We start from the raw sequence: 115343 nt of genomic DNA on the forward strand, positions 1-115343 counted from the left end.
CAGCGTCACTGACAGGGGCTCCTTGCCCTTTGGCAATGTGGCGTTGATCTTGCCCCAGTTGACGTAGGGACCGTAGCGTCCATCGCGAACAGTGACTGCGCCGCCCTGCGGATGATCACCCAATTCCTTGAGTGCTGCCTGGGCTGCACCACGGCCAGCGCCTGCTTTGGACTGCTTGTCGGCCAGCACGGAGACCGCGCGGTTCAGGCCGATCGAGAACACATCCTCGATGCTTTCCAGATTGGCGTACTTCCCATCGCTGAGAATGAACGGTCCATAACGTCCAAGGCCGGAAGAGATCATCTTGCCGGTTTCAGGATGCGCGCCGATATCGCGTGGCAACGAAAGCAGCGCAACCGCCTTCTCATGATCGATCGTAGCCGGCGTCCAGCCCTTCGGCAGGCTGGAGCGCTTGGCTTCCTTGCCGTCGCCGCGCTGCACGTAAGGCCCGAAACGGCCGCTGCGCAGAGTGATTTCCTCGCCGGTATGCGGGTCCTTGCCAAGTGCCTGCGGTTCGTTGACCGCAGACGCCTCGTCGCCGTTGCTCTCAGACGACAGCTGGCGGGTGAAGTTGCATTCCGGATAATTGGAGCAGCCGACAAAGGCTCCGTACTTGCCAAGCTTCAGCGACAGCTTGCCTGTGCCGCAGACCTGGCAGATACGTGGATCACTGCCGTCTTCGCGCTTCGGGAAAACCAGCGGCGCCAGCTCTTCGTTGAGCGCGTCGAGAACGTTGGTAACCCGCAGTTCCTTGGTGTCTTCGATCTGCGCGAAGAAGTCTTTCCAGAAGTCCCGCAGAACGTCCTTCCAGTTGAGTTCGCCGGCGGAAATCTGGTCGAGTTTCTCCTCAAGCGACGCCGTGAAATCGTATTCGACGTAGCGCGAGAAGAAGCTTTCGAGGAAGGCAGTCACAAGACGACCCTTGGCCTCCGGGATCAGCTTGCGCTTGTCGATGATAACATATTCGCGGTCACGTAGCGTCGCGAGCGTTGCGGCATAGGTGGAAGGACGGCCGATGCCGAGCTCTTCCATCTTCTTGATCAGGCTTGCTTCCGAATAACGCGGCGGCGGTTCGGTGAAATGCTGGCTGGCATTGATCTTTTCCTTGGCCAGCTTTTCGCGAGCATTGATTTCGGGCAGGCGACCTTCGTCGTCCCCGTCGTCACTCTGCTCCCCGTCTTCCTTTTGGTCGGTATAGGCGGCAATGAAGCCGTCGAACCGGATAACGGAGCCAACCGCACGCAGGCCCGCTTGTGCCCCGCCGTTGTCAGCCAGAATTTCGACGGTCGTGCGCTCAATCTCGGCCGAGGCCATCTGGCTCGCGATGCCGCGCTTCCAGACCAGGTCGTAGAGGCGCAACTGGTCCGCATCCAGAACCCGCTTCAGCTGGTCCGGGGTGCGGTTGAAGTCGGTTGGGCGGATCGCCTCGTGCGCTTCTTGTGCGTTCTTTGCCTTGGTTGAATAAAGACGCGCCTTTTCCGGTACATAGCGTGCGCCAAACTGGCTGCCGATCGACTCGCGGGCAGCGTCAATCGCCTCAGCTGCCATCTGGACGCCGTCGGTACGCATATAGGTGATCAGGCCAACGGTTTCGCCGCCGAGATCAATACCTTCGTAAAGCTTCTGCGCGACCTGCATGGTGCGCGACGCAGAAAACCCAAGCTTGGAGGAGGCGGCCTGCTGCAGCGTCGAGGTCGTGAACGGCGGCGAGGGGTTGCGCTTGACGGGCTTGGCTTCGACGCTGTCGACGACATAGCTTGCGCCTTCGAGCAACGACTTGAGCCGGCCTGCGTCTTCGCCATTGCCCACAGAGCGCGGTTGCAGACGCTTTCCATCTGCCGATACAAGCCGCGCCTCGAACTCATCTCCACGCGGCGTCTTCAGGAGCGCCGAGATGTTCCAGTATTCTTCGGAAACAAAGCGTTCGATTTCGCCTTCCCGATCGCAGACGAGACGCAACGCAACGGACTGGACCCGGCCCGCCGAACGCGCGCCCGGCAGTTTGCGCCACAGAACAGGTGAGAGGTTGAAGCCGACGAGATAGTCGAGTGCGCGGCGGGCGAGATAGGCGTCCACCAGCGGAATATCGATATCGCGCGGATTGGCCATCGCGTCGAGCACGGCCTTTTTGGTAATCGCGTTGAAAACGACGCGTTGCACCGGCTTGTCGCCGATCAGCTTCTTCTTTCTCAGAAGATCGAGCACATGCCACGAAATCGCTTCTCCTTCGCGATCCGGGTCGGTCGCGAGGATCAGGCCGTCAGAGGCCTTAAGGGCTGCGCCGATGTCGTTTACCCGTTTCGCCGAAGCACTGTCGACTTCCCACAGCATGGCGAAGTCATCGTCGGGCAAGACGGAACCATCCTTTGCGGGGAGGTCGCGCACATGGCCGAAGGACGCCAGAACCTTATATCCAGGACCCAGATACTTGTTGATGGTCTTTGCCTTGGCGGGCGATTCGACGACGACGACATTGGTCATATTCTTAGAGCAACCGTTTGTATGCGCGCTGCAGCGGGATTGCGCGCCTTGAAATATAGCAGCCCCGACATGGACAGGGATTCGTCCGGGGTCAAGTGCCGGAGGTGAAATTAGCGAAACACAACGATATGCAACCTATACGCTATTACGTTAATATTGCAATTATAGATATTTGAGATATCGTTCTCGAAGTGTAACGAGTCAGGAATAAATTGGCTAGGATAGAGGCGTCTCAGGACCAGGTCCTAGTCGCCGATCAAGCTGCTGGTCCTTGACCACTGGAGAAAGAGTACGTCAGGCATGGCGACGGCGTTCCCATCAGAAAAGGGCAGAAGCCCGCAAGATCAATCGGCAGATATCATCGGCTACGTGCGTCACATGTTGGGGGAGCTGCGCACTATGGCGGCCAGCCAGCGCGAAGAGCTTCTGGTTTATCTCATCGAGATGGCGGCCGTGGAAGCAGGCGACATCGTTTCACGCAACACGTCATCATACAGAGAGGTCAATGGAAACAAGGCCGCCGGAATGGCGGTGAAGGCGACCGGCAAGATCTAGTTCCAGCAAAACCAGATAAACCATCGCGGCCGGCATGCCGGTATGGCGGATGATGTCATCGACCTCGACGGGTGTCGGACCGAGGGAATCGACGATAAGGCAGCGGTCGTTCTCGTTCGGCGGCATCATGTCCGCGGCAGTGGGCGATTCGGGTTCGTCGACTTGCTTCGGTGTGAAGAGATCCAAGCGGCTGATGGGGGCGAGAGCCTCCAATATGTCGCCAGCCTCCGTCGTAAGCGTGGCGCCCTCTTTTATTAGATAATTGGTACCATAGCAGCGCGGATCGAGCGGCGACCCCGGGACGGCAAAGACGATCCGACCGAAGTCGGCCGCATAGCGTGCCGTGATCAGGGAGCCTGAGCGCTGGGCCGCTTCGACGACGAGCAAGCCGAGCGCCACACCCGCGATGAGCCGGTTTCTGCGCGGAAAGTCCCGTGCCCGTGGCTCCCAACCAAACGGCATTTCGGTAATGGCAAGGCCGTTGCCGCCGGTTATTTCCTCCAGAAGCTTGATGTTTTCTGGCGGATAGGGGCGGTCCAGTCCCCCAGCGAGAACGGCGATTGTGCCCGTTTCGAGGCTGGCGCGATGGGCAGCAGTGTCGATGCCGCGCGCCAGACCCGAGATGATCGCATATCCAGCCTTGCCAACATCCCTTGCCATCATGGCGGCAAACTTGGTGCCGCAGATCGAAGCGTTGCGCGAACCGACAATACCGAGCGCAGGGAGGGTTCCTGTTTGTGGGCGGCCTTTTGCGGCGATCAGCGGTGGAGCGCCGTCGATCTGTCGTAAAGCCGGGGGATAGTCGGGTTCGCCGATGCCGATGAAGCATGCGCCCAATCGTGCTGCTGCCTGCAATTCCCGCTCCGCTTCGGCGACAGTCGCCACGCGGATCGCGCGCGCCGATCCACCTCGTCGTGAAAGTTCAGGTAGCATCTCCAGAGCCGCTTCGGCGGATCCGAAATGATTGATCAATCCACGAAAGGTTGCAGGTCCCACATTGTCGCTGCGGATCAGGCGCAACCATGCCAGTCTCTGTCTTTCCGTCAGCGCAATTCCTGTTTGTCCTGCGCCAACATCTGACATTCGTGCCCTATCCCTTGTCCCCGATCCGGCTTTCAGTCCCCGCAAGCAGACGCTGGATGTTGGCCCGATGCTTGAGCCAGGTAATCACAGTCATCAGCGTAAAGAGTACAGCCGGCTTCCCGTCGTCCATGGCGAACAATACAATCGGAATGGCCAAAGTTGCAACCAGAGCGGACAGAGATGAATAACGCGTCAACTTGGCAATGCCGAGCCATATGGCGGCAAAGACGAGAACCATAAGCGGGGCTACCCCGAGAAGGACGCCGATATAGGTCGCGATGCCCTTTCCGCCCTTGAAGCCGAGCCATACGGGAAAGAGGTGGCCGATAAAGGCGGCAAAACCTGCGGCAAGCGCGGCGTCCAGACCCCAATGGCCGGCGACAACCACTGCAACAGTGCCCTTGAGGGCGTCAAGCAGCAGGGTCGCGGCGGCAAGCTTCTTGTTGCCTGTTCTAAGGACGTTGGTGGCACCAATATTCCCTGAGCCGATCTTGCGCACATCTCCGAGCCCGGCCATGCGGGTGAGGATGAGCCCGAAGGGGATGGAACCGAGCAGGTAACCAAAGAGAAGGCAGGCGGCCGTCGCCGCTGGAGCCAGTTGCCAGACGTAGTTTTCCACCATTCCCTCCCGCCGTCGCGCGCCTTACAGGGCGTGGACCAATTTTCCCGCAACATAGGTTTGAACCACCCGGCCGGTAAAGCGGGCATTTTCGAATGGCGTGTTCTTCGAGCGCGAAACGATCGCGTCCTTGGATAGAATCCAGGGCTCTTCCAGATCGATGAGAGCGATATCGGCCTTCGCACCCGGTTTCAGCGTGCCGGCCTCCAGCCCGAAGATCGCGGCGGGACGGGTGGAGAGCGCATCGATGAGGCGCATGAGCGGCACTGAGCCATCATGGTAAAGGCGCAGCGCTGCAGCGAGAAGAGTTTCCAGACCAATCGCACCATCGGCCGCATCGGCGAAAGGCAGGCGCTTGGTATCAACATCCTGAGGGTCATGGGAGGAGACGACGATGTCGATCGTGCCTTTCGCAAGTGCCTCCACCATCTTCACCCGGTCGTCCTCGCTGCGCAGTGGCGGCGAGAGCTTGAAGAACGTACGGTATTCACCGATATCGTTTTCGTTCAGTGTCAGATTGTTGATCGAAACGCCGCAGGTGACATTGGCTCCGCGCTTGCGGGCAACTTCGATCGCTTCGGCCGATTCAGGCACCGAGAGCTGGGCGGCATGGTATGCCCCTTTGGTAAGACCGGCGACGCGCAGATCACGTTCGAGCGGAATGATTTCCGCTTCGCGTGGAATGCCGGAAAGGCCAAGCCAGCTGGCGAGCAGCCCCTCGTTCATAACTCCGCCGGCACCCAGATACTTGTCGCGGGTCTCAAGAGCGACAACGGCGCCGAATTCCCGGGCATAGGTCATGGCCCGGCGAAGGATGAGCGTATCGTGCAGTGGACGGCGTCCATTCGTGAAGCAGACGGCGCCGGCTTCGCGCAGCAGGCCGAATTCGGTCATTTCGGTCCCTGCGAGTCCTTTCGTCAGGGCTGCAGCGGGGTAGACGTTGACGATCGCCTTGTCGCGGGCATTCTTTTGCATAAACTCGACAAGGGCGATGTCATCGATCACCGGGTCCGTATCCGGCATGGCGATAAAGGAGGTAACGCCGCCAACGGCTGCTGCGCGTGACGCCGATTCGATGGTCTCGCGATGCTCTGCACCGGGCTCTCCGACGAAAACTCGGGCATCGACCAAACCGGGAACGGCAACAAGACCGTTGCAATCTTTGACTTCAGTGGCTTCCGGCGTCCCCTGGTTGTTGGCGTCCTTACCGGCGGCGACGATAACGCCATCCTTGACGATGACGGCGCCGATCTCATCGACATTGCGGGACGGGTCGATGATGCGGACGTTGGTGAGAACGATGGACTGACTCATGTGCGCGGCACTCCATTTTCGGAAAGTCCGGGATTTTGTGAAAGAAGCAGCGTCTCCATCACGGCCATCCGGACTGCGACGCCCATTTCCACCTGTTGTTCGATGACGCTCTGTGGGCCGTCGGCAATCTCCGAGGCGATTTCGACGCCGCGGTTCATCGGGCCGGGATGCATGACAAGTGCATCTTCCTTGGCAGCTTTCAGTTTCTCGGCATCGAGGCCGTAATAACGAAAATACTCGCGCACCGAGGGCACGAAAGCCCCGGCCATGCGCTCGCGCTGCAGGCGTAACATCATCACGACGTCAGCGCCCTTCAGGCCTTCCTCCATGGAGTGGTAGACCTCGGCTCCCATGTCGGCGATGCCGGAGGGGAGCAGGGTTGCCGGTGCGACCACGCGCACCCGTGCGCCCATCTGGTTGAGGAGCAGGATATTGGAGCGGGCGACACGCGAATGCAGCACGTCGCCGCAGATCGCGACGATGATGCGCGACAGCTTGCCCTTGGCGCGGCGGATGGTGAGCGCGTCGAGCAGTGCCTGGGTCGGATGCTCATGCTGCCCGTCACCGGCATTGACCACAGAGCAGGAAACCTTCTGGGCAAGCAGCGCAGCAGCACCTGCCGAAGAGTGGCGAACGACCAACACGTCCGGATGCATGGCGTTAAGCGTCATCGCCGTATCGATCAGCGTCTCGCCCTTTTTGACCGAAGAATTGCCGACGGACATGTTCATGACATCGGCGCCAAGCCGTTTACCGGCGAGTTCGAACGAGGATTGCGTCCGTGTCGATGCTTCGAAGAACAGGTTGATCTGGGTGAGACCACGCAACGTGGAGGTCTTTTTCTCCCGCTGGCGTGAAATCTTGACGGCTTCGTCGGCGCGGTCGAGAAGGAGCGTGATATCTTGCTCCGTCAGGCCCTTGATGCCCAGCAGGTGCCGATGCGGAAAGAAATCCATGTGGATCCGCCTCATTATATATGAAGATGCTGGGTCTATAATGGCTGTGTCCCGGAGCAGCAAGGCGCCAAGCGGATAATCGACTGCCATTCCCCGCTTTTGTCATGCTTTGGTGACGCTCCCGTCACGCTGTTGTCGCAGGCCTGGCACGGTGCTTCGCAAATAGTTGCGGGAAGGGCTGATATCGCTGTGCGATCCTGTTTCTAACCTCTGGAAGTTGCGTTAGAACCGCCGCATGACCCTGAACCGGACCGAACAAAAACTCGCCGAACTGAACCAGCCGAAACTCTGGTCCGGTATCAATGCCTTTCGCTCCGATCCGCTGGCGGTCGATGTCGCCTCCGCGATGCCGCGTCCGCTGCGTGACGAATTCGAGGCGATCGGTCGCTACGTGACGTCGCCGGAGGCGCAGGATCTTGCGCGCATGGCCAATGAGGGCGTGCCGAAACTCAGGACCCATGGGCCGCGCGGAGAGCGTCTGGACGCCGTGGAATTCCACCCGGCGTGGCATGCGTTGATGCGCCGCTCGATGACATCGGGTCTGCATGCTTCCGCCTGGGAAAACGTTGCCGATGAGCAGGGACGCTCCCACAAGGCGCGCGCTATCCGTTTCTATCTCACCGCCCAGCTCGAATGCGGTCATCTTTGCCCCTTGACGATGACCAGCGCGTCAGTCGCCGCTATCACGGCTTCACCCGCGGTCCAGAAGGAGTGGGCGCCCAAAATCCTGTCGCGGAAGTATGATTCGTCGAACCGCCCCTGGATGCAGAAATCGTCCGTGACGATCGGCATGGGCATGACCGAGAAGCAGGGCGGCACGGATGTTCGTGCCAACACCTCGACTGCCGAGCGGGTGGGCGAGGGCATCTATCGCCTTGCCGGCCACAAATGGTTCATGTCCGCGCCGATGAGCGACGCCTTTGTCATGCTTGCGCAGACCCGTGATGGTTTGGGATGTTTCCTGGTGCCGCGGCTGCTTGAAGATGGATCCGCCAACGGCCTTCGTTTTCAGCGACTCAAGGACAAGCTCGGCAATCGCTCCAATGCCTCATCCGAGGTCGAGTTTTCGGATACGTTCGGCTTCCTGCTTGGTACGCCGGATGCCGGCATCCGCACTATTCTCGATATGGTGACTTTGACGCGGTTGGACTGCGCGTTGGCATCTGCCGGAATGATGCGTGCTTCCCTCGCTGAAGCCGTGCATCATTGCCGAGGCCGCAAGGTTTCGGGCAAGGCGTTGATCGCCCAGCCGATGATGACCCGCGTGCTGGCCGACATGGCGCTCGACGTCGCTGCCGCGACAGCTTTGTCTTTCCGACTTGCCGAAGCCTTCGACCGCGCGCGCGATAGCGCCGAGGACGCCGCTTATGCCCGCATCATGACGCCGGTCGCGAAATACTGGGTCTGCAAAATTGCACCCGGCCTGATCTATGAGGCCATGGAGTGCCTGGGTGGCAGCGGTTATGTCGAAGAGCGCCCTATTGCTCGTCACTATCGCGAAGCGCCGGTCAATGCGATCTGGGAAGGCTCCGGCAATGTCATGGCGCTCGACGTGCTTCGGGTCCTGACACGCGGCAAGGAGCTCTTCGATCTTCTCTTCCAGGTCATCAGCCGTGACCTTGGTCCTGCAGCCAAGAAGACGGTGGATGTCCTGAAAGCTGCAATGTCGCTCTGCGAACGGGACGAGGGCGCCGCCCGGATGTTGGTCGAGCAATTGGCTCTGGCGGCAGCGGCGGCTGAACTCTACCGGATGGGGGCAGGGCGCATTGCCGATGCCTTCCTCGAATCACGGCTGGCAGGCGGCTGGCGCTCGACTTACGGCATGCTCGATTCGCGTTTCGATTCGGCCTATGTCGTGGATCTGCTCTATCCGCCGGCAACGTAATCAGCGATTACCAGCACCAGCGGTATCGTGAAAAACGATACGACCGTCTGTATCGTGGCGACTGCCGCGTAAAGTGGCGCATCGCCACCCATTTGCTTGGCCAGAAGATACCCGTTCATGGCAGTGGGAACGGAAGCCCCCAGAGCGATCACCGATAGGCTGGGTCCACGCATTCCAAGTAGATAGCTTGCCGAAACCATGAAGATCGGCATGGCGATCAGTTTCAGGAAGACGGCGATGACTGCCACAGGGCGCGGCTTGAGCGCATCGGAAACCTTCAGCCCGGCACCAACCATGACGAGCCCGAGGCTGAGCGATGCGGCGGCCAGCATCTCGATTGCAGTCATGACAGGTGCATAGACCGCGCCGCCGAAGAGATTGAGGACGATACCGGCAACCGAGGCCACGATCAGCGGATTGGTGATGATCTTGATCGTGAAAAAGCGAAGGCCTCGCGGTCCACCGTTGAACCAGACGAGAACGCCGACATTGTAGAGGTTGATCGGAATGATGATCAGCGTCATCACCAATGCCGTCAGTGTCAGGCCGATCGGCCCATAGAGCTTTTGCGCGATGGCCAGCGCCATGAAGCCGTTCCAGCGCGTTGCCGTCTGAAAGACGGAGGTGAAGGTGGCGGCACTGACGCCCCGTTGGCGCATGATCGGCCAGAGACCGAGGAGGCACGCCGACATCAGCGTGATGCTGCCTATCGTCGCCACGGCTGTCGAATCGGTGCGCATTCCGGAAAAATCCGCGGTCGCCAATGTGGAAAAAAGTAGTGCGGGGAAGAGGACGAAATATCCCAGCTGTTCGAGGCCTTCCCAGAGGCTGAGATCGATTCGCCGGTAGCGCTTCAGGCAGACCCCGAGAAAGACGAGAAGAAAGATGGGCAGGATGCTTTCGAAGATAACGGTCATGGAATGCCTGGGCGAGAAGGGAAGCCAGCAATAGCCCCGTACACGCACGGCGGCAATCGCCGCACCCTCACGAAAATTAACCTTAACAAATGGTTTACGTTGCGTGGTCCGGGTTAACGGGCAAGAGTGCTCCCACTTGCAATGTTAACTGTAATGGCAATGGAGCAGGTTCCGTGCGAACTGGCTTGACGATCATCATGATGATGTTTTTTGCGGGCCTTGCGCTCGATCTGACCGTGCCGGCCATCATTCTCGGCGGCGCCATGCTGCTCGATGTGGCCGGGCGCTCCATGGCACGCGGTTATCGACCCCAATTCCCTCATATGGAGAGAACCGCATGAAGTGGCTTCTGATCCTCTGGGCTGCTCCCGTCACGATCCTGACGGGCTGGTACAGCCTTTCCTATTACGACATGAGCTTCGGCATCTTCATGCTGACGCGCCGGGCGCACGATCTGGTGTTTAATATCTACGGCCATGTGCTGGGTATTCCGCCGGAAACCATTCCGCCGCTGGTGGCACGCGCAATCGCCGTTGACAGTCTGGTGGTTTTTGCCATCATCGGCTGGCGCAAGCGGCGGGAAATCCGCGCATGGTATCAGCGCCGTTACGGTGCCGCTCAGTCGTCTGCGCCGGAAGCCGTTCTGGCCAGCGACGCGAGCCTGTCCAGCGCGCCCTGAAGAATGAAGGATGCGGCCGCCGAATCGATGCGTTGGGCGCGCTTGCGACGTGAAACGTCCATCTCGATAAGTACTCGTTCGGCCGCAACCGTCGAGAGCCGCTCGTCCCAATAGGCGAACGGCACATCTGTTTTTGGCGCCATGTTGCGCACAAAGGCGCGCGTCGCCTGGGCGCGGGGGCCTTCCGAGCCGTCCATGTTGATCGGCAAACCGATGACGAGAGCGGCGATCTTCTCCTTTTCGACAACGGCCAGCAGCGCCTGGGCATCGATGCCGAACTTGACGCGCTTGATCATCTCGCGCGGCGTGGCAAAACGCCGGCCGAGGTCGGAGACGGAAATGCCGATCGTCTTGGTGCCGAGATCGAGCCCGGCAATCGCCTGTCCGGGGGCGAGCTGGGCGGCGAGGTCTTCGATGGTCAGAACAGCCATTTGATTTGCCGATTCGATCTTCTATTGATTGTTTCCTGATCCATATGCTTCCCGCACAGATAAATCGACAGGAGTTCAATCATGAAGATCACATGGCTCGGCCATTCTGCCTTCCGCATCGAAACGGCCAAGGCCCGGATTCTGATCGATCCCTTTTTCACCGGTAATCCATCCTTCCGGGATGAAACCCGCAAGGATGCGACGGCCGGCCTGACCCATATCCTCTTGACCCACGGTCATGGCGACCATGTAGGCGAAACGATCGCGATCGCGCGGGAAACCGGCGCCACCGTCGTCGCCAACGCCGATCTTGCGGCATGGCTCGGATCAAAGGGCGTTTCGGCGCTGGAGATGGGCAATACCGGCGGCACCATCCATCTCGACGGCTTTTCCTCGACGTTCGTCAACGCGCTGCATTCGTCGGCGCAGATCACCGAGGATGGTGTTTCCCATGCGCTCGGAAACGCCAACGGTCTCGTTCTGCATTTCGAGGATGAACCGACGCTCTATCACATGGGCGATACCGATATCTTTTCCGACATGGCTCTCATCAACGAACTGCATCAGCCGGAAATCGGCCTCGTGCCGATCGGCGACCGCTTCACCATGGGCGGTGCCGTCGCAGCCCTTGCCTGCCAGCGCTACTTCAAGTTCGGCACTGTGATCCCCTGCCACTACGGCAGTTTCCCGATCGTCGATCAGACGCCGGAGACCTTCGTGAGCGCCATGGATGGAGCCTCCACCAGGATCGAGACGCCTGCAATCGGTGCCAACCTTACGCTCTGAACGTCCGACATGCCGATTCCCCCGTTGCACCGCCACGTCTGGGCCATTATAGCGGGGGAAATATCCTTAAAGACCGGAGCCCTTCCATGTCCGTAGATCTCGCCACCGTAAAGCGCGTTGCGCGCCTCGCCCGCCTTGCAGTCAGCGAGGAGGAAGCACTGCGCATGACCGGCGAGCTCAATGGCATCTTGGGCTTCGTCGAGCAGCTTTCGGAAGTGAATGTCGAGGGCGTCGAGCCGATGACATCCGTGACCCCGATGGCGATGAAGAAGCGCGAGGATGTGGTCACCGACGGCAACAAGGCCGAGGATGTCGTTGCCAACGCGCCGGTCACCGACCGCAACTTCTTCCTGGTGCCCAAGGTCGTCGAATAAGCTTCGCCAGACCGCCGCGCGTATCCCTTTATTTGAAAGCCCCGTTTGCCATGACCGACCTGACCCGCCTGACCATCGCCGAAGCCCGCACCAAGCTCGCTGCCAAGGACATCACCGCCGTCGAATTGACGGAGGCCTATCTTGGAGCGATCGAAGCGGCGAACGCGGCGATCAATGCCTATATTGTCGTCACGCCGGAAAAAGCGCGCGACATGGCCAAGGCGTCGGATGCGCGGATTGCGGCCGGCAAGGCTGGTGCGCTCGAAGGTATTCCGCTCGGGATCAAGGATCTGTTTGCCACCGAGGGCGTGCACACGCAGGCGAGCAGCCACATTCTCGACGGCTTCAAGCCGCGCTACGAATCGACCGTCACGCAGAACCTGTGGGACGAAGGCGCGGTCATGCTCGGCAAGCTCAATATGGATGAGTTCGCGATGGGCTCCTCCAACGAGACCTCCTATTACGGCCCGGTCAAGAACCCGTGGCGCGCAAACGGCTCCAACCTGGATCTCGTTCCCGGCGGTTCCTCTGGCGGTTCTGCCGCTGCTGTCGCTGCGTTCCTTTGCGCGGGCGCCACGGCAACCGATACCGGCGGCTCGATCCGCCAGCCGGCAGCCTTCACCGGCACGGTCGGCATCAAGCCGACTTACGGTCGCTGCTCCCGCTGGGGCACCGTCGCTTTCGCCTCGTCGCTCGATCAGGCCGGTCCGATCGCCCGCGACGTGCGCGATGCCGCCATCCTCCTGAAGTCGATGGCATCCGTCGACGCCAAGGACACGACCTCCGTCGATCTGCCGATCCCGGATTACGAAGCCTCGCTCGGCCAGTCGCTGAAAGGCATGAAGATCGGTATCCCGAAGGAATACCGTGTCGATGGCATGCCGGAAGAAATCGAGACGCTCTGGCAGCAGGGCATCGCCTGGCTGCGCGACGCCGGTGCCGAGATCGTCGATATCAGCCTGCCGCATACGAAATACGCGCTGCCGGCCTACTACATCGTGGCGCCGGCCGAAGCCTCATCCAACCTTGCCCGCTATGACGGCGTTCGCTACGGCCTACGCGTCGATGGCAAGGACATTGCCGACATGTACGAGAAGACCCGCGCGGCCGGCTTCGGCACCGAGGTCAAGCGCCGCATCATGATCGGTACCTACGTTCTCTCGGCCGGTTACTACGACGCCTACTACCTGCAGGCACAGAAGGTCCGCACGCTGATCAAGCGCGATTTCGAGCTTGCCTTCCATACGGGTGTCGATGCGATCCTGACGCCGGCCACGCCATCTTCCGCATTCGGCATCGCCGACGAGGATCTGGCGTCCGATCCGGTGAAGATGTACCTGAACGACATCTTCACGGTGACTGTCAATATGGCCGGCCTGCCGGGCATCGCCGTTCCCGCCGGCCTCGACCACAAGGGCCTTCCGCTTGGTCTGCAGTTGATCGGCAAGCCGTTCGAGGAAGAAACTCTCTTCAAGACGGCGCACGTCATCGAGCAGGCTGCGGGCCGATTCACGCCGGCAAAGTGGTGGTAATCTGCTGACGAGGCTGGCCAAACGTCGGCCGTGATGGTTCAATCGCCCTTGAAAGGCGGCTGAATGATTACGATCCGCATTGCGAGCGAAGACGACGTTATCCCGCTGACGGCCATCGGGCTTTCCGCCTGGCAGATGGCTGTCCGGGGGCTCGTCGATCCCGTGAAGATGCGCCATACGGTAGAGGTCGCGTTCCTCTCCTTTATCCGCAACAATTGGGAGCGCGTGTTCGTCGGCGAGATCGATGGCGCGCTTGCAGGCTGGATTGCCTCCGAGCGCGGCGATGGTGTGATCACCGACCTGTGGGTGACGCCCCATGCACAGCGGCAGGGCCTCGGAACTGCTTTGCTGGGGCAGATGGAAAGCCGTATTGCCGCCTTGGATATCGAGGCAGCCGAGCTTGGCACGCATGCCCGCAACGCGGCTGCCGTCGATTTCTTCATGAAGCGCGGCTATTCGGTGAGTTCGCTCTCCACAAGCTACGCCGCAAAGCTCGACCAGAACGTCGAAACGATCGGCCTGCGGAAAATCCTGATCGAAAGACCGGTACTCGATACCGGCTCAAGCCTTTTCAGCTATTCGTGAGATTGCCCGTCAAGCCTTGCACCACCATGCCATTTGTTCTACCGAGAGGATCACGATTTCGAGCCTTCAGAAGAGCAGTCCATGACCCTAGTCGATGTCCGCACCTCCGATCCCAAACGCTACATTCCCGGCGCCACCGGCGACTGGGAAGTGATCGTCGGCCTGGAGGTCCACGCCCAGGTGACCAGCAATTCCAAGCTGTTCTCCGGCGCCTCGACGACCTTTGGCAATGCGCCGAATTCCAACGTCTCGCTCGTCGATGCGGCCATGCCCGGCATGCTGCCCGTCATCAACGAGGAATGCGTCAGGCAGGCTGTCCGCACCGGTCTCGGGCTGAAAGCGCAGATCAACAAACGCTCGATCTTCGACCGCAAGAACTATTTCTATCCGGACCTGCCGCAGGGCTACCAGATTTCCCAGTTCAAGGACCCGATCGTCGGCGAGGGCAAGATTGTCATCTCGCTCGGGCCGGATCGTCAGGGCAATTTCGAGGACATCGAGATCGGCATCGAGCGCCTGCATCTTGAGCAGGACGCCGGCAAGTCGATGCATGATCAGCATGCGACCATGTCCTATGTCGATCTGAACCGCTCCGGCGTCGCGCTGATGGAGATCGTCTCCAGGCCCGACATGCGATCGTCCGACGAGGCCAAGGCCTATATGGCCAAGCTGCGCTCGATTGTGCGCTATCTCGGCACCTGCGACGGCAACATGGACGAAGGCTCCATGCGCGCTGACGTCAACGTATCGGTCCGCCGTCCCGGCGAAGGTTTCGGCACGCGCTGCGAGATCAAGAACGTCAACTCCATCCGCTTCATCGGCCAGGCGATCGAATACGAAGCCCGCCGCCAGATCGGCATTCTGGAAGACGGCGGCTCGATCGATCAGGAAACCCGCCTGTTCGACCCGAACAAGGGCGAGACCCGTTCGATGCGCTCCAAGGAAGATGCGCATGACTACCGCTATTTCCCTGATCCGGACCTCCTGCCGCTGGAATTCGACGATGCTTTCGTCGAGGCGCTGAAGGTCGATCTGCCTGAACTGCCCGATGACAAGAAGGTGCGGCTGGTCAGCGACCTCGGTCTCTCTATCTATGATGCCTCGGTGCTGGTCTCGGAAAAGGCGATTGCCGATTATTTCGAAGCTGTGGCCGCCGGCCGTGACGGCAAGATCGCCGCGAACTGGGTGATTAACGACCTGCTCGGCGCGCTCAACAAGGCTGGCAAGTCGATCGAGGAAACACCGGTTTCCCCGGCGCAGCTCGGAGGCATACTCGATCTCATCAAATCCGAAGTCATCTCCGGCAAGATCGCCAAGGATTTGTTCGAGATCGTGTGGAACGAAGGCGGCAACCCCGCAGAGATTGTCGAAGCCCGGGGCATGAAGCAGGTGACGGACACCGGCGCCATTGAAAAGGCTGTGGACGAGATCATCGCGGCCAATCCCGATCAGGTCGAGAAGGTCAAGGCCAAGCCATCGCTTGCCGGCTGGTTCGTCGGGCAGGTGATGAAATCGACCGGCGGTAAGGCAAATCCGCAGGCCGTTCAGGCGCTGGTCAAGGCCAAGCTCGGCCTCGAGGACTGATCGATGTTCTTCGTCAGGACAGCAACGGAACGCGACCTGCCGGCGATCAGCAAGCTGCTGTCCGAGACCAGCCACGCGACCTACGACGCGCTCTATGACGCCGAGAAGATCGACGAAATATCGACGAAGTGGCATTCGGTTGCGGCACTGAAGGCCAATCTGGCCGGCAAGAACGCCGAATTCCTCGTCGCGGATAATGGCAAGACGATCGGCGGCATGGCCTATGCCGCCATGTCGGAGACGTTGCATGAAACCGCCGTGCTGCACCAGCTCTACGTGCTGCCGGCCTTTCAACGACAGGGAATCGGCCGCGATCTCTTTGCTGAACTCGAAACCTGCTTTCCCTATGCCGGCCGCATGCGGCTGGAGGTTGAGGAAAACAATGCGAAAGCCATCGCCTTCTACGAGGCGCATGGCTTTGCTCCCGAAGGTTCGGGCTCGCCCCATTGGGGTATTGAGACGATCGCGATGGAAAAAACTCTGGACTGACGTCCGCCATCCAAACGCGGCCAGCTGTTGTCACATTTCCTTTGCGTGCCGGTGCCAGATGTTGCCTCGATCAAAAGAGGACAACCATGGACGCGATCACCACGTCACTGACTATTCGGCACGCGCGACGCAGCGATTTGCCGGCGCTTGTTGAATTGTTTGCCGATGATGCCCTCGGCGGGCATGGCGATACGACTGATCCTGCGGCGTTGGTGGACTATGTTGCCGCGTTCGAGCGCATTCAGGCATCCCCCAACGACACGCTTTATGTAGCAGAGATCGGCAATATCGTCGTCGGTACGTTTCAGATGACGGTTTTAACCGCGTTGCCCGGCCGCGGCAGTTCCAGCCTGCTCGTCGAAGCGGTGCAGACGCGTAGTGACCGGCGCGGGCAGGGGATCGGCGAAGCCATGCTACGATATGCAATGGAGCATGCCCGCAGCCAGGGGTTTTCCAAGGTTCAACTCACGTCCAATTCAGCGCGAACCGATGCTCACCGATTCTATCGCCGCCTTGGTTTCGAGGCCTCGCATTTCGGCTTCAAACTCCGCCTGAAATGATGTCGTTCTCGCTGGAAATGCTGGACAAGCCACGCCTCCCGCGGCATAAGCGGGAGAGGAATTCCAGTTATTCCGCGCTGCAACAGCGTGGCCAAGGACGGGCATCATGAAGTCTCTGCTGCAAATCTTTACCTGGTGGAATGGCCAGACGATCGGAACACGTTTCCATACCTGGCGATTCGGCAAGCGCGTCGGCGAAGACGCCGCTGGCAACGTCTACTACCAGGGCGGCAAGGATTCCGAAGGCCGCACCCGCCGCTGGGTGATCTACAACGGCTACGCCGACGCTTCTGCCATCCCGCCGGGCTGGCATGGATGGATGCATCATCGCACCGACGTCTCGCCGGCGGACGAAAACTATCAGGCCCGCGAATGGCAGAAGCCACATCAGCCGAACTATACCGGCTCTGCAGACGCTTATCGCCCACAGGGCTCGATCAGCAATACCGGCGAGCGGCCACGCGTCACCGGCGACTACGACGCCTGGACCCCCGGCGCCTGATATCCGAACGTGGATGGAGGGCGTTTTTCGCCCTCTCGCCGATGGATCATGCCTCGGCCACATTTCACCGTTAGCGCCTGATGCCGCAACACTTCTGGGCGGCGCGCAAGGAACCGGCGATCATGGCAGCTTCACATTCTGATCTTTCAATGCGCCGCCGGCTTAGCTCGGCGATGGCCTTTGGGATCGCCGCCTTTTCCGTGGCCGTTTTTCCTGCCCATGCAGAGCGCGTGTCAAACCCGGTTGCCGTATTTTCCGGTATCGACAAGATCACCGGCCGCATCACTACGTTTGACGTCTATATCGGCGAGACCGTGCAGTTCGGCGCGCTGCAGGTGACGCCGCGCGTCTGCTACAGCCGCGACGACACGGAAGCCCCCAAGACGACAACATTCGTCGAGGTCGACGAAATCACGCTCGATCGAAAGATCCGCCGTATCTTCACCGGCTGGATGTTTGCCGACAGCCCGGGCTTGAATGCCGTCGAGCACCCCGTCTATGACGTTTGGCTGCAGTCCTGCAAGGCCAAGTCAGATTTGCCGCCGCCCGACACGGCCGCCGCACAGTAACTTTCTGTCTTTTCGGCTTCAGAACTTGAGGTTTGGCGACGCCATCGCCTTGGCGAGCATGACTTCATATTCCCCTTTGGGGACGTCTATGGCGCCAAACGTCTTCAGATGGTCCGTGGTGAACTGGGTGTCGAGAAGCCTGTAGCCGCGTTCTCTCAGTCGTGTCACGAGGTGCACCAGGCAAATCTTCGATGCATCGGCGCGGCGGGAAAACATGCTTTCGCCGAAGAAGGCCGCGCCCAGGGAGACGCCGTAAAGCCCGCCGACCAGTTTGTCACCCTCCCAGGCTTCGACGGAATGGGCGTGCCCCATGCGATGCAGGGTCGTATAGAGCGAATGGATGGTGCTGTTGATCCAGGTGGTCGGACGATCGGGAGCGGCTTGCGCGCAGCCGGCCATCACATCTTCGAAATCGGTGTTGTAGGTAATCTCGAATGGTGCGCGTCGTATTGTCTTGGCGAGGCTGCGCGAGACGTGGAAATCATCGAGAGGGATGATGCCGCGCAGTTCGGGCTCCACCCAGAATATCTCCGGGTCGTCAGCCGAATCGGCCATGGGAAAAAGGCCGATTGAGTAGGCCCGCAAAAGCAGTTCCGGCGTCACCACCGGTTGCTTGTTGCGAGACCCCTTCATGCGTCAGGCCTCATTCGGCCGCGGACTTGGCCAGATAATTTTCCAGCCAGTGAATGTCGTAGTCTCCGTTTGCAATGTCCTGATTGTTGATCAGGTCCTGGAACAGCGGCAGCGTGGTCTTGATGCCGTCAATGACGAACTCATCAAGCACACGGCGCAGGCGCATCATGCATTCGACGCGCGTGCGACCATGCACGATCAGCTTGCCGATCAGGCTGTCGTAGTAAGGCGGGATACGGTAACCCTGATAAGCCCCCGAATCCACGCGAACGCCAAGGCCACCCGGTGCATGGAAATGCGTGATAGTGCCGGGCGAGGGCACGAAGGTGCGCGGATCTTCTGCGTTGATGCGGCACTCGATGGCATGGCCGGAAAACACGACCTCGTCCTGTGTCACCGAAAGGCCAGCGCCGGATGCAACGCGGATCTGTTCGTGCACGAGATCGATGCCGGTAATTGCCTCGGTGATCGGATGCTCCACCTGAAGGCGAGTGTTCATTTCGATGAAATAGAACTCGCCGTTTTCGTAGAGGAACTCGATGGTGCCGGCGCCACGATACTTCAGCTTGCGCATCGCATCGGCGCAGATCTCGCCGATTTTCATGCGCTGCTCGACGTTGAGGGCAGGCGAGTTGGCTTCTTCCCAGACCTTCTGGTGGCGGCGCTGCAGCGAGCAGTCGCGCTCACCGAGATGAATGGCATTGCCTTCACCGTCGCCGACAACCTGGATTTCGATGTGGCGAGGCTTGCCGAGGTACTTTTCCATGTAGACGGCGTCGTTGCCGAATGCGGCCAGTGCTTCGGAACGAGCCGTCGAAACGGCCTCCTCGAGGTCAGCTTCGGTCTTGGCGACCTTCATGCCGCGACCACCGCCGCCGGCAGTTGCCTTGATCAGTACGGGGAAGCCGATTTCGCGGGCGATTACCAGCGCATTCTCCGGCTTAACTTCGCCGGCAGAGCCCGGAACGACCGGAATGCCCAGGGACTTTGCTGTCTCCTTGGCTGTGATCTTGTCGCCCATGATGCGGATATGGTCGGCAGTCGGGCCAATGAAGGTAATGTCATGGGCATCCAGAATATCGGCGAACTTGGCGTTCTCCGACAGGAATCCATAGCCCGGATGCACGGCGTCCGCGCCGGTGATTTCACAGGCGGCGACGATCTGATGGATGTTCAGATAGCTTTCGCGCGAGGGCGGCGGGCCGATGCACACACTTTCGTCGGCGAGGCGCACATGCATGGCATCTGCGTCGGCGGTCGAATGAACGGCCACCGTCGCGATGCCGAGCTCCTTGCAGGCGCGAAGCACACGAAGGGCGATTTCGCCGCGATTGGCAATGAGAACCTTGGAAATCATCTGTTCAGGCCTATTCGATGATGATCAGCGCTTCGCCGTATTCAACCGGCGCGCCGTCTTCAACGATGATTTCAACAACCTTGCCGGAACGGGGCGCCGGGATCTGGTTCATCGTCTTCATTGCTTCGATGATCAGGATCGTCTGGCCTTCCTTGACGGTGGAGCCGACTTCAACAAACTGGCGAGAGCCGGGGGCTGGCGCGAGATAGGCCGTGCCGACCATCGGCGAGGTGACGGCGTTCTTGTTATTTCGAACGGGCTCGGCAGCAGCAGCCGACACTGCAACTGCCTGCTGCGCGGGGGCAGCAAACTGGGTCGGAACCGGAGCGGAAACATATTGCGGCGTTCCGGCGCGCGAGACGCGAATGCGCAGATCGTCCTGCTCCACTTCGATCTCCGTGAGATCGGTCTCGTTCAGGATGTTGGCGAGATCGCGGATCAGGGTCTGATCGATGCCGGGTTTCTTGTCAGCCATGGAAAGAGCCTCTTTTTCTTTTTATTTCGTTTGTTTCGTCAGTGTGTTTAGCGCATTGAGCGCAAGAATGTAACTGTGGGCGCCGAAGCCGCAGATCACGCCCTTCGCGGCGGGAGCAAGCATGGATTTGTGGCGAAATTCCTCGCGCGCGTGCACATTCGACAGGTGCAACTCGACGACGGGGATCTTGATGGCCTTGATCGCATCGTGCAGGGCAATCGATGTATGGGTGTAGGCACCGGCATTGATCGCAAGGCCAACAGCCTTGTCACCAGCTTCATGCATCCAGTCAATCAGCGCGCCTTCGTGGTTGCTCTGATGGCATACGACCTCCAGGCCGAGCGCCTTGCCTTCCTCAATGCACATGGCCTCGATATCGGCAAGCGTCTGGCCGCCGTAGATGCCAGGTTCGCGCTTTCCGAGCGCGTTCAGATTTGGGCCGTTCAGAACATAGATGATGGCAGACATGAAGGATAAGGTCCGATAATCGTGGGCCTACCTATAGACCGCTGGTTCCGTGAGGAAAAGCCCTTTGCACCCCCACGGAATTTGTCCACAAGCGATCGACCGTCAGGCGGTGCTCAGCAAACGGTTTTTCCGCAGCTGCGCATGTTCGTGACCTTGGTTTCGAGCTCTTCGGCGCCGACAGCACCGAAAACGGCCTCGTTGCCGACGACGTAGGAGGGCGTTCCAGTGATGCCGAGGTTGTTGGCGAGCGTGTAGGATTCCTTGACTGCCGCGTCGTGGGCGTCGGTCTCCATCTTTGCTCTGAGATCGGCCTCGCTGACACCGAGACGGCCGGCAACGGCGATCGCAGTTTCTTCGGTTGCGCGGTCCTCGCCACCCAGCAGAGCCCGATGGAATTCGCCGTATTTTTCGGGAGCAACCTGGCGGAATGCGGCGCTAACCTTGTGTGCGGCAAGCGAGTCGGGTCCGAGGATCGGCAGTTCCTTCAGCACGAAACGGACGTTCTTGTCATTGGCAAGAATGGTTTCCATGTCTGCCAGCGCGCGTTTGCAGTAGCCGCAGTTGTAGTCGTAGAATTCTACGATCGTCACGTCACCCTTCGGGTTGCCGAGCGTGACATCGTGGACCGACTTGAAGATCGTCTGCTGGTTCTCGGAAATCGCGACCTCGGCCTGGCGAAGCTGCTCGTCCTGCTGCTTTTTCTTCAGGGACTGCTGGGCTTCCAGAAGGATCTCGGGATTTGCCACGAGATATTCCCTGATGAACTCGCCCATCTCCTTCTTCTGCTTGTCGTCCAGGGCAAACGCGGCTTGGGGAAGGGTTGCTCCCGCCATCAGGAAAATAGTTGCGGTGGCGATGATCTTGCGGGCGGTGGATGGCATTGCGTCCTCGTGTCTTTCGTTCTCGTGCCTATGTCGTTCAAGCCGCGACCGGAGCCGGCAGACTGATTTGAAAGACATTTTTGTTCTGCCATCCCTGTGGGAAGCTGAGGCGACAATAGGTCGCTGCGGCGCCAAACGAAACCGCAAAATCGGCGGAAGTGCGGCGCTCGCGCACTTGTGAAGCGCTTTTTGATGGTGCAAAGCACTGGGCGAACCGACCCGGTCAGGAACCGCGCAGGAACCGCGGAGCAAATTGCCAAGGAGATATGCTTTTGACATCGCTATCGAAGCGCAGTGCGGTCGAGCCTTTTCATGCCATGGACGTGCTGGCCGAGGCGACCAAGCGTCGTGAAGCTGGTTATCCCGTTATCTCGATGGCCGTGGGCCAGCCGAGCCGGCCTGCGCCTCAGGCCGCTCTCGAAGCTGCGCGTGCAGCCCTTGAGCATGGCCGTGTGGGATATACAGATGCCTTGGGCACGAGTTCGCTGCGGCTCGCCATCGCAAAACATTACGTTTCCCGCTACGGCATTGAGATCGAGCCGCGCCGCATTGCGGTGACAACCGGTTCGTCGGCCGGGTTCAACCTTGCGTTTCTCGCTCTGTTCGATCCCGGCGATTGTGTTGCAATCGCGCGCCCCGGCTATCCCGCCTACCGCAACATTCTCGCCGCTCTCGGACTTGAGGTTATTGAGGTTGAGGCCGATGCAGAGTCAGGCTTCACGCTGACGCCTGAAAACCTGACTGCTGCGGAACGCAAGGCCGGCCGATCGCTGAAAGGCGTTCTGCTGGCAAGCCCGGCCAACCCTACGGGAACAGTAACCGGAAAAGCGCGGCTGAAGGCGCTTGCGGACTATTGCCGCGAGCGTGAGATCGCCTTCATTTCCGATGAAATCTATCACGGGCTGACCTTTGCGGGCGAGGAGACGACAGCGCTCAGTGTCACCGACGATGCGGTCATCATCAACTCCTTCTCGAAATACTATTGCATGACCGGATGGCGGATCGGCTGGATGGTGTTGCCTGAGGATCACGTTCGCGGTTTCGAGCGAATTGCCCAAAGCCTTTACATCTCACCGCCGGAACTGTCGCAGATCGCGGCCGAAGCCGCTCTAGGCGCCGAGGCCGAGCTCGATATCTACAAGGCGTCCTACGCAACCAACCGCGATCTGCTGCTGAAGCGTTTGCCGGAAATGGGACTTGCGATCGCATCGCCCATGGACGGTGCGTTCTACGCCTACGTGGATGTCAGCCACTTCACCAATGACAGCATGGCGTTCGCCCGACGGATGCTAGCCGAAATCAATGTTGCGGCAACGCCGGGGTTCGATTTTGATCCGGTCGAAGGAAACCGGACGATGCGTTTTTCCTATGCCGGCTCCGAAAGCGACATGGTCGAGGCCGTCGAGCGTATCGCCCGGTGGCTGCCCTGAAGGCCGAACAGGGCAGGGACAATCGACGCCGTCCTACCGGCAAATCCTGACCTTGCGTACAACCGGGTTTCCCGCGGCGTCATAACTGCGCACTGTCCGCACGCTGCAGACTGGCTGGTAGGCATAGTCGTAGCTTCTGTAATAATAATCGTTGTGAAATTGCTTCGAGCCGATGGCTGCGGGAGATGGTGTTGCCACGCCCGCGATCGAAGCTGCTGTTATAGCGGTTGCGAGAATATGCATGGTGATCTGTCCTCATCATCGTGACGCCCTGAGCGTCAATACGGAGGCATTATCGACCAGTTTTTTCGTTCGCGACGTTTCCTTGGAAACACCTGAGTTCTGACATTAAAAAAACCGGCCAGAAAACTGGCCGGCTTTTTTGATCAGGGGTTTTCGAAGAGTGCGGCTCAGAAGAAGCCGCGCTTCTGCCACCAGCCGCCCTTCTTGGGCTTCGGCGGTTCGCTGTCACTTTCGGTGCTTGGCGCAGCCGAAGACTTGACGACCGGTGGGGTCGCGATGGTGTTTACATTGCGGTTGCCGCGTGAAGGCTTTTCTTCCTCCAGGGCAGCCGCGGCCTCTTCCACAGCCGGCTCCGCGGGAGCCTGCTCCGCTACGGGCGACGTGTCTTCGACCGCAGCCTGGGCTGCGGTATCGATCGACGCGGCTTCGGCAATGGCTACCTCTGCAACCGGAGCTTCCTCGCCAACCGGCTCGGCCTTCTTCCGGCTACGTCGTGGTTTCGCGGGCTTGGATGCCTCCACGGCCACCGGCGTTTCGGTAATCACGTCCACCTCGGCCACAGCGACGGCAACAGTTTCCGCGACTTCTGGTTCGGCGTCCGTTTCCAGCTCGCCATCAGTTTCGCCAGCTTCCGCCGAAACACCTTCGCCGTCAGATTCGTCACCACGGTTGCGGCGACCGCCACGCTTGCCGCGCCGACGACGCTTGCGCTTCTGGCGCTCTTCCTCGTCCTTGGAGGTCTCGCCGGCGTTGACGATTTCGTCGGAAGCGTCGTCGCTGCCGTCCTCGTCGTCTTCGCCATCATCCTGACGCTCGTCATCGGCAGAAACGCCAGCCTGCGGCTCGCCATTGCCACGGCCACCACGGCGGCGGCGGCGGCGCTTGCGCTTGCGGCTCTGTTCGTCGGTTTCCGCCCGCTCGGCCCGGTCAACGCGCTCGGCCTTGGCCTCGACCACGACCTCTTCTTCCTCGTCGATCTCTTCCTCGATGACGATATCGTCGTCTTCCTCGATTTCAGGCTCGAAGTGCAGAAGCTGTTCGATCTTCACCGGGTTTTCGACGGCTTCGCCGCGGTCGATCGCAAAGTGCTGGGCGCCGACATGGGCATCAGCCTCGATGATGATTGCGACGCCGAAGCGTGCTTCATAATCGATGATCGTGCTGCGCTTGTGATTGAGCAGATAGAGAGCGATATCCGGCGTCGTGCGTACGGTGATGTCATGCGTCGTATTCTTGAGCAGATACTCTTCCACGCCGCGCAGGACATGCAGGGCGACCGACGACTGCGAACGAACGTGGCCTGTACCATTGCAATGCGAGCAGACCTGCATCGTCGATTCGAGCACGGAGGCACGAATGCGCTGACGCGACATTTCGAGCAGGCCGAAATGCGAGATGCGGCCAACCTGGATGCGAGCGCGATCGTTCTTCAGGTGATCCTTCAGACGCTTTTCGACAGCGCGGTTGTTGCGCTTCTCTTCCATGTCAATGAAGTCGACGACCACGAGGCCGGCGAGGTCGCGCAGACGCAGCTGGCGTGCAACCTCTTCAGCGGCTTCCAGGTTGGTCTGGAGAGCTGTGTCCTCGATCGAATGTTCGCGGGTCGAACGGCCGGAGTTGACGTCGATCGCCACCAGCGCTTCGGTCTGGTTGATGATGATGTAGCCGCCGGACTTCAGCGTTACCTGCGGCTGCAGCATGCGGTCCAGCTGCGCCTCAATGCCCGAGCGCGAGAAGATCGGATGCACGTCGCGATACGGCTGAACCACCTTGGCGTGGCTCGGCATCAGCATCTTCATGAAGCCCTTGGCTTCCTTGTAGCCTTCTTCGCCGGCAACGACGATCTCGCTGATATCCTTGTTGTAAAGGTCGCGGATCGAGCGCTTGATCAGGCTGCCTTCCTCGTAAACGAGGCAGGGTGCCGTCGAGGCAAGCGTCAACGTCCGAACGTTTTCCCAAAGACGCATCAGGTATTCGAAGTCACGCTTGACCTCGACCTTGGTCCGGTTTGCACCGGCCGTGCGCAGGATAACGCCCATGCCCTGCGGCACTTCGAGTGCGCGGGCGATTTCCTTCAGACGCTTGCGGTCCGGCAGGTTGGTGATCTTGCGGGAGATGCCGCCGCCACGTGCCGTATTCGGCATGAGAACCGAATAGCGGCCTGCCAGCGAGAGATATGTCGTGAGAGCCGCACCCTTGTTGCCGCGCTCTTCCTTGGCGACCTGGACCAGCAGGATCTGCCGGCGCTTGATCACTTCCTGAATGCGGTACTGCTTGCGCGGGCGACGGTTGGACTGACGGTCCGGAACCTCTTCCATCGCGTCTTCGGCGCCGACGGATTCGATGACTTCCTTCTCTTCATGGTGATCTTCATCATCGTCGTCGTCATTCCTGCCGCGACGACCGCCGCGAACGTCTTCGGATACGCTGTCGGTATCGACCATGGCGGCCATTTCGCCACCGGTCTGTTCGTCGGAACCGTCTTCAGCTTCCGTCTTTGCCTCGGCGGCTTCCGCTTCAGCAACAGTCTTCTTCGTGCGGCGAGGACGACGCGCCTTTGTCTTCGGCTTTTCTTCGACGACCTCATCTGCCGCTGCTTCGGTGACGGTTTCGATTTCGGAAGATTCTTCGATGATCTCGACTACGGTCGATTCCGTTTCTGCGGACGGCGCAGTCTCGGTGTCGTCATCGCTCAGATCCGTGCCTGTCTCGACAGGTTCGATATCGTCATCGCGGCGTGCGTCCTCGGCTTCCGCCCTCAGAAGCGCCTGCCGGTCGGCAAGGGGAATCTGGTAGTAGTCGGGATGGATTTCGGCGAAAGCCAGAAAGCCGTGGCGATTGCCGCCGTAATCGACGAAGGCCGCCTGAAGCGAAGGCTCTACGCGTGTGACCTTGGCAAGATAGATATTGCCGCGGATCTGCTTCTTGTGTTCGGATTCGAAGTCGAATTCTTCTATGCGGTTTCCGCGAACGACAACGACGCGCGTCTCTTCAGCGTGAGACGCATCGATAAGCATTTTCTCTGCCATTTAAGCTGTGCTCCTCGGCGCACACGCAAAACAGCAGAAGGACGGCTTCCCGGAGGAGACCATCCCGACAGTTCGCATTGTTCGCCGGATGTGAATGTTCTTGAATGGTCAATGCAAACGTTCAGCAGCCAGACGGCAGCCGGGGCGCTTACGTCCCGGGGCCTGTTTACTTCTGACCGATACTGCTGTGACAACGTTGCATACCAAACAAGAATGCCAATGTATTAGGCCCTAAAGGCCCGATGAATGCGCCCGGTCACGGGCTTGCGGTGAACATCACCATGTCTTCCCGGCCACCGCCGGATTTTTGCGATTCGTATGGGGAGAACGTGAAGCGACGGCGGATGAAGCGCGACTGCCTGCTGCGGCGTGATCGTTATTAACGTGGTTTGACCCACATCGATCATGCTCTGGCGCCAAGGCTTTAAAAATCCCATGGCTGCCGGTCGTCGATTCTATCCCGTCAACACTTTCTACCTGCCACGCTTGTATGTTTTCTATGTCACAATGGCAAGGGAAAAGCCTGATCCGTCATAATATTGATTGATTCGGTCGGCCTCGTATGTGTGCTCATCGGAAGGCCGCAGGGCTGTGCAGTAAGCTTCGGTTAACCATGAAGGGGCATTCATGGTTTTGGATCGAATCAATGCTTTCGGCGAATATGCCGATGCGAGGAATGGTAGGACAGGGCGCTGGATGTGCTTCTGTCTGATGATTTGACGGGGAACATCAGTTCTTATGCTGAAACCGATGATGCGATATTTGCTCGGGGTGTTGTTGCTGTGTGCATCGTCTTCCATGGCATCTTCTGCCGATGGGCCGCTGCTCGCCTATGGGGCGCGTATCGCGGGCGACGATGCCCGCACCCGTGTCGTCATCGAATTCGATAGGGCTCCCGATTTTTTCGTTCATTATGTGTCTGACCCGTTTCGCGTCGTGGTCGATCTTCCCGAAACATCATTCGGGCTGAATGAGAACGACATGAAGGCACGCGGCCTTTTTGGCGACATTCGCTATGGCACCATGGGGGCGGGCAGTTCACGCATCGTTTTGACGGCAAACCAGCCGGTCGAGATTTCCCTGGCTGAAGTGAAGCCTGACGAGGACAAGAAGGGTTTTCGCCTCGTTCTCGATGCCGAACGCGTCAGCAAGGAAAGATTCACGGCGCTTCTCGATGAACAAAAGTGGACGGGCAGTGTCACCTCGACGAAAACGAGCCGCGTCACCGCTCCCGCCCCGGTAAACTCGGAAAATGAGTTCGTCGTTGCCGTCGATGCCGGGCACGGCGGCATTGATACGGGAGCGATTGGCACGGAGACTCGCATTGAGGAAAAGAGCGTCACCTTGGCTTTTGCGCGCGATCTCGTTGCCCAGCTTGATCGAGAACCCGGCATCAAAGCGTTCCTGACGAGAGAGAAGGATGAATTCCTGTCCTTGCCACAGCGGGTTCAGGTCGCTCGCCGGCAGGGCGCCAACCTCTTCGTTTCCATTCACGCCGATACGCTGAAGCAGCGCGATATTCGCGGCGCAACGGTTTATACGATTTCCGACAAGGCATCCGACCATCTCGCGGCGAGCCTTGCCGAGCGCGAAAACCTGTCCGACGCAGTGGCCGGCATCGCTCTTTCGACTGAACCGGCCGAAGTCGCCGACATTCTTCTCGACCTGACGCGCCGTGAAACCCAGGCGTTTTCCGTCAATCTTGCCCAGACTGTCGTTTCTTCCTTCGAGGGACAGATCAACCTCATCAACAATCCACATCGTTATGCGGGTTTCCGCGTGCTTCAGGCACCCGACGTGCCCTCTATTCTTCTTGAACTCGGCTTTCTCTCCAACAAGGAAGATGAAAAGCTGCTGGTCGATCCGGCCTGGCGCCGCAGGGTGTCTGAGTTGCTGTCCGGCGCCGTGCGAAACTATCGCACGTCGATCGTTGCCAATGGTGGCTGAGATCACCCGCCGGTGATTCCCTGATCCTTAAGTCGTTCCTCAAGCAGCGAAATATTCTGCTTTTACGCTTCCGCGCGATGTGATTTGTGTCGCTCGGGTAACAGCGATATGGTTTTCCAAGGGATGTGAGGCCTTTAACGGTCTTGAGCCCTATTTTGCTCACAATCCGGTCGCTATCGGATGCCGGAGTTTGCATGGATGCCGCTGTCTGTAGCCGTCCTCTCGACGGGGCAGTATTTGGTTTGCGGCGACCTTGCGGGTACGGCGCATTGCATTCGCGTTCCGCACACGTTAGGCCTCGGGTCTCAGACGCGCAGGCAAAGACAACAAGGTACCGGTATCTGACTGATGATCAGACTGATTGGATATTTCTTCGGCATTGGCGCATTCATGCTTCTTGGCGTGGCAGCAGCAGCAGCCGTCTATCTCGGTCACGTGACCAAGGACCTGCCGGACTATGAGGTTCTGGCCAATTATGCGCCGCCGGTCACCACGCGCATTCACGCCGGCAACGGCGCGTTGATGGCGGAGTATGCCCGCGAACGGCGCCTCTATCTGCCGATCCAGGCCATCCCGGATCGCGTCAAGGCGGCTTTCATCTCGGCTGAAGACAAGAACTTCTACCAGCATCCTGGCGTCGACATTACCGGTCTTGGCCGTGCGATCTTCGTGAACCTGCAGAATTTCGGCTCCGGCCGCCGCCCGGTCGGCGCTTCGACGATCACCCAGCAGGTCGCCAAGAACTTCCTGCTTACGGCGGACCAGACGATCGACCGAAAGGTGAAGGAGGCAATCCTCTCATTCCGCATCGAACAGGCCTACAGCAAGGATCGCATCCTCGAGCTTTATCTCAATGAAATCTTCTTCGGGATGAATTCCTACGGTATCGCTGGCGCTGCACTCACCTATTTCGACAAGTCAGTCACGGAACTGACGATCGCCGAGACTGCCTATCTCGCCGCTCTCCCCAAGGGGCCGGCAAACTATCATCCCTTCCGCAAGACAGAAGCTGCGCTTGAGCGCCGCAACTGGGTGATCGACCGCATGGTCGAGAACGGCTATGTGACCAAGGCGGATGGTGAGGAAGCCAAGAAACAGCCGCTCGGCGTCACCCTGCGTCGCGGTGGGTCGCATCTGTTTGCGTCCGACTATTTTGCGGAAGAAGTTCGCCGCCAGATCATTCAGCGTTACGGCGACAACGCCCTTTATGAAGGCGGCCTGTCGGTCCGCACCTCGCTGGACCCGCGCCTTCAGATCGATGCTCGCAAGGCTTTGCAGGACGGTCTCGTGAGCTACGATGAACGCCGCGGCTTCCACGGCCCGATAAAGACAATCGAGATCGGTGGAGACTGGGGCGAACCGCTGGGCAAGCTCGACGCCTTGTCCGACGTGCCGGAATGGAAGCTTGCCGTAGTCCTCACAGTAGACGCAAAGGGCGCCGAGATCGGCCTCCAGCCAGCCAAAGATGGAAGCGGCAAGATCACGGAAGATCGCACCAAGGGCTACATCACTGCGAAAAATATGCAGTGGGCCTATCGCTCTTCCGCTGGCGACCGCAAATCGGCAAAATCCCCCGAAGGCGTATTCGGTCCCGGTGATGTGGTTTATGTCGAGCCGACCGACGAGAGCGGACAATACCGGCTGCGTCAGCCGCCAAAAGTGCAGGGCGGCTTCGTCGCGATGGATCCACAGACGGGCCGCGTTCTGGCTATGGTAGGTGGCTTCTCCTACGGCCAGTCCGAATTCAACCGTGCGACACAGGCAATGCGCCAGCCCGGTTCGTCCTTCAAGCCCTTCGTCTACGCGGCCGCACTCGACAACGGCTATACCCCTGCCTCGGTTATCCTCGACGCTCCGTTTGAGATGGTTTCCGGCGGCCAGGTGTGGCGCCCTGAAAACTATGGTGGCGGTTCGGCCGGCCCCTCGACGCTTCGGCTCGGTATCGAAAAATCGCGCAACCTGATGACGGTTCGTCTGGCAAACGACATGGGCATGAACCTGGTCGCGGAATATGCCGAACGCTTCGGTATCTACGACAAGATGCTGCCGGTGCTGGCCATGTCGCTCGGTTCGGGCGAAACAACGGTCCTTCGCATGGTTTCGGCCTATGCCGTGATCGCCAACGGCGGCAAGCAGATCAAGCCGTCGCTCATCGACCGTATCCAGGATCGCTACGGCAAGACGATCTTCCGTCACGAGGAACGGACCTGCGAAACCTGCAATGCATCGGATTGGCAGAGCCAGGAAGAACCTGTCCTGACCGACAACCGCGAGCAGGTTCTCGACCCGATGACGGCGTATCAGATTACCTCGATGATGGAAGGCGTGATCACCCGCGGTACCGCCGCTGGCAAGGTCAAGCTCGATCGTCCCGTTGCCGGCAAGACCGGTACGACCAACGATGAAAAGGATGCCTGGTTCGTGGGTTATACGCCGGACCTCGTTGCCGGCCTCTATCTCGGATTCGACAATCCGGCGCCTCTCGGGCGTGGCGCAACCGGCGGCGGCCTTGCGGCTCCTCTCTTTAACGAATTCATGCAGGCGGCTCTTGCGGGTACGCGCCCGGTGAAGTTCGTTGTTCCGGAGGGCATGAGCCTCATCCCTGTAAACCGCAAAACCGGCATGGCCGCCTCTGAAGGCGATCCCGATACGATCATCGAGGCCTTCAAGCCGGGAACCGGTCCTGCCGATACCTTCTCGGTCATTGGCGACATGGACGAATATGTACCGCCGGAAGAAATTTTGCGGACGTCGCCGCAGGCGAACCAGGCCGTCACCTCGGGCTCCAACGGTCTCTTCTGATACCGTTCATCGCTTCAAAGATGCCCGCTGCCTTTACTTTGGTGGCGGGCATCGCTATTTGACGGCACGACCAAAACATCATTGCAAGAAGCGGAAAAATGCGCAGCGAAATCGAGAATATTGTCAACGAGATCAAGCAGGCCATAAGCCTGCTGAGGAGGCATCTTTGACTGGGATCAGGCGGTAAGACGGCTGGACTGGTTGAACAACAAGGCTGAAGATCCCAATCTCTGGAATGATGCAGCCGAAGCGCAGAAGCTGATGCGCGAACGGCAGAGCCTCGACGAGGGGATCAATGGCGTGCGTTCCTTCGAGCAGCAGCTCAAGGACAATATCGAGCTGATCGAGCTTGGCGAGGAAGAGGGCGATGCCGACATCGTCAAGGACGCCGAAGAGGCGCTGAAGGCACTGCGCACGGAAACGGCGCGCCGTCAGGTCGAGGCGATGCTGTCCGGCGAAGCCGATGGCAACGACACCTATCTCGAAGTCCATTCCGGCGCCGGTGGTACCGAAAGCCAGGATTGGGCGAACATGCTTCTGCGCATGTATTCGCGCTGGGCCGAGCGTCAGGGCTACAAGGTTGAGCTCATGGAAATCCATGACGGCGAAGAGGCCGGCATCAAGTCGGCGACGCTGTTGATCAAGGGCCATAATGCCTATGGCTGGCTGAAGACCGAATCGGGCGTGCACCGTCTGGTCCGTATTTCGCCCTATGACAGCAATGCTCGTCGCCATACGTCGTTTTCGTCCATCTGGGTCTATCCGGTCATCGACGATTCGATCCAGATAGACATCAACGAAAGCGATTGCCGCATCGATACCTATCGCTCGTCGGGCGCTGGCGGGCAGCACGTCAACACGACGGATTCGGCCGTGCGCATCACCCACATGCCGTCCGGCATTGTTGTGCAGTGCCAGCAGGAACGCTCGCAGCACAAGAACCGCGCCAAGGCGTGGGATATGTTGCGTGCCCGTCTTTATGAAGCCGAATTGAAGAAGCGCGAAGAAGCTGCGAATGCCGAGGCCGCTTCGAAATCGGATATCGGCTGGGGTCACCAGATCCGCTCCTACGTGCTGCAGCCTTATCAGCTGGTCAAGGACCTGCGTACGGGCGTCGAAAGCACCGCACCATCGGACGTCCTCGACGGCGAACTCAACGAGTTCATGGAGGCAGCCCTTGCGCACCGCGTGAGCGGTGGCGCCGACGCCGTTGTCGACGATCTGAGCTGATCGGCACCACACATCGAAGGCGATCGAGAGTCGGGGTAAAACCCGGCTCTTTTTGTATCACCAGGAAATATTCTCCTGCAGTCACTGATGGGGAGGGCGCACAACTTTGGTTTTGAGGCTTCGACTAAGGTCCCGTTCTCTCTATGAGGGTTAGCTCCGCGGGTCGATCGCACTTCGAACAGCTTATCTTCACCGTTTCTGGCGAATTGGTCGGCTTGGATACGAAAAACCCTTTTGAAACGCGATCGACGTTGAAGTTGAGTTTGTTCGTGTGCTCGACAGTAGTCTGCGACACGTCAGCAATACCCTCGGTCCCGCATCTGCCGCAGTTCAACGCGATCTGGTAGGTGTACCGCTCGGCGTCCCGATGTCTCATTCGATCTCCTCGCATGAGGGTAGAGGCAGGTATATCAACCCAAGCATGTGTTTTGGCGTGGAGGTAATTCTCCGGCCCCGAAAGGGGGCAAAAGCTTGACGCCTAAGGACACATACTCTTCCTCTTCAGCTTCTCCATAGCGATGAAGCCGTACGTTCCTGCGATCCGCCGGGAGCTGGTGAAGGTAGGTGGAGCGGACGCTGGCCGGCACGCAGCCGAGTCAGCTGTTACTCACCGGCGTCCCTCCGGCTGAACCACCCAACCCCTGCGTGTCTGCAATCCGAGCGAGCGCTGCATCTTCAGATAACAAGTAAACCTTCTCGATCATCTGGTCGAGCAGATCACGTTCAAGACGCAGCGCCGCCTTGCGGCTTTCGGGCAGGACCTCCTCAAGATTATTTATCATCGCCCGCAGTCGCCTGGCGATCTGCAAGTTCTCAGTCCCATAGATCCGAATTTCACGACATGTAAGCTGAACGAAGTCCTCCCAATCGGGGGTTGGAAAAACGACGCGGAGCCTTCCCTCGCTATCATGGACAAATTCGTTGCGCAGTTCGCGCTCACCGACGGTTCGGAGCAGCCGCTGCAACTGGTCAATCGCAAGTACAGCCGTTGTTGGGTCGTTGATCGCCCTCGAAAGCGCCTTTGTCGCGATATCGACAATCACCCTGAAGGCGAAAGTGGGGTCCTGTTCGAGCGTTCGCTCGCCTCCAAAGGCGATGGTTCGGCGAAGGTCATTGGGTGAAAGCGTCTTGGCGCCGCTATAGAGGCGCAAGAGCGGCTGTCCTTGCGAAACGAAATCACCGATGCGCGCGACAAGCTCAACGACACCGTCAACCTTATGCGCCGCCGCTGTTAGAGCCTTTATATCGACAGCCAGAATGATGGCCGAATATCCGGTATGCGATATGACGCTGTCCGGTTTACCCCGCACCTCGATCGGTTGAGGTCGCTCCGTGGCCTGGGAAAGCTGCGTTTGATAGACAACGTCGAGTACCGAGAAGCCTTGCCGGGCGACGCGATTGATGATGCTCACTGGACGCAACAGCCGAGCGGAATAGTCAATGAAATAGAGGAAGGCCGCCAGCGACAACACGCCGAGAATACCGGAAAACCACACGATAAAGGACGGCGCCGAGGTGTTGACGCGACTTATCGCACCAATGGCGAAAAGGAGCGTGAAAATGAACAGCCCGACCGTGAAACGGATGACATTGTCTCGCAACAGCGTGGTCGCGATAATCCTGGGCGTAAGTTGGCCACCAGCGATCTGCAGCGCGACAAGCAAAGACCCGAACGTGAAGACGATGAAAGAAAGTGCAAGACTGATGATTGTCTGCATCGCCGCGAGAGTGCCTTCGGTCCCAAGCGGCCAAGGCGGAACCCATTTCGTCCAATCCTCGAATGCGAGCACCACTCGAAAGAATATTTGCTGCAACACAAGCGCGAAAAACGGAACAATCCACAATGACGATCGGATGTAACTTTTCAACGCGTACAGATTGTTCCAGCTCATTTGGTCGCATACTCCTCTTCGGAACAACTTCCCGGTCGGTTGTACGATACTCCATCCGCCTTTTGAGTCACGGGGGTTCTGCGCGCCTGCGTTTTGGGCATCGGAGCCTCTCCCGCCTTCCGCGCGGGCGGACCTTCGCCACAGGCACAGTCTAAAGGTGATTGCAGCGCAGTGCCGCACAAGGGTTCACGACATCTTCATCTCCGCCGCGATGAGTGAATTCAGTAACGTGGTTGTCAAGCTGGCCAGCGAATTGACGACCTGTACCGATGCGAAACCCAATTGTCACAAACCGTTCAGGCCCGTCAGGGCTGCTGGTGTCTGGCGCAGAATAGGCGATATTGATTATCACGACCCCGGATTACGCCTTGCGGCCATATGGTTCGGCGTTCTGTTTCTGATATTCAGCCTGATCAGCGGCAAGCAGCTCCATTATCTCCTGCCAACGTTTCCAGCCATTGCTCTGTTCCTGGAACGGCGCCAAAGCGACGGGAGCCTCTATGCTCCGATTGCCGTATTGCTTCCCGCAGGTCTGGGTATCGGTGCCATCGCCGTCGCGACGGGAGCCTTCGAGGTCGGTCACCTGGGCACCCTTGCTCAGCCTTCATGGCTATTCATCGCCATGGGGATCGTTCTAATCCTGTCCGCTAGCACGATGATCAAACGGCGCGACGTGGGGGCCTATCTCGCCGGGCCTGTGCTCATCGTCGTTCTCAATTGCATCTTTCTTTTGGGCGTGCCGGGGATCGTTTACGATACTTCCTTGGCGGCAAGCGCCCTTGCGTCCCATGGGGCGAAGGGTATCGCGGTTCTCGACAAAACTGTGCAGGAGAGTTTACGTTCACCGGTCAGTTGACGCGACCCGTGCAGGGCGAGCGGACGGTGCGCCAGGACACCGTTGCAAAAAATGGGCCTCGCGCATCGCCAATAGCATCCGAGGCGCAGTTCTCAACGACGGGACGCGGGATTCGGGCTGTGGGCTGAAACTGTTCCGCCGAAATGCCTACTCGATCTGCCTTTCTTCGGCCACCTTCACCGCTTCATGCCCGCAATGATGCTGCGGGAGGTCAGGTTCGTCGATGTGTCACATCGTCCCCGTCATTCCGGCGTCTCTAACTACAACAATCTCAGTCGCGCGCTGTGGGTATCGTCGATCTTGTCGGCGTGCTTTGGCTGATGAAAAGACGGTCGCCGTTAGCATCACGCACACGCTGGCGGCCATGAGTTTCGATTCCGTACTGGCTGTGTTGAGCGCAGTCGGCAGTTGGCGAATGACTATCATTCGCCCGACTAATGACCCATTGCCCGTTATCCGCTGCGAAGGGCGGTACGGGTTTCGGTCACGCCGTGGACGAGCGGGCCGGGGCGGCCGGGCGTCTGCCCTCGTGAGGTGATGGGTCGGCCCGATGCATTCCAGTGTGAATTTGTCGATCACATTCAACATACGTCGCTTTTTACGATTGTTGATCCGGTCTTCGACAAAATCGTAAGACCGGACAAAGCGCCGCTAATGCCGGCAAATATTCCCTGCGCTGAGCCCTACGCGCACCTATACGATCAATGCCCAGGTCTTAGGTCCGACGATACCATCGCCGACAAGGTCGTTTAGCCGCTGAAACGCCCGCACTGCCGCTTCGGTGCCCGGACCAAACTTTCCATCGTCCCCGACGCCCATTTTCTTTTGAACGATTTTAACGTCGTCACCCCGAGCGCCGCGCTTAAGAGTCGGTTTGCCTGTGACGATATCTGTCGCAGGGATAAGGGGTCGAATACTCCCGACGCCGCGCATGATGTTGCGGACATCCGCTCGAAACACATCCATGTCGAAAAGCGGATCGGGCTTGCGGCCCGGTGGCAGCGCATATTCCCGGTGACCGCAGCACATGTCCGCATCTGCACCAACGTGTTTCAGAATTGCCGCAACACCTCGACGATAAGCGGTGGAGTGGACGCCTCCCCGACGGCATCAAATGTGCCAGAGTGCGGGTGCGCTTAGGACCAGCAAGGAGGACGTCCATGAATGAGATTAGCATCATCGGCCTGGATCTGGCAAAGAACGTGTTCCAGATCCACGGCTCAGGTCCCGACGGAAGAGTTGCTCTCCGTAAGAAACTGAACCGTGGAAGATTGCTTGAGTTCTTTGCCAGGCTCTCCATCTGCGTGGTGGCAATGGAGGCCTGTGCCAGCGCGCATTATTGGGGAAGAGAAATTGGTAAATTGGGCCACGAGATCAGACTGATCAACCCGTCCTACGTAAAGCCGTTCGTGAAACGGCAGAAGAATGACGCTGCCGATGCGGAAGCTATCGCCGAAGCAGCGTCGCGACCGACGATGCGGTTCGTGAGCGTCAAAAGTGCCGCGAAGCAGGCTTCATCCATGGCGTTCAAGGTTCGCGACCTGTTGGTCCGACAGCGGACGCAGACGATCAATGCGTTACGCGGACATCTTATGGAATATGGCCTGATCGTTCCTCAAGGCATCAAACACATTCCCCTCCTGCATGAGCAGATCGCGACGAATCCCGATCTGCCCGAGGTTGCACGGGTACTCTGCAAAGGTTTGTTGGAACAAGCGGTGTTCCTCTCCGAACAGATCGCCGTGCTGGAGAAGGAGCTCCGCACACGCGCCCGACAGGATGAACTCGCCTCGCGGCTAATGACTATTCCGGGAGTCGGCCCGATTTGCGCCACGGCGATTGAAGCATTGGCACCGTCCGCGGAGACCTTTTCAAGGGGGCGAGATTTTGCGGCATGGATCGGCCTTACGCCTAAACAAAACTCATCCGGCGGCAAGGACCGTCTCGGCAAGGTTTCCAAGATGGGGCAGCGCGATCTTCGCCGTCTCCTCGTTCTCGGCGCAACGGCTGTTGTCCGCTGGGCAAGACGATACGGAGCGCCAGTCGGATCGTGGTTGGCAAGAATGCTTTTGAAGAAGCCGCCAAAGCTTGTTGCCGTTGCTTTGGCGAATAAATTGGCGCGGACCGCCTGGGCTCTGATGGCTCGCGGCGGCGTCTACCAAGCTCCGGCCTCTGGTGCTGCGTAAGCAGCCCCAGAGGTCGCGAGAAGTCGGGATGTGGTAAGGTCAACGGAGGATTATGGGCAATCGGTCAGAAACAGGATCAGAACAACCAGTAAGTGGATGAGTGCCTCGAGCACGCCTAAGCGAATTGGATCTGATCCACGTATTCCATAAGGGCCCGCGACGTGTTGAAGTCGCTTTACGAGGCCGAACACACGTCAGCACCCGACCACATGCCCGTACCGAAGAAAGATTTTGCTTGCATTTACCGGGGCGTCCACACACATCCATTTGAACATCGGGCCATTTGTCAGCTCTGGTCCCGCCATTTTCAGCCTCGATGCCGATGAAGCTGGAATTACCCGTGGTAAGGGTCCTCCAGTTGCCGCCGCCAGCGTGATTAGCCCGCCCGGCAGCAACAATGTAGTAGGTTCCATCGCGACCAAGGCCGAGTTGCGACAATGGACCTGGCAGCGGGTTTTGACCCCCGCGCCCGGTTTTTAGCATACCTAAGGTGGGCATGTTTCCCAAGCCGGATGACCCGGTATGATGACACATCACACCCCGTACCCGACCCATTTCAGCCCTGCCTCTGTTGGCCCAACCGTCCGTTTCGGCGACTTTTAAACCCGCTTGGCGGAGAACTTCTGGCAACCAGATCAATGAATATGCCATGTGCGCCTCTTGCTTTTGTGTGCGTTCTATCCCCGGCCTAAGCTGCTTTTTCTATCCCGCCTGAGGCTTCCGGAAGTTCGACATCATCGGTCGATTCGTCCGCGACGAGGTCCAAATCGCAAACACAGCTGTCGCTGCCGTCATCGTCGTGTAAATGCGATACGCTATCGATGACCGGGGGCGCCCTGCGCTCATCGGCAGCCTGTTTACCTCGCGGGTTCTGCTCGCTCGCCCCTTCCTTCGCTTCGGCAGCCGCCTTTACCGCCACCTCTGTTGTCGCCGATTGTCCGGCAAGCACAGTGGTGCTCAGGAAATCCCCCACCAATCGCTCAGCAAAACCGGCTAGAAAGGCAATAATGATTGCTGCATGCATCGTCTTCCCACCGGTGCCGTCAAGGCTGACCGCTTGATCGCCGAGCTTCACGCTGACCAGTTCGCTTTTGAACAACGAAAATAAAATGACCGCTGACACAGCGCCGATCATGACCCGCAGAATTGCATCGACTACATTGTCGCGCCGCTGCAAATCGGTCCGAATGTCCCGGCTCCGGATACCGAGTGCGATCGAGAACAGGGCACCCAGGCAACCCAGGTTTACCGCAAGCCAGATATCGTTTTGCGCAATGAAACCCCCAAACGACACGGAATCTGCAGATGCCGCTGAGCGCGAAAACAGCCAAAAGAGAAAAAAAACAATAACCGTGCTGATCGTGGCGACGATCAGATACTCAGTGCGGCCAATGGACGTACGCTCTTCCAGAATGTCCGCTTTAACTCCTCGCAGCAGTTCTTCGGCATGCGCCTGGTCGCCCTGCAATGCAACGGTGAGTGCGTCGGCTGTCCTTCGATCGAACCGCTTTGCCTTAGAGGCATTCCCGTGGCTTCTGAATGTAGAGGTTTTGCGCCAGCCATCTATAAGGCCATTGATCTCACCGCGAACGGGATTGAGTGGAGCCAGAGCCAACCTCTGTTCGCTTCCAAGTTTTTCGTCATCGGCGAACTGAACCATCACGCGTTCTTCCGTGCCGTATACTGCGTATGTATTGCTGACTTTGCTATACACGGTAAGAATCTCGGCCCCGGTAAAATCGGTTTGGCCCTTAATGATTTCCGCGACATTTGTCCCGCTCATGCGACCGCCCCTCGTAAATAATTTGCTAAAATAAAATGTTGCAATATATTATCATGGTGGCAATTGTTTTTTCTACAACCGCAACAAAATCCACGCCGCGTTAGCCGCTGGGTGAGGGGCGCCTTATAAGCTGAAGTGGAAAATCGAAAGTTCTAGCGTGCACCCCAGGTGATCTGCATCCTTCAAATTGGAGCGGTTCTGGTTAGCGTTTTCCGGTGGATTTTTCCTGGTTGAGACAAAAACGGAAGACGATGAAGGCATCGCAGTTTTTGGACGCCAAGAAGGCGTTCATTCTGAAGCGGGGCAATGAAGGGTGACGGTGGCGGAGATCTGCCGGAAGGCGAAGATCAGTCAGGCGACAAATATGTCCTCAATCTCTCGATTACCAGGCGCGCAACCGTGAATGCCTTCGAAGCTTCCTCAAGCGTCTACGGCCTTGCTTAGCGATGTCATTGTCCGGTAGCCGCAATCACGAAACGTGTTGCGCTTGATCTCACGGAAAATGGTTGAGCGATGTCGGTGCAGTTTCTCGGCGATCACGTCAACACTGATTCCAGCCGTACGCCAGCGAGCAATCTTGCGGCGTTCATATCGATCTGGGAGTAGGTGCGCTTCATGTCTCGTTCCTTGCAGGGATAAACCGTTGTTATCTATTGCAAGTCGCACTTCATCCTTGAAACCACCCGGCTACAGATCATGTCATGTCACAGCTATTTAAAGATGAGACAAAGTAAGAAATTTAGAGACGCGACACCATCCTATTCGTTATTACTGATTTTGCAAGATTCTATATTTGCCTATACACAGACGTAAGCCGCCGCCCGGGTGGAGCTGGTCGGGGTTGCGTAGGCCGGGCGGCGGCGGATGGCTCCAGCTGGAAGAGTAAACTTTAGCTTTGACACCCCGATCACTCCGCCGCTTTCAACTGCGCAAGGGCTTGCTGTCGCCGGGCGATTACCACTGGATCATTGGTAAAATCCGTCCTCCTGCCAGGCTTGGTGCCGCGCTTTTGGTAGCCATTGGCTGTACTGCCGTCGCGAATGCCGAACATATGGTCGGTCTGACCAGTGCGGCGTGGTCCACTCTGGCTGCGCTGTTGCTCACGTCCGGCCTGCATCTCGGCCACCAGGGCCAGCATGTCATCAAGCCGCTTGTTCTCAACCACCTCGGAGCGGTGCACCGAGCGCAGCGTGTCGAAGGTTTTGTAGGGCAGGGACGTCCCCTCGTGGGTGATCTCGAGGCGACCATCGGGATAGTCGCAGACAACGACCTTGTTACCGGCGAGCGTCTTGGCGAGATCCGTCGGATCGAGGATGAACAGCACCTTGTCATAGCGCAGCGTCAGGGCCTGTGACAGCTTGCGCACTTCCTTGCGGCACATGGCGCGATCGAGGTTCTCATGCGCGGCAAACGACCGATGCATGTCCTTCGGATTGCGAGGCTCCTTGCCAAAGCGGCGATTGAAGTCGGCCATGAATTCCGACGCATAGGCATTGGCCGCCGCGATCGTGTCGATGCCACGCAGCCGTAACTCCTTCACCAGCCGATCCTGCAGCGTCTGGTTGGCGCGCTCAACGCGCCCTTTGGCCTGCGGGCTATTGGCGCAGATGATGTCGATGTTGAGCTCATAAAGCGCCCGCCCGAATTGTGTCAGGCCACTGGTTCTGTCCTGCTGCGAAGCATGGGTGGTGCGGAAAACCCCATGCTTGTCGCTGTAGAACGCGATCGGCTTGCCCCATTGCTGCAAGTAAGCCTTCGTCGCGTGCAGATAGTCGAAGGTGTTCTCCGAGCCGGCAAAGCGCAGATGCAACAGCTTGCCGGTGGCATCGTCGATATAGACGAGCAGGGCGCATTTGGGACCGCGATTCTCAAACCACCAGTGATGCGACCCATCAATCTGCACAAGTTCGCCAAAGCAGTCGCGCCGGCCGCGCGGCTGGAAAACCCGCTTCTTGCGTTCGCGGCGCGACACCCAGATGCCGGCTTCCATCATCCACTGACGCAGCGTCTCCTTGCTGACGGCAATCCGGTGGCGCTCGAGCAGCTTCTCGGTGGCCAGGGTCGGTCCGAAATCCACGTAATGCTCACGCACCAAGTCGAGCACCAGGTTGCGGAAGTCCTCGCTGTGACGCCGGTTGCTCGCACGGCCGCGTTTCTTCGAGACAAGTCCATCGGCGCCGGCCAGGTCATAGGCTTGCAACAGACGGTGGACCTGACTGCGGCTGAGACCGAGCAACCCAGCCGCCTCGACGACAGTCAGCCTCCGAGCGCGAATCTGCTGGATTAGTTCAAGACGATGCAATTCCTTCTGAGACATAACAATCAAACAAGACATGACGACTCCGAACACAGATGGCCTCGACCACGATGCACGCCGCTTATCTTGCTTCCCAATGCTGACGTTCGACCAGCATCCCAAGAGGCGACGATTGTCGCGTCTCTAACTAGCCTATATGTCGCATTTCTAAAATGCCGCCACATGTCATAATCGCATAAGATAGATTATGGAACGTAAAGATATGCCCATCTGCCGTTGAACTGCCATGTTGGCCTAATCCACTGCTTGACCTGCGGTATCTTCCGGGCTTAAGCGATGCCAGTCTAACCGTCAGCGAGAGACCGAAGCCGATGAGCGATTTGCGCATTCTTTCAGATGCTTTCATCCCCGAATTGCCGGGACGCTATAACGGCAAGGTTCGCGAGAACTATGATCTGCCGGATGGCAGCCGGATCATCATCGCGACGGACCGGTTGAGCGCCTTCGACGTCATCCTGACGGCTGTTCCTTTCAAGGGTCAGGTACTGACCCAGACGGCGCGCTACTGGTTCGAACAGACCGCCGATATCTGCCCGAACCATGTCATCAGCTATCCCGATCCAAACGTCGTCATCGGCACCCGGCTCGATATCCTGCCAGTGGAGATCGTCGTTCGTGGCTATCTTGCCGGCACAACCAGCACGTCGATCCTCACCAAATACCACAACGGCGAGCGCGCCATGTACGGCATCATGCTGCCGGATGGCATGAAGGACAACGAAAAGCTGCCGCAGCCGATCATCACGCCCACCAGCAAGGCTTTCGACGGCGGTCACGACGAACCGTTGTCGGCCGATGAAATCCTGGCGCAAAAGCTTTTGACGCCGGAGCAGTGGGAAACGGTATCGCGCTATGCGCTGGCCCTGTTCGAGCGTGGCCAGAGCCAAGCCGCCGAACGCGGTCTGATCCTCGTAGATACCAAATACGAGTTCGGCACGGACAAGGATGGGCGCATCGTGCTTGCCGATGAAATCCATACACCGGACAGCAGCCGCTATTGGATCGCCGAAAGCTATGAGCAGAGCTTTGCTGCCGGCACGCGGCCAAGGAGCTTCGACAAAGATTTCGTGCGTGCCTGGGTCACCGAGCGTTGCGATCCCTACAAAGATCCCATTCCGGAAATTCCGAGAGAACTCGTCGAGCAAACGTCGAAGGTCTATATCGAGGCGTTTGAGACGATCACCGGCCGGCACTTCGTGCCCGATCTTTCGGGAAACACGGTACTGGAGCGTATTCGCAGTAATTTGAAGCGTTATTTCAGCTGACGGTGTTGTCGGTTACATCGACTTCGAGCCGCATGCCGTCATAGGCCGGCTCGATATGATCTGGTGTTTTGCGCATCACGGTATCGTAATCCAGCGGTACGTGCATGTGCGTGAGCACCGCACGTTTGGGAGCGATGCGTTCGATCCATCCAAGCGACTGTTCCATCGAAAGATGGCTGGGATGGAACCGATATTGCAGCGTGTCGATGACCAGCACATCGAGGCCGGCCAGCTTGTTGACGGTTTCTACCGGAAAATCGCTGACGTCACAGCAATAGGCAAAATCGCCGATACGGAAGCCCAACGATGTGATGGTGCCGTGGTGCTGCTTGAGTGGCTGAAATTGTATCGGACCACCGCCACCATTAATTGTGATCGGCGAAAGCTGCTCGTCGAAAATATTGGCTTCGACGATCGGCGGATAGCCACTGCCTTCAGGTGTTTCCAGGCAATAGCGAAAACCTTCGCGGATACGCTCCATGGTGAAAGCATCCGCCCAGATCGACATGCGGCGCGGTGAATTCATGACATAGCCGCGAAGATCGTCGATACCGTGGATATGATCGGCATGCGGATGCGTATAGATCGCGGCATCGAGATGATCAACGCGAGCGTCGATCATCTGCTGGCGAAAATCTGGGCCGGTATCGATGACGACGACGGTCTTTCCACCGTCTTCCGCCTTTTGCTCAACGAGCAATGCGGCACGGGTGCGCCGGTTCTTCGGATTTTCGGGATCGCACGCGCCCCAATCGCCGGTGATGCGCGGCACGCCCGGCGACGAACCGCAACCCAGAATGGTGAAGGTTCGCCGCACCGCCATGTTCTTATGCAACTCTCGGCATTTTGGAGAAAATGCGGAAAGCGTTTTCCGTTGTGATATCAGCGATTTCCTGCTCGCTGACCCCGATCGTTTCAGCCAGAACCCGGGCGGTATGGGCCACATAAGACGGTTCGTTGCGTTTGCCACGGAAAGGCTTCGGAGCAAGGTAAGGTGCATCCGTCTCCACGATCATCCGATCATGTGGCACGGTCGTGGCGATCTCGCGCAGCTCCTCAGATTTCGGAAAGGTCAGGATGCCCGAAAACGAGATGTAGCCGCCGAGTTCCACGCCAATGCGCGCCAGTTCCGGGCCGGAAGAGAAGCAGTGCAAGAGGAAAGGGAAGGCCCCCTTCCCTGTTTCCTCGGTCAGGATCGCCGCCATGTCCTCATCGGCGGAACGGCTGTGAATGACAAGCGGAAGACCGGTTTCTCGTGCTGCCGCGATATGCCGACGCAGCCCGATCGCCTGCGCGTCACGCAGCGCGTTGTCGTAGAAATAATCAAGCCCGGCCTCGCCGATCGCGACGACCTTCGGATGAGCTGAAAGGCGCACCAGATCGGCCGTCTCGATCAGTTCCTCATCGGCATTGTGCGGATGGGTTCCGACCGAACAGAATACGTTATCATAGACTTCTGCGATGCCGAGGATCGTGTCGAACTTCTTCACGCGGGTCGAGATGGTGATCATCTGCCTGACGCCAGCCGCCATGGCGCGGTCAATGACCGCGTCACGTTCCGGCTCGAAATCCGGAAAATCCAGATGGCAATGGGTATCGATCAACATCAGCGTCTCACGCTTCCGGAGCGACGTAACGCGGGAAGACGGGCTTTGGTGCTTCGAGCGGCGTGCCCGGCACCAGACGCCCGGCCTCACCAAGGTCCGCGAATGTCCGGCTGTCTGCCGGGATTGCCACAAGATCAAGCAGCTTGCTCGCCGATTCCGGCACGAAAGGCTGCAGCAGGATCGCGACCTGTCGCACCACGTCCGCGGTCACGTAGAGAACCGTCCCCATGCGAGCAGGATTAGTTTTCTTCAACGCCCAGGGTTCCTGACCTGCGAAGTAGCGGTCGGCTTCGGAAACAACTGCGATGATCGCGGTGACGGCGCGGTGGATGGCGAGCGCGTTCATGTCGCTGCGGGTCGAAGCGAGAAGCGCGTCTGCAGACGCCAACATCACCTTGTCTTCATCGCTCAGCGGGCCGCATTCCGGGATCTTGCCGTCGCAGTTCTTGACGATCATCGACAGCGACCGGCTGGCAAGGTTGCCGATGCCATTGGCGAGATCGGAATTGATGCGGGTCGCAATCGCTTCCTCGCTATAGCTCCCATCCTGACCAAAGGAGACTTCGCGCAGGAAGAAGTAGCGGATCGGATCGAGGCCGAAATGCTCGACCAGATTGACCGGATCGACGACGTTGCCAAGCGACTTCGACATCTTCTCGCCCTTGTTGAGCAGGAAGCCGTGAGCGAAGACGCGCTTGGGCAGAGGCAATCCTGCCGACATCAGGAAAGCCGGCCAGTAGACGGCGTGGAAGCGGATGATGTCCTTGCCGATCATGTGGATATCAGCCGGCCAGTATTTGGCACGCGGACCTTCGGGATCGGTGAGATAGCCGGTCGCGGTGATGTAGTTGGTCAGTGCATCGACCCAGACATACATGACATGACCAGGATCTTTCGGAACCGGAATGCCCCAGTCAAACGTCGTGCGCGACATGGAGAGGTCCTTGAGGCCCGATTTCACGAAGGAAATCACCTCGTTGCGGCGCTCGGCCGGGCCAATGAAATCCGGATTTTCCTCGTAGTACTTCAGGAGCTTGTCCTGATATTCGGAGAGCTTGAAGAAATAGCTCTCCTCCTCAACCCATTCCACGGGCGTGCCCTGCGGCCCGTAGCGCACGCCATCGGCGCGCAGCTCGGTCTCACCTTCCTGATAATAGGCTTCGTCGCGTACCGAGTACCAGCCGGAATAGCTGTCCTTGTAGAGGTCGCCGGCATCGCCCATGCGGTTCCAGATAACCTTGACGGCTTCATGGTGGCGCGGCTCGGTCGTGCGGATGAAATCGTCGTTGGACGCGTTGAGCAACTTGCCCATGGCCTGGAATTCGGCCGAGTTGCGGTCGGCAAGTTCCTGTGGTGTTACGCCTTCCTTGCGCGCGGTCTGCTGCATCTTCTGGCCGTGTTCGTCCGTCCCGGTCAGGAAGAAGACATCGCGTCCATCCAGGCGCTGATAGCGCGCCATCGCATCGGTCGCGATCAGCTCGTAGGCATGGCCGATATGCGGCTTGCCGTTCGGGTAAGAAATCGCTGTCGTGATGTAAAATGGGGACGTGTCAGTCATTCGGCTTCAGCCCTGCGTTCTCGATTTTGTTGACTGCTGCTCTTAGCGCAAGCGACCGGCGAGGGAAACAGCAAGTTTGCTGCATTGCGAGGCAATGGCGTCAGGCCGTGGCGACTTTGAGCTCTTCGAGAAGCGATAGAATGCTCTGCTTGCGGTCGAGATTGTAAGCTTCCGCAATCGTCAGCTTTTCCGTGAGGCTTGACGACAGTCGCGCAAGGCGCTCGGCGCGAATGATGTCGCCGCACAGCGCTGCCTGCCGCGCAGCGCCAATGACGTGGTTCCCGGCAATCTCGACAAAGAAATCGTAGATGGTCTCGCTGTCTTTTCCGCTCAGGACATCGGCAAGCTTATGCATTTCGCTGCGTCGACCTGTCCCCTCGCCCGTGACGATGTTTTCAAAGGCCGCCTTGATGTCGAGTCCACCGTAATTGATGAGCTTCAGAGCCTCTGACACGCTGCCGCCGGCAGCCGAAATAACGGCATCATTGGTGCTGTCTTCAAAACCGAGATGGCCAAGCGCCATGCGAAGCGCCTCGTCAGGCAGCGGCTTCAGCTTCAAGGGTAGGCAGCGCGAACGAATGGTTGGCAGCAACTTGCCGGGCGCATGGGTGAGGACGAGGAACAGCGAGCGTTTTGGCGGCTCCTCGAGAATCTTGAGGATTGCATTGGCCGCGTTGCGATTGAGATCATCTGCCGGGTCGATGATGACGATCCGCCAGTTGCCGGTTCCTGATGTCTGAGAGAAAAACTTGCCCGCACGGCGCACTTCATCGACGGTGATCGCGCCTTTGACGCGCCTGGTTTTTTCATCGACCGGTCGGGTCAGATGCAGCAGATTGTGAGAGGCGCCGGCGGTAATCTGTCGACTGACGATGCTCGATGGATCGGGGTCGGCAAGTTCCGCCGGCGCAAGCTCAGGCTCGGGGTGTGAGAGAATATGATTGGCAAAGCGGAAGGCGAGCGTGGCCTTACCAATGCCTTCCGGCCCTTCGATGAGGATCGCGTGGTGACCCTTTCCAGACCGATATCCCTGCGCCAGGAAATGCTCGGCTTCGGTGTGGCCGAAAAGGCGGTTGTTTTCCGCGGGATGCAGTGCGCCGTCGAGGACGCCGGGACGCTCTGTGCTCATTGCGGGTTCCCCGTCGGAACCGCGCTTGCAAGACGGGCATCAAGGCGGGCCTCAACCAGCCACAGAACCTCGGCCGCAATCTCGCCCTCCGCAGCCGAGGCATCGACGACGCAGCAGCGCTCAGGTTCGTTCGCCGCGATATCGAGAAAGGCCTCGCGCCGCTTTTCCTGCGTCTCTAGCTCTTCCTTTTCGTAGCGATCGAAATCCGTGACGCCCACCGGTTTATCGGTAGAGCCCACACTGCGACGCCGCACCCGTTCAAGGCCGATCGCAGGAGAAAGATCGAAGATGATGGTGCAATCGGGATAGACGCCATTGACGGCAACCCGTTGCAGGGCTTCGATAAAGGCCCGATCAAGATTGCCGGTCACACCCTGATAGACCCTCGACGAATCCATGAACCGGTCACAGAGAACGACACAGCCACGCTGAAGCGCCGGGCGGATGACGCCTTCTACATGATCGCTGCGGGCAGCCGCAAAAAGCACGGCTTCCATACGTGTACCATGCTCTTCGGCAGCACCGGACAGGAGCACATGACGAACAGCCTCCGCACCGGGCGAGCCGCCGGGCTCCCGCGTGGTCAGAACTTCGAGACCACGGGCTCGCAGCGCAGCAGCGAGCAGCCTGATCTGCGTCGACTTGCCGGCACCCTCGCCTCCCTCGAACGTCACGAACAAACCGCTTCCGACAGCCACTCTGCTTTCCCGCACTCTGATATTTTGCCTACGCGATGACGCAAGCGGTCAATGCCGGAACTTTCCAGCCCATTGCGTTGTGTTTAGACGATTGTCCGCTGGTGTGAAACCGCCAAAGAGGGACTATTCCCCTGCTTTGCCCCGACTCAGATTATTGGCCGTTCGCCTCAGAGCCAGAAGAAAAACATTTCCTGCAGGGCATCCAGCGCGCGGCTCGACAGCGAGCCCACCTCGACACCAGCAGCTGCCTTTACCGGTATCTCACGCAGCAGGCGCTGCCCGTCCCAAATCCGGAGCGTGCCCGCTGCCTGCCCCTGCTCTATCGGCATCGGCAATGGCCAGCGGTACACCACGCGCGCCACCAGACGTTCGGGATCGTTGACGGGCACCAGCACGTCGACCGGCTCGGCCGTCACAAGCGAGACCTGCCGGACCGTGCCGCCATAGACCGAGGCTTCGCCGACGGGCTCTCCGGCTTCGAAAATGCGACGTTTTTCAAATGCTGACATGGCCCATTCGAGTATCTTCTTCGTCTCCTCGACCCGCTCCTTCTCCGTTTCGAGGCCGCCGATCGCAAGAAATACCCGTTTGCCATCGCGTTGCATCGAGGCAACCATGGAATAGCCGTAACCCTCCGCAAAACCTGTCACCAAGCCGTCGACGCCAATATTGGCCGATATCAGCGGATTGCGGTTTCTCTGGCGGATCTTGTTCCATTCGAAATCGGCTTCGCTGTATAGCGGATAAAGCTCCGGATAGCTCGCGTGGATATGCCGGGCCAGAGTGACGAGATCGCGCATCGTCACGGTGTTTTCCGGATTGGGAAGCCCCGTGGCGTTGTGAAAGGCAGATGCCGTCAGGCCGAGTTCCGCTGCCCGCTTCGTCATGCGGGTGGCAAAAGCATCTTCGCTGCCGTCCATGCCCTCGGCGAGAATGATGCAGGCATCATTGGCAAACTGAACGGTGACCCCGCGGACAAGATCGGCAACCGGGACGTTGGATTTCAGGGCCGCAAACATCGTCGCCGTCCCGGACGGAGCGCCACCGGTGCGCCAGGCATGCTCGGTCACTGGAAAAGCTGTGTCGAGCTTGATCTCGCCCCGCTTCAGGGCGTCAAAGACGACTTCCATCGTCATGAGCTTCGCCAGAGAGGCCGGGGGAATAGGCACAGTTTCGCTCTTGGCGAAAAGCACTGTGCCGGTTTCCGAATCGATCAGGTACGCCTGTTTCGCCTTCGTCTCAAACGCTGGCTGCGCCGCTTGGACAACAGGAATCCCAGCCAGGAAAACTACGATACACAGGACCAGCCGTGCCAGCATGAACGACTCCGATTTCGGAATGGAAGGCAACCATATCCTGCTGAAGTGAATCACGAATCAAGCTGCATGTCTCGGCTCCCGCGAGCGCCACGCGAGAATACGGCTTTTGCCGAGGCAATTAGCGTGTGCTTTGCTGGCGTTTGGCATGCTCCAGAATCGCAGCCGACGTCAGTGGGTTCTGGTCGACGAGGATCGCATCAAACGCTGCTTCGGAATCGCTGACGCGTGCTTCAACATAGGCTGCTGCATAAGCCATATTGCCGTCCGGCAGCGGAATATACTCTGGCCGTTCGCGCGGAATAGGCCCGATCTCTGGCAGCAGGGCAAATGCATCCATTGCCGCATTTGCAAAAGTCGGCTTCGGTGTTTCGGCAAGCGCCGTCACAGGCACGCCCGTGTCGAGATTGGATTTCGGCGGAATAGTCAGCGTTCCGAGGCTGTTGACCTGTGTCTTCAGCGGCTCGTTGGATGCAACCATCACGCCAGTTGCGATCTGGCCTTCCGGAAACACGCCACGGCCCTTCTCGCCCTTCTGGACATAGGAAGCCATGAGATAAGGCATATCGTTGCCTTCCAGCGGTGCCCTGCCGATATATTGCACGCGAACCTGCGCGCTTCCCTTGCGCTTCATGTCGAGGAACTCGGCGGTCTTGGAGGAAACATCGATGATGCGGCCATACTCGTAGGGACCGCGGTCGTTGACGCGCACGATAACGGAAGAGCCGTTTTCGAGGTTGGTCACGCGAGCGTAGCTTGGAAGCGGGAACGTCGGATGCGCTGCTGACAGATGATATTTGTCATAGACTTCGCCGTTGGCGGTCACGCGGCCATGGAAGGCAGAGCCGTACCAGGACGATATGCCGACCTTGTTATAGCCGGGTTCTTCCTTTGGCTGATACCACTTGCCTTTGACTTTGTAGGCCTCGCCGACCTGATAGCGACCGCCGCCCTTGGGAATGTTCTTGCCATTGGCAACGCGCGGGCTCGCTTTCACGCCGTAGATCGACTCGGCAAAGTATTCCTTGCCGTGCGTTTTGTCTTTCTTCACGCTCCCCGTCGTGCCGCACGCCGTCAAGGCTGTGCAGATCATCGGGATAGCGGCGATACGCAGGCCCGCTACCAAAAAGCCCGCCGCAGTCTTGCTGGATATCATAGGTCCCACATCGTCATTCGTAATGGCCGTACTCGGTACTGTTCCATTGCTGTCCTCAACGGAATAACCGGCGTCACGAAACGTAACGGTCAATTAATCATGACAACAACGTGGCCAAATTGCGAATGGTTAATACAACACGCGGGAAGAATTGGATGTCATGGTTTACAGATACTTAACGCGGATAATCCCGATCCTTTGGCTGCACTCGGCCCAATAGTGTACCATCCATCCAAAAGCGAGAAGACCGGCAGTTGACGAAGCAGGCAAGCAGGCTATAAAGCGAGCCCATGACGTCAACGTGAAAACGAAGACAGTCGCGCGGAAGAGTGTCCGAGTGGTTTAAGGAACCGGTCTTGAAAACCGGCGTGCGGGAAACCGTACCGTGGGTTCGAATCCCACCTCTTCCGCCATCAGTTATCGATCAGTTTGCCGAGCCTGGCCGCGCGATCGCGCTAAACCGGCTAAAAGGCTTTGTCTATGTCGTGGGGTGGTGTTGCGCGGCGCTGATGCTCTCGCTGCCAGCGCATCCCGTAGGCCAATCCTACGCCCAGAATACCCGTGCCGACAGCAACAGCCAGCAATGCCAGAAAGTTTTCCATGCCTCATTCCTCCCGAGGTTGAGCATATCATGGATTTTTCGCTTACCTAGCGGAAACGTTGAAGGCGCCGGCTTGTTCCGGACGGGGTTGAAAGCCCCGCTATCAGGTGTCGGGCTGCGAGCGGCGCGCCCACCATACCGTGAGCCTGCGGCGCTGGCGGCGTACGTAGGAAAGATCGTGGGAGAGGACGAGAAGCCCCAGCGGGATCATCCAGAAACCAAGGATCGGTAGAAATCCCAGGCAACCAAGAAATATCAGCGCAACCCCGATCGCGATGCGGAAAAGGCGCGACTGCGGCAGCGGCATGCGGAATCTCCCCAGAACGAGTTCGTGCGTGGCCGCATCGATACCGAATTTTTTGGTTTTCCGTTCCGACATGAATTTTACCAACTTTCCACAATTTCACGAAAACAGCGCTATGGCCTTGATACACAGGCATTCGCCGCCTTTCCCAGATGGGGTCTTCTCCACAGTCTGACAAGATTGTGAGACTTTTTTGGAAAAAGCGCTTGGCAAATCGAAAAAGCATTTGTATTAGCAGCCTCACTTCTGCGGCGCACGCGGCGCAGATGATCCCTGGTAGCTCAGCGGTAGAGCATTCGACTGTTAATCGACAGGTCGCCGGTTCGAATCCGGCCCGGGGAGCCAGTTTCAGAGCCCACGTTCGCGATAGCAAACGTGGGCTTTTTCATGTCGTGACCGACCCAGCGTCAGAGACGTCCTCGAAAATAATCGCCTGCCCTGTCGCACCGTGAATTTCGCGGTATATGGCGATCCAGTTCGCTGGAATATCTGCATGGCAACAAACCAATCCATCACCTCTACGCCTGTCATCGTCTGGTTTCGCAAGGATCTCAGGCTTGCCGACCATCAGGCGCTTTGGGCAGCCTGCAATTCCGGCCAGCCGGTCATCGTCCTTTATATCCGAGAACCGGCTGAAAGCGGAAACGGTGCGTTGGGTGCCGCCCAAGGCTGGTGGCTTCACCATTCGCTTGCCGCTCTTGCAAAGACACTCGCGCGCCACGGCTGCGCGCTGCTTCTACGCTCAGGGGACGCGCGGGTTATCCTGGATGAACTGATCGCGCAGAGCGGAGCCGATGCCGTTTACTGGAACCGACGTTACGATCCGCGTGGAATCAAGGTCGATTCCGATATCAAAGCTGCGCTTGCCGCGCGCAATATCAAGGTTCGGAGTTTTCCCGGACAGCTGCTGCATGAGCCGTCACGGCTCAAGACCGGTGCTGGCACCCCGTACAAGGTTTACACGCCCTTCTGGCGATCGCTGGAGGCGTCCGGTGAACCGGAAACACCACTCGAAGCTCCTGAGGCGATCGTTTCACCCGAACGGACCTTCGAGAGCGAAACGCTTGACGACTGGGGGCTGTTGCCCACGACGCCGAACTGGGCGCGGCAGTTTGTGGATGTCTGGTGTCCCGGTGAAGCGGCCGCGCTCGAAAAGCTTGAGGATTTCGTTTCCGGGCGGCTCGCTGGCTACAAGGTTGCGCGTGACAAGCCGGGAACGGATGGAACTTCTGCGATGTCGCCGCACCTTGCCATGGGTGAAATAACGCCGGCACAGATATGGCATGCCACCAAGGGCCTTCAGAATGTTCCACCCGAAGACGTCATTACGTTTCGCAAGGAGCTTGCTTGGCGCGACTTCTCCTATCACCTGCTGTTCCATCACCCGGAAATGGCATCGCTCAACATTGTGAGAAAGTACGATGCCTTTCCCTGGGAAGTTGACGACGCCGCGTTTCAGCTCTGGACCAAGGGAAAGACGGGTTATCCGATTGTCGACGCCGGCATGCGGCAGCTGTGGACCTACGGGACGATGCACAACCGCGTGCGCATGATCGTGGCCTCCTTCCTCATCAAGGATCTTCTAATCGACTGGCGAAAGGGTGAGGCGTGGTTTCGTGATACGCTGGTTGACGCCGACCCGGCGTCGAACGCAGCAAGTTGGCAGTGGGTGGCTGGAAGCGGTGCGGACGCCTCCCCCTTCTTCCGGATATTCAATCCTGTGCTGCAGGGGGAGAAATTCGATGCGGACGGAACCCATGTCCGTCTCTATGTCCCGGAAATTGCCACCCTGCCGGACAAATATATTCATCGCCCGTTCGAAGCGCCGGCGACAGTGTTGGAACAGGCCGGCATAAAGCTTGGGGAAATCTATCCAAAACCGATCGTGGATCACAAGCAGGCACGCAATCGCGCTTTGGCTGCCTTGCGCTCCCTGGACGACAATTAACATGTCGAGGCGCAGATTTTGAAATGTGGCCAGATTTTGCCACTTGCGAGCAAACTGATGCGTCCTACACTCTACTGGTTCGCCAGCGTCAGTCTGCCGCTCAACATGCCAGTCTCTTGAAAGAGCAAGAAAATTTCCTTGGCATTTAAAGCGACCCAGAGGTTGGCGCTTTTGCCAATTGGGGTTATTTTGTGTCAAGCGCAATGATTGCCGAGGATATGCCGCATGATGACAGCCGAAAACTGTGTCTCGGAATGCAAAGATATCGTTCGCCTTTCGAGTGATAATATTTCACGTGTTATCAAAGACTTTCCAGCGAAAGCTCAGATGATACTTCGGGGCCTTGTCTACCTGCAGGCGGGTTCCCTCAAACTCACGTTTCCCGACAACCGCACAGTGCTCGTCAAGGGCAATGCGCAAGGCCCTTCGGCCGCGGTTACGCTCCACAACTGGAAGCTTCCCCAGCGTGCGCTGACCGGCGGCACGATCGCGGTGGCCGAAAGCTATGTGGACGGTGATTGGGATAGTCCCGATGTGGGCGCTTTTCTCGAGCTCTTCCTCGTCAACGCTGATATCGGCGAAAAATTCCCCAACGGGGCACGCGGCTTGCTTCGGCTGGTGGAAAAGTTGCGCCACTGGATGAATGCCAACACCAGGGCGGGATCCAAACGGAACATTTCCGCCCATTACGATCTGGGCAATGCCTTCTACAGGGAGTGGCTGGATCCGACCATGACCTACTCCTCCGCTCTCTATTCAACCGGCGCCAACGACCTGCAGTCAGCCCAGCGTGCAAAGTACAAGGCGCTGGCGGAAGCGGCGGGCATTCGATCCACCGACCATGTTCTGGAAATCGGCTGCGGCTGGGGTGGGTTTGCGGAATATGCAGCAGGTGAAATCGGCTGCAGGGTGACCGGGCTCACCATCAGTCGCGAGCAGCTTGCCTTCGCGCGGGAGAGAATGGAAAAGGCCGGGCTTTCCGACAAGGTCGAGATCAAGTTCCAGGATTATCGCGACGAAACCGGGCTTTATGATCGTATCGTCTCGATCGAGATGTTCGAGGCGGTGGGTGAAAAATTCTGGCCGACCTATTTTTCCCAGCTGCAGCGTTGCCTGAAGCCCGGCGGCAAGGCAGGCCTGCAGATCATCACCATCAAGCCGGAAGCCTATAAGGAATACCGGGCCAATCCCGACTTTATCCAGAAATACGTGTTCCCCGGCGGCATGCTGCCCACCCGGGAGCACCTTTCAGACCTCGGTCGCAAGGTCGGGCTGAGAATGAGCGGAGACTTCGGTTTCGGACTGGACTACGCCCGCACCCTTGCGGAGTGGCGCGAACGCTTTCGCAATGTCTGGCACAAGGTCGAGCCGCTTGGTTTCGATACGCGCTTCAAGCGCCTGTGGGAGTTCTACCTCTTCTATTGCGAAGCCGGATTCCGCGCCCGCAACATCGACGTTCGCCAGATCGTCTACGAGTGACCGGTCACTGATCGGGCCCTCTTTGACGTCCTTCTGAGACTTCACGAAACCGTGAGCGGGTAATTTTTGCCCGCGTCGGCCTCACGTTGAAACTCTATTTCTTGCGCAATAAGGTTCATCGACCGAAAAGCGACCGATTGGCTGTTTCTCCGGCCACCACCTCCTGTTCCGGCTTGCTCCATCGCTAGAGCACGCCTGCCCTCTGCACGTTTCTGCCTTTTGAAAGGTTTACTCATGTCCGCTTTGCCTTCCGTCATTGAAGCCATCGGCAATACGCCGCTGATCCGTTTGAAGGGGGCTTCTGAAGCGACCGGCTGTAATATTCTCGGCAAGGCGGAGTTCCTCAATCCTGGTCAATCCGTCAAGGATCGCGCAGCCCTGTCGATTATTCGGCAAGCTGAGCGTTCCGGTGCGCTGAAGCCCGGTGGCGTGATCGTCGAGGGGACGGCCGGCAATACCGGCATCGGTCTTGCGCTCGTTGCCCAGGCGCTCGGCTATCGGACCGTGATCGTCATTCCAGAAACGCAGAGCCAGGAAAAGAAGGACGCCTTGCGGCTTCTCGGCGCCCAGCTGATCGAAGTGCCCGCTGCTCCCTACAGGAACCCCAACAACTACGTGAAGCTTTCCGGGCGGCTTGCCGAGCAGCTCGCCCGCACCGAGCCCAATGGCGCCGTCTGGGCAAACCAGTTCGACAATGTTGCAAACCGTGACGCTCACGTCGAAACCACGGCTCCGGAGATCTGGCGCGATACCGACGGCAAGGTGGACGGCTTCATCTGCGCCGTCGGCTCCGGCGGCACGCTTGCCGGTGTGGCCAGGGGCCTGAAGGCAAAGAACCCCGATATCAAGATCGGCATTGCCGACCCGGAGGGTGCAGCGCTCTACAACTATTATGCCCATGGCGAACTGGCCTCGTCGGGCAGCTCCATCACCGAGGGGATCGGCCAAGGCAGAATCACCGCCAACCTGGAAGGCTTCACGCCGGATTTTGCCTACCAGATTCCCGATCTGGAGGCAGTTCCGCTGGTCTTCGATCTTGTTGATAAGGAAGGAATTTGCGTTGGAGGATCAAGCGGTATCAACATTGCCGGGGCTATAAGGCTCGCGCGCGATCTCGGTCCCGGACATACCATCGTGACGATCCTGTGCGACTATGGTAACCGCTATCAATCGAAGCTGTTCAATCCGGCGTTCTTGAAGTCGAAGGGCCTGCCCGTGCCGGCCTGGATGACGACAACATCGGATATCAGCATCCCCTACGAACCTGCCGGATAAGCATAATCATGACCACCGCCCTGTTCCGTGACGACTTTTACCTCTCAACAGTTGAAGCAACCGTCACGGAGATCAGGGAGGATGGCGGGATCATCCTCGACCAGACCTGTTTTTATGCCACGTCAGGCGGTCAGCCGGGCGACACCGGCTTTTTCGAGCGCTCCGATGGAGGTCGTATCGAGATCGCCGTCACGCGCCATGGTGACACGAAGGACATCATCATCCATGTGCCCGCCGTTGATCAAGAAGCGCCGCTGGTCGGCGAAAAACTTGTCATCCACATCGACTGGGCCCGCCGCTACCGGTTGATGCGCATGCACACCGCCTGCCACCTTCTGTCGGTCGTCTGCCAATATCCGATCACGGGCGCTGCTGTCGGAGAGGACGAAAGCCGTGTCGATTTCGACATGAGCGAGACCATTGACCGAGACCACGTCACGGCAGAACTGATGAAGCTGGTCGATGAAAATCATCCGGTCTATTTGCAGTGGATCACCGACGAGGAACTTGCGGCCAATCCGGGCATTGTGAAATCGAAGAACGTACGCCCGCCGATTGGTCTCGGCCGGGTGAGCCTTGTGTGCATTGGTACAGATGCAGCAATCGACAGTCAGCCCTGTGGAGGGACTCACGTGTCGGAAACCCAGGAAGTCGGCCAGATTCACATCGCCCGTATCGAAAAGAAAGGCAAGGAGAACCGACGTTTTCGCATCAGGTTCGGCGCGCCGGAAACGGCAGCATCGTGACGGGAGGAACACACATGTCAAACAACAAAAGCCGCTTTATCGTCGAAGCCGATTGGCTGGAGGCTCGTCTTGGCGACCCAACAGTCAAGATCCTCGATGCTTCCTGGTATCTGCCGGCTCAGGCACGCGATCCTCGCGCGGAATACCTAGCCGCCCATATCCCCGGCGCAATTTTTTACGATCAGGATGCGATTGCGGACCTTTCGAGTGGCCTACCGCACACGATCCCGTCACCGGAAGCCTTTGCCGACGCCGTCGGAAAGCTTGGAATTGCCGATGGCGACACAATCATCGTCTATGATGGACCGGGCATCTTCACAGCCCCGCGCGTCTGGTGGCTTCTGCGCACCTTCGGCGGATCGAGTGTTTTCGTGCTCGACGGCGGCATGGATGGATGGAAGGCCGAAGGACGCCCGGTGACAGCCGATATCCCCTCACCTTCACCAGCCATTTTCAACGTTCGTTTCACGGGAGACGCGGTAACGTCCCTTGCCCAGATGAAGGATATCGTAGGCGGCGGTACGCGGCAGATCGCGGATGCGCGCGGTGCTGGCCGGTTCACTGGCGACGAAGCCGAGCCACGCGCTGGGATGCGCTCCGGCCATATGCCCGGTGCCAGAAGCCTGCCCTCGGGCGTCTTCTCCGAAAAGGGCCGGCTTAAATCGCTCGAGGCGCTGCGGGCAACCATTGAGGAAGCCGGTATCGATCTCGACAAGCCGGTGGTAACCACCTGTGGCTCTGGCATAACCGCTGCGATCATCACGCTGGCCTTGCAGTCCCTCGATCACACTGACAATACACTTTATGACGGGTCGTGGTCGGAATGGGGCAGCCGACAGGACACTGTTGTCGCGACCGGCAAGGCCTGAGCGATGTCAGAAAAAAAGACCGTGGAACCGCTCGCCGTTCACGTGACAGAACTGGAAATGACCACGCCACCGAAGCAGAGCCTTCCGGTACCGGTGAATATCCAGACGGCCATCATGCGTGTTCCGGCCATCCCGCCGGCATTCTACCGCTTTCTCTATCTCCAGGTCGGTCGCCGATGGCACTGGGTAGACCGGCTGCGAATGGACGATGAGGCGCTCACCGCAGCGCTCCATAATCCAGGCAACGCCGTTACTGTTCTCTATGTCAACGGTGCCCCTGCCGGGTTCTTTGAATTATTGAAGATCGATGAGGATACTCTCGAACTCAGTCACTTCGGCATGTTCGAGCACGCGCTGGGTCTGGGGATCGGCAAGTGGTTCCTGCTGCAGGCCCTCTATGCCGCCTGGAGTTCGAACCCGAAGGTCGTCCGAGTTTCGACAAACGATCTCGATCATCCTCGGGCGCTGCAACTCTACCAGCGCTTCGGCTTCTCGCCGGTGGCTACGCGGGATACGACGGTCCTGCCGTTGACGGATGATGAAAAGGCTGATCTCAGCGCATTTTTCTAGAGGATGTCCGGTTCAGATTGAACCAGACATCCTCTAGATTCTTTTGTTTCTGTTTATCTTTTCGGGAAAACCGGTTTCCACTTTTCCCCGACAAACTCTAAGCATCGTTGTCTGCGCAGGTTTCGGGTGTCGCATGGTCCCATGCCGTGCGATCCATTTTCTCTCTGAACAAAGGAGGAAATGATGCTGCGATATACACCGATCCCCAGCGCCGATGTCACTGCACTTCAGCAGGGAAAACCGGACGCCTACGGCATGATCCCCGAGCGTCATATCTCGGACGGGCAAGGCATGCCCTGCCGGCACTGTCTTGCCAATATCGATGCCGGTGCGCCTTATCTCATCCTCGCCTATAGGCCCTTTCCGGCTTTACAGCCCTATGCCGAAACCGGCCCGATTTTCCTGCACGCAGAGGAATGCAAGGCCTATGAGGAAGCAGCCAAGCCGCCGATCCTGACAACCAGCAAGGACTATATTTTGCGTGGTTACAGCAACGAACACAGGATCATTTATGGCACTGGCGCCGCGACAGCCGTCGAGGATATCGAGCGGTATGCGGCCGAATTGCTGAACCGCAATGACGTTGCCTACGTTCATGTGCGTTCGGCGCGCAACAATTGCTATCAGTGCCGGATCGAAGCCGCCTGAATTGAGCCCGCGCTAGAGAATGTCCGGTTCAGTTTGAACCAGACATTCTCTAGATTCTTTTGTTTTCGTTTGTCTTTTCGGGAAAACCGGTTTCCACTTTTCCCTGACAAACTCTAAACGCGGGCTCAACTCTTGTTGTGCTTCAAGCCGTCTTCAGAAGGGCTTCCGGCGCATGGTTCTCATAACCCAACGCTTCCGCAACGGCGGCGTTGGTGACGCGGCCCTTATGGACGTTGAGACCGGCGCGCAGATGCTTGTCCTCGGCAATGGCCGCAATACCGCGGTCTGCGAGTTTGAGACCATATTGCAGGGTGGCATTGTTCAACGCCTGCGTCGATGTTACCGGCACGGCGCCGGGCATGTTGGCGACGCAATAGTGAATAATGCCATCAACCTCATAGGTTGGATCCGAATGGGTCGTGGCATAGGAGGTTTCGAAGCACCCGCCCTGGTCGATCGCCACGTCCACGAGAACGGCGCCCTTCTTCATGCCCGACAGCATCTCGCGGCTGACGAGCTTCGGCGCGGCCGCACCCGGTATCAGCACTGCGCCAATAACCAGATCGGCAGAGAAGACTTCCTCTTCCAGGGCCTCGATGGTCGAATAGCGGGTGTGGACGCGACCGGCGAACAGATCGTCGAGTTGGCGCAAGCGGGGAATGGAGCGATCGAGAATTACCACATCGGCACCGAGCCCCGCGGCCATGCGGGCCGCATGCAGGCCGACGACACCGCCGCCGATGACCGTAACCTTGGCAGGCAGAACCCCGGGCACACCGCCCAGCAGGATGCCGCGCCCGCCATTGGCCTTCTGCAAGGCGGTGGCACCCGCCTGGATAGCAAGCCGCCCGGCCACTTCCGACATCGGCGCCAGCAACGGCAGGCCGCCGCGCTCGTCCGTCACCGTCTCATAGGCAATGGCCGTCACGCCTGATTGGAGAAGCCCCTTTGTCTGCTCCGGATCCGGCGCAAGGTGGAGATAGGTATAAAGAATCTGACCGTCACGGAGCTGCGTCCATTCTCCGGGTTGCGGTTCCTTGACCTTGACGATCATGTCGCACTTCTCGAATACGTCGCGGGCGCTGGCGACAATCTTTGCACCGGCGGCACGGTAGGCGTCATCCTCAGCCCCTATGCCCACACCAGCCTTGGTTTCGATATAGACCTCGTGACCATGCGCCACATACTCCCGCACGGCCCCTGGCGTCAGGCCGACACGATACTCGTGATTTTTGATTTCCTTCGGGCAACCGACACGCATGATGCGCTCCTCTCCTTGTAAGCGTTTCGAAATTATTGGTGCCCATAGACAAACAGGAAGCGAAGCGCATGTCCTTGCAAAATTCGCAGACTTTCAGGTAAATATTCGAAGAAAAATTCGTTCTGTTGAATTTTATCGAAGGATGATCGAATGTCTGGATTGGATGCGATTGATGCTGCGATCTTAAGGATTCTGCAGCAGAACGGACGCATCGCCAATGCCGAGCTGGCCGAACGGGTGGGGCTGTCGGCCTCCGCCTGCTCTCGCCGTGTCGATATCCTCGAAAAGACCGGCGTTATCGCCGGCTATCATGCGCGTCTGTCCCACAAGGCACTCGATTATCGCATCATGGTCATCGTGCACATTTCGCTGTCGGGTCAGTTCGCAAAAACTCTCACGGAGTTCGAAGCAGCCGTAAAACTCTGTCCGAACGTGCTTGTCTGCTATCTCATGTCCGGTGAGTACGATTACATTCTGCGCGTGGCTGCAAAGGATCTTGAGGATTACGAAAGGATCCACCGCGATTGGCTGTCGGCCCTGCCCCATGTCGTGAAGATCAATTCCAGCTTTTCCCTTCGGGAGATCATCGATCGCCCGAATGTCGGCATCTGAATTTGATCCGCTAGCTCTGAATGCCGACGACGCAGTTTCGGCCAAGTTTCTTGGCACGATAAAGGCGCTCGTCTGCGGCTGAGAGGAGTGCGTTCACCGTTTCGCCATCCGCAGGAGCGCCAGCAACACCGATGCTGATGGTGACCGGCATATGGTCCGGTGTCATGACGCTGCCGATGACCAATTGGCGGATATCTTCGGCCCGGGACATTGCGTGCGCCGGGTCAAGCCCCTCACAGATGACAACGAACTCCTCGCCGCCATAACGGAAGAGATGATCGCTCTGCCGCAATCCCAGGGTAAGTGCGTTGGCGATCGCCTTTAGGACATGGTCCCCTTCAAGATGGCCGAAACGATCGTTGATGCTCTTGAAATGGTCGGCATCAATCATCATCAGGCTGATCCTGTTTCCTGACGTGGTAGCATTGCGGATAAGTCTCGGCGCCAGGAATTCAAATCGACTGCGGTCGAAGACACCCGTCAAACTATCCCGGCCGGAGCGAGATAGAAGGTCTTCGTATCGCTCCCGAAAGGTCAGCGTATTGAAGACATCGCCGATCGGGCGGCCCGGATCGTTCACCGGCGCAAAACGAAGAACATGAAGGTAACCGCCCAGCACGACCGAATAGAACAGTGCAGCCGCCATCTTTGCGATCCAGCCGCTCCAGAAGACTTCAGCCGGTGCTCCATTGATCGCGTGAAGGGCAAGATAGAAACCAGCCTGGTCGAATGTCAGAACGGTGGCGCCGCAAAGGAAGAAGCGTATGCCCGGCGCCCCACGCAGATGCCGACCCAGGCGCTCATACATCAGGATGATCAGGATCGAATCGATATAGAGCAGCACCGTGCCCCAGACCATCAGCCAGCCCATCTCATTAAGGAAGGCGAAGTCTGCGCTTCGATGGCTGTCCGTTATCAAGCCGCCGTGCTGCTGCAACAAAAGGCCGAGGGCAACTGTGAGAAAATTGCCCGCGAGCAAACCGTAGATAGGCTGGCGCACCGTGGCCGCATCCTCCTTCACATACAGGAGCAGGATCATCATCAGCTTGCCGGAAAACAGCACGACGGAGCCGGGCGAAATAGAACCGATCGGCAACTGGACGTAAAAGACGGCCGCCAAGTAGGTTTCGATGAAATGCAGAACCCCGAGTGCGGCAACAAAAACACCAAGGCCGATAAGATGACGCAGATGCAGTAACGCGACCATCACGGCCACGTAGAGAAGTCCTTCACAAAGGAAAAGGAAGATATCGACCATCAGCAATGCTCAGCGTAATTCTCTGCAGGAGCATAGGCAGCAAGTTTAAAGAATTCTTTAGGAAACTTTCAGACTGGACGAGAGGCAGCGTCATCCGAGAACAGGGATGGTCCGTTCTGATCGATGATCTGGTGCGCTTTTCGCAAGGTAGCGTCGATGGCGTCCTGCTCCGATGTGAAGAGGTCGGCACGGATGAAACTGCGCACGCGAATTTCACCGTCGATCGTCTTCTCGATCGATCCTGCCAGACGGAACTGCGATCCTTCGCGCATCGGTGCAGCCTTGATCAGGCAGTCCGCATAGGTCTCGGTTTTTGCCGCGCCGCCACTGGTCGCCTTTTCGGTGGAGGCGCTGGAGATACCAAACAATTTTGCGAAAAATGAAGCCATGCGGAAGGATTAGCATGACACCAGATGCTCTCCAAGCACAAGTTTATGACAGTCCACCGCTGACGTTTTTACCCACCGGATAGACCAGGCCGGGCATCCGGCTGACCACAGCCATGCCGGATGAAATCATCGCAACGCCTATGAGGAAACCTCATACGCGCCCTATAAAACAGATTAGAAAATACATATAATAATTTGATCATAAATGTTTTTATACGACAAAATTCGAGAGGACTTCGTTGTCCGTGATGTCCTGATAACGCAGTCCTGCCGCATCGAAGCGTGCTTTGAGCGCCGGGAAATTCTGCGGATTCTTGGTCTCGATACCGATCAGGATGGAGCCGAAATTGCGTGCCGACTTCTTCAGGTATTCGAAACGGGCGATGTCGTCTTCCTCGCCGAGCAGGCCGAGGAAATCCTTCAATGCGCCGGGGCGTTGTGCCATGCGCAGGATGAAGTATTTTTTCAGTCCGGAGTGGCGCATGGCGCGCTCCTTGACATCCGGCAAGCGTTCGAAATCAAAGTTACCACCCGAGACAATCGCCACCACCGTCTTGCCCTCCAAGGCATCAGCGCCAAGGGCCTCGAGCGCGGTGATCGAAAGCGCACCGGCCGGCTCCAGGACCACGCCCTCAACGTTCAGCATATCGATGATGGTCACGCAGATCGCGTTTTCCGACAGCAACACGACCTGCTCCGGCGCGAAACGGCGAAGAGCCGAGAAGTTGAGGTCGCCGATACGTCCCACGGCCGCTCCGTCGACGAAGTTATCGACCTGCTCGAGTGTAACGATCTCGCCGGTCTCTAGGCTCTGCCGCAGGCTCGGCGCTCCGGCCGGCTCGCAAAACAGGAACGCTTCCGGCGCGACATAATCGGCCATAAACGTCGTCATGCCTGTCGAAAGTCCGCCACCGCCGACGGGCATGATCACCAGATCGGGCACCACGCCTTCCGGCAGCTGTTCGACGATCTCGGCGGCCACCGTTGCCTGCCCCTCGACGATGTCCTCATGATCGAACGGGGGCACCATGACCCCGCCGATGACACCCACGTGTTCGCGTGCGGCCTGATAGCACTGATCGAAGAAATCGCCGACCAGCCGGATGGTGATGAACTCACCGCCGAACATCCGTGTCTTGTCGATCTTCTGCTGCGGTGTCGTAACGGGCATGAACACCACCCCGGGAACGCCGAAGTGGCGGCAGACAAAGGCAAATCCCTGGGCATGGTTGCCGGCGGAAGCGCATACGAATGTCTTGTCGGCAGCGCCACTGGTAATGGCCTTGCGGAAGAAGTTGAAGGCGCCTCTGATCTTGTAGGACCGTACCGGGGAAAGGTCTTCGCGCTTCAGATAAATGCTGGCACCGTAGCGGGCGCTCAAATGCTCGTTGAGCTGCAGCGGCGTTGGCGGAAAGAGCGCGCGCAGGGCTTCTGTCGCTGTCGGCACATCCAGTTTCATCGATCGATCTTCCATGGTTTTTTCTTTGCCTCGCTATGCCACATACCGTCGAATATGGCTACCGCCAGCACTAAAAACATGAATATAAAAATCATGTTTTATAGACCTTGCGGAAATACCCGCATCGGCTTGACTCATAAAAGCAAATGCCGATGATCCAGTTGCGCGAAGCTGGGAGGCAGGCATGGCGATTTTTGATTTTCCGTCGGTGAACTTCAAGGCAGCCTGGTTATGCGGGGTGTTCGCCTGCGCCCTGCCCGCAATTGCTCATGCCGGGGCACTCACCGATGCGGCCGCCAAGGCGGAGAGCCTCGCCGGCGCCGGAGACGCGGTCGGCGCCTATGACGTCATGCGCGGCGCAGTCAGTGACTTCTCGGCAAACCTGCCGTTTTCGATCGGCAAGGCTGTGTTCGTTCGCAGTGAGCCTGCCGGCTATGCGATGTACGACACGAAGGACACATCGATCTTCAAGCCGGGCGAAACGTTGGTCTCCTACGTCGAACCGATCGGGCTCAGCTGGGTTCCTTCAACCACCCAAGGCAAGATCCAGACGCATTTCACTGTTGATTTCGACATTCTGAACAAGCAGGGCGAAGTTTTGGCGAGCCAGAAAGGCTTCGGCAACTTCACGTTCAACGGTTATTTTCGCAATCAGGAAATTTACGCGACGCTTTCCATCGACGTGACCGGGGCGCCAGCGGGCGACTACATCCTGCGATTTCACTTCAATGACGGCAACAACAAGAAGACGGCAAGCGTCGAGCAAGCCTTCACGATATCGGGGCCTTGAGAGAAGAGCGGCGGATGCCCAGGCAGATCACGACCATAGGCTTCGACGCCGACGATACGCTCTGGCAGAACGAGCATTTCTACAAGCTGACACAGGCACAGTTTGCCGCGCTGCTGCGGGACTATGTGGACGCCGACCATCTGGCTCATCGTCTGCTGGCGGCGGAGAAACGCAACCTTGCTCTCTACGGGTTCGGCATCAAAGGCTTTACGTTATCGATGATCGAGACGGCCATCGAAATCAGCCAGGGAGAAATCCCGACGAGCGTGATCCACGAAATCCTGTCGACGGGCCGGGAAATGCTGGCCCACCCGGTCGAAGTGGTTCCGCATGCCCGCGATACCCTGGAGGCGCTGCATAAGGACTACCGGCTCATTCTGATCACCAAGGGCGATCTTTTCGACCAGGAGCGCAAGCTTGCGGCATCCGGCCTTGGTGACTATTTCCACGCGGTGGAGATCGTCAGCGACAAGTCTCCAGCGACATACGTGAAAGCGTTTTCACGCCATGGCGACGGTCCGGAGCGCGGACTGATGGTCGGAAACTCGCTGAAGTCCGACGTGCTGCCGGCATTGGAGGCGGGAAGCTGGGGCGTTTACGTGCCGCATGCTCTCACCTGGAGTTACGAGCATGCGGAAAAGCCGGAAGATCACCCGCGATTTCGCGAGATCGCCGATCTTGGCGATCTCGGAGAGATCCTGAAACTGCTCCGCTGACAGGCCGTTCAGGGCGTGACCTTTGCAGCCTTGATCGTTTCAATCATGGCGACGACATCGGCCTCGGCGGCGGCGAGAACGGCTTCATCGCGTGCCCGCACGACAAGTTCCGTGGAGAAGAATTTGCCGTCAAATTTCGGATAGGAACCGATACTGGTTTCCGGGTGTCTTTTCTGTACTTCGCCCAATGGCCCACCGATATCACCTTCGCCATAGGGCGACGTAACCGAACGGGACAGCACGCGGGCTCCACTCTTGAGCGTCGGCAGAACGGCATCGACCATTGCCTGAAACACCTGGGGCACCCCGGCCATCACATAGACATTGCCGATCGTGAAACCAGGAGCGGTGGAAACCGGATTCGGAATGTGACGCGCGCCCTCCGGCATCCGGGCCATGCGTTGGCGAGCGGCGGTAAACTCCATCCCGCGCCGCTCGTACATGGCGGCTAGCAGGGTCATCGCCTCTTCCTCATAGATGCAGGGAACACCGAATGCCTTTGAGACTGCATCAGCGGTGATGTCGTCATGGGTCGGGCCGATGCCGCCGGATGTGAAGACATAATCATAGCGTGCGCGAAGGGCATTCAGCGCTGCTACGATTTCCTCCTCGTCATCGGGAACGATGCGAACCTCCTTCAGGTCGATGCCAGAAAGAGTAAGCAATTCAGCGAGATGTCCGATGTTCTTGTCCTTGGTTCTACCGGACAGGAGCTCATCTCCGATGGCCAGGATTGCGGCCGTGACGATTGTCTGCTGGGTCATGATCTATACCGAAATTGAAGGGGATTGTTCATCGTCGAAATGTCACTGTCAATTATTGTCAAACAGTCTGTCGTCCGCTTTGCTTCTGGCCGTGCTCCAGCAAGTTGCTAGATTGGCTTCATAGAGGCAATCAAACGATTGAGCCTTTTCACAGGAGAACACAATGGCGAAGGTACTTGTCCTTTACTACTCGGCCTATGGCCACATCGAAACCATGGCATATGCCGTCGCCGAGGGCGCAAAGTCGGCTGGCGCCGAAGTTTCCGTCAAGCGCGTGCCTGAACTTGTCTCGGAAGATGTCGCCAAGGCGTCCTACTTCAAGGTCGATCAGGCGGCTCCGGTCGCAACCCCGAACGAGCTGGGCGACTACGACGCCATCATCTTCGGCGCCGGCACTCGTTTTGGCACCGTAGCTTCGCAGATGCGCAACTTCATCGATCAGACCGGCGGTCTGTGGATGAAGGGCGGACTGGTCGGCAAGGTTGGTTCGGTCTTTACCTCCTCAGGCACCCAGCACGGCGGCCAGGAATCGACGATCCTCGGCTTCATCCCGACGCTGATGCACCACGGCATGGTCGTCGTCGGCTTGCCCTACGCCTTCCAGGGCCAGACGGGTGTCGATGAGATCAAGGGCGGCTCCCCCTACGGTGCCTCGACCATCACCGGTGGCGACGGTTCGCGCCAGCCTTCCGAGATTGAACTGGAAGCAGCCCGCTATCAGGGCGCGCATGTCGCAAAGATCGCTGCAAAGCTCGCCTGAGCCGAGCGGAGCGCAATCGCTGAGAATGAAAGGGCGGCCTCGTGCCGCCCTTTCCCATTTGAGCCGAAGAAAACAGCGCCAAAAACTTGAAATCGCGTGGGCATGCAAACCATGATAGGATCGTCCTGGCCGCGTGGATGATGACCGGCACGGGCACATGCCCGATCTCCGGAACGAATATGGTCTCCCGGCCGTTCCTGAGCGGCGGATGGCGAAGGCGCCTTCCGGCGTTTCGACACATGCACAGGGAGAAAAACATGACCAGAGTGGTATATTCGATCGTGGAGCATGATGGCGGCTGGGCCTACAAGCTCGCCGACGTGTTTTCCGAAACCTTTCCGACGCGTGATATGGCCATTGCTGCGGCCACGGCTGCTGCGGCCGAGCAGCAGGTCGGCGGGGACGACGAGGAAATCAGCTTCCAGGACGATAAAGGGCTCTGGCACTATGAACATGCCGAAGGCGGAGATCGCCCCGAGGCGATCGTCGACGACAGATAAGCGACGGTCGGTTCGGCCGACCACCAATTGGCTAATAAATGAAGCCCTTCCCCGTAACCGGAGAAGGGCAATATCATTTTGGTGCTGAAAAACCGAAGTCTCCCCCGGCCTGGCCATATCGCGTCAAACGAGCCTCTCGTGCAAGCTGCAACTGAAATTAACCTTCACATGTAAGGTTAATCCCGCAGAGAAGGACGCGGCAATTACGATTTATATAATATTTGAAATTAAAAAAACATAATAATTATTTGAAATTATTATATAGTAATAATTCTCACACAATGTCTGACAAGCGTGAAACTTTGTTCCCGCTACACACGTAGATCAGCGATCAGAAGGAGAAGCTGTCATGCCCGCCAGACTGCGATATTGCCTGTTCGCGCTTGTCCTTGTTCTGCCCCAGCCCCTCGCTGCAGCAGAACCGATTGATACGGTGCAATCTGTTATCGAGCGGCAGATCGGCGCCTTTCTGGATGACGACAAGGCGGAAGCGTATTCCTATGCGTCCCCGCAGATCCGCAGTAAATTCCCCAATGAGGATGTCTTCTTCGACATGGTCCGGCGCGGCTATGCGCCGGTCTATCGTCCCGGCAACTTCGCCTTTGGACGCAGCAAGATCAAAGGCGGGACAATCGTGCAGGAAGTCCTGATTTCCGCACCCGACGGCAAGGACTGGACGGCTCTCTACTATCTTGAGAAGCAGCCAGACGGAAGCTACAAGATCAATGGCGTGCAAATGCTGCAGCAGGCGCCGGGGCCGGAAATCTGAGATCCCACCCCCTGAGGCTTTCGAGACGCGCTACCGGGATCAGCCGCGATTGGCAGCTTCTCCACGTGCCCAGCCTTCCTGCGTCTCGACCATGAAATCCTCATAGCGGCCATCTTCGATTGCCTTGCGGATTCCGGCCATCAGGTCCTGATAGTAGGCGAGATTGTTCCAGGTCAGCAGCATGCCGCCGAGCGCCTCGTTGGCGCGCACGAGATGGTGCAGATAGGCGCGTGAATAATCGCGCGCTGCAGGGCATGCGGACTGATTGTCGAGCGGCTGCGTGTCTTCGGCGTGGCGCGCGTTGCGGATGTTAAGCCGGCCGTGGCGCGTGAACGCCAGGCCGTGGCGACCCGAACGGGTGGGCATCACGCAATCGAACATATCGATGCCGCGGGCGACTGATTTGATAATGTCGTCCGGCGTGCCCACACCCATCAGGTATCGCGGCTTTTCCGTCGGCAGATGCGGGTTTGTCGTATCGATCATGTCGAGCATGACCGCCTGCGGTTCACCGACAGCAAGACCACCAATCGCATATCCCTTGAGATCAAGGCCGGAGAGCGCCTGCGCCGAGCGAACCCGAAGTTCGGGAATGTCGCCGCCCTGCACGATACCGAACATCGCCTTGCCTGGCTGGTTGCCGAAGGCGACCTTGCAGCGTTCTGCCCAGCGATAGGACATTTCCATCGCCCGCTCGATATCCTTCGGCTCGGCCGGGAGACGCACGCATTCGTCGAGCTGCATCTGGATATCGCTGTCGAGCATGCCCTGGATTTCGATCGAGCGCTCAGGTGACATATGGTGCAGCGAGCCATCGATATGGCTCTTGAAGGTAACACCGTGCTCATCGAGCTTGCGCAGGCCCGAGAGTGACATGACCTGGAAGCCGCCGCTGTCCGTCAGGATCGGATAGGGCCAGCGGATCAGCTCATGCAGGCCGCCGAGCCGTGCGACACGCTCCGGGCCGGGGCGCAGCATCAGGTGATAGGTATTGCCGAGGATGATATCGGCGCCGAGATCGCGGACCTGATCGAGATACATGGCCTTGACGGTGCCCACCGTGCCCACCGGCATGAAGGCTGGCGTGCGGATCGCGCCACGCGGCATGGAAACTTCGCCGCGACGGGCTTTGCCGTCGGTCGCAAGCAGCTTGAATTCAAAATTCTCGGTCATTGGTTATCCCGGAAAAGCAGGCTGGAATCGCCATAGGAATAGAAACGGTAGCCAGTTTCGATCGCATGCGCATAGGCGCTCTGCATCGTCTCCAGGCCACTGAAAGCCGAAACCAGCATAAACAGCGTCGATTTCGGCAGGTGGAAATTGGTCATCAGCATATCAACAGCCCGGAAGCGGTAGCCGGGGGTTATGAAGATGCCGGTCGAGCCGGACCAGGCTTCAATCCGCCCGTTCTCTTGCGCGGCGCTTTCGATCAGCCGGAGCGACGTCGTGCCAACGCAGACGATACGACCGCCTTTCGCCTTCACGGCATTCAGCCGCCTTGCCACGGATTCGCTCACGTGGCCGACTTCATGGTGCATGACGTGGTCTTCGGTATCGTCTACCTTCATCGGCAGAAACGTGCCGGCTCCGACGTGAAGAGTCACAAAATGACGTTCGATGCCCGCGGCATCCAGAGCCTCGAACAGTCGATCGGTAAAATGAAGTCCAGCCGTGGGGGCGGCAACAGCGCCGTCCTCGCGTGCATAGACTGTTTGGTAGTCCACCCTGTCCTTTTCATCCTCCGGACGTTTCGAGGCGATATAGGGTGGCAAGGGAATATGGCCGACGGATGCGATCGCCTCGTCGAGCGATGGACCGGACAGGTCGAACTGCAGCGTTACCTCGCCGGCATCGCCCTTTTCGGTAACCGTCGCGTCCAGCTGAGCCAGCAGGCAAGCGGAGCCGCCTTCGTGCCCGAAGGATATTCGATCGCCTGGTTTCAGTCGCCGAGCAGGTCTCGCAAACGCCTTCCACCGGTCGGCGGCTATACGCATATGCAGGGTCAGGGCAACGGCCGTCGCAACATCCTCGCCGCGGCGGCGTATGCCTTCGAGCTGCGCCGGGATGACTTTGGTGTCGTTAAACACGAGAGCATCACCCGGTTTCAGATAAGAAACCAGATCGAGAACGCCACGATCTTCAAGCCGCGGCTCCTCACCCGGCCGAACAACAAGCAGCCGCGCGCTGTCGCGCGGGCTTGCGGGCCTCAGCGCGATGTTTTCCTCGGGCAAATTGAAATCGAACAGATCGACACGCATAACAGTCTTCTTCAAACGGCAAACCCGCCCCGGCGCCTGAAAAGACAGCGGGACGGGTTGTGGCAATACCCTAAATCAGGCGTTGGCGGCAATCTTCATCGAAACGATGCTGTCAGGATCCTTGACGGGCTCGCCCTTCTTGATCTTGTCGACGTTGTCCATGCCTTCGATAACCTGGCCCCACACGCTGTACTGCTTGTTCAGCCATGGGCTGTCGGCAAGGCAGATGAAGAACTGGGAGTTGGCGGAGTTCGGCATCTGGCTGCGAGCCATGGAGCATGTGCCACGTACGTGGCTCATGTTGGAGAACTCGGCCTTGAGATCCGGCTTGGAAGAGCCGCCCATGCCGGCACGCGCCGGGTTGAAGCTTTCGCCGCCCTTCTTGCCGTACTGAACGTCGCCGGTCTGGGCCATGAAATCGTCGATGACGCGATGGAACACGACGCCGTCATAGGCACCTTCACTGGCGAGTTCCTTGATACGCGCAACGTGGCCCGGAGCCAGGTCCGGCAGAAGCTGGATGACAACTTTGCCCTGCGTGGTTTCCAGGATGATGGTGTTTTCCGGATCCTTGATCTCGGCCATGGCTATTCTCCTTGGTTTTATAGTGTTTACTTGCCGACCTTGACGCTGATCATGCGGTCGGGGTCGGTGACGGAGCCATTGTTGGCTTCGTCGCCCATCTTGATCTTGTCAACATTTTCCATGCCTTCGACGACCTGACCGACGACCGTGTACTGGCCGTTCAGGAAGTCACCCGGGGCGAACATGATGAAGAACTGCGAATTTGCGGAATTCGGATCCTGGCTGCGTGCCATACCGACAGTGCCGCGTGCGAACGGAACTTTGGAAAACTCGGCTTCGAGATCCGGCTTGGAAGAGCCGCCCATGCCGGCCATGCCGGCCTGGAAATTCTTTTCCATATTGCCGTACTGAACGTCGCCGGTCTGGGCCATGAAACCCGGAATGACGCGGTGGAAGGCAACATTGTTATATTCGCCGGCCGCGGCCAGCTCCTTGAGACGGGCAACGTGCTTCGGCGCAACATCGGATGCAAGCTCGATCACGACCGGGCCATCCTTCAGCTGGATTGTCAGGTATTCCTTCGCCTGGGCAAAGGCATTGCCCGTGACAGAAGCGAGAACCAGAGCGCCTGCGAAAGCGAGTTGGAGAATTTTCATGAGTACTCCCGTGAGAATGACGCCGAAGCGTCAGGATTTGCGTCGGGCGGCGAGCGCCTGATAGACGGCGGACGGCACAAACGCGCTGACATCCCCCCCCATAGCCGCGATCTGGCGAACCAATGTGGCGGTAATGGGCCGCGAGGCAGCGCCAGCCGGCAGAAACAATGTCTGGATATCCGGCGCCATCTGCCGGTTCATTCCGGCCATCTGCATTTCATAATCGAGATCGGTTCCGTCTCGAAGACCACGTACCAGGATCGTCGCGCCATGCTGGCGCGCGGCATCGACCGCGAGATTGTCGAAGGAAACGATATCGATGTCGGCCACCCCTTCGGGCAGAAACTGGCCCAGTGACTGGCGGATCAGAACTGCGCGCTCGTCGAAGGAGAAAAGCGGGCTCTTGCCCGGATGTATACCGATGGCCACGATCACCTTGGATGCAACATTGAGCGATTGTACGAGAACATCGAGATGTCCGTTCGTCATGGGATCGAAGGAGCCGGGATAGAAAGCTGTCGTCATCGCGCCTGTTCCGTTTGATCTGCCTTTTGTCACGGACTGCTGCAGATCGCAAGGGATGCACCATCGTGCACACCCCCTGTTCCCTGGGAAACACCCTCGCTTAAAAATGAACGCTAGATAAAGAGCACGTTCAGTGCAGCTTCAAGAGACAAAGTGCAGGATGAAGCTCAACGGATGGAACTTTCCGGCAGATGCGCCGTTATTTGGACGAAAGGATCACCGCCATGGGACTTATACTTCTCTCGATGACAATGTTTTTTGCAATGCTCTTCGCCACCGTGCACGCGCTTAAGGACGAGGCTCGTCAAGATCGCAAGACCGGTGTTTCGAACGTCGCCTTCAAGTAAGAGGCAACGACAATGGCAATAGCAATGATGATGGCATCCGCCGTGATTAGTATCGTGTTCGTCGTCGACTTTACCAAAACCATTTTCCAGCTTCAGCGCGACCGCGCCGATCTGAAGATGAACGACAGCGGCTTCCAAGTGTAGTTTTATATCGCTTCCCATGCGGCGACCTCCAGCGCCGCACAGCTAAAACCGGACGGCATCCCCTGCCCGTCCGGTTTTTCTTTTTTGGACGCTGAATAGAAAAAGCCGGGCGCACAAGGCGCCCGGCTTTTAAATTTTCTATCGAGACAATATCTTAGGCTTCTCCGCCTTCAGGCGCCGGAGTATTGGGCTCAGAGGAATCCTGCACTTCCGTGCTGAGTTCCTCTTCTTCCTCATTCTCCGGTTCGCTGATCCGTTCCACGGAAACGACCTTCTCGTCCTTGGCGGTCGAGAAGATGGTGACACCCTTGGTTGCACGGCTCGCGAGGCGAATACCGCCAACCGGCACGCGGATCAGCTGACCACCATCCGACACCAGCATGATCTGGTCGCCATCATCGACCGGGAAGGCCGCGACCAGTTCGCCAATTTCCGTGGTCTTGGAGGTGTCCGTTGCCCGGATACCCTTGCCGCCACGACCGGAGGTTCTGAAGTCGTAGGTCGAAGACCGCTTGCCGAAGCCCTTGACCGAAACCGTCAGAACGAACTGTTCACGGGCCTTCAATTCTTCGTAGCGCTCGTCGGAGAGTTGACCTTCTTCCGTCACCTCTTCGCCAACCAGCGCAATTTCTTCTTCCTCGCCGGTTGCCGCACGACGTTCGGCTGCAGCACGCTTCAGATAGGCGGCGCGCTCCCATGGCTCGGCATCGACGTGGCCGACGATCGTCATCGAGATGATGCGATCGTTTTCGCCGAGCGAGATACCACGCACACCGATCGAATTGCGGCCGGCAAAGACGCGAACGTCATCAACCGGGAAGCGAATGCACTGGCCGAGCGCCGTTGTCAGGAGCACGTCGTCATGCTCCGTGCAGGTCTCAACGGAGAGGATTTCATCGCCCTCCTCGTCCAGCTTCATTGCAATCTTGCCGTTACGGTTCACCTGGACAAAATCCGACAGCTTGTTGCGGCGCACCGTGCCACGGGTCGTCGAGAACATGACATCCAGGTTTTCCCAGGTTGCCTCATCCTCAGGAAGCGGCATGATCGTCGTGATGCGTTCGCCCGGTTCCAGCGGCAGCATGTTGATCAGGGCCTTGCCACGTGACTGCGGCGTGCCGATTGGCAGGCGCCAGACCTTTTCCTTGTAGACGATGCCACGCGACGAGAAGAACAGGATCGGCGTGTGGGTGTTGGCGACGAACAGACGGGTGACGAAATCCTCGTCGCGGGTCGCCATGCCGGAACGGCCCTTGCCGCCACGACGCTGCGCCCGGTAGGTCGTCAGCGGCACGCGCTTGATGTAGCCGAGGTGGGACACGGTGATGACCATGTCTTCCTGGGCAATCAGGTCCTCGTCATCCATGTCCGGACCGCCTTCGACGATCTGCGTGCGACGAGGGGTACCGAACTCGTCGCGAACGGCAGCAAGCTCGTCCTTGACGATCGTCATGATACGAATACGCGACGACAGGATGTCCAGATAATCGCTGATCTCGGTGCCGATCTTGTTCAGCTCATCGCCGATTTCATCGCGGCCAAGCGCAGTCAGGCGAGCGAGACGCAGCTCGAGGATCGCCCGGGCCTGCTCTTCCGAGAGGTTGTAGGTCAGATCTTCGTTGATACGGTGACGCGGATCGTCGATCAGGCGGATCAGGCTTTCGACGTCGGCAGCAGGCCAGCGGCGCGTCATCAACTGCTCGCGTGCTGTCTGCGGATCCGGCGCTTCGCGGATCAGCTTGATGATCTCGTCGATATTGGCAACGGCGATGGCGAGACCGACCAGGACGTGGGCGCGCTCGCGGGCCTTGCGCAGCAAATACTTGGTGCGACGGCTGACGACATCTTCGCGGAAGGCGACGAAGGCGCGCAGCATGTCGAGCAAGGTCATCTGCTCCGGCTTGCCGCCATTGAGTGCCACCATGTTGCAGCCGAACGAGGTCTGCAGCGGCGTATAGCGATAGAGCTGGTTGAGGATGACCTCGGCGTTGGCGTCACGCTTCAACTCGACGACGACACGGTAGCCCTGGCGGTCGGATTCGTCGCGAAGGTCCGAAATGCCTTCGATGCGCTTGTCCTTGACCAGCTCGGCCATCTTCTCGATCATCGTCGCCTTGTTCACCTGATAGGGAACTTCGGTGATGATGATCTGCTCGCGGTCGCCGCGCATCGGCTCGATGGTGGCGCGGCCGCGCATGATGACCGATCCACGGCCAGTCTCGTAGGCCGAGCGAATGCCAGAGCGGCCGAGAATAAAGGCTGCAGTCGGGAAGTCCGGACCCGGAATGATTTCCATCATCTCCGGCAGTTCGATCGCCGGATTGTCGATCAGCGCGATACAGCCATTGACGACTTCGATCAGGTTGTGTGGCGGAATATTGGTCGCCATGCCGACGGCGATGCCGCCCGCGCCGTTGACCAGCAGGTTCGGGAACTTCGCGGGAACCACGACCGGCTCGCTCAGCGTGCCGTCATAGTTGTCGCGGAAATCGACCGTTTCCTTGTCGAGATCGTCCAGCAGCGAATGAGCGGCCTTGTCGAGCCGGCACTCAGTGTAACGTTCGGCGGCCGGCGGGTCGCCGTCGATCGAGCCGAAGTTGCCCTGACCGTCGATCAGCGGCAGACGCAGTGACCATGGTTGGGCCATGCGGGCCAACGCGTCATAGATCGCCAGGTTGCCGTGCGGGTGAAATTTACCCATCACGTCCCCGGTGACGCGGGCGCACTTCACATATTTTTTGTTCCAGTCGATACCGAGTTCGCTCATCCCGAAGAGGATGCGGCGATGAACCGGCTTCAAGCCGTCGCGAACATCGGGAAGCGCGCGGCTGACGATAACGCTCATCGCGTAATCCAGGTACGAGCGCTGCATTTCCTCCATGATGGAAATGGGTTCGATGCCTGGTGGGTTCTTGCCGCCGCCGGGTGTGCTTTGTTCAGTCAATTGCGATCACGATCTTTGTTCAGAATCAGACAGATTTTTATAGCCGAATGCGCTTGATAGCGCCAATTTCAGGCCCGGGTTTTGAACAGGCTTTTCGCCTCTTCGACGTTCACGGCGGCAATTACAAGGCAAAAGCGCCCTGGCCATTCCGCAACACCTTCCCTTCCTGAGATTGGTCCCCTACGAATAGGCCAGACGGCCGCCAATAGATAGAGCCGCAGGGGAAGACGCATGAACCATCTGGATCTCCTGATCAATGCGCTGACCACCGTTCTGGTGACGATAGATCCGCCGGGGCTGGCACCGATCTTCCTCAGCCTGACCATGGGCATGAGCCGGCAGCAACGCTTCATCGTCGCCTGGCGCGGATCCTTGATTGCCTTCTTCATTCTGGCAGCGTTTGCCCTCTTCGGTAACGGAATTCTCAACCTGCTCGGCATTTCAATCGGCGCCTTCCGGATTGCCGGCGGCATGCTGCTGTTCTGGATCGCCTTCGAGATGATTTTCGAGAAGCGCAACGAGCGCAAGGAAAAGACCGGCGAGGTCGCGATAACCCGGGACCACATTCACAACATCGCGGTGTTTCCGCTGGCTTTGCCCCTGATTGCCGGACCAGGTGCTATCTCCGCGACGATCCTGCTTTCTGGATCTTTCGCAAGCACAATCGATCGCCTCGAACTGATTGTGGTGATTGCCCTCTGCCTTAGTATCCTGTTTGCCGCGCTTGTCATCGCGGAGCGCATAGATCGCTTCCTCGGCGTCACCGGCCGGGCGATCCTCACAAGGCTTCTTGGTGTCATCCTCGCAGCGCTCGCAGTCCAGTTCGTGGTCGATGGCGTGCGCTCGGCTTTCTCCCTGTGAAATAGAAATCCAATTTCCGAGACATAGAAAGGGCCGGCACCGCCGACCCCTTCCGTATAAAATATCGATATGACCGATGACTATCAGAACGGGATATCGTCATCCATATCGCGCGAAAAGTTGCCGCTAGCGCCCCCGCCGGACTTGCCGGAAGGGGCCGACGGACGATCGTAGTCGTCGCCGTAGTTGCCACCGCCCGCACTACCGCCAAAATCGGAACCGCCACGACCGACAGACGCGCCGCCGCCCTCGCCGCGACCGCCGAGCATCGTCAGAGTCGAGTTGAAGCCCTGAAGCACGACCTCGGTCGAGTAGCGGTCCTGGCCGTCCTTGTCCTGCCATTTGCGGGTCTGCAGCTGGCCTTCGATATAGACGGTCGCGCCCTTCTTCAGATACTGCTCGGCAACCTTGCAGAGGCCTTCATTGAAGATCACCACGCGGTGCCACTCGGTCTTTTCCTTGCGCTCGCCGGAATTGCGGTCGCGCCAGGTTTCTGACGTCGCGATATTGAGGTTGGCGATCGGGCGGCCGTCTTGCGTGCGCCGGATTTCCGGATCAGCTCCGAGGTTTCCGATCAGAATAACCTTGTTGACACTGCCAGCCATATCGCTCTTTCCCGTCTCTTGCGCCGCTCCCCGGAGACGGCCCTTCATCGTGGCGCGTATAATAACGCCTGCCGCATGAGGATACGCCCCGCCATTTCGCGTATCCACAATCAATTATGAATTTTTGTTCTTTATTTGTTCTAATTTATGTCTATTATCCTGTCAACTGACTCGCAAAGCATCACTGTTTTTTCGATTGGCGCTCGACATGCGTCGCGCCGATCTTAAATAGGGGCTTTCGAACTCCCAGAAGCTGAGCACCATGAGCGAACTGAAGACCATTTCCATCCGCGGCGCGCGTGAGCACAATCTCAAGGGCATCGACCTCGATCTGCCGCGCAACAAGCTGATCGTCATGACCGGCCTGTCGGGATCGGGAAAATCCTCCCTCGCCTTCGATACGATCTATGCCGAGGGCCAGCGACGGTACGTTGAAAGCCTGTCGGCCTATGCGCGCCAGTTCCTGGAGATGATGCAGAAGCCGGACGTCGACAGGATCGAGGGGTTGTCACCGGCAATCTCGATCGAGCAGAAGACGACGTCGCGCAACCCGCGCTCGACGGTCGGCACGGTCACCGAAATCTACGACTACATGCGTCTGCTCTTTGCTCGTGTCGGTGTACCTTATTCGCCGGCGACGGGGCTTCCGATCGAAAGCCAGACAGTCTCCCAGATGGTCGATCGCGTCATCGATTTCGGCGAAGGGACACGCCTTTATATCCTCGCACCGATCGTGCGGGGGCGTAAGGGCGAATACAAGAAGGAACTTGCCGAGCTGATGAAGAAGGGCTTCCAGCGCGTCAAGATCGATGGACTGTTCTACGAGATTGCTGAAGCTCCCACACTCGACAAAAAGTACAAGCACGATATCGACGTCGTTGTCGATCGCGTTGTCGTGCGCAGCGACCTCACGGCTCGCCTCGCAGACAGCATCGAGACCTGCCTCAAGCTTGCCGATGGTCTGGCGATCGCCGAGTTTGCCGACAAGCCGCTGCCCCCGGAGGAAACCTCGGCCGGTGGTTCCGCCAACAAATCGCTGAATGAGACCCACGAAAGGGTGATGTTCTCGGAGAAATTTGCTTGCCCCGTTTCCGGTTTCACCATTCCGGAAATCGAGCCGCGGCTGTTCTCGTTCAACAATCCCTTTGGTGCCTGCCCGACCTGCGACGGTCTCGGCAGCCAGCAGAAGATTGATCCGGCGCTGATCGTGCCGGAGGTCGATCGCACGCTGAAAAGCGGTGCTATCGCACCGTGGGCGAAATCGACGTCTCCCTATTATAACCAGACGCTGGAAGCTCTGGGCCAGGCCTTCGTCTTCAAGCTGTCGAACAAATGGAGCGACCTCAGCCAGGCCGCGCAGGATGCGATCCTCCAGGGAACCGAGGAAAAGATCACGTTCCACTATGTGGATGGTGCCCGCTCTTATAACACCACGAAAAATTTCGAAGGCATCATCCCGAACCTCGAGCGGCGCTGGAAGGAAACCGACAGCGCCTGGGCGCGCGAGGAGATCGAGCGCTACATGTCGGCAGCCCCCTGCCCGGCCTGCAATGGCTTTCGACTGAAGCCGGAGGCCCTGGCGGTCAAGATCAACACGCTGCATATCGGACAGGTGACCGAGATGTCGATCCGCGTTGCGCGCGATTGGTTCGAGGTGCTTCCGGAGCATATGAACGCCAAGCAGAACGAGATCGCGGTGCGCATTCTCAAGGAAATCCGCGAACGCCTGCGCTTCCTCAACGATGTCGGCCTTGAATATCTGAGTCTGTCGCGCAATTCGGGCACGCTTTCCGGCGGTGAAAGCCAGCGTATCCGGCTTGCCTCGCAGATCGGGTCAGGCCTCACGGGCGTCCTCTACGTGCTCGACGAGCCATCCATCGGCCTGCATCAGCGCGACAATGCCCGCTTGCTCGATACGCTGCGGCATCTACGCGACATCGGCAACACCGTCATCGTCGTCGAGCACGATGAAGATGCCATTTTGACCTCTGATTATGTGGTTGATATCGGCCCGGCCGCCGGCATTCATGGCGGCCAGGTGGTCGCGGAAGGTACGCCTCAGCAGGTCATCGATAACCCGAACTCGCTGACGGGCAAGTATCTTTCAGGCGAGCTTTCGGTCGCTGTTCCGGCTGAGCGCCGCAAGCCGAAGAAGAAAAAGGAAATCACCGTCGTCGGCGCCCGTGCCAACAATCTCAAGAACGTCACCGCATCAATCCCGCTCGGCGTCTTTACCGCGGTAACCGGCGTGTCCGGCGGCGGCAAGTCGACCTTCCTGATCGAGACGCTCTACAAGGCGGCGGCGCGACGGATCATGGGTGCGCGCGAAAATCCGGCGGAGCATGACCGCATTGATGGTTTCGAGCACATAGACAAGGTGATCGACATCGATCAGTCGCCGATCGGGCGCACACCGCGCTCGAATCCCGCGACTTATACCGGCGCCTTCACACCGATCCGTGACTGGTTCGCCGGGCTGCCGGATGCCAAAGCGCGGGGCTACCAGCCGGGCCGCTTCTCCTTCAACGTCAAAGGGGGGCGCTGCGAAGCCTGCCAGGGCGATGGCGTCATCAAGATCGAGATGCACTTCCTGCCGGATGTTTACGTCACCTGCGATGTTTGCCATGGCAAGCGCTACAACCGCGAAACCCTCGACGTCACCTTCAAGGGCAAGTCGATCGCCGATGTGCTTGACATGACCGTCGAGGAAGCTGTCGAGTTCTTCGCGGCCGTACCAGCCGTGCGCGACAAGCTGCAGTCGCTCTTCGATGTGGGGCTCGGTTATATCAAGGTCGGCCAGCAGGCCAACACGCTTTCAGGCGGGGAGGCACAGCGCGTGAAGCTCGCCAAGGAGCTCTCCAAGCGTTCAACCGGCCGCACGCTCTATATCCTCGACGAACCAACGACCGGCCTGCATTTCCATGACGTCGCAAAGCTCCTGGAAATGCTTCACGAGCTGGTCAATCAGGGCAACTCGGTGGTCGTCATCGAGCACAATCTCGAGGTCATAAAGACAGCCGACTGGGTGATCGATTTCGGTCCTGAAGGCGGCGATGGCGGCGGCGAAGTGATTGCGGCCGGCACGCCGGAAGACATCGTCAAAGTCGAACGCTCTTACACCGGGCAGTTTATGAAGGAGCTTCTGGAGCGGCGGCCGGTGCGGAAAGTGGCAGCGGAATGAAACCTGCTGCAACGCTTGTTGGATGGAGACGGCTCATTGGTTGAGCTGGGCGTTTTAAGGGAGTGAACCATGACCAAGGCCGGAACTATTCGTACAGGCATCGGTGGCTGGACGTTCGATCCTTGGGAAGGCACGTTCTATCCTGAAAAACTCTCCAAGAAGCGGCAACTCGAGTATGCGAGCCAGCAGCTGAAGGTCATCGAGGTCAACGGCACCTATTACGGGTCGCAGAAGCCGGAGACCTTCGCCAAATGGGCCTCTGAGGTGCCGGACGGCTTTCTCTTCTCCCTCAAGGCTAGCCGTTTTGCCACCAATAAGAAGGTGCTCGCCGAAGCCGGGGAATCGATCGAGAAGTTCCTGACCCAGGGGCTCACCGAACTGGGGCCGCGTCTCGGGCCGATCCTCTGGCAATTCATGCCTACGAAGAAATTCGATCCCGATGATTTTGGCGCATTTCTCGCTCTGTTGCCGGAAAAGCAGGATGGTCTTGCGCTTCGCCACGTCGTGGAAGTGCGCAACCCGTCGTTCAAGGTGCCGGAGTTTGCCGCGCTCTTGGCCAAGCACAACGTCGCCGTGGTGGCCGCTGACCACGGTGAGTATCCGATGATTGCGGACGTGACAGCCGATTTTGTCTACACGCGCTTGCAGACAGGAAGCGACGCCGTTGCCACCTGCTATGACGAAAAACGGCTAGACCTTTGGGCTGATCGGCTGAAAACCTGGGCCGAGGGCGGCACGGTGGAAGAACTCGAAAAGGCAGATCCGGCACGTCAGCCAGAAAAGAAGCCGCGCGATGTATTCGCCTTCTTCATCACCGAGGGCAAAGTGAACGCGCCGACCGGAGCGAAGGCCCTGCAGGCCCGGGTGGATCAGTAAAAGTGATACAGCGCTAGCTCTCGGCAGCTATCGAGCGAGCGGGACGACAGCTGCGGCCAGGTCCTCTGCCGTCAGCCCCTCTCCAAGTTTCGCGGCTGTGGCGCCATGGCGCCAGACACCGGCGGCAGCAGCCTCGAAGGCCGGCATGCCTTGCGCCAGATGCGCACCGATGATGCCCGCGAGAACATCCCCTGAGCCCGCGGTGGCAAGCCACGGCGGTGCGTTATCATTAACTGCGGCGCGGCCATCGGGGCTGGCAATCACCGTATCGGCCCCTTTGTAGATAAGGACCGCATGGCTGCGCTCTGCTGCGGCTAGCGCCTTGTCGATCTTCGAGAGTTTTTCATCCTCGGCAATATCGGGAAAAAGTCTACGGAACTCACCTTCATGGGGCGTCAGCACGAGGCGGACTTCGCCATCTGCGAAGAGTTCAAACAGTGACTGAGGCTTCTCGCGGAAGGCGGTGATGCCGTCTGCATCGAGCACCAGCCGGCGCTCCCGAAGCATGGCAACATACTGTCTCGCCCGCTCCAGATCCCCGAAAGCCGGCCCGAGCACGAAGGCGTGGATGCGCGCGTCTTCCAGCCAATGCGCAAGGTCCTCCCCGCGATCGATTTCCTTCATCATGACGGCGGTCAGATGGGTGGTATCGACCTCAAGAGCCGCTACGCTCCCCGCGATCGTCACAAGCCCTGCCCCGGACCGCAAGCCTGCTGTGGCCGAAAGGCGGGAGGCGCCGGTCGCAAACGCGCCGCCGGAAAAAACACCGAGATGGCCGCGTGTGTATTTGTGGGATGACGGATTGAGCGCATGATCAAGCTGGGGCCATAGGTGCGGCCCGTTCACCGTGACGGATCCCGCACCAGCTTCCAGGATACGGCGGGGAATGCCGATATCAAAAACCTCGATTTCGCCACACAAGGAGCGTCCGGGCAGAAGCATATGACCTGGTTTGCGGGCCATGAAGGTCACGGTAAGGCTTGCCTTGAAACTCTCTCCCAAAACCTGTCCGGTACGCCCGTCCACGCCGGACGGCAGGTCAACGGCGACTACCGGGAGCCCCTCATTCGCAACGCACCGCATGACATCAGCAACATCGTCCGGAACGGGACGAGCAAGACCGGCTCCAAAGATGCAATCGACGACCACATCTCCATCGTGCGGTGTGTACGCGTTGATCGGTAGTGCCGAACTCGCAAATGCTGCAAAGGCGATAGCGGCATCCCCCTTCAACGCCTCAACGGCGCCGAATGCGTAAGCTGCCACCTTCGCACCACTCTCGGCAAGCGCCCTCGCCGCAACATAGCCATCACCGCCGTTGTTACCGGGTCCGCAAAGAACGATGAAGCGATGCGCGTGCGGAAAGTGTCGGAGAGCGGTCGCCGCGACAGCGCGCCCGGCGCGCTCCATTAGTCCGAAACTTGAAAGTCCCGAGGCCGCTGCTGCGGCATCTGCGGCGCTCATTTGCGATGGTGTAAAAAGAAAATGCAGGGGTTTGTTGCGCATGACGCGAACATGGCGTCCCTGACCGAGCAAGACAAGCACCATTTTTCATCGACTTGTGAGCATTTTTTATGCATTTGCATATATTTGCCGCGGATTACTGGTTCATGTTTACGGGTGACCGTTGCTCATTTGCTAAGCACGGGTTTTCGCTGTTAAAAAATCACAAAAAATAGGCAAAAACGCGTGATTATTCGCAACAAAGACGTATGATCACCGCGCAGGAGGAAGATTTCGCGCCATTTCGCGCACCATTTTCCTTATCTGGCATATAAAATGCATATCGTCGGCGGAGCGGGATCATCCTGCTACAACGGGAGAAGCGGAGAGACATTTTCTCATGAAAAAGATCGAAGCGATCATTAAGCCTTTCAAACTGGATGAAGTTAAGGAAGCGCTTCAAGAGGTCGGGTTGCAGGGTATCACCGTCACAGAGGCAAAGGGTTTCGGCCGCCAGAAGGGACATACGGAGCTTTATCGCGGCGCGGAATACGTTGTGGATTTTCTCCCGAAGGTGAAGGTTGAGGTCGTCTTGGCCGACGAAAACGCGGACGCCGTTATCGAGGCGATCCGCAACGCCGCCCAGACCGGCCGCATCGGCGACGGAAAGATCTTCGTTTCCAACGTGGAAGAGGTTATCCGAATCCGCACGGGCGAAACCGGCATAGACGCCATCTAGCCGCCGGGCCGTTTACGGCCCCGGTCGAGACCTCGTCATATCAAAAAGGACTACCCAACATGACGACCGCAAGTGACATCGTTAAGCAAATCAAGGAAAACGACGTAAAGTTCGTCGATCTGCGCTTTACTGATCCGAAGGGCAAGCTGCATCACGTGACGATTGATATCGGCTGTGTCGACGAAGACATGTTCGCCGATGGCGTCATGTTCGATGGTTCCTCGATCGGCGGCTGGAAGGCTATCAATGAATCCGACATGGTGCTGATGCCCGATACGGCGACCGTCCATATGGACCCGTTCTTCGCGCAGTCCACCATGGTCATCTACTGCGACATTCTCGATCCGGTATCGGGCGAAGCCTATAACCGCGACCCGCGTGGTACCGCCAAGAAGGCTGAAGCCTATCTCAAGGCATCCGGCATCGGCGACACCGTTTTCGTCGGCCCCGAGCCTGAATTCTTCGTCTTCGACGACGTGAAGTACAAGGCCGATCCGTACAACACCGGCTTCAAGCTCGATAGTTCCGAACTGCCGTCCAACGACGACACGGACTACGAGACCGGCAACCTTGGCCATCGTCCGCGCGTCAAGGGCGGTTACTTCCCGGTTCCGCCGATCGACTCGTGCCAGGACATGCGCTCCGAAATGCTGACGGTTCTGTCGGAAATGGGCGTCGTCGTCGAAAAGCAGCACCATGAGGTCGCCGCCGCCCAACACGAGCTCGGCGTCAAGTTCGACACCCTGGTGCGCAACGCCGACAAGATCCAGATCTACAAGTATGTCGTGCATCAGGTCGCCAATGCCTATGGCAAGACGGCAACCTTCATGCCGAAGCCAATCTTCGGCGACAACGGCTCGGGCATGCATGTTCACCAGTCGATCTGGAAGGACGGCAAGCCGACCTTCGCCGGCGACGAATATGCCGGCCTGTCGGAGAGCTGCCTGTTCTACATCGGCGGCATCATCAAGCATGCCAAGGCGATCAACGCCTTCACCAACCCGACGACAAACTCCTACAAGCGTCTCGTCCCGGGCTATGAAGCACCAGTTTTGCTCGCCTATTCGGCCCGCAACCGCTCGGCATCGTGCCGCATTCCGTTCGGCACCGGTCCGAAGTCGAAGCGTGTCGAAGTTCGCTTCCCCGATCCGCTGGCGAACCCTTATCTCGGCTTCGCTGCCATGCTGATGGCCGGCCTCGACGGCATCAAGAACAAGATCCATCCCGGCAAGGCCATGGACAAGGATCTCTACGATCTTCCCCCGAAGGAACTGAAGAAGATTCCAACCGTTTGCGGCTCGCTGCGCGAAGCGCTTGAGAACCTCGACAAGGATCGCAAGTTCCTGACCGCCGGTGGCGTGTTCGACGACGACCAGATCGATGCTTATATCGAACTGAAGATGGTCGAGGTCATGCGTTTCGAAATGACCCCGCATCCGGTCGAATTCGATATGTACTACTCGGCCTAAAAACCGGATACCGCGCATCCGAAACGGGTCGCAAGCAATAAAAAACCGGCATCGCAAGATGCCGGTTTTTTGTTGAACTCAAATGTTTCAGGGCTTTTTCAACCGCTGCTTCAGCAGGTTGAGATATTCCTCATTGCCGTCAGGTTCGGCCTTTGGCGCAGCACAGCCCGGCTTATAATCCATCGCCATCCCCGCCTTCACGCAAATGCCAACCTGCCAGCCGGGCGGCAGTTCGTTGAGATCGACGCTCTTCCATTTTGGGTGGCCGGTTTCTTTCAGCCGATCGAGGCCGTTGAGGATGAGGTTAGAGAAATCCGAGACTGCCTTGCAGCTTGCTCGCTGGTAGGCATTGCGTTTGACGTCATAATCATAGGTCATCATGACGGCCTTCACCGCAATGAGATCGACAGGTTCTTTCTGGAAACTGTAAGCGCCCGGCTCGATGCGGGCAGCGGTGTAGGTGGCAAGCAAAGGCGCCTGCGTAATCGGCAGGAGATGGAATTTGCTGCCGTCGATCTCGTTTTTCGCAAACAGCGCCGCCGGAGCACCGGCGACGTAGAACAGGGCATCGATCTCGCCCGAGAGAAGTTTCGGCAGGGCCGCATCCGGGTTGATTGCCAGCTGATCCGATGGCTTGACCTGCAGGATGTCAAGGATAAGCGACGCTGTCAGATAAGTGCCGCTGTCCTTCACGCCGACCGCGATCTTCTTGCCGGCAAGGTCCTTGATGCCTGCAATATCGCTCCGTGCGAGGACATGGACCTCCTCGTTGTAAAGCGGAAACATGATGCGCACGCCCTTGACCGCCTGCTGAACCTCGGGATCGTTCGCCTCAAAGGTCTTCAGATATTCCAGCACGTCGCTCTGCACGATGCCGAACTGGGTGTTGCGCCTGTTGCGCACGCCAACGAAATTCTCCAGCGAACCAGCACTTTGGCGAACGTTGAGCGTCAGGCCGCAGCTTTTACCGAGGCCGGCGATATCACGGCCGATCTGGATATAGGTGCCCTGCGCCCCACCGGTCATGATGTTCTTTTCAAATTCAGCCGCCCGCAAAAACGATGATGAGACGGCGAAGAAAAGAAAGGCGAGGATGATACGATTGAGGTTGCTTGGTGACATGTGGCTCTCCCTGTTCTTTTCTCCTGCCGGGACGTGCGTCAGCAGTCGCTCTTTAGTTCCCGCATCAAATTGCGCATGACGATCAAGGGAACCTTGTCGAAGACGGTTTCCAGCGCTTCGGTCACGCAGGCACCGGATGCGAGCTGGTCCTGCAACTTTCTTCGCTCACTCTCGTCCAGGCCGCCCAGTCCAGGCAAACCATTCACAAGCGTTGCAACCTCGGCGTCATCGCGCGGCGTTCGGCCCGGTCCGCCGCTAGCGGTCACCGGAGGCGCTTGATCTGTCGCGGTAGGCTTTGTCAATGCGAGCTTCTGCTCCAGGGCCTGGTTTTTGGCCTTCTCGGTGGCCAACTCGCGCTCAAGGCCGGGTATTTTCTGGTTCTGCAAGGTTGTAAGGGTGGACTTTGCAGCCGTGGCATCCGCCTGGGCTGCAAGCAGAAGTGATTGGGTTCCAGCACGCGCACTTTCGAGATCGCTCTTCTCTGCGCGGAGCCGCTCCAGTTCCGCGTTCAGAGCTTCCGTATGCGCCTGCAGATCACTTGCATCGGCCGTGTCGGCGGCCGCGCCTTCACGCAGAGTTTTCAATGCTTCCTCGGCAGCGGTCTTCTCTTCAGAAAGGCGCAACGCTTGCGATTTCAACGCATTGACGTCTTTTTCCAGCTTGGAGATCGTTGCGTCGCGTTTGTCCAGTAGACGGTTGAGTTTTGGAACCTCGTTGAGCTGCAGGTCGGCGTAATCCTGTTCAAGCTTACCGGCCCACTCTCCAGAGTTGCGCTTCTGCGAGTTCATCTCGTCGGTTATCTTTTTCTGCGAAGTCTCTGACGCAGCCAGCTTGTCCGACAATGCGGTGTTGCTTTCGGTCAGCGCGGCAATTTCGGCGTGCAAAGTCTGGCGTACGAGCCAGCCGTAGACGCCGGCGCCGATCAGAACGACGCACAGAATTGCCGCCAGGAGGAAGCCCGAGCTCCCGCTTCGCGCGACCTGCGTATTCCTGCCCCATTGATTGCTCATACTGCATCCGCTGCAAGGAAATATTCTCCGAATGAGGTACGCCCAAACGGCTGATGAGGCAAGCAAGGGCAAGGTTAGTCGCCCACAGCTTGCAAAGAGCATGGCTATTGATGTTCGCTGAAAAACCCCCACATAATGTAGTGGAAAGGAACCGAACATGATGAAGCAAAGAGATGCGAAATTTCAGATCGGCCAGGTGGTACGCCACCGCGTGTTTCCGTTCCGCGGCGTCATTTTCGACGTTGATCCGGAATATGCGAACACCGAAGAATGGTGGAATGCGATACCGGCCGAAATCCGTCCCTCGAAGGACCAGCCGTTCTACCATCTTTTGGCTGAAAACGACGAAACCGAATATGTCGCCTATGTATCGGAACAGAACCTTGTTTCCGACGATACCGGAGCGCCGGTTCGCCACTCCCAGGTGAACGCGTTCTTCGACCCGGAAAGCGTTGGCCTGTATACTCCCAAGACTGTCCAGCGCCATTAACCGAAAGCGCCTGCAAGGGCATTACGGAAAGCATAAAAAACGGCCCGGCAAAAATGTCGGGCCGTTTTCGTTGTGAACGATATTATCAGTTCTGCTTGGCGGCCTTCTGGGCTTCTTCAAGCTTCTTGCGAGCGTCTTCTGCCTTCTTCTGCATTTCTTCCTGCAGCAGGCGCTGACGCTCCTCGAGCTTCGACTGCTCGATCGGTTCGCCATCGTAAATGCCGGTAAAGCCTTCAAGCGATATCTTGATGGGGTTCGGAGCGCGCTGGAAGTTGACGGAGGTGAAAACCACCTCGCCGCCCTTCTTCAGGCTGGCAAGAACCGCGTCGCTGAGAGCGACTTCGGCGACGCACTTGTCGGGCATGCAGACTGCGTAGTCCAGCTTGGCAGGCTTGCCACCATCGATCTGCATCTGGATGCCGACCGGAATCATGCGAGCGGACGGAACCGAGACCTGAAGGATCTTGCGGTTTACCTTGCCCTTGACGTCAATCAGGCCGACAGCCGTGATCAGCTGACCGTTGTTGGCCGTCAGAAGGTTCTGAACGATGCAGACGTCATTGTCTTCCTGCTTCGTGCAAACCTTGAACCAGCCCTGCGGACGGCCGCCATTGGCCTGCTGTGCGAGGGAAGCAGCCGGCATCGCAGCCACGGCAACGGCACCCGCAAATGCCGACAGCGCAGCCTTTTTTGTGAAATTTGACTTGAAGATCATAGCGATATCGGTCTCCTGAATTCCGGTCATCGAGCGGGCTTTTGCCGCTCGTCATCTCTGGTCAGTCGCCCGCTCTCCTGTTGGGAAAATAAGGCAATTGCATGACCCTTGTCTCCGGACACACCTGTTACAATGCAAGCGACCGGATATCCAGTCTTTCCTTTGTGATTTTGGAAGCAAGCGGCATGTTTTTAAGGGCATCGACAATTGGAAAACATCGCCGACGTGCTAGTTTGCCATGAATCACATGGCATGCTGCGGCGGGAGGTGAACTTTGCGCGCATTGATCCTAGGCTTGTTTACTCTGGCTGCAAGTATCGTCGCAGGCCCGGCGGCCTTTGCCGAGCCGGTTCATGCGATTGCCATGCATGGCCAGCCAGCCCTGCCCGCCGACTTCAAGAATTTCCCTTACGTCAATCCGAACGTCAAAAAGGGCGGGAAGATCTCCTATGGCGTCGTAGGTACGTTCGACAGTCTCAACCCGTTCATCCTCAAAAGCATGCGCACGACGGCGCGTGGCATGCTCGACCCGGAATACGGCAATCTCATCTACGATTCGCTGATGCAGCGCTCACGCGATGAGCCGTTTTCATTATACGGTCTGATCGCGGAAAGTGTCGAATGGGATGACGATCGCAGCTTCATCCAGTTTAATCTCAATCCGAAGGCAAAATGGGCCGACGGACAGCCGATTACGCCGGAAGATGTGATCTTCACCTTCGAGCTCTTCCGGGACAAGGGTCGCGTGCCTTTCAGTACCCGCCTCGACAAAGTGGCGAAGATGGAGAAAGTCGGCGACCGAAGCGTCCGCTTCACCTTCAACGATCAGGCCGACCGGGAGTTTCCACTGCTGATCGCGATGACCCCTATTCTGCCGAAGCATGCGACCGATGTGGCGACGTTCGACCAGACATCGCTGAAATTTCCACTTGGCTCGGGACCGTACCAGGTCGCCGAGGTGAAGGCGGGCGAGCGCATCGTCTACAAGCGCAATCCCGACTATTGGGCAAAGGACCTCCCCTCGAAGGTCGGCTTCGACAATTACGACGAGATTTCGGTCGAGTATTTCTTGCAGGACAATTCGCTGTTCGAAGCCTTCAAGAAAGGTGAAATCGACATCTATTCTGAAGGCAGCCCGACGAAATGGGCGCGGGGTTACAATTTTCCAGCTGTCCAGTCTGGTATAGTAATCAAGGACCAGTTCACGCCGAAAACGCCATCCGGCATGCTGGGGTTCGTCTTCAACACCCGCCGCCCAATGTTTGCCGATGCCAAGCTCCGCCAGGGCCTCGCGATGGTCTTCGACTTCGAATGGGTCAACAAGAACCTCTTCGACAACGCCTACACCCGCACCCAGAGCTTCTGGCAGAATTCCAGCCTCTCCTATCTCGACACTCCGGCTGATGATCGAGAACTCGGGTTGCTGGGCGATATCAGAAACCGCATAAATCCGGCAGTTCTGGATGGGACCTATCGCCTGCCAGTTACCGATGGCACGGGGCGCGACCGCAACGTGCTGCGCGAAGCGGTGACGCTGCTGCGCGAAGCCGGGTATTCTATCAAGGACGGCAAGATGGTCGATGCCAAGGGCACGGCACTTGCCTTTGAGATCATGACCCAGAACGAAGGTCAGGAAAAACTTGCGCTTGCCTATCAGCGCTTCCTGGCAGCTCTAGGCATTGCCGTTTCCGTCCGCACGGTCGATGATTCGCAATACCAGCAGCGCAGCCAGTCCTTCGATTACGACGTCATCGTCAAATCCTTCACATCGTCGCTGTCGCCCGGCATCGAGCAGGTCGGCCGCTGGACATCCGCGGCGCGGGAGCGTCAGGGCAGTGACAATTTCGCAGGTGTGGCTGACAAGGATGTCGATACGCTGGTGAACAACATTCTTCAGGCGCGAACAGTCGAGGATTTCACCGCTGCGGTGCGCGCCCATGACAGGATGCTGGTATCGAACTTCTATCTGGTGCCGCTCTATCATATCTCGGCCCAGTGGCTTGCCCGTCACAAACATATCGGGCGGCCGGAGACCGTTCCGCTCTACGGCTACCAGTTGCCCGTGTGGTGGGACGAGAGCGTTCAATAGCAGTTCGGTCGGGTTGGTATACTGGAGGTAACGCATTGAACCTCGACGGTCGATCTCCTATGTCGCTTGTTCGGAAAGTGCTCGGCGAAGGAAGAAGCAGCATGGAACATGTCGTCATTGATGTCGTATCGGATGTCGTTTGCCCGTGGTGTTATCTCGGCAAGGCACGGCTGGAACAGGCAATTGCCGAGGTCTCCAACGAGATTATTGTCACGGTGAACTGGCGTCCCTACCAGCTCAATCCCGACCTGCCACCTGAGGGCGTCGATCACAAGGCGCATCTCGCCGCCAAGCTCGGCGGAGCGGCGGCTGTTGCCCAAGCCCATGAACGGTTGACGGAACTCGGTCGCCAGGACGGGATCGCTTTCGATTTCGATGCGGTGAAGATCAGCCCGAACACGCTCGATGCCCACCGCTTGCTGCGCTGGGCGGCAAATGAAGGCCGACAGAACGAAATCGCTTCCGCCCTGTTCCGTGCCTATTTCGAAGAGGGGCGAAATGTCGGCGATCGCGCCGTACTGAACGACGTGGCCGCCAAGGCAGGGCTGGATACCGCTGTGATCGACGTGCTCTTGTCGTCGGATGCAGACAAGGACGCGATTGGCGAGGAAATCGCCATGGCGCGCGATATGGGCGTTAGCGGCGTTCCTTGTTTCATCATCGACAATAAATACGCCGTCATGGGTGCGCAGCCCGCCGATGTTCTCGTCAATGCTTTCCGGGAAATTGCAACCATGAAGGACCCGAAGCAGGTCAATTGAGTGCACACTGTCGACCTTCCCAGATGACGATAAAAAGCCGACATCCTCCCCTCCGTCATGCTCGTGCTTGACCCGAGTATCTATCGCCGCCTCCGCATATGAGACGGCTCAGCAGATCCTTGGGTCAAGCCCAAAGATGACGCAGAGAGGGAAGGCAAGGCTTATCCAGCAAGCTCTGACAGCGTCGTCAAGCTTCCTTTGCCAGAGCGGCAAGCTGGGTCATCAAGACGGCAGCGCCGGAAAGCCGCTTTTCTGGTGTGGGGAAATCCCGCTGCAGGAACAGGCTCTGGTCAGGTCTGATCCTGGCAAGTATCCCCTGCTTGGCAATATAGCCGACGAGAGCTGCCGGGTTCGGGAACTCGCGATGGCGGAAATGAACCACCACACCCTTCGGCCCTGCATCCAGCTTCTCAACGTTTGCCGTGCGGCAGAGCGATTTGATATAGACGATCTTCAAGAGATGCTGCACCTCCAGCGGCAAAGGCCCGAAACGGTCGATCAGTTCGGCGCCAAAGGAATCGATTTCCTGGAGATCGGTGATCTCGCCCAGGCGACGGTAGAGCCCGAGACGCAGATGCAGGTCGGGCACGTACTCGTCCGGGATCATGACCGGCGTGCCGACCGAAATCTGTGGCGACCATCCGGTGTCGATGATCTCTTCCTCGCCCTTCAGTTCGGCAACGGCTTCCTCCAGCATCTGCTGGTAGAGCTCGAAACCGACTTCCTTGATGTGGCCCGACTGCTCGTCTCCCAGCAGGTTCCCTGCCCCGCGGATATCGAGGTCATGGCTGGCAAGCTGGAAGCCGGCGCCCAGCGTGTCGAGGGACTGCAGCACCTTCAGGCGACGCTCCGCCATACCCGTCAGCTTCTTGTTGACGGGAAGCGTGAACAGCGCGAAGGCGCGGACCTTGGAACGGCCGACACGTCCACGCAGCTGATAGAGCTGCGCCAGACCGAACATATCTGCACGATGCACAATCAGCGTGTTGGCGGTCGGCACGTCCAGACCGGATTCAACGATCGTCGTCGATAGCAGCACATCGTAGCGGCCTTCGTAGAAGGCATTCATGATGTCTTCGAGTTCCGTCGCCGGCATCTGGCCGTGAGCGACAGCGACCTTCAGTTCAGGCACGCTGGACTGCAGGAATTCATGGATTTCCGAGAGATCGCTAAGACGGGGGCAGACATAGAAGCTTTGACCACCCCGGTAATGCTCGCGCATCAGAGTTTCACGGATCACCAGTGCATCGAAGGGCGAGATGAAGGTGCGCACGGCCATGCGATCGACCGGTGGCGTGGTGATCAACGACAGCTCACGCACGCCGGTCAAAGCCAGCTGCAACGTACGCGGGATCGGCGTCGCCGAGAGCGTCAGCACGTGCACATCGGATTTCAGCTCCTTTAGCCGCTCCTTGTGCTTCACGCCAAAATGCTGCTCCTCGTCGATAATCAGCAGACCGAGATTGGCAAACTTGATCGACGAACCGAGCAAGGCATGCGTGCCGACAACGATATCCGTCTTGCCTTCCGCGACTTCCTTCTTGGTCAATGCCAGTTCCTTCGAACCAACAAGCCGCGAAGCCTGAGCGATGCGCACCGGCAGCCCGCGAAACCGCTCGGAGAAGGACTTGAAATGCTGGCGGGAAAGCAACGTCGTCGGCACGACGACAGCCACCTGAATACCGTTCATAGCCGCTACGAAAGCAGCCCGAAGCGCGACTTCCGTCTTGCCGAAGCCGACATCGCCGCAGACCAGACGATCCATCGGTCGTCCCGCGGCAAGATCGTCGCGCACGGCTTCGATGGAGGTCATCTGGTCCTCGGTTTCTTCATAAGGGAAGCGGGCGGCGAACTCGTCATAGAGCCCCTCCGGCGTCGTCAGCACCGGCGCGCGGCGCGTCAGGCGCTCTGCGGCAATGCGGATGAGGCCACCGGCCATGTCCAGAAGGCGCTTCTTGAGCTTGGCCTTGCGCGCCTGCCACGCGACACCGCCGAGCTTGTCGAGCATCGCGTCGCTGCCCTCAGAGCCGTAGCGCGAGAGAAGGTCGATGTTTTCGACAGGGAGAAAGAGTTTGGCATCGTCGGCGTAGACAAGTTCAAGGCAGGCATGCGGAGCACCCGCGGCCTCGATTGTGCGCAGGCCGACGAAACGGCCGATGCCGTGTTCGGCATGGACGACAATGCTGCCCTCGTCGAGACCGGCGACCTCGGCGATGAAATCGGCGCCACGGCGTCGGCGTTTCGACCGACGCACCATGCGGTCGCCGAGAATATCCTGTTCACCGATAACAACGAGATTTCCAGTCTCAAAACCGCTTTCCAGATTGAGAACGGCCGACCCCGCCTCTCCTGCTTTCAGCAAGGCAACATCGGCAAGATTCGCTACCGGCTGGATATTGCCCAGCCCGTGCTCCACCAGTACCTGCAATAGGCGATCGAGGGAGCCCTCGGACCACGCCGAAATCAGCACCTTTGCGCCCTTCGAGCGGCGATCGGCGATATACTTCACGGCCTGATCGAAGACGTTGACGCGCTCGTTGTCGGGTGTGCCTTCCGTTGCATTCTTCGCCCAGCGCACGCCAAGGCGCGCATCAATGGTCACAACCTGCCGCGCTTCACCCTCATGCTCGATGAAAGGTGAGAGGCGAATCGCCTGTCGCGACAGGAGCGCGGCGTTGAATGATTCAGCGCCCAGATAGAGCATTTCCGGCGGGATCGGCTTGTAAGGCGTTCCCTGCGTTATCGCCTTCTTTCCGGGATTGGCCGATTCCTGCCGGGCTTCGTAATAGTCCTGAATAAGTTTGCTGCGCTCGGCCGCGGCCTCGCGAACCACATGGTCGGTGACAATCCTGAAGTCGGCCAAGTAGTCGAAGACCGTTTCCAAGCCATTGTAAAACAACGGAAGCCAGTGCTCCATGCCGGCGTAGCGCCGCCCCTCGGAGACCGCTTGATAAAGAGCATCGTCACGGGTCGTCGCGCCGAAGAGCGACAGATAGCCGGTGCGGAAATGGCTGATCGTCTCGGGCGTCAGTGACACTTCGCTCATCGGGCTAAGATCGAGTGAATTGGCCTGCCCGGTGGTGCGCTGGCTTGCCGGATCGAAGAAGCGGATCGTCTCCAGCGTGTCGCCAAAGAAATCCAGGCGTACGGGCTGCTCGCTGCCCGGCACGAAGACATCGAGAATGCCGCCGCGAACCGCGAATTCCCCGACTTCGCGAACCGTGGCAACCCGCTCGAAACCGTTGCGTTCCAGGCGGGCCGCGATGTCGTCCATCCGGATCGTGCTGCCAGGACGAGCCGAGAATGCCAGCCCTTCGATGACGGATTTCGGTGCCATCTTCTGCAGGGCGGCATTGACAGTCACGAGCACGATCGCCGCATGCGGCTTCTGCGCATGGGCGATAAGGCCGCTCAAGGCAGCAAGCCGGCGCGCGGAGATATCTGCACTGGGCGAGACGCGGTCATAGGGCAAACAGTCCCAGCCCGGCAGGGTGAGGACAGGGATGTCGGGTGCGGCGAAGCCGAGCATCTGTTCGAGATTGGCAATCCGTTGGCCATCGGACAGGATATAGGCCACGGGGCCGTTGGAGCGCGCCAGCTCTGCGAGAATCATCGGCTCGACACCGGATGGCACCGGGCCGATTGTCAATTCGCGCGAGACGGAAGCAATCTTTTTCGGGTCAAAGCCCGCGATCATGGACATCAACCGTTCCTATCGGGATGGTTCTCTTCAAAATCGGGGCGATAGGACGCAATGCGCTCAAATAGAGGTGTGCGAAACCTGTCCGGCAGCGGCTTCTCGCCGGTGATCCACTTCACCAGATCATTGTCCTCTTCCGCCATGATCGTTTCCAGCTCGTCGAGCGTCTCTTCCGGCAAGTCGGCAATCTCGGCCTCGGCAAATTGCCCGAAAACGAGATCCATTTCGCGAAGCCCACGGTGCCAACAGCGAAAAAGGATACGGCGGCGGCGCGGATCGAGATCGGCGCTGGTGCGCGAGATGCCAGTCATGAACCAAGTCCTTCCTGCCGCGGGCGCGTTTGGCGATCGAGCCAGCGCCGGCGGTTCCGTCTGGCTCTATAAACACTGAAAAGGCGATTGTCAGCCTTGCCAAAGACCGTTTCCTCGTTTCAGTCTCCCGTCATGCGTCCGCTTCTGCTCGATCCTCTCTTTGCGCCCCTCGATACGCTTTCCGGCATCGGCCCGAAAGCCGGTGAACTTTACGCACGCCTGCTCGGCCGCGAGAGCATCGACGACTGCCGCGTCATCGATCTCGTCTTTCATGCCCCCTATTCGCTGATCGATCGCCGCGAGCAGCCCGGGATCGCGCGCGCACCGCAGGGCGCGACGGTTACCATCAAGGCGCGGGTCGATCGCCATCAACCGCCGCCGCCCGGTCGCAGCAATCAGCCTTACCGTGTGTTTCTGCACGACGAGACAGGCGAACTTGCGCTGACATTCTTCCGCGCCAAGGGGAACTGGCTGGAGAGGGCGCTGCCGGTCGATGAGACAGTGATAGTCAGCGGCAAGGTCGACTGGTTCAACGGTCGCCCCTCGATGGTGCATCCGGATTACATGGTGCGGGAGGCCGATGCCGCAAACCTGCCATTGGTTGAGCCCGTCTACAGCCTGACTGCAGGTCTTTCCGCCCGCATTCTGCGAAAACAGATCGAGACGGCGTTGCAACGGCTTCCGGAATTCCCGGAGTGGCTGGATGAAGCGCTTATCGAAAAACGGCATTTTCTGTCCACCCGCGACAGCTTCCTGCAACTCCATGAGCCGCACGAAGCAGCCGATATCGATCCGCAGGCCCCGGCGCGCAGGCGGCTTGCCTATGACGAATTCCTGGCCGGGCAGCTTTCGCTTGCACTTGTACGCCAGCGCTTGCGGCGGGTCGCAGGCACACCGGTCAAGGCCACCGGGAAGCTGAGCGGCGCAGTACTGTCCGCCCTTCCCTTTTCCCTCACCGACAGCCAACAAGCCGCCATTGCCGATATTCTCTCCGACATGGCCGGCAACGAGCGCATGCTGCGACTGCTGCAGGGCGACGTCGGGTCCGGCAAGACGGCCGTCGCACTCATGTCGATGCTTGCGGCGGTCGAATCCGGCGGGCAGGCCGTTCTTATGGCCCCGACCGAAATCCTTGCGCGTCAGCACTATGCGACCCTGTCGAAGATGGCGGCTCCCGCTGGGCTGACGATCGATGTTCTCACCGGGCGGACCAAGGGACGGGAACGGCAGGCGATCGAAGAGCGTATCGCCTCCGGTGAAACCGATATCGTCGTAGGCACCCACGCGCTCTTCCAGGACAGCGTGATCTACAGGAACCTGCTCCTTGCGGTCGTGGACGAACAGCATCGCTTCGGCGTGCATCAGCGGCTGCGGCTGACGGCAAAAGGTATCTCCCCGCACATGCTGGTCATGACCGCAACACCGATCCCACGGACATTGGTTCTGGCAGCCTTCGGCGACATGGACGTGTCGAAGCTGACCGAGAAGCCGGCTGGTCGCAAGCCGATCCAGACCGTCACCATCCCGACGGAGCGTACCGGCGATGTCATCGAGCGGCTGCGCACGGCCATTGCCGAAGGCAAAAAGGCCTACTGGATCTGCCCACTCGTCGAGGAATCCGAAAATTCCGATCTGATGTCAGCGGATGAGCGGTTTCAGACACTGAAAAGCAGTCTCGGCCCTGAAATCGGTCTGGTGCACGGCAGAATGAACGGCGCCGAGAAAGATGCCGTCATGCTCGCCTTCAAGAATGGCGAAATCCGGCTTCTGGTCGCCACTACGGTGGTCGAGGTCGGCGTCGATGTCCCGGATGCGACAATCATGGTGATTGAGCATGCCGAGCGTTTCGGTCTTGCCCAGCTTCATCAGTTGCGGGGGCGCGTCGGGCGTGGCGACGAGGCTTCGACCTGCATCCTTCTCTACAAGGGACCGCTTAGCGAAAACGGCCGTGCACGCCTGTCCATCCTGCGCGATACCGAGGACGGCTTCGTCATCGCCGAGGAGGATCTGAAACTGCGTGGCGAAGGCGAGCTTCTGGGAACACGCCAGTCCGGAACGCCAGGCTTCCGCATCGCCAGTCTGGAGGCCCACGCCGATCTTCTTGAAATTGCGCGAAAAGATGCCGCCTATGTGCTCGAAAAGGATCCTGAACTGACGTCACCACGCGGGGAAGCCCTGCGCACCTTGCTCTACCTGCACCGCCGGGACGAAGCGATCCGCTTTCTCAGGGCCGGCTGAGGAAACGTTTGGGCTTAGGGTTCTGAAGCGGAGCCTGAGGCTGAAGCGTCGCAGGCAATTGCTCAGGCACCACAAGGCCTCCGGAAATCAGCATCTTGGCCGCATCCTCGGCGCTCATGTCGAGCAGCACGATTTTGTCGCGTGGTACGAAGATCAGAAAACCAGCCGTCGGAACCGGTGTCGGCGGCAGGAAGACTGCGACCATGTCGAGGCCACGATCGGAGAACTTGACGGCCACTTCGCCCTTGGCGTCTGTTGCGACAAAAACCAGCGACCACAAACCGGGGCTTGGGTATTCGATCATACCGGCCCTTTTGAAGGAATTAGACTGATCCTGAAGCACGGTCTGGAAGATCTGTTTCAAGCCCTTGTAGATGGTACGGACCAGTGGCGTGCGGGCAAGCAGCGATTCGCCGAAACCGACGACGCTGCGACCGATCAGGTTGGCCGCGAAAAAGCCGACGAGCGTGATCAGCAGCAATGCCGTCAAAAGGCCGAAGCCGGGGACCGGATAAGGAAGAAAATTGTCGGGATTGTAGTCGAACGGCAGGTAAGGTTTTACCCAGCTGTCTGCCCAGAGAATGAAGGACCATGTGATCCAGGCCGTAATCGCCAGAGGAGCACAAATGATCAGCCCGGTCAGAAAGTAATTCCGCAACCGGGTTGCCAAAAATCCGCGTGCCGGCTTGTCCGTCATGCTGTTTCGCTAGCTCGTACTGCCGTGAAAGGCCGGGTGATACCGCACCATGCCGGACGCCGGGGCCGAGGACAAGGGCAGCGCAAGAAAATATTGCGGCGCACAAACGCGGCCGCTGTCAACGACCGTATCGGTTCCCGATCGCCATCCCACCCCGAACGGTTGATCACTCGACGGTGACCGACTTTGCCAGATTGCGCGGCTGGTCGACGTCCGTCCCCATGAAGACGGCGGTGTGATAGGCAAGCAGCTGGATCGGCAGCGAAAAGATCATCGGCGCGATGATCTCGTCGACAACAGGCAGGACGATCGTGCTCATCGTCTCGAGCTTTGAGGCCGCCGCGCCTTTTTCGTCAGTGATGAAGATGATGCGGCCGCCGCGAGCCGCGACTTCCTGCATGTTGGAAACGGTCTTCTCGAAGAAGCGGTCGTGTGGGGCGATGACGATCACCGGCATGTTTTCGTCGATCAAGGCGATCGGACCGTGCTTGAGTTCACCGGCAGCATAGCCTTCGGCATGGATATAAGAGATTTCCTTGAGCTTCAGCGCGCCTTCCATTGCCAATGGATAGCTGGTGCCGCGGCCGAGATAGAGCACATCACGGCACTTAGACAGTTCGCGCGCCAGGCTCTCCATCTTGGGCTGAATGCTGTTCAGCACAGACGACATGATCCGCGGCATCTCCGTCAGATGGCGAACAAGGCGCTCTTCCTCCTGTCGCGATACGGTGCCGCGAGCGCGGCCGGCGCCAATGGCAAGGGCGGCAAGGACCGCCAGCTGGCAGGTGAATGCCTTGGTCGAGGCAACGCCGATCTCGGGACCCGCCATGATCGGGAACACCGCGTCCGATTCACGGGCAATGGTGGATTCCCTTACGTTCACCACCGCGCCGATCTGCAAGCCTTCATCCTTGCAGTAGCGCAGCGACGCAAGCGTGTCGGCCGTTTCCCCGGATTGGGAAATGAACAGGGCGGCCGATTGGGGCGAAAGCGGAATATCGCGGTAGCGGAACTCGGAGGCGACATCCGCCTCAACCGGTAGCCGCGCGTATCGCTCGAACCAGTATTTGCCGATGAGGCCGGCAAGATAGGCCGTACCACAGGCAGAAATTGCCAGGCTCTGGACCTTGGCGAAGTCGATCGAGACAGCTTCGAGATCGATCCGGTTTTCAATCAGATCAACATAGTGACCAAGAGCGCGCGAAATTACTTCGGGCTGTTCATAGATTTCCTTTTCCATGAAGTGCTTGTGGTTGCCCTTATCGACCATATAGGCCGCCGCAACCGAGACCTGCCGAGGGCGTTCAACCCGGTTACCGTCATGGTCGAGAATCTCGACGCCATCGCGATTGAGCACGGCCCAGTCGCCGTCGATCAGATAGGTGATTTCGTTGGTAAAGGGCGAAAGCGCGATAGCATCGGAGCCGAGGAACATTTCGCCTTTGCCGTAACCGACAGCCAGCGGCGGGCCGCTGCGTGCAGCCATGATCGTGTCGGGTGCATCCTCGAAGATCACCGCCAGCGCATAGGCGCCGGTTACCCGTCGAAGCATTGCCTGCATGGCCTCGCGGTAACCAAGTCCGTCGCGACGGTACTTTGCCAAAAGCTGGGCAACGACTTCCGTATCGGTCTGGGTCTTGAACGTCGCACCTGCGCCGCCCAGTTCATCCTTGATCTCGGAGAAATTCTCGATGATGCCGTTGTGGACGACCGCCACGCCATCGGTGAAATGCGGGTGGGCGTTGTTTTCCGTCGGTGCGCCGTGCGTCGCCCAGCGCGTGTGGGCAATGCCAATATTACCTGCCAGCGGCTCCGCCTGCAGTCTGGTCTCAAGATTGACGAGCTTGCCCTCGGCGCGCCGCCGCTCGAGCTTTCCATCATGGATGGTGGCGACACCGGCGGAATCATAGCCGCGATATTCAAGCCGTTTCAGCGCATCGACCAGCCGCTCCGACACAGCTCGATCCCCGACGATGCCAACGATCCCACACATATTTATCTCCGCATATCTGGCAGCCCCGAACCGCCATTCCCGCCAATAGCACGCCTACGCTCAAATGTAAGAATGCAATAACACTCTGAATTCCTGCACATTTTCGCCGTTAAATCCATTCCGATTTAAGGCGTAGCGCAGTGGTAGCCGATCTATCGAAATGCGCAATCGGCAGTGAACTCACTTTCAGTTTCAGATTTTAACGAAGTCCCTGCAGCCTTATTCAGCGCTGCTTTTCTTCCGCTCGGCCTTTTCCGCCAGATACTGTTCGCGCAGGACCTTTGCCCTGCCCGGCTTGATCGTCTGATGCGCCCGCCCGAAGGCCACCGCGTCGGCGGGAACATCGTCAGTGATGACACTGCCGGATGCGACAAGGGCGCCGTCCCCCACGGATACAGGCGCGACCAGAGAGGAGTTGGAGCCGATAAAGGCATTGGCGCCGATCTGGGTGATGTGCTTGTTCACCCCGTCATAATTGCAGGTGATCGTGCCGGCGCCGATATTGGTCTTTGCGCCCACGAAAGCGTCGCCGATGTAGGTCAGGTGATTGACCTTGGCGCCTGCGCCAATCTCCGCCTTCTTGACCTCACAGAAGTTGCCGACTTTCGAATCGGGGCCAAGGTTTGCACCCGGACGCAGCCGTGCGTAGGGTCCGACGGTCGCGCCGGCGCCAACATGCGCGCCTTCGAGATGTGAAAAAGCATGAATGACGGCGCCGCTTTCGATGGTCACGCCGGGACCGAAAACGACATTCGGCTCGATCAGTACATCTTGAGCAATTGCTGTGTCATAGGCGAGAAACACCGTTTCCGGAGCGATCATGGAAACACCGGATACCATCAGCTCATGACGGCGGCGGCGCTGCCATACGGCTTCGATGCCAGCGAGTTCGGCACGATTGTTGCAGCCCATGAGTTCGGTCTCTGGCGCCGCCACCGCAATCGCTGAACCGCCAGCAGCATTCGCGACCTCGACGATATCCGTCAGATAATACTCGCCCTTGGCATTGGCATTGCCGATCTTCTCGATCAACGACAAGGCCTTGCGTCCATCGATGGCCATCAGGCCGCCGTTGCAGTAGGTAATCTTGCGTTCCGCCTCGCTTGCATCCTTCTCTTCGCGGATGGCGACGAGCGCACCGTTCTCGACGATCAAACGGCCGTAGCCGGTCGGGCTGGTAGTCTCGAAACCGATCACGACGACGTCATTGCCCTCAGCCAATCCCTTGCGGGCGGCCAGAAGTGGCGCAGCAGTGATCAACGGTGTATCCCCGAAAACCACGAGAATGTCGTCATAACCATCGGCGATTGCGGCGCCGGCGGCGAGAACAGCATGGGCGGTCCCAAGACGTTCGGTCTGCAGGTAGGAGGAAACGGCCATCTCGTCCCGACGGGCGACCTTTTCAACAGCTTCAGCGTCACGGCCTAGAACCAGCGCCGTCGCAGAGATACCGGCCTCCGCCAGCGATTCCATGACATGCGCGATCATCGGGCGACCGCCGATCGGATGCAGCACCTTCGACATCGAGGATTTCATACGGGTGCTTTCCCCCGCAGCAAGCACGATCGCCAGACATGAGCGCTCCATGCCGATTCTCCCTTATTGGCAATGCAGGACGCAAAATGAGTCCAGGCACCTCATAATTTCATCGCCGGTTCCATATCAGGAAGAGATTGCGAGAACCATAACTCTCGCTGAAAGACCTGTCCGTTAACCGGGCTAAAACTCGATCCTGCCATAACTTGCCCATGCCGATCACATCCGCCAGCGCCGCACGCGCGCATTGACTGCGGACTAAAACAGCGATGCGCGGCGCGGAAGGAGATGACGATGCAGGCTTCCACGGATATCGCCCCTGCATTGGGCCAGGGAAACAGTCTCAAGAAGGTTGTTTTCAGCCCGATATTCTTTTTGATCATCGTCGTGTTTCTTCTGGTGCCGCTCGCTCTCGTGAGAACGATCCCGATACCGCTCGGCGCGATGTTCTGGGATCAGTATCTCTATATTGATGCGGCAAATCGCATTGCCGGCGGACAGGTGCCGGGTGTCGACTTTTTCGCCCCGGTCGGGAGCCTCGGTTATTACCTTTTCGCGGGCTTGATAAAGCTGTTTCCGAACGGTGCGATCCTGCTTCTGTCCAACTGGTCGCTGCTGGCGGTAACCGCCCCTCTCACGGCGCTCGTGCTTTTCGACGCCCAGAAACGTTCGCACGCAACGGCCTGGGCGCTCCTTCTGCCGTTCCTGGTGTTTTCGCTTCTGCCGTTCAATACCGGTGACTTTTATCCATTCCCGGGTACGGATGGCTTCGGGATCTACAACCGCCAGGTCTGTCAGCTTCTGTATGTGCTTGCCGCCGCTCTGTGTTTCCTGCGCGCGCCAGCCCTTCTTGGCATCGTTGTTGCGCTCGCGATGCTGACGTTGCTTTTCGTCAAGGTGACGGGCGTCGTGTCGGGGGTACTGCTCTGCGCGATGGCATTTGCAGCAGGCCGCCTGCCTTTTCGGGTCGCGCTGCTGTCCGGCCTCGTCTTTTTTCTTGCGATCGGACTCCTTGAAATATCGTCTGGCATCGTTTCAGCCTATGCCGACGATATGATCGCTTTGCTCGTTCTAAATGACACCAGCCTTCTGCCGCGACTGTTGCAGAGTGCGTCGATCAACTTCGGCATCATAGCGAGTGCCGGCCTTCTCGCCGTTGCCCTTTTCGTCATCGATCGGGAAAAAATCTCGAAAGACTGGACGTTATTCCGCTCAACCCCGAGCGCAACGACCGTTTCTCATCTGCTAGACCAGAACTGGCTCTGGCTGGCTGCCTTTCTTCTCGCCGGGCTCCTGTTTGAAAGCCAGAATACCGGTAGCCAGGCCTTCATCTTTCTGTGGCCGCTCGTGCTTGCCATCCTGATCGATGTTTATCGCGTCCGAGGTTCCTCCCCGGCTTTTATGGTTGCCGGCGTACTTGCGATGGCCGCCATGCTGCCGCCTCTCGTCACGATCGCGCAGAAGACGGCGCGGTCGACAATCGGAAGTGTCAACGACATCACCCTGGAAAACCGCAACCTCAAGACGCTCGGCGCCGTCTCTCTTCGTCCGGTATTCGTGACACGCGCGGAGCGGATGCATGTGAACTATATCGCTCATCGCAACACGTATGAAGAAATCGCCAGAGCGGGTGAACTTCCGGCAAACCTGCTCTACAGTGACTTCGACTTCTATTGGCTTTGGTTGCAGACCATAGACGACGCCATTGACGCACTAAAAGCTCATGAAACTGCCGGAAATGTCCGTTTCGAAACCATGATGTCCATCGATTTCACCAATCCGTTTCCCTGGCTGATGGACAGGCAGGCGCCGCATGCCATCACAATCGGCGCCGATCCATTCCGCGCCGTACCTCCGCCAAACGAGAAGGTTGCCAAGGCCGTCGCTGCCGTGGACATTGCACTCCTGCCCACCTGCCCGCCAACAACCGCGCGCCGAGCGCTGCTCGGCCTCTACGAGCCGTTCCTGAAAGATGACCATACCCGCATCCAATTGACGCCCTGCTACGATGCCTTCGTGCGAAACGCTCTGATGGCAAAATAGGCTTATTCCGAGACAAGCCGGCTTTCGCTCAAAAGGCCGCTTTCATCAAGGATGGGATAGGCAACCGAGACGATATGCGCGTTTACGCGCTTGAGGTCGCGAAGCATGTCGAGGTGAAGCGAGCTGGTTTGCAGACTGTCGGCGCGACCATGTCGCAACCGCTCCAGATGGCGCTCCGATGAACGCTTTTCCATATGCCTGACATTGACCTTGACCTCGACCAGATGGCGCGCCAGATCGGCATTGCGCGTGACAAAAATCGTCTGGGCAATACGCAGGTTGTCAATCGTCAGGTCAAACAGGCTCTTGAGCTCCTGATAGCCCTCCTCCGAGAACTTGAGGCCATTTTCGACCTTCTTGACGACTTGTTCGGCCAATCCCTTTTCGATGATGTCGCCGATGTGCTCCAGGTTGATCGCATAGTCTATGATGACGATCGAGCGCCGGCCGTTCTCCCCGTCGAGACCATTTGCGCCGAGGCGTGACAGATAGATTTTAACCTCCTGCTGGAGCCTGTCGACTTCGCCTTCAAGTTTTTCGATATCGCGCAGCTGGTCCAGGTCGTTCCGGTTGAAGGCATCCATCGTATGAATAAGCATCGACTCGATCAGGTCGCCGACGCGAAGTACTTCGCGCGTCGCGCCCGAGAGAGCAATAACCGGCGTGGCCAGAGCCTTCTCGTCGAGGAAGCGCGGCCCGCTTTCAGGCTTTGGTTCATCCGGGATAGGTTTGAGCATAATGTTTGAAAGGACGCTCGAAAGCGGCCACGCCAGGATGGCGAGCGCCACATTAAATGCAAGGTGGATATCGACAGGCAGATTCTCCGCCGGGATCGGCGAAGTCTGAAGGTAGGACGCGAATGTCGAAGCCACCGGCAACGCGATCAGGCATCCTATGGCACGCACAAGAAGATTGCCTGTCGTCACACGCCTGGTCGAGGCTGGCGCACCGAGTGTTGTCATGACCGGTGGCACTGCACCGCCGAGATTGGCGCCCAACACGAGAGCGATCATCAGACTGGAGGAAAGGATACCTGTCGTTGACAGGGAAAGGATCAGCACGACCACTGCAAGGCTGGATGACGACAGAAAGGCAAGCACCGCAGAAAAGAGCAGCGCCACAGGAAGCGCGCCATCCAGCAAACCGATAAAAGCCGCGAGCGCCGGTGATGCCCGCATTGGTTCCGTCGCGATCCCCAGGAGATGCAGCGACAAAAGCATCAAACCAATGCCGACGAGAGCAGCCCCGCCGCCCTGTTGCGCACTTGATCTTCCGCTTCGGTGAAGAATGACGCCGGCGAGGATAAGAAGCGGTGACAGCCAGTCTACGCCGCGCGAGACGATCCACGCTGTGACAGCCGTTCCAACATTGGCCCCTAGCAGGACGACTTGGGCCATGCGGGCCTGTACGAGCCCCTTTTCGACGAACGAAGCGATCATCAAGGCCGTAGCGGTGGAACTCTGCAGAGCGACCGTGGCGACGAAGCCGCTTGCAAATGAACGCAAGGAGCCGCTGGTACCCCGGGCGAGCCCCGTACGCAACTTGATGCCGAAGGCTCTGGTGACGCCTTCTTTTACTTGAGACAACCCAAACAGCAGAAGGGCTATCGCGCCAAACAGGCTTATCATCACTGCCATTGAGCCCATGAGATATTCTACTGCCCCTTTCAACCGGGCCGCCGAAGCGGTGACTCGGTTAATTTTCCCTGTGTCGCCGCCAGGCAATTAAGCCTCACATCGACGATTTTACTAGAGAATATTCGCTTGCCGGCTAACAATTCCGACACGCCAAAGCCATTCTGCGCCGCATCCAAGGCGATCGGTTTTGCGAAAGCTGGCTGAACGTAGCCTTCGACAACCCCTGGCCACCTCTTCATGAGGCTTGGCACAATATTTTTTGGGCTTTGTGACACTTCTCATCCGAGCGGCTTTGTTTTAAGGAACGGGACCAACCGTCATCCGGCGGACACGAAATGCCACGAGGTATGCAATCCGATGCTTGAACTCCTGAGAAACGCCTCCAAGACCTGGGTCATTAAAGGCTTGATGGTCATTCTTGTGATTTCATTCGGCATATGGGGTGCATCGACCTCCATCGTCCATACCGGGTCTGACGCCGTGGTCACTGTCGGTGACGTCAAGGTATCGCCCAGCGACTTCCGTCTCGCCTATGAGCGGCAGATCGCCCAGCTCTCTCGCCAGTTCGGCACCAGGCTGACACGCGACCAGGCCCGAGCCTTCGGCGTCGAGTCGCAGGTTTATTCCCAGCTCGTTGCAGGGGCCACACTGGATCAGCTCTCGGAGGACATGAACCTCGGCCTTTCCCAGGATCGCCTCGCAACCCTCATTAGCGAAGACCCGGCCTTCCATGGCGTCAATGGCCAGTTCGATCGGTTGACCTTCTCCAGCGTCCTGCGCAATGCCGGCCTGCGAGAACAGGACTATATCAACAATCGCAGCCAGGTTGCCGTGCGCTCGCAGATCGTCGAAGCCCTCTCCGATGGCTATTCCGCGCCAAAGATCCTGACCGAAGCCCTGCACCAATATCGCAACGAAGCCCGCGATCTCGATTATCTGCTTTTGTCCAATGCCAATATCGATCCGATCAAGGCTCCGGCAGACGACGTTCTCACGCCGTGGTTCGAAACCCACAAGGCCGAATATCGCGCGCCCGAGTTCCGCCGCCTCGCCTATGTGAAGCTTGAGCCTGCTGATATCGCCGATCCGAAGACGGTCACCGACGAGGAGCTTCGCGCGGATTACGACAAGCGCAAGGATAGCTTCAGCGCCGCCGAAATCCGCACGATCGAACAGCTCGCGTTCCCCTCGCGCGAAGCAGCTGATGAAGCGGCCGGGAAGCTCGCTGCCGGCACGTCCTTTGATGACGTCGTTACCGAACAGGGCAAGACCAGCACGGACGTTCTGCTCGGTGATTTCACCCGTGATCGTGTTCCGGATGCCAAGATTGCCGATGCGGCCTTTGCCGTCACGCTCGATGGCGGCGTAACGCCAGTTGTCGATGGTGCCTTCGGCCCGGTCATCCTGCGCGTTTCCAACATCAAGCCGGCGACCGTGAAGACCTTCGATGAAGCCAAGGAAGAGTTGCGCCAGGAAGTCGCGCTTTCCAACGCCGCCAACGAGATCATGGGTATCCATGACAAGTTCGAGGATGCACGGGTTTCCGGCGCCACCATGCAGGAAGCGGCGAGCCAATCGGGTCTGAAGCTCGTTGTCATCAATGCGATCGATGCACGCGGCAATGACGCGGACGGCGAGCCTGTTGCCGGCATTCCGGAAGCCAAGGCGCTGCTTGAAGAAGCCTTTAAAGCCGAGGTGGGTGGCGAAACGCTGCCGGTCAATCTCGGCCGTGATGGTTATGTCTGGTTCGATGTCGAGGAAGTCACCCCGTCGCGCGACCGCACCCTTGATGAAGCCCGCGAGAAAGTGGTCGCGGACTGGACGGCTGAACAGCAGCGCAAGGCCTTAGCAGCCAAGGCCGAAGAGCTGAAGGCGCGCGTTCAAAAGGGCGAAACGCTTGCTGCGATCGCCACGGAGCTTGGCATTGCCGTAGAAACCAAGACCGGTCTGCGGCGCTCGTCCGACGACGCCGCTCTGAGCCCGGCAGCCGTCACAGCTGCCTTCAGCGGCCCCGAGGGTACTGTTGCCAATGCAGCCGGTGTCGGTGGGGAGGGCCAGATCCTTCTCAAGGTTACCGCCGTGAACCCGGATGCTCCGGTCAATGCGCTCGACAGCGACGATCGGCAGATTGACGCCGTTGCGCGCTCAAGCGGTGATGACATCCTTGACCAGATGGTGACCGAGCTGCAGACCGGCTATGGTGTATCGATCAACCAGCAACTCGCCGAGACTTCGCTGGCCCGGCAATAAAATATGACGAGGATGCATTCATGCCGGATTTGAAGCCTTTCATCGCGAAGGCGGCCGCAGGTGAAGCGCTGGATCGCACCGATGCGCGCGCAGCCTTCGAAATCATCATGTCCGGCGAGGCAACCCCGTCGCAGATCGGCGGCTTCCTGATGGCGCTGCGCGTGCGCGGCGAAACCGTTGACGAAATCGTCGGAGCCGTCGCGGCCATGCGCGCGCGCATGCTGACAGTCGAGGCGCCTGCCGACGCAATTGATATTGTCGGAACCGGGGGCGACGGCGCCGGCACCTACAATATCTCCACGCTGGCTGCTCTCATCGTCGCCGGCGCCGGCGTGCCCGTCGCCAAGCACGGCAATCGGGCACTCAGCTCGAAGTCCGGCACGGCGGACGCCCTCTCCTGCCTCGGCGTAAAGCTCGATATCGGACCCGAGGCCATCTCCCGCAGCATTGCTGAAGCCGGGCTCGGCTTCATGTTCGCCCAGCAGCATCATTCGGCGATGCGGCATGTCGGCCCGACTCGGGTTGAACTCGGAACCCGTACGATCTTCAATCTGCTCGGCCCGCTTTCAAACCCGGCGGGTGTCACCCAGCAGCTTGTCGGCGTCTTTGCACCCCGCTGGCTGGTTCCGATTGCCGAGGTGCTGCGTGATCTCGGCTCGAAGAGTGTCTGGGTCGTCCATGGCGACGGACTGGATGAAATCACCACGACAGGCACAACTCAAGTGGCGGCCCTGGAAAACGGTGAGATCAGAACATTCGAACTGTCACCGGACGATTTTGGACTTCCAACCGTTGGGATCGCTGATCTGAAAGGCAGAGACGGTGCGTACAACGCCCTGGCTCTGAAGGGTGTTCTCGAAGGCGATGCAACAGCTTACCGCGATATTTCGCTGGCCAACGCGGCCGCCTCGCTAGTCGTCGCAGGCCGCGCCGAGGATCTTCGCGGCGGCATGGAGATTGCCCGCAATTCGCTTACCAGCGGAAGCGCGAAGACAACGCTTGAAAAGCTCGTGGCCTCCACCAACTCCGTGGCAGGAGAACAGCGATGACAGACATTCTGCAGAAGATCGAGATCTACAAGCGCGAGGAAATCGCGGCCGCGAAATCGAAGGTCTCGCTTGCTGACCTCAGAGCCATGCAGGCTGATCAGGAAGCCCCGCGCGGTTTCATGGCAAGCCTCCGTGCCAGGAAGGCAGAGGGACTTTTCGGCCTGATTGCGGAAATCAAGAAAGCCAGCCCTTCCAAGGGGCTGATCCGCGCCGACTTCGATCCGCCGAGCCTTGCAAAGGCCTACGAGGCGGGTGGCGCAGCCTGTCTTTCCGTCCTGACGGACACGCCGAGTTTTCAGGGCCAACCCAGCTTTTTGACAGCGGCACGCGCGGCTTGTTCCCTGCCCGCGCTACGCAAGGATTTCATGTTCGATACTTATCAGGTGCATGAGGCACGGGCCTGGGGTGCGGACTGCATTTTGCTAATCATGGCATCGCTCAGCGACGACGATGCCCGCCGGCTGGAGCATGAAGCCTTTGCCCTCGGCATGGACGTTCTGGTCGAAGTTCATGACCAGGAAGAACTGGAACGTGCGCTGAAGCTCAAGTCCAAGCTTCTCGGCATCAACAACCGCAATCTTAAGACGTTCGAGGTCGATATCGCGCTTTCCGAGAAGCTTGCACCGCTGGTGCCGGAGGATCGGCTCCTGGTTGGCGAGAGTGGCATTTTTACCCATGACGAATGTGTCCGCCTGCAGACATCCGGGATCAGCACCTTCCTCGTTGGCGAAAGCCTGATGCGCAAGGATGATGTTGCTGCAGCAACGCGCCAGCTTCTGACAGGCTCAGCAGCGGTTATGGCCGCGGAATGACGCGAGGCCCCTCCCTCACCCATATCGATGCCGCCGGAACCGCAAGCATGGTCGATGTCGGCGACAAGGAGGAGACTGTTCGTGTCGCCGTTGCCGAGGGTTATGTCCATATGAAGCCGGAAACCCTGGAGCTCATTCTCAATGGCAATGCAAAGAAGGGGGACGTGATCGCGACAGCCAGGATTGCGGGCATCATGGCTGCGAAACAGACGGCAACCCTCATTCCGCTTTGTCATCCTTTGATGCTGAGCAAAGTCGCCGTCGATATTACCCCTGACCCAAACCTGCCAGGCCTGAGGGTGGAGGCAATGGCCAAGCTCACCGGTCGAACCGGCGTGGAGATGGAGGCTTTGACGGCAGCAAGTGTTGCCTGCCTCACCATTTATGACATGGCCAAGGCCGCCGACCGCGAGATGGAGATTGGCGGCATCCGCCTCCGGCGCAAGTCCGGCGGACGATCCGGCGATTTCGAACGCGTAGGGTCCTAAGCCATGGCGCTGCTTCCGGTCGATGAAGCGCTGCGAAGACTTCTTGCTCTGGCGCCGGCCGAGCGTCGAACAGAGAGTGTCTCGCTGGATATGGCCCACGGTCGCATTCTCGCCGAGGACGTCCGGGCGTTGCTGACCCACCCCGCCTTCGATAACTCGGCCATGGATGGCTACGCCGGGCGCCATGAGGATTTCTCCAAAACCGCTGTGGAACTGACGGTGATCGGGCAATCCGCCGCCGGGCGCGGTTTTACGGGCCGGCTGGGAGCGGGCGAAGTCGTGCGCATCTTTACCGGCGCGCCAATTCCCGAGGGCGCTGATTGCGTGCTTGCACAGGAGGATGCCGAGCGGCTCGCAAACGACCGTATTCGTGCGCACTTCTCACCACCCAAGGGTCGCCATATACGCCCAAAAGGCCAGGATTTTGCCAAGGGTGACGTCATCGTCCATGCAGGCGAAAGCATGACCCCGGCCCGCCTGACGGTCGCCGCCGCCATGAACCATCCCTCCTTGTCTGTGGTTGCCCGCCCCAAGGTCGCCATCCTCGCGACTGGTGATGAACTCCTGCCACCGGGCTCACAGCCAGGCCCGGACCAGATCATCGCCTCCAACAGTTTCGGCGTGGGCGCGATCGCCCGCGAAAACGGCGCCGACATCATCGATCTCGGAATCATCGGCGACGACAAGACGGCGATCACCGAAGCCGTCCGTCAGGCAGTCAGGTCGGGTGTGGACGTGTTGGTCACGCTGGGCGGCGCATCGGTTGGCGATCACGATTTGGTTCAACCGGCGCTTCTTGACGCCGGAATGGTGCTCGATTTCTGGAAGATCGCGATGCGTCCGGGCAAGCCGCTGATGGTCGGCTCCCTTGGGAAAACAGTCGTTCTGGGGTTGCCGGGTAACCCGGTCTCCAGCCTGGTATGCTCCTACCTGTTTCTGGAGCCGATTCTGCGCCATCTGGGTGGATTACCTGCCAATAACAGGCTGGTATCGGCTCAACTCGGTGAAGCGCTGCCGGCCAACGATGTCCGGCAGGACTATATTCGCGGCCGGTTGCGCAAGAATGACAATGGGGACCGGATTGCGGATCCTTTTGCACGGCAGGACTCATCGATGATGCGGGTCTTTGCCCAGGCTGATTGCCTCATCATCCGGCCAGTTGGCGCACCGGCAGCGGAGGCCGGCGCACCATGCGAGATCATGCTGTTAAGCTGATTAATTCAGCGGAATGCCCACATTGGCTCCGCTCTTCGCACCCAGGAACGGCTGCGGATAAGCCCCCTGATAGTCCGCGTAGGTCGTGTTGTTGCCGCCTGTGCTAGCGCAGCCCGAGAGCATCGCGAGCGCACTCAATACAGCAAACGTTACAGATCTAAAGTTCATCGCTCTCTCCGGTCATAAATATTTTGCGAAGGGGGTACGGGATGGCCAGCCCATCCTTTGCCACAATCAGCACGGTAAGCCGTTGAATGTTCCGCAACAAGCGGTTTTTTAGCCTTCGCACACCGGCGCGTTTCATTCGTCCGAAGGATGTTTCAGCATGGGACAGACGGGCCGGAAAGATAACATCTTCAACTTCGACGTCACATTCGCCACGAGAAACTCGACAGCGTTGGACTTCGACCAGGATGGCGAGAGCTTTCGAAAGCAGTCCTTCAAAAATAAGCAGAAACACTCCATTTTCGCTTTACACACCGGCTGAATATGGTACTGCCATCCGCGTTGGCGCCCTTATAGCTCAGTTGGTAGAGCATCTGATTTGTAATCAGAGGGTCGGGAGTTCGAGTCTCTCTGGGGGCACCAGTCTTTTCAATAACTTAGACAAGATTCTTAAGGTAACAGACAGGGAAGACCTCTGTTTTGTAATGACCCTGTAATGACTCTTGCCTTTCTCACTGACATTGAACAGCTTTGAGCCCCTCGCTTTCGGGTGGATGATTCACGCCTTCTGTACGGAGGTAATCCCCCCGTTTTTAACGGGTCCGATCAGTAGAATTTACGCTGCCATTTTCAGTTTCTGCCTCGGCGTGATGCCGCCGATAGCCATATTGGGTCGGTCATTGTTGTATGTCCATATGTGGACGGCTCCCGATTGCAAGCACTTTCAGCGGATATTTGATCGGATCGCTTGCTTCCATATGTGCGGCCTTTGTATGCGGTTAAACATTACCGCTGGCCAAGATGGTTTCCGCGACATGTGTTCCTAACAGAGCCTCGACTTTCGATAGCCATTGGACTTAACGGAGTTTCACGTGTCTTGGATCGATCGATCACGCCATCTGCTTTTTCTTGCAAGTTCACAGCATCAACTCACAACGGTAGCATTCTAATCCCGCTCACCGTCATGGCCAATCTTCATATTGCCGGTGCTGGTCCTGTAGGCCGTTGGTATGCTTCTCCGCTTATCATCAGCTTCCAGGCAATACGGGCGATCTTGTTGGCGAGCGCCACGGCGACCAGCTTTGGTCTCTTTCGTCGTAGGAGTTCGAGAAGCCATCGAGAGGCATGCTTGCTTCGACCGGCTCTGACGTGCTGAAGAAGAGCAGTTGCGCCAACTACCAATATGCTTCGCAGTAATTCATCTCCCGCACGAGTGATCCCTCCAAGCCTCACTCTTCCAGCGGTAGAATGATCTTTGGGCGTTAGGCCAATCCAGGCAGCAAAATCGCGGCCTGATCTGAACATTTTCGGATCCGGCGCTTTCATTCTCAGCAGGGAGGCACCGATCGGACCCACCCCAGGAATTTCGGCCAAGCGCCGGCTACATTCATCGGAACGGTGCAAGGCAATCAGTTTCTCATCGACCGTTTCGATTTCGACAAGCAGATCTCGATATTCAACGCCTTGGATGACGAAGAGTTCGCGTGCGAGTTCCGGTACAGATTTGTCGGTGGCAATGCGCTCCAGCAACGGCTCGATCCGGCACATCCCCTTGGCGACGATGATGCCAAATTCCAGCGCAAAACCGCGTATCGCATTAGCGAGCTGAGTGCGGTTGCGCAGCAGCCTTTCCCTCACAACGACCAACATCAACGCTGCCTGTTGTTCCGCAGTCTTCACTGGCACGAAACGCATGGTCGGCCGGCTCATCGCCTCGCACAAAGCCTCCGCGTCCGCCATGTCGTTCTTACCACGCTTGACATAGGGTTTCGCCAATTGCGGTGCGATCTATAGCGCGGCGATCTGGATGAGATTCTCATCCTGATTGTCGCGCCGCAGCGATCAGCTTCACATCGTGGCCAAGCGCTCCCAAAAACCTGGCCCAATGATGAGACCCTCCACACGCTTCAATTGCAACAGTGGTCGGCGGCGTTTTCTCGAAGTATTTCACCATTTCGCGAAAACCTCTTGCGAAGAACAGGCTGCTCGCTGGCAGTCACGCCATGCAATTGGAAAACGTTCTTTGACGTGTCCATACCAATTCGGATAATCTCTTCCACGAACGGTCTCCCTTGATTGAGTACCTTACCGAACTCATTCTGGCACATTCGATGCCGTTGGGAGCCGTCCACTCCAACAGAGCCAGCGTGTGGCGTGATCCTGCACCTCCTTGATGGTATCGAATATCAAGCATCCCAGCCATTCATGCCGAACCGTGCGGTTGTAGCGCTCGATGTAGGCGTTTTGCTGCGGCTTGCCCGGCTGGATATGGGCGATGGTGATGTTTCGCTTCTCGGCCCACGCCAAAAGCGTGCCGCTGATATATTCCGGGCCGTTATCGACACGAATTATATCCGGCTTGCCACGCCACTCGATGATCCGGTTGAGGGATCGAACGACCCGCTCGGCTGGCAACGAGAAATCGACCTCGATGCCAAGCCCCTCACGGTTGAAGTCATCGATGACGTTCAAGGTCCGGAACGAGCGGCCGTCGGCAAGCTGATCGGCCATGAAATCCATCGACCAGGTCCGGTTCGGGTGTTCCGGCACGGCCAGCGGTTCGGGACGCTCTCGAACCAAACGCTTCCTGGGCTTGATCCGAAGGTTCAATTCCAGTTCGCGATAGATGCGATACACCCGCTTGTGGTTCCAGGTGAAGCCCTTGATGTTGCGCAGATAAAGGAAGCACAGGCCGAAACCCCAAGTCTTCCTGGCTGTGGTCAGACGCAGCAACCAGTCGGCAATGTCTTCGTTCTCGCTGTCGAGCTTGCGTCCATATCGATAGCACGTCTCGCTGATCGAGAACGTCCGGCACGCGAGGGCCACTTTGATATTATGCTTCTGGACCGCTTGCATGGCCATCTCCTTGCGTTGAGACGGCCTCAGCGCTTTTTTCCGAGAGCTTCCTTCAAAAGATCGTTCTGCATGCTCAGTTCCGCATACATCTTCTTCAGTCGCCGGTTCTCGTCTTCCATGCTCCTCATTTGGCTGACCATGGACGCATCCATGCCGCCTAACCGGGCCCGCCACTTGTAAAAGCTGGCATCGCTCATGCCATGCTCCCGGCACAACTGCGCAACAGGAATGCCGTCCTCTGCCTGCTTCAGGATCGCCATGATCTGCGCGTCGCTAAATCGTGATGTCTTCATCGGAATCTTCTCCAAAATCTTTGTGAGAAAATTCTACTTTAAAGCCCGTTTAGTTTGCGGGGGGACTACCGGGGGATTACCCTCGATGACGAAGTACTGATACTGGAACGCTTTGAGAAGCAGAAGAAGGCTCCAGGCGTGATACCGGCCAAGCTTGCAGAGAGGCTGATTCAAGCACGAGTTCTTCGAGATAAGGCTCAACGGTCGAAATAGCTATCCGGTAACACTGATCGGCACGTGCGACTTGGATGCGAAGGATGGGGTTTTGAGGGGCGAATGAAGCTGAACGTCAAAAAGCCCCGTTGGCTTTCGCGATCGGGGCTTTTGGTTATTCTGTCTGGAAGATCTGGTTGCGGGGGCAGGATTTGAACCTGCGGCCTTCAGGTTATGAGCCTGACGAGCTACCGGGCTGCTCCACCCCGCGCCAATTTTTTGCCTTTGGCAAAAAGATTGCTGCGACCCTTTGGTCGCTTCTGCCGAGTTTTGGCAAAGCCAAAATCTCGTTTGAGTTCTTTTATCGGCGCTTTTGCTTATTGCAAAAGCTCGATTGACCAACATTTCGTCTGTTTATGCGGTTTAATTTACCGAAGCAAAAAGGCCGCTTGAGGGCGGCCCGTTGTTTCGGCTTGGGCCGGCGTTTGTTGAGAGAAGATATGGTTTTTTGTTGAACATGCAGCTTATCCTCAGCCTTACGGCATCGGGCGCATGTTATCGGTTTATTCTTGCCTTTTGCAGACCTGGCAGCGACCTACTCTCCCGCGTCTTAAGACGAAGTACCATTGGCGCTGGGGCGTTTCACGGCCGTGTTCGGAATGGGAACGGGTGCGGCCACCCCGCAATAACCACCAGGTCGGCAAAGGGCAAGATTTACACCTGCAATGCAGGTGTAAATCTCGCTCTTTGCTTGTCCGATACTCCTTGTCCTGTTCGCTTGGCGCTCACAGGGGACATCGGACGGCCATACGGTCATCTCACGAGGAGGCGACTTTGGGCCAGAGCGATTTTCACACCGCAGATGCGGGTAAAACCGATATTTGAGAAGCTGGTTGAAGCCTGCGTAAACCGCCTGCGGTTTATCGCTTTTGCTTCATTTGTCTTATGTGAACACGTCTTTTTTTGATGGCTTATGGTTCAGTCGGACGAAGACTTCGTCTTCGCCGAGTATCGGACAAACGCTTTGCGTTTGCCGAGTGATGAACACAAGCAATGGGAACGATCAAGCCAATCGAACGATTAGTACCGGTAAGCTTCATGCATTACTGCACTTCCACACCCGGCCTATCAACGTGGTAGTCTTCCACGGTTCTCAAGGGAATACTCGTTTTCAGGTTGGTTTCCCGCTTAGATGCCTTCAGCGGTTATCCATTCCATATATAGCTACCCTGCTATGCGGCTGGCGCCACAACAGGTCCACCAGAGATAT

The 115343-nt window shown here is 58.4% G+C and carries 103 protein-coding genes, 4 tRNA genes, 2 rRNA genes and 4 pseudogenes (2 of these 113 cut by a window edge); 54 read left to right on the top strand and 59 right to left on the bottom strand.

The window, feature by feature from the left end:
• On the bottom strand, positions 1-2481 hold the 5' portion of the coding sequence (gene topA, locus QO002_RS12175) for a type I DNA topoisomerase (RefSeq protein ID WP_307229974.1). Its footprint begins 204 nt before the window's first position; 2481 of the gene's 2685 nt are visible here — the first part of the coding sequence; its start codon is at positions 2479-2481; its stop codon lies beyond the left edge, outside the window.
• 300 nt (positions 2482-2781) lie between these two features.
• Here topA and QO002_RS12180 point away from each other — a divergent pair, with 300 nt between their 5' ends.
• Positions 2782-3036 carry a hypothetical protein gene (locus tag QO002_RS12180; protein ID WP_307229977.1) on the top strand — a complete coding sequence of 85 codons (255 nt, stop codon included), beginning with the start codon at positions 2782-2784 and terminating at the stop codon, positions 3034-3036.
• On the opposite strand, the gene dprA is transcribed toward QO002_RS12180, so the two are convergent.
• From dprA to QO002_RS12200, 4 genes are read right to left on the bottom strand one after another with little or no spacing between them, the layout of a single operon-like run.
• Positions 2971-4119: a DNA-processing protein DprA gene (dprA, locus tag QO002_RS12185; RefSeq protein WP_307229979.1), complete on the bottom strand. Its 1149-nt coding sequence runs from the start codon at positions 4117-4119 to the stop codon at positions 2971-2973. The two genes, QO002_RS12180 and dprA, sit on opposite strands and share 66 nt — an antisense overlap.
• Positions 4120-4126: 7 nt before the next feature.
• Positions 4127-4741 carry a glycerol-3-phosphate 1-O-acyltransferase PlsY gene (gene plsY, locus QO002_RS12190; RefSeq protein WP_307229982.1) on the bottom strand — a complete coding sequence of 205 codons (615 nt, stop codon included), beginning with the start codon at positions 4739-4741 and terminating at the stop codon, positions 4127-4129.
• A gap of 21 nt (positions 4742-4762) precedes the next feature.
• Positions 4763-6052: a dihydroorotase gene (locus QO002_RS12195; protein WP_307229985.1), complete on the bottom strand. Its 1290-nt coding sequence runs from the start codon at positions 6050-6052 to the stop codon at positions 4763-4765.
• On the bottom strand, positions 6049-7008 hold the full coding sequence (locus QO002_RS12200) for an aspartate carbamoyltransferase catalytic subunit (RefSeq protein WP_307229987.1): 960 nt from the start codon (positions 7006-7008) through the stop codon (positions 6049-6051). The genes QO002_RS12195 and QO002_RS12200 overlap by 4 nt, the downstream gene beginning before the upstream one ends.
• 235 nt (positions 7009-7243) lie before the next feature.
• Between QO002_RS12200 and QO002_RS12205 the strand changes: the two genes are divergently transcribed.
• The gene (locus QO002_RS12205; RefSeq protein WP_307229990.1) at positions 7244-8893 is read left to right on the top strand and encodes an acyl-CoA dehydrogenase family protein; all 1650 of its coding nucleotides are present in this window, start codon (positions 7244-7246) and stop codon (positions 8891-8893) included.
• On the opposite strand, the gene QO002_RS12210 is transcribed toward QO002_RS12205, so the two are convergent.
• Entirely contained in the window at positions 8875-9810 is a 936-nt protein-coding gene (locus tag QO002_RS12210; RefSeq protein WP_307229992.1) for an AEC family transporter, read from the bottom strand. The two genes, QO002_RS12205 and QO002_RS12210, sit on opposite strands and share 19 nt — an antisense overlap.
• A 173-nt stretch (positions 9811-9983) precedes the next feature.
• On the opposite strand from QO002_RS12210, the gene QO002_RS12215 reads away from it, so the two are divergent.
• Positions 9984-10151: a hypothetical protein gene (locus QO002_RS12215; RefSeq protein WP_307229993.1), complete on the top strand. Its 168-nt coding sequence runs from the start codon at positions 9984-9986 to the stop codon at positions 10149-10151.
• Positions 10148-10489: a DUF6105 family protein gene (locus QO002_RS12220; protein WP_307229995.1), complete on the top strand. Its 342-nt coding sequence runs from the start codon at positions 10148-10150 to the stop codon at positions 10487-10489. The genes QO002_RS12215 and QO002_RS12220 overlap by 4 nt, the downstream gene beginning before the upstream one ends.
• On the opposite strand, the gene ruvX is transcribed toward QO002_RS12220, so the two are convergent.
• A complete protein-coding gene (ruvX, locus tag QO002_RS12225; RefSeq protein ID WP_307229998.1) occupies positions 10429-10920 on the bottom strand; it encodes a Holliday junction resolvase RuvX in 492 nt (163 codons plus the stop codon). The genes QO002_RS12220 and ruvX overlap by 61 nt on opposite strands.
• Before the next feature lie 81 nt (positions 10921-11001).
• Between ruvX and QO002_RS12230 the strand changes: the two genes are divergently transcribed.
• The 9 genes from QO002_RS12230 (at position 11002) to QO002_RS12270 (ending at position 17901) form a co-directional block, all read left to right on the top strand.
• On the top strand, positions 11002-11706 hold the full coding sequence (locus QO002_RS12230; RefSeq protein ID WP_307229999.1) for a metal-dependent hydrolase: 705 nt from the start codon (positions 11002-11004) through the stop codon (positions 11704-11706).
• Between the two features lie 86 nt (positions 11707-11792).
• Positions 11793-12080, top strand: coding sequence for an Asp-tRNA(Asn)/Glu-tRNA(Gln) amidotransferase subunit GatC (gene gatC, locus QO002_RS12235; protein ID WP_307230001.1), 288 nt, complete (start codon positions 11793-11795; stop codon positions 12078-12080).
• Positions 12081-12130: 50 nt separating this feature from the next.
• Complete coding sequence (gene gatA / locus QO002_RS12240) at positions 12131-13612, top strand: Asp-tRNA(Asn)/Glu-tRNA(Gln) amidotransferase subunit GatA (RefSeq protein WP_307230003.1); 1482 nt, start codon at positions 12131-12133, stop codon at positions 13610-13612.
• Positions 13613-13675: 63 nt separating this feature from the next.
• Positions 13676-14197, top strand: a complete 522-nt coding sequence (locus tag QO002_RS12245) for a GNAT family N-acetyltransferase (RefSeq protein WP_307230006.1) — start codon at positions 13676-13678, stop codon at positions 14195-14197.
• A gap of 81 nt (positions 14198-14278) precedes the next feature.
• Positions 14279-15781, top strand: coding sequence for an Asp-tRNA(Asn)/Glu-tRNA(Gln) amidotransferase subunit GatB (gene gatB / locus QO002_RS12250; RefSeq protein WP_307230009.1), 1503 nt, complete (start codon positions 14279-14281; stop codon positions 15779-15781).
• Positions 15782-15784: 3 nt separating this feature from the next.
• Positions 15785-16270 carry a GNAT family N-acetyltransferase gene (locus QO002_RS12255; protein ID WP_307230011.1) on the top strand — a complete coding sequence of 162 codons (486 nt, stop codon included), beginning with the start codon at positions 15785-15787 and terminating at the stop codon, positions 16268-16270.
• A gap of 86 nt (positions 16271-16356) precedes the next feature.
• Positions 16357-16830 (top strand): GNAT family N-acetyltransferase, encoded by a 474-nt coding sequence (locus tag QO002_RS12260; protein ID WP_307230014.1) that lies wholly within the window; start codon positions 16357-16359, stop codon positions 16828-16830.
• Between the two features lie 106 nt (positions 16831-16936).
• Positions 16937-17332, top strand: coding sequence for an NADH:ubiquinone oxidoreductase subunit NDUFA12 (locus tag QO002_RS12265; RefSeq protein ID WP_307230016.1), 396 nt, complete (start codon positions 16937-16939; stop codon positions 17330-17332).
• Between the two features lie 173 nt (positions 17333-17505).
• On the top strand, positions 17506-17901 hold the full coding sequence (locus QO002_RS12270) for a DUF2155 domain-containing protein (RefSeq protein ID WP_307233336.1): 396 nt from the start codon (positions 17506-17508) through the stop codon (positions 17899-17901).
• 18 nt (positions 17902-17919) lie between these two features.
• Here the strand turns inward: QO002_RS12270 and aat are convergent, their stop codons facing one another.
• The 5 genes from aat to QO002_RS12295 form a co-directional block, all read right to left on the bottom strand.
• Complete coding sequence (gene aat / locus QO002_RS12275) at positions 17920-18534, bottom strand: leucyl/phenylalanyl-tRNA--protein transferase (protein WP_307230018.1); 615 nt, start codon at positions 18532-18534, stop codon at positions 17920-17922.
• A gap of 10 nt (positions 18535-18544) precedes the next feature.
• Complete coding sequence (accC, locus tag QO002_RS12280; RefSeq protein WP_307230020.1) at positions 18545-19891, bottom strand: acetyl-CoA carboxylase biotin carboxylase subunit; 1347 nt, start codon at positions 19889-19891, stop codon at positions 18545-18547.
• Between the two features lie 10 nt (positions 19892-19901).
• Positions 19902-20366 carry an acetyl-CoA carboxylase biotin carboxyl carrier protein gene (accB, locus tag QO002_RS12285; protein ID WP_307230021.1) on the bottom strand — a complete coding sequence of 155 codons (465 nt, stop codon included), beginning with the start codon at positions 20364-20366 and terminating at the stop codon, positions 19902-19904.
• Between the two features lie 21 nt (positions 20367-20387).
• Positions 20388-20834: a type II 3-dehydroquinate dehydratase gene (gene aroQ / locus QO002_RS12290; RefSeq protein ID WP_307230023.1), complete on the bottom strand. Its 447-nt coding sequence runs from the start codon at positions 20832-20834 to the stop codon at positions 20388-20390.
• Positions 20835-20947: 113 nt separating this feature from the next.
• Complete coding sequence (locus QO002_RS12295) at positions 20948-21667, bottom strand: DsbA family protein (protein WP_307233338.1); 720 nt, start codon at positions 21665-21667, stop codon at positions 20948-20950.
• Between the two features lie 320 nt (positions 21668-21987).
• Here QO002_RS12295 and QO002_RS12300 point away from each other — a divergent pair, with 320 nt between their 5' ends.
• Positions 21988-23145, top strand: coding sequence for a pyridoxal phosphate-dependent aminotransferase (locus tag QO002_RS12300; protein WP_307230025.1), 1158 nt, complete (start codon positions 21988-21990; stop codon positions 23143-23145).
• 33 nt (positions 23146-23178) lie between these two features.
• Here the strand turns inward: QO002_RS12300 and QO002_RS12305 are convergent, their stop codons facing one another.
• The 3 genes from QO002_RS12305 to QO002_RS12315 all read right to left on the bottom strand — a co-directional run bounded on the left by QO002_RS12305 (position 23179) and on the right by QO002_RS12315 (position 27217).
• Positions 23179-23388 (bottom strand): hypothetical protein, encoded by a 210-nt coding sequence (locus tag QO002_RS12305; protein WP_307230027.1) that lies wholly within the window; start codon positions 23386-23388, stop codon positions 23179-23181.
• Between the two features lie 167 nt (positions 23389-23555).
• The gene (locus QO002_RS12310; RefSeq protein ID WP_307230029.1) at positions 23556-26417 is read right to left on the bottom strand and encodes an Rne/Rng family ribonuclease; all 2862 of its coding nucleotides are present in this window, start codon (positions 26415-26417) and stop codon (positions 23556-23558) included.
• A gap of 497 nt (positions 26418-26914) precedes the next feature.
• Entirely contained in the window at positions 26915-27217 is a 303-nt protein-coding gene (locus QO002_RS12315; RefSeq protein ID WP_307230031.1) for a hypothetical protein, read from the bottom strand.
• Here QO002_RS12315 and QO002_RS12320 point away from each other — a divergent pair.
• The 3 genes from QO002_RS12320 (at position 27216) to prfB (ending at position 32396) form a co-directional block, all read left to right on the top strand.
• Complete coding sequence (locus tag QO002_RS12320) at positions 27216-28364, top strand: N-acetylmuramoyl-L-alanine amidase (RefSeq protein ID WP_307230033.1); 1149 nt, start codon at positions 27216-27218, stop codon at positions 28362-28364. The two genes, QO002_RS12315 and QO002_RS12320, sit on opposite strands and share 2 nt — an antisense overlap.
• A gap of 348 nt (positions 28365-28712) precedes the next feature.
• Positions 28713-31166 (top strand): penicillin-binding protein 1A, encoded by a 2454-nt coding sequence (locus QO002_RS12325; protein WP_307230035.1) that lies wholly within the window; start codon positions 28713-28715, stop codon positions 31164-31166.
• Between the two features lie 98 nt (positions 31167-31264).
• Positions 31265-32396 (top strand): peptide chain release factor 2 gene (gene prfB, locus QO002_RS12330; RefSeq protein WP_307230036.1). Its coding sequence is split into 2 segments (ribosomal slippage): positions 31265-31333 and positions 31335-32396, totalling 1131 coding nucleotides; the frame shifts between segments, so codons are not numbered across the junction.
• A 596-nt stretch (positions 32397-32992) separates the two neighbouring features.
• Here prfB and QO002_RS12335 read toward each other — a convergent pair.
• Positions 32993-34468: a DUF2254 domain-containing protein gene (locus tag QO002_RS12335; RefSeq protein ID WP_307230038.1), complete on the bottom strand. Its 1476-nt coding sequence runs from the start codon at positions 34466-34468 to the stop codon at positions 32993-32995.
• On the opposite strand from QO002_RS12335, the gene QO002_RS12340 reads away from it, so the two are divergent.
• Positions 34446-35144 carry a hypothetical protein gene (locus QO002_RS12340; RefSeq protein ID WP_307230040.1) on the top strand — a complete coding sequence of 233 codons (699 nt, stop codon included), beginning with the start codon at positions 34446-34448 and terminating at the stop codon, positions 35142-35144. The genes QO002_RS12335 and QO002_RS12340 overlap by 23 nt on opposite strands.
• Before the next feature lie 693 nt (positions 35145-35837).
• Here the strand turns inward: QO002_RS12340 and QO002_RS12345 are convergent.
• Positions 35838-36173 (bottom strand): peptidoglycan-binding domain-containing protein, encoded by a 336-nt coding sequence (locus QO002_RS12345; RefSeq protein ID WP_307230042.1) that lies wholly within the window; start codon positions 36171-36173, stop codon positions 35838-35840.
• 131 nt (positions 36174-36304) lie between these two features.
• Between QO002_RS12345 and QO002_RS12350 the strand changes: the two genes are divergently transcribed.
• Positions 36305-37330, top strand: coding sequence for an IS110 family RNA-guided transposase (locus tag QO002_RS12350; protein ID WP_307230043.1), 1026 nt, complete (start codon positions 36305-36307; stop codon positions 37328-37330).
• Positions 37331-37369: 39 nt separating this feature from the next.
• Here QO002_RS12350 and QO002_RS12355 read toward each other — a convergent pair whose 3' ends face one another.
• Positions 37370-37981: an N-acetylmuramoyl-L-alanine amidase gene (locus QO002_RS12355; RefSeq protein ID WP_307230045.1), complete on the bottom strand. Its 612-nt coding sequence runs from the start codon at positions 37979-37981 to the stop codon at positions 37370-37372.
• Positions 37982-38018: 37 nt separating this feature from the next.
• Complete coding sequence (locus QO002_RS12360) at positions 38019-39113, bottom strand: hypothetical protein (protein ID WP_307230047.1); 1095 nt, start codon at positions 39111-39113, stop codon at positions 38019-38021.
• 251 nt (positions 39114-39364) lie between these two features.
• On the opposite strand from QO002_RS12360, the pseudogene QO002_RS12365 reads away from it, so the two are divergent.
• Positions 39365-39513, top strand: a pseudogene (locus QO002_RS12365) (IS3 family transposase); the annotation flags it as partial.
• Here QO002_RS12365 and QO002_RS12370 read toward each other — a convergent pair.
• Together QO002_RS12370 and QO002_RS12375 are read right to left on the bottom strand one after the other, a co-directional pair.
• A pseudogene (locus tag QO002_RS12370) lies at positions 39505-39730 on the bottom strand (helix-turn-helix domain-containing protein); the annotation flags it as partial. The pseudogenes QO002_RS12365 and QO002_RS12370 sit on opposite strands and share 9 nt — an antisense overlap.
• Before the next feature lie 290 nt (positions 39731-40020).
• Complete coding sequence (locus QO002_RS12375) at positions 40021-41448, bottom strand: ISNCY family transposase (protein WP_307233340.1); 1428 nt, start codon at positions 41446-41448, stop codon at positions 40021-40023.
• Between the two features lie 302 nt (positions 41449-41750).
• Between QO002_RS12375 and QO002_RS12380 the strand changes: the two genes are divergently transcribed.
• A complete protein-coding gene (locus tag QO002_RS12380; protein WP_307233342.1) occupies positions 41751-42695 on the top strand; it encodes a phosphoribosylaminoimidazolesuccinocarboxamide synthase in 945 nt (314 codons plus the stop codon).
• Here QO002_RS12380 and QO002_RS12385 read toward each other — a convergent pair.
• The 7 genes from QO002_RS12385 to QO002_RS12415 form a co-directional block, all read right to left on the bottom strand.
• Positions 42688-43518 carry an MBL fold metallo-hydrolase gene (locus QO002_RS12385; RefSeq protein WP_307230049.1) on the bottom strand — a complete coding sequence of 277 codons (831 nt, stop codon included), beginning with the start codon at positions 43516-43518 and terminating at the stop codon, positions 42688-42690. The two genes, QO002_RS12380 and QO002_RS12385, sit on opposite strands and share 8 nt — an antisense overlap.
• 4 nt (positions 43519-43522) lie before the next feature.
• The gene (locus QO002_RS12390; RefSeq protein ID WP_307230052.1) at positions 43523-44302 is read right to left on the bottom strand and encodes a TatD family hydrolase; all 780 of its coding nucleotides are present in this window, start codon (positions 44300-44302) and stop codon (positions 43523-43525) included.
• Positions 44303-44309: 7 nt separating this feature from the next.
• The gene (metG, locus tag QO002_RS12395) at positions 44310-45860 is read right to left on the bottom strand and encodes a methionine--tRNA ligase (RefSeq protein ID WP_307230054.1); all 1551 of its coding nucleotides are present in this window, start codon (positions 45858-45860) and stop codon (positions 44310-44312) included.
• Between the two features lie 100 nt (positions 45861-45960).
• Positions 45961-46989 (bottom strand): DNA polymerase III subunit delta', encoded by a 1029-nt coding sequence (locus tag QO002_RS12400; RefSeq protein WP_307230057.1) that lies wholly within the window; start codon positions 46987-46989, stop codon positions 45961-45963.
• Entirely contained in the window at positions 46986-47687 is a 702-nt protein-coding gene (tmk, locus tag QO002_RS12405; protein WP_307230059.1) for a dTMP kinase, read from the bottom strand. The genes QO002_RS12400 and tmk overlap by 4 nt, the downstream gene beginning before the upstream one ends.
• A 167-nt stretch (positions 47688-47854) precedes the next feature.
• On the bottom strand, positions 47855-49006 hold the full coding sequence (locus QO002_RS12410; RefSeq protein WP_307230061.1) for a D-alanyl-D-alanine carboxypeptidase family protein: 1152 nt from the start codon (positions 49004-49006) through the stop codon (positions 47855-47857).
• Positions 49007-49124: 118 nt separating this feature from the next.
• On the bottom strand, positions 49125-50159 hold the full coding sequence (locus QO002_RS12415; RefSeq protein ID WP_370878483.1) for a septal ring lytic transglycosylase RlpA family protein: 1035 nt from the start codon (positions 50157-50159) through the stop codon (positions 49125-49127).
• Positions 50160-50482: 323 nt separating this feature from the next.
• Here QO002_RS12415 and QO002_RS12420 point away from each other — a divergent pair.
• A tRNA-Ser gene (locus QO002_RS12420) sits at positions 50483-50572 on the top strand.
• 51 nt (positions 50573-50623) lie between these two features.
• Here QO002_RS12420 and QO002_RS12425 read toward each other — a convergent pair.
• The gene (locus QO002_RS12425) at positions 50624-50761 is read right to left on the bottom strand and encodes a hypothetical protein (RefSeq protein ID WP_307230063.1); all 138 of its coding nucleotides are present in this window, start codon (positions 50759-50761) and stop codon (positions 50624-50626) included.
• Positions 50762-50863: 102 nt separating this feature from the next.
• Positions 50864-51139, bottom strand: a complete 276-nt coding sequence (locus tag QO002_RS12430) for a hypothetical protein (protein WP_307230065.1) — start codon at positions 51137-51139, stop codon at positions 50864-50866.
• Positions 51140-51334: 195 nt separating this feature from the next.
• Between QO002_RS12430 and QO002_RS12435 the strand changes: the two genes are divergently transcribed.
• From QO002_RS12435 to QO002_RS12470, 8 genes are all read left to right on the top strand, one after another.
• Positions 51335-51409: transfer RNA gene (locus QO002_RS12435), tRNA-Asn, on the top strand.
• A 148-nt stretch (positions 51410-51557) separates the two neighbouring features.
• Positions 51558-53012 (top strand): cryptochrome/photolyase family protein, encoded by a 1455-nt coding sequence (locus QO002_RS12440; RefSeq protein WP_307230067.1) that lies wholly within the window; start codon positions 51558-51560, stop codon positions 53010-53012.
• Positions 53013-53237: 225 nt separating this feature from the next.
• On the top strand, positions 53238-54491 hold the full coding sequence (locus QO002_RS12445) for an SAM-dependent methyltransferase (RefSeq protein ID WP_307230070.1): 1254 nt from the start codon (positions 53238-53240) through the stop codon (positions 54489-54491).
• Positions 54492-54725: 234 nt separating this feature from the next.
• Positions 54726-55766: a cysteine synthase A gene (locus QO002_RS12450; protein ID WP_307230072.1), complete on the top strand. Its 1041-nt coding sequence runs from the start codon at positions 54726-54728 to the stop codon at positions 55764-55766.
• Positions 55767-55774: 8 nt separating this feature from the next.
• Positions 55775-56512: an alanyl-tRNA editing protein gene (locus tag QO002_RS12455; RefSeq protein ID WP_370878484.1), complete on the top strand. Its 738-nt coding sequence runs from the start codon at positions 55775-55777 to the stop codon at positions 56510-56512.
• Positions 56513-56526: 14 nt separating this feature from the next.
• Entirely contained in the window at positions 56527-57381 is an 855-nt protein-coding gene (gene sseA / locus QO002_RS12460; protein WP_307230074.1) for a 3-mercaptopyruvate sulfurtransferase, read from the top strand.
• Positions 57382-57384: 3 nt separating this feature from the next.
• On the top strand, positions 57385-57951 hold the full coding sequence (locus QO002_RS12465; RefSeq protein WP_307230076.1) for a GNAT family N-acetyltransferase: 567 nt from the start codon (positions 57385-57387) through the stop codon (positions 57949-57951).
• Positions 57952-58131: 180 nt separating this feature from the next.
• Entirely contained in the window at positions 58132-58599 is a 468-nt protein-coding gene (locus QO002_RS12470) for a DUF1203 domain-containing protein (protein ID WP_307230078.1), read from the top strand.
• Positions 58600-58741: 142 nt separating this feature from the next.
• Here QO002_RS12470 and ald read toward each other — a convergent pair whose 3' ends face one another.
• The gene (gene ald, locus QO002_RS12475) at positions 58742-59860 is read right to left on the bottom strand and encodes an alanine dehydrogenase (RefSeq protein WP_307230080.1); all 1119 of its coding nucleotides are present in this window, start codon (positions 59858-59860) and stop codon (positions 58742-58744) included.
• Between the two features lie 150 nt (positions 59861-60010).
• Here ald and QO002_RS12480 point away from each other — a divergent pair, with 150 nt between their 5' ends.
• Entirely contained in the window at positions 60011-60472 is a 462-nt protein-coding gene (locus tag QO002_RS12480; protein WP_307230082.1) for an Lrp/AsnC family transcriptional regulator, read from the top strand.
• Between the two features lie 10 nt (positions 60473-60482).
• Here the strand turns inward: QO002_RS12480 and QO002_RS12485 are convergent, their stop codons facing one another.
• The 3 genes from QO002_RS12485 to ilvA all read right to left on the bottom strand — a co-directional run bounded on the left by QO002_RS12485 (position 60483) and on the right by ilvA (position 63578).
• Positions 60483-61730, bottom strand: a complete 1248-nt coding sequence (locus tag QO002_RS12485; RefSeq protein ID WP_370878485.1) for a GGDEF domain-containing protein — start codon at positions 61728-61730, stop codon at positions 60483-60485.
• A gap of 68 nt (positions 61731-61798) precedes the next feature.
• Positions 61799-62119 carry an HlyU family transcriptional regulator gene (locus QO002_RS12490; protein ID WP_307230086.1) on the bottom strand — a complete coding sequence of 107 codons (321 nt, stop codon included), beginning with the start codon at positions 62117-62119 and terminating at the stop codon, positions 61799-61801.
• A 211-nt stretch (positions 62120-62330) separates the two neighbouring features.
• Positions 62331-63578 carry a threonine ammonia-lyase gene (gene ilvA / locus QO002_RS12495; RefSeq protein ID WP_307233349.1) on the bottom strand — a complete coding sequence of 416 codons (1248 nt, stop codon included), beginning with the start codon at positions 63576-63578 and terminating at the stop codon, positions 62331-62333.
• 184 nt (positions 63579-63762) lie between these two features.
• On the opposite strand from ilvA, the gene QO002_RS12500 reads away from it, so the two are divergent.
• Both QO002_RS12500 and QO002_RS12505 read left to right on the top strand, forming a co-directional pair.
• On the top strand, positions 63763-64368 hold the full coding sequence (locus QO002_RS12500) for a hypothetical protein (protein WP_307230088.1): 606 nt from the start codon (positions 63763-63765) through the stop codon (positions 64366-64368).
• 14 nt (positions 64369-64382) lie between these two features.
• Entirely contained in the window at positions 64383-65084 is a 702-nt protein-coding gene (locus QO002_RS12505; RefSeq protein WP_307230091.1) for an HAD family hydrolase, read from the top strand.
• Positions 65085-65092: 8 nt separating this feature from the next.
• Here QO002_RS12505 and QO002_RS12510 read toward each other — a convergent pair whose 3' ends face one another.
• Positions 65093-65848: a competence/damage-inducible protein A gene (locus QO002_RS12510; RefSeq protein WP_307230093.1), complete on the bottom strand. Its 756-nt coding sequence runs from the start codon at positions 65846-65848 to the stop codon at positions 65093-65095.
• Between the two features lie 163 nt (positions 65849-66011).
• Here QO002_RS12510 and wrbA point away from each other — a divergent pair, with 163 nt between their 5' ends.
• The 3 genes from wrbA to QO002_RS12525 all read left to right on the top strand — a co-directional run bounded on the left by wrbA (position 66012) and on the right by QO002_RS12525 (position 67877).
• On the top strand, positions 66012-66608 hold the full coding sequence (wrbA, locus tag QO002_RS12515; RefSeq protein WP_307230095.1) for an NAD(P)H:quinone oxidoreductase type IV: 597 nt from the start codon (positions 66012-66014) through the stop codon (positions 66606-66608).
• Positions 66609-66865: 257 nt separating this feature from the next.
• A complete protein-coding gene (locus QO002_RS12520; protein ID WP_307230098.1) occupies positions 66866-67108 on the top strand; it encodes a DUF2188 domain-containing protein in 243 nt (80 codons plus the stop codon).
• A gap of 349 nt (positions 67109-67457) precedes the next feature.
• Positions 67458-67877 carry a DUF4864 domain-containing protein gene (locus tag QO002_RS12525; RefSeq protein WP_307230100.1) on the top strand — a complete coding sequence of 140 codons (420 nt, stop codon included), beginning with the start codon at positions 67458-67460 and terminating at the stop codon, positions 67875-67877.
• Between the two features lie 39 nt (positions 67878-67916).
• Here QO002_RS12525 and tgt read toward each other — a convergent pair whose 3' ends face one another.
• The 5 genes from tgt to coaD all read right to left on the bottom strand — a co-directional run bounded on the left by tgt (position 67917) and on the right by coaD (position 71841).
• A complete protein-coding gene (tgt, locus tag QO002_RS12530; protein ID WP_307230102.1) occupies positions 67917-69050 on the bottom strand; it encodes a tRNA guanosine(34) transglycosylase Tgt in 1134 nt (377 codons plus the stop codon).
• On the bottom strand, positions 69047-70135 hold the full coding sequence (gene queA / locus QO002_RS12535) for a tRNA preQ1(34) S-adenosylmethionine ribosyltransferase-isomerase QueA (protein ID WP_307230104.1): 1089 nt from the start codon (positions 70133-70135) through the stop codon (positions 69047-69049). The genes tgt and queA overlap by 4 nt, the downstream gene beginning before the upstream one ends.
• Before the next feature lie 75 nt (positions 70136-70210).
• The gene (locus QO002_RS12540) at positions 70211-70720 is read right to left on the bottom strand and encodes a peptidylprolyl isomerase (RefSeq protein WP_307230107.1); all 510 of its coding nucleotides are present in this window, start codon (positions 70718-70720) and stop codon (positions 70211-70213) included.
• Positions 70721-70746: 26 nt separating this feature from the next.
• Complete coding sequence (locus tag QO002_RS12545; RefSeq protein WP_307230109.1) at positions 70747-71316, bottom strand: peptidylprolyl isomerase; 570 nt, start codon at positions 71314-71316, stop codon at positions 70747-70749.
• A gap of 30 nt (positions 71317-71346) precedes the next feature.
• Entirely contained in the window at positions 71347-71841 is a 495-nt protein-coding gene (gene coaD, locus QO002_RS12550) for a pantetheine-phosphate adenylyltransferase (protein WP_307230112.1), read from the bottom strand.
• Between the two features lie 224 nt (positions 71842-72065).
• On the opposite strand from coaD, the gene QO002_RS12555 reads away from it, so the two are divergent.
• Positions 72066-72188 carry a hypothetical protein gene (locus QO002_RS12555; RefSeq protein ID WP_307230114.1) on the top strand — a complete coding sequence of 41 codons (123 nt, stop codon included), beginning with the start codon at positions 72066-72068 and terminating at the stop codon, positions 72186-72188.
• Between the two features lie 12 nt (positions 72189-72200).
• A complete protein-coding gene (locus QO002_RS12560) occupies positions 72201-72332 on the top strand; it encodes a hypothetical protein (protein WP_307230116.1) in 132 nt (43 codons plus the stop codon).
• A gap of 154 nt (positions 72333-72486) precedes the next feature.
• Here the strand turns inward: QO002_RS12560 and gyrA are convergent, their stop codons facing one another.
• The gene (gyrA, locus tag QO002_RS12565) at positions 72487-75276 is read right to left on the bottom strand and encodes a DNA gyrase subunit A (RefSeq protein ID WP_370878486.1); all 2790 of its coding nucleotides are present in this window, start codon (positions 75274-75276) and stop codon (positions 72487-72489) included.
• A gap of 231 nt (positions 75277-75507) precedes the next feature.
• Here gyrA and QO002_RS12570 point away from each other — a divergent pair, with 231 nt between their 5' ends.
• Entirely contained in the window at positions 75508-76137 is a 630-nt protein-coding gene (locus QO002_RS12570) for a MarC family protein (RefSeq protein ID WP_307230118.1), read from the top strand.
• An 83-nt stretch (positions 76138-76220) separates the two neighbouring features.
• On the opposite strand, the gene QO002_RS12575 is transcribed toward QO002_RS12570, so the two are convergent.
• A complete protein-coding gene (locus QO002_RS12575; RefSeq protein WP_307230119.1) occupies positions 76221-76742 on the bottom strand; it encodes a single-stranded DNA-binding protein in 522 nt (173 codons plus the stop codon).
• A gap of 262 nt (positions 76743-77004) precedes the next feature.
• On the opposite strand from QO002_RS12575, the gene uvrA reads away from it, so the two are divergent.
• Complete coding sequence (gene uvrA, locus QO002_RS12580) at positions 77005-79923, top strand: excinuclease ABC subunit UvrA (RefSeq protein ID WP_307230122.1); 2919 nt, start codon at positions 77005-77007, stop codon at positions 79921-79923.
• A gap of 69 nt (positions 79924-79992) precedes the next feature.
• Positions 79993-80799, top strand: coding sequence for a DUF72 domain-containing protein (locus tag QO002_RS12585; protein ID WP_307230124.1), 807 nt, complete (start codon positions 79993-79995; stop codon positions 80797-80799).
• A gap of 27 nt (positions 80800-80826) precedes the next feature.
• Here QO002_RS12585 and QO002_RS12590 read toward each other — a convergent pair whose 3' ends face one another.
• Positions 80827-82305 (bottom strand): NAD(P)H-hydrate dehydratase, encoded by a 1479-nt coding sequence (locus QO002_RS12590; RefSeq protein ID WP_307230126.1) that lies wholly within the window; start codon positions 82303-82305, stop codon positions 80827-80829.
• Between the two features lie 337 nt (positions 82306-82642).
• Between QO002_RS12590 and QO002_RS12595 the strand changes: the two genes are divergently transcribed.
• Positions 82643-82981 carry a P-II family nitrogen regulator gene (locus tag QO002_RS12595; RefSeq protein ID WP_056326314.1) on the top strand — a complete coding sequence of 113 codons (339 nt, stop codon included), beginning with the start codon at positions 82643-82645 and terminating at the stop codon, positions 82979-82981.
• Between the two features lie 59 nt (positions 82982-83040).
• Positions 83041-84450, top strand: coding sequence for a type I glutamate--ammonia ligase (glnA, locus tag QO002_RS12600; RefSeq protein ID WP_307230131.1), 1410 nt, complete (start codon positions 83041-83043; stop codon positions 84448-84450).
• 87 nt (positions 84451-84537) lie between these two features.
• Here glnA and QO002_RS12605 read toward each other — a convergent pair whose 3' ends face one another.
• On the bottom strand, positions 84538-85572 hold the full coding sequence (locus QO002_RS12605) for a TAXI family TRAP transporter solute-binding subunit (protein WP_307230133.1): 1035 nt from the start codon (positions 85570-85572) through the stop codon (positions 84538-84540).
• A 38-nt stretch (positions 85573-85610) separates the two neighbouring features.
• A complete protein-coding gene (locus QO002_RS12610; protein ID WP_307230136.1) occupies positions 85611-86654 on the bottom strand; it encodes a hypothetical protein in 1044 nt (347 codons plus the stop codon).
• An 88-nt stretch (positions 86655-86742) separates the two neighbouring features.
• Between QO002_RS12610 and hspQ the strand changes: the two genes are divergently transcribed.
• Positions 86743-87072, top strand: a complete 330-nt coding sequence (hspQ, locus tag QO002_RS12615; RefSeq protein WP_307233351.1) for a heat shock protein HspQ — start codon at positions 86743-86745, stop codon at positions 87070-87072.
• An 85-nt stretch (positions 87073-87157) separates the two neighbouring features.
• On the opposite strand, the gene QO002_RS12620 is transcribed toward hspQ, so the two are convergent.
• Positions 87158-87787: an invasion associated locus B family protein gene (locus tag QO002_RS12620; protein WP_307230137.1), complete on the bottom strand. Its 630-nt coding sequence runs from the start codon at positions 87785-87787 to the stop codon at positions 87158-87160.
• Between the two features lie 286 nt (positions 87788-88073).
• Between QO002_RS12620 and QO002_RS12625 the strand changes: the two genes are divergently transcribed.
• Together QO002_RS12625 and QO002_RS12630 are read left to right on the top strand one after the other, a co-directional pair.
• Complete coding sequence (locus QO002_RS12625; RefSeq protein ID WP_370878546.1) at positions 88074-89876, top strand: extracellular solute-binding protein; 1803 nt, start codon at positions 88074-88076, stop codon at positions 89874-89876.
• Between the two features lie 101 nt (positions 89877-89977).
• The gene (locus QO002_RS12630; RefSeq protein WP_307230141.1) at positions 89978-90637 is read left to right on the top strand and encodes a DsbA family oxidoreductase; all 660 of its coding nucleotides are present in this window, start codon (positions 89978-89980) and stop codon (positions 90635-90637) included.
• Between the two features lie 187 nt (positions 90638-90824).
• On the opposite strand, the gene mfd is transcribed toward QO002_RS12630, so the two are convergent.
• Positions 90825-94340 carry a transcription-repair coupling factor gene (gene mfd / locus QO002_RS12635; protein WP_307230143.1) on the bottom strand — a complete coding sequence of 1172 codons (3516 nt, stop codon included), beginning with the start codon at positions 94338-94340 and terminating at the stop codon, positions 90825-90827.
• Positions 94340-94648, bottom strand: coding sequence for an FAD assembly factor SdhE (locus QO002_RS12640; protein WP_307230145.1), 309 nt, complete (start codon positions 94646-94648; stop codon positions 94340-94342). Before QO002_RS12640 ends, mfd begins: the two co-directional genes overlap by 1 nt.
• 132 nt (positions 94649-94780) lie before the next feature.
• Here QO002_RS12640 and recG point away from each other — a divergent pair, with 132 nt between their 5' ends.
• Positions 94781-96886, top strand: a complete 2106-nt coding sequence (gene recG, locus QO002_RS12645; protein WP_307233353.1) for an ATP-dependent DNA helicase RecG — start codon at positions 94781-94783, stop codon at positions 96884-96886.
• On the opposite strand, the gene QO002_RS12650 is transcribed toward recG, so the two are convergent.
• From QO002_RS12650 to glmU, 3 genes are all read right to left on the bottom strand, one after another.
• A complete protein-coding gene (locus tag QO002_RS12650; RefSeq protein ID WP_307230147.1) occupies positions 96873-97583 on the bottom strand; it encodes a DUF502 domain-containing protein in 711 nt (236 codons plus the stop codon). The genes recG and QO002_RS12650 overlap by 14 nt on opposite strands.
• Positions 97584-97749: 166 nt before the next feature.
• Positions 97750-99576 carry a glutamine--fructose-6-phosphate transaminase (isomerizing) gene (gene glmS / locus QO002_RS12655; RefSeq protein ID WP_307230149.1) on the bottom strand — a complete coding sequence of 609 codons (1827 nt, stop codon included), beginning with the start codon at positions 99574-99576 and terminating at the stop codon, positions 97750-97752.
• A gap of 219 nt (positions 99577-99795) precedes the next feature.
• The gene (glmU, locus tag QO002_RS12660) at positions 99796-101163 is read right to left on the bottom strand and encodes a bifunctional UDP-N-acetylglucosamine diphosphorylase/glucosamine-1-phosphate N-acetyltransferase GlmU (RefSeq protein WP_307230151.1); all 1368 of its coding nucleotides are present in this window, start codon (positions 101161-101163) and stop codon (positions 99796-99798) included.
• Positions 101164-101406: 243 nt separating this feature from the next.
• Between glmU and QO002_RS12665 the strand changes: the two genes are divergently transcribed.
• On the top strand, positions 101407-103155 hold the full coding sequence (locus tag QO002_RS12665) for a hypothetical protein (RefSeq protein ID WP_307230153.1): 1749 nt from the start codon (positions 101407-101409) through the stop codon (positions 103153-103155).
• A 2-nt stretch (positions 103156-103157) separates the two neighbouring features.
• On the opposite strand, the gene QO002_RS12670 is transcribed toward QO002_RS12665, so the two are convergent.
• Positions 103158-104801, bottom strand: coding sequence for a Na/Pi cotransporter family protein (locus QO002_RS12670; RefSeq protein ID WP_307230155.1), 1644 nt, complete (start codon positions 104799-104801; stop codon positions 103158-103160).
• Between the two features lie 348 nt (positions 104802-105149).
• Between QO002_RS12670 and QO002_RS12675 the strand changes: the two genes are divergently transcribed.
• The 5 genes from QO002_RS12675 to QO002_RS12695 are packed head-to-tail and all read left to right on the top strand — an operon-like array spanning position 105150 to position 110606.
• Positions 105150-107042: a peptidylprolyl isomerase gene (locus QO002_RS12675; RefSeq protein WP_307230157.1), complete on the top strand. Its 1893-nt coding sequence runs from the start codon at positions 105150-105152 to the stop codon at positions 107040-107042.
• Between the two features lie 20 nt (positions 107043-107062).
• Positions 107063-108091 (top strand): anthranilate phosphoribosyltransferase, encoded by a 1029-nt coding sequence (gene trpD, locus QO002_RS12680; protein ID WP_307230160.1) that lies wholly within the window; start codon positions 107063-107065, stop codon positions 108089-108091.
• Positions 108088-108903 (top strand): indole-3-glycerol phosphate synthase TrpC, encoded by an 816-nt coding sequence (trpC, locus tag QO002_RS12685; RefSeq protein WP_307230162.1) that lies wholly within the window; start codon positions 108088-108090, stop codon positions 108901-108903. Before trpD ends, trpC begins: the two co-directional genes overlap by 4 nt.
• A complete protein-coding gene (moaC, locus tag QO002_RS12690) occupies positions 108900-109391 on the top strand; it encodes a cyclic pyranopterin monophosphate synthase MoaC (protein ID WP_307230164.1) in 492 nt (163 codons plus the stop codon). Before trpC ends, moaC begins: the two co-directional genes overlap by 4 nt.
• A gap of 3 nt (positions 109392-109394) precedes the next feature.
• Positions 109395-110606 carry a molybdopterin molybdotransferase MoeA gene (locus QO002_RS12695; protein WP_307230166.1) on the top strand — a complete coding sequence of 404 codons (1212 nt, stop codon included), beginning with the start codon at positions 109395-109397 and terminating at the stop codon, positions 110604-110606.
• Here QO002_RS12695 and QO002_RS12700 read toward each other — a convergent pair whose 3' ends face one another.
• Complete coding sequence (locus QO002_RS12700; RefSeq protein ID WP_307230168.1) at positions 110607-110774, bottom strand: hypothetical protein; 168 nt, start codon at positions 110772-110774, stop codon at positions 110607-110609.
• Positions 110764-111066, bottom strand: coding sequence for a hypothetical protein (locus tag QO002_RS12705; RefSeq protein ID WP_307230170.1), 303 nt, complete (start codon positions 111064-111066; stop codon positions 110764-110766). The genes QO002_RS12700 and QO002_RS12705 overlap by 11 nt, the downstream gene beginning before the upstream one ends.
• A 52-nt stretch (positions 111067-111118) precedes the next feature.
• Between QO002_RS12705 and QO002_RS12710 the strand changes: the two genes are divergently transcribed.
• A tRNA-Thr gene (locus QO002_RS12710) sits at positions 111119-111194 on the top strand.
• A 552-nt stretch (positions 111195-111746) separates the two neighbouring features.
• On the opposite strand, the pseudogene QO002_RS12715 reads toward QO002_RS12710, so the two are convergent.
• From QO002_RS12715 to QO002_RS12735, 5 genes and pseudogenes are all read right to left on the bottom strand, one after another.
• A pseudogene (locus QO002_RS12715) lies at positions 111747-112831 on the bottom strand (IS110 family RNA-guided transposase).
• Between the two features lie 79 nt (positions 112832-112910).
• Positions 112911-113920 (bottom strand): annotated as a pseudogene (locus QO002_RS12720) (IS3 family transposase); the annotation flags it as partial.
• A 347-nt stretch (positions 113921-114267) separates the two neighbouring features.
• Positions 114268-114344 (bottom strand) — tRNA-Met (locus QO002_RS12725).
• Between the two features lie 311 nt (positions 114345-114655).
• Positions 114656-114770: ribosomal RNA gene (gene rrf / locus QO002_RS12730) — 5S ribosomal RNA — on the bottom strand.
• A gap of 362 nt (positions 114771-115132) precedes the next feature.
• Positions 115133-115343: ribosomal RNA gene (locus QO002_RS12735) — 23S ribosomal RNA — on the bottom strand; it runs 2725 nt beyond the window's last position.

This window comes from Pararhizobium capsulatum DSM 1112, from assembly GCF_030814475.1.
Taxonomy (GTDB): Bacteria; Pseudomonadota; Alphaproteobacteria; order Rhizobiales; family Rhizobiaceae; genus Pararhizobium; species Pararhizobium capsulatum.

Bases quoted from the DNA above. Each gene is read 5' to 3' on its own strand.
- QO002_RS12315 (WP_307230031.1), bottom strand. From the start codon at position 27,217: ATGGAAGACGATGCACACAGCAACAACACCCCGAGCAAATATCGCATC.
- QO002_RS12325 (WP_307230035.1), top strand. From the start codon at position 28,713: ATGATCAGACTGATTGGATATTTCTTCGGCATTGGCGCATTCATGCTT.
- mfd (WP_307230143.1), bottom strand. From the start codon at position 94,340: ATGTCCATGATCGCGGGCTTTGACCCGAAAAAGATTGCTTCCGTCTCG.
- QO002_RS12585 (WP_307230124.1), top strand. From the start codon at position 79,993: ATGACCAAGGCCGGAACTATTCGTACAGGCATCGGTGGCTGGACGTTC.
- QO002_RS12230 (WP_307229999.1), top strand. From the start codon at position 11,002: ATGAAGATCACATGGCTCGGCCATTCTGCCTTCCGCATCGAAACGGCC.
- QO002_RS12470 (WP_307230078.1), top strand. From the start codon at position 58,132: ATGATGCTGCGATATACACCGATCCCCAGCGCCGATGTCACTGCACTT.
- glmU (WP_307230151.1), bottom strand. From the start codon at position 101,163: ATGGAGCGCTCATGTCTGGCGATCGTGCTTGCTGCGGGGGAAAGCACC.
- QO002_RS12255 (WP_307230011.1), top strand. From the start codon at position 15,785: ATGTTCTTCGTCAGGACAGCAACGGAACGCGACCTGCCGGCGATCAGC.
- gatA (WP_307230003.1), top strand. From the start codon at position 12,131: ATGACCGACCTGACCCGCCTGACCATCGCCGAAGCCCGCACCAAGCTC.
- QO002_RS12555 (WP_307230114.1), top strand. From the start codon at position 72,066: ATGGGACTTATACTTCTCTCGATGACAATGTTTTTTGCAATGCTCTTC.
- QO002_RS12260 (WP_307230014.1), top strand. From the start codon at position 16,357: ATGGACGCGATCACCACGTCACTGACTATTCGGCACGCGCGACGCAGC.
- aroQ (WP_307230023.1), bottom strand. From the start codon at position 20,834: ATGTCTGCCATCATCTATGTTCTGAACGGCCCAAATCTGAACGCGCTC.
- QO002_RS12220 (WP_307229995.1), top strand. From the start codon at position 10,148: ATGAAGTGGCTTCTGATCCTCTGGGCTGCTCCCGTCACGATCCTGACG.
- QO002_RS12410 (WP_307230061.1), bottom strand. From the start codon at position 49,006: ATGCTGGCACGGCTGGTCCTGTGTATCGTAGTTTTCCTGGCTGGGATT.
- QO002_RS12385 (WP_307230049.1), bottom strand. From the start codon at position 43,518: ATGGCGGTGCGGCGAACCTTCACCATTCTGGGTTGCGGTTCGTCGCCG.
- QO002_RS12390 (WP_307230052.1), bottom strand. From the start codon at position 44,302: ATGTTGATCGATACCCATTGCCATCTGGATTTTCCGGATTTCGAGCCG.
- QO002_RS12525 (WP_307230100.1), top strand. From the start codon at position 67,458: ATGCCCGCCAGACTGCGATATTGCCTGTTCGCGCTTGTCCTTGTTCTG.
- QO002_RS12640 (WP_307230145.1), bottom strand. From the start codon at position 94,648: ATGACTGGCATCTCGCGCACCAGCGCCGATCTCGATCCGCGCCGCCGC.
- tgt (WP_307230102.1), bottom strand. From the start codon at position 69,050: ATGACCGAGAATTTTGAATTCAAGCTGCTTGCGACCGACGGCAAAGCC.
- aat (WP_307230018.1), bottom strand. From the start codon at position 18,534: ATGAAGGGGTCTCGCAACAAGCAACCGGTGGTGACGCCGGAACTGCTT.
- QO002_RS12695 (WP_307230166.1), top strand. From the start codon at position 109,395: ATGGCGCTGCTTCCGGTCGATGAAGCGCTGCGAAGACTTCTTGCTCTG.
- trpD (WP_307230160.1), top strand. From the start codon at position 107,063: ATGCCGGATTTGAAGCCTTTCATCGCGAAGGCGGCCGCAGGTGAAGCG.
- ruvX (WP_307229998.1), bottom strand. From the start codon at position 10,920: ATGGCTGTTCTGACCATCGAAGACCTCGCCGCCCAGCTCGCCCCCGGA.
- QO002_RS12570 (WP_307230118.1), top strand. From the start codon at position 75,508: ATGAACCATCTGGATCTCCTGATCAATGCGCTGACCACCGTTCTGGTG.
- QO002_RS12245 (WP_307230006.1), top strand. From the start codon at position 13,676: ATGATTACGATCCGCATTGCGAGCGAAGACGACGTTATCCCGCTGACG.
- gatC (WP_307230001.1), top strand. From the start codon at position 11,793: ATGTCCGTAGATCTCGCCACCGTAAAGCGCGTTGCGCGCCTCGCCCGC.
- QO002_RS12540 (WP_307230107.1), bottom strand. From the start codon at position 70,720: ATGGCCGAGATCAAGGATCCGGAAAACACCATCATCCTGGAAACCACG.
- QO002_RS12505 (WP_307230091.1), top strand. From the start codon at position 64,383: ATGCCCAGGCAGATCACGACCATAGGCTTCGACGCCGACGATACGCTC.
- QO002_RS12265 (WP_307230016.1), top strand. From the start codon at position 16,937: ATGAAGTCTCTGCTGCAAATCTTTACCTGGTGGAATGGCCAGACGATC.
- QO002_RS12270 (WP_307233336.1), top strand. From the start codon at position 17,506: ATGGCCTTTGGGATCGCCGCCTTTTCCGTGGCCGTTTTTCCTGCCCAT.
- dprA (WP_307229979.1), bottom strand. From the start codon at position 4,119: ATGTCAGATGTTGGCGCAGGACAAACAGGAATTGCGCTGACGGAAAGA.
- QO002_RS12415 (WP_370878483.1), bottom strand. From the start codon at position 50,159: ATGATATCCAGCAAGACTGCGGCGGGCTTTTTGGTAGCGGGCCTGCGT.
- QO002_RS12575 (WP_307230119.1), bottom strand. From the start codon at position 76,742: ATGGCTGGCAGTGTCAACAAGGTTATTCTGATCGGAAACCTCGGAGCT.
- moaC (WP_307230164.1), top strand. From the start codon at position 108,900: ATGACGCGAGGCCCCTCCCTCACCCATATCGATGCCGCCGGAACCGCA.
- QO002_RS12195 (WP_307229985.1), bottom strand. From the start codon at position 6,052: ATGAGTCAGTCCATCGTTCTCACCAACGTCCGCATCATCGACCCGTCC.
- plsY (WP_307229982.1), bottom strand. From the start codon at position 4,741: ATGGTGGAAAACTACGTCTGGCAACTGGCTCCAGCGGCGACGGCCGCC.
- QO002_RS12595 (WP_056326314.1), top strand. From the start codon at position 82,643: ATGAAAAAGATCGAAGCGATCATTAAGCCTTTCAAACTGGATGAAGTT.
- QO002_RS12700 (WP_307230168.1), bottom strand. From the start codon at position 110,774: ATGAACTTTAGATCTGTAACGTTTGCTGTATTGAGTGCGCTCGCGATG.
- accC (WP_307230020.1), bottom strand. From the start codon at position 19,891: ATGATTTCCAAGGTTCTCATTGCCAATCGCGGCGAAATCGCCCTTCGT.
- QO002_RS12345 (WP_307230042.1), bottom strand. From the start codon at position 36,173: ATGTGCTGCGGTCACCGGGAATATGCGCTGCCACCGGGCCGCAAGCCC.
- QO002_RS12500 (WP_307230088.1), top strand. From the start codon at position 63,763: ATGGCGATTTTTGATTTTCCGTCGGTGAACTTCAAGGCAGCCTGGTTA.
- ald (WP_307230080.1), bottom strand. From the start codon at position 59,860: ATGCGTGTCGGTTGCCCGAAGGAAATCAAAAATCACGAGTATCGTGTC.
- QO002_RS12375 (WP_307233340.1), bottom strand. From the start codon at position 41,448: ATGTCTTGTTTGATTGTTATGTCTCAGAAGGAATTGCATCGTCTTGAA.
- recG (WP_307233353.1), top strand. From the start codon at position 94,781: ATGCGTCCGCTTCTGCTCGATCCTCTCTTTGCGCCCCTCGATACGCTT.
- QO002_RS12590 (WP_307230126.1), bottom strand. From the start codon at position 82,305: ATGCGCAACAAACCCCTGCATTTTCTTTTTACACCATCGCAAATGAGC.
- QO002_RS12360 (WP_307230047.1), bottom strand. From the start codon at position 39,113: ATGAGCGGGACAAATGTCGCGGAAATCATTAAGGGCCAAACCGATTTT.
- QO002_RS12205 (WP_307229990.1), top strand. From the start codon at position 7,244: ATGACCCTGAACCGGACCGAACAAAAACTCGCCGAACTGAACCAGCCG.
- QO002_RS12295 (WP_307233338.1), bottom strand. From the start codon at position 21,667: ATGGCGGGAGCAACCCTTCCCCAAGCCGCGTTTGCCCTGGACGACAAG.
- QO002_RS12305 (WP_307230027.1), bottom strand. From the start codon at position 23,388: ATGCATATTCTCGCAACCGCTATAACAGCAGCTTCGATCGCGGGCGTG.
- coaD (WP_307230112.1), bottom strand. From the start codon at position 71,841: ATGACGACAGCTTTCTATCCCGGCTCCTTCGATCCCATGACGAACGGA.
- QO002_RS12430 (WP_307230065.1), bottom strand. From the start codon at position 51,139: ATGTCGGAACGGAAAACCAAAAAATTCGGTATCGATGCGGCCACGCAC.
- queA (WP_307230104.1), bottom strand. From the start codon at position 70,135: ATGCGTGTCGATCTGTTCGATTTCAATTTGCCCGAGGAAAACATCGCG.
- QO002_RS12630 (WP_307230141.1), top strand. From the start codon at position 89,978: ATGGAACATGTCGTCATTGATGTCGTATCGGATGTCGTTTGCCCGTGG.
- QO002_RS12450 (WP_307230072.1), top strand. From the start codon at position 54,726: ATGTCCGCTTTGCCTTCCGTCATTGAAGCCATCGGCAATACGCCGCTG.
- QO002_RS12445 (WP_307230070.1), top strand. From the start codon at position 53,238: ATGATGACAGCCGAAAACTGTGTCTCGGAATGCAAAGATATCGTTCGC.
- QO002_RS12310 (WP_307230029.1), bottom strand. From the start codon at position 26,417: ATGGCAGAGAAAATGCTTATCGATGCGTCTCACGCTGAAGAGACGCGC.
- QO002_RS12480 (WP_307230082.1), top strand. From the start codon at position 60,011: ATGTCTGGATTGGATGCGATTGATGCTGCGATCTTAAGGATTCTGCAG.
- QO002_RS12650 (WP_307230147.1), bottom strand. From the start codon at position 97,583: ATGACGGACAAGCCGGCACGCGGATTTTTGGCAACCCGGTTGCGGAAT.
- QO002_RS12670 (WP_307230155.1), bottom strand. From the start codon at position 104,801: ATGGGCTCAATGGCAGTGATGATAAGCCTGTTTGGCGCGATAGCCCTT.
- QO002_RS12465 (WP_307230076.1), top strand. From the start codon at position 57,385: ATGTCAGAAAAAAAGACCGTGGAACCGCTCGCCGTTCACGTGACAGAA.
- QO002_RS12485 (WP_370878485.1), bottom strand. From the start codon at position 61,730: ATGGTCGATATCTTCCTTTTCCTTTGTGAAGGACTTCTCTACGTGGCC.
- ilvA (WP_307233349.1), bottom strand. From the start codon at position 63,578: ATGAAACTGGATGTGCCGACAGCGACAGAAGCCCTGCGCGCGCTCTTT.
- QO002_RS12350 (WP_307230043.1), top strand. From the start codon at position 36,305: ATGAATGAGATTAGCATCATCGGCCTGGATCTGGCAAAGAACGTGTTC.
- QO002_RS12675 (WP_307230157.1), top strand. From the start codon at position 105,150: ATGCTTGAACTCCTGAGAAACGCCTCCAAGACCTGGGTCATTAAAGGC.
- accB (WP_307230021.1), bottom strand. From the start codon at position 20,366: ATGGCTGACAAGAAACCCGGCATCGATCAGACCCTGATCCGCGATCTC.
- QO002_RS12320 (WP_307230033.1), top strand. From the start codon at position 27,216: ATGGCATCTTCTGCCGATGGGCCGCTGCTCGCCTATGGGGCGCGTATC.
- QO002_RS12210 (WP_307229992.1), bottom strand. From the start codon at position 9,810: ATGACCGTTATCTTCGAAAGCATCCTGCCCATCTTTCTTCTCGTCTTT.
- uvrA (WP_307230122.1), top strand. From the start codon at position 77,005: ATGAGCGAACTGAAGACCATTTCCATCCGCGGCGCGCGTGAGCACAAT.
- QO002_RS12520 (WP_307230098.1), top strand. From the start codon at position 66,866: ATGACCAGAGTGGTATATTCGATCGTGGAGCATGATGGCGGCTGGGCC.
- QO002_RS12665 (WP_307230153.1), top strand. From the start codon at position 101,407: ATGCAGGCTTCCACGGATATCGCCCCTGCATTGGGCCAGGGAAACAGT.
- trpC (WP_307230162.1), top strand. From the start codon at position 108,088: ATGACAGACATTCTGCAGAAGATCGAGATCTACAAGCGCGAGGAAATC.
- QO002_RS12560 (WP_307230116.1), top strand. From the start codon at position 72,201: ATGGCAATAGCAATGATGATGGCATCCGCCGTGATTAGTATCGTGTTC.
- QO002_RS12440 (WP_307230067.1), top strand. From the start codon at position 51,558: ATGGCAACAAACCAATCCATCACCTCTACGCCTGTCATCGTCTGGTTT.
- QO002_RS12180 (WP_307229977.1), top strand. From the start codon at position 2,782: ATGGCGACGGCGTTCCCATCAGAAAAGGGCAGAAGCCCGCAAGATCAA.
- QO002_RS12545 (WP_307230109.1), bottom strand. From the start codon at position 71,316: ATGAAAATTCTCCAACTCGCTTTCGCAGGCGCTCTGGTTCTCGCTTCT.
- glmS (WP_307230149.1), bottom strand. From the start codon at position 99,576: ATGTGTGGGATCGTTGGCATCGTCGGGGATCGAGCTGTGTCGGAGCGG.
- QO002_RS12355 (WP_307230045.1), bottom strand. From the start codon at position 37,981: ATGGCATATTCATTGATCTGGTTGCCAGAAGTTCTCCGCCAAGCGGGT.
- wrbA (WP_307230095.1), top strand. From the start codon at position 66,012: ATGGCGAAGGTACTTGTCCTTTACTACTCGGCCTATGGCCACATCGAA.
- QO002_RS12455 (WP_370878484.1), top strand. From the start codon at position 55,775: ATGACCACCGCCCTGTTCCGTGACGACTTTTACCTCTCAACAGTTGAA.
- QO002_RS12425 (WP_307230063.1), bottom strand. From the start codon at position 50,761: ATGGAAAACTTTCTGGCATTGCTGGCTGTTGCTGTCGGCACGGGTATT.
- glnA (WP_307230131.1), top strand. From the start codon at position 83,041: ATGACGACCGCAAGTGACATCGTTAAGCAAATCAAGGAAAACGACGTA.
- QO002_RS12400 (WP_307230057.1), bottom strand. From the start codon at position 46,989: ATGAGCACAGAGCGTCCCGGCGTCCTCGACGGCGCACTGCATCCCGCG.
- hspQ (WP_307233351.1), top strand. From the start codon at position 86,743: ATGAAGCAAAGAGATGCGAAATTTCAGATCGGCCAGGTGGTACGCCAC.
- sseA (WP_307230074.1), top strand. From the start codon at position 56,527: ATGTCAAACAACAAAAGCCGCTTTATCGTCGAAGCCGATTGGCTGGAG.
- metG (WP_307230054.1), bottom strand. From the start codon at position 45,860: ATGACTGACACGTCCCCATTTTACATCACGACAGCGATTTCTTACCCG.
- QO002_RS12510 (WP_307230093.1), bottom strand. From the start codon at position 65,848: ATGACCCAGCAGACAATCGTCACGGCCGCAATCCTGGCCATCGGAGAT.
- QO002_RS12490 (WP_307230086.1), bottom strand. From the start codon at position 62,119: ATGGCTTCATTTTTCGCAAAATTGTTTGGTATCTCCAGCGCCTCCACC.
- QO002_RS12605 (WP_307230133.1), bottom strand. From the start codon at position 85,572: ATGTCACCAAGCAACCTCAATCGTATCATCCTCGCCTTTCTTTTCTTC.
- gatB (WP_307230009.1), top strand. From the start codon at position 14,279: ATGACCCTAGTCGATGTCCGCACCTCCGATCCCAAACGCTACATTCCC.
- QO002_RS12620 (WP_307230137.1), bottom strand. From the start codon at position 87,787: ATGATCTTCAAGTCAAATTTCACAAAAAAGGCTGCGCTGTCGGCATTT.
- QO002_RS12200 (WP_307229987.1), bottom strand. From the start codon at position 7,008: ATGGATTTCTTTCCGCATCGGCACCTGCTGGGCATCAAGGGCCTGACG.